Source organism: Bacillus aquiflavi, assembly GCF_019915265.1.
In the GTDB taxonomy this organism is placed as follows: Bacteria; Bacillota; Bacilli; order Bacillales; family Cytobacillaceae; genus Bacillus_BT; species Bacillus_BT aquiflavi.
Genome location: NZ_CP082780.1, coordinates 1,211,102 through 1,326,444, shown reverse-complemented (window position 1 = coordinate 1,326,444; position 115,343 = coordinate 1,211,102). Strand labels below are relative to the sequence as shown.

Below are 115,343 nucleotides of genomic sequence, written 5' to 3'. Positions count from 1 at the left end.
TATACGTTTGTAAGCTTTTTCCACCAAAGCGAATCTCACCGTCATATCCCTCGAATTCGCGAACAAATAGCTTTAATAAAGTTGTTTTTCCCGCACCAGTCTTGCCGACAATTCCAATTGTTTCGCCTCTTTTCAATGTAAAGAAAATATCCTTTAACATCGGTTCATCTTCATTCGGATATGTAAATGTTTTAATAGCATATTCAATGTCACCGCTAGGTACAATATTTATTGCATCTTTACGATCATAAATTTCAGCTTTTTCAGCAAATAATGAATTAATTCGATCGTATGATGCCCGCCCTCTTTCCATAATATTAAACAGCCAGCCAAAAGCGAGCATCGGCCAAACCAGTAAGCCTAAGTAAGTTGTAAATGAAATTAATTGACCGATCGTTAATTCACCGTTGAGAACAAATTTTGCTCCAAATGTAAGTGCTAAGAAAAATGAAATACCGATAATAATAGAAATCGTTGGATCAAAAAGAGAATCAATCCTTGCAACAGCAATATTTTTATCTACTACATCTTGAGACTGCTTCCGAAATGATTCGATATCCTCTTGTTCTTGGCCAAATGTCTTAATTACTTTAACTCCTGTAATACTTTCCTGTGTTTTATCATTTAAAGAAGAAAATGCCTCTTGTGCTTTATGGAATCGTTTATGAAGAATGGAACCGTATAAGTTCGTAAAAAATGCCATAAGTGGCATCGGTATTAAGCTAATTAATGTTAGCTTCCAACTAATTGTCGTAGCCATTGCAAGAATAACGAAGCCGCCTGTTGCAATCGAATCAACAAATGTTAAAACACCTGAACCAGCAGTTAGCTGAATAGCCTGCAGATCATTCGTTGCATGAGCCATTAAATCACCCGTTCTCTTTTTTTGATAAAAAGACGCGGACATGTTCGTGAAATGCATGTATAAACGATCACGCAACTGGCGGGATAATTTTACGGCTGATCCGAAAATCATAATCCGCCAATAATACCTTGAGACGTACGTTAATAATCCGACAACAATTAACGCAACAAGCCATTTCGTCAAAATAGCCGGAGTCAATGTCCCATTTTTTATTTCATCAACAATTAAACCAATTGCTTTAGGCGGCAACAATTGTAAAATTGCGACAAAAATGAGGATGAAAACACCTGTTAAATATGCCTTCTTTTCTTGTTTAAAAAACCAGAGTAAATCAAAAAATACTTTCATGTTTATATCCTCCGCACTTTTATAAATATTTAGGATATTCAAAATTAAGAAAGTTTTAAATAGTAGTAGAAAAATGAAAAGGTTTATCTAGTTTATCAAACAACCTAAAAATAGGGAAGTATTTTGTTCTTAATTATTATCATTATTTTCTAATGTTTATGCTTACACTTCAGCAAAAAATCGTTATAAAGGGTGCTTGCAGATCAAGTTTTAACGACAGTGATTATTAAGTTTCATTTTGCTCTAAAGTTAAAAAAAACACTTGTTAGAGATTCCCTTAGTACGAAAAAAAACCACTTTTTATTGGAAATAAAAAGTGGTTTCTCAAAACGAAAAGTTTGACGGTTGTTTTTAATTATTAACAACCCATGAATTAATAACCCTTATGTATCAAGGATTTATTTCCCTTGTTGTTTGTTCATCGCTTGCATCATTTGATTAATTTTCTTTTGAGATGGTTTCATCCCCATTTGCATCATCATCACTTTTAACATTTGTTCATTAATTGGTGGATTTTTCTTTAAATAATTCATCATATATTTACGTGCAATGAAAAATCCTAGTGCTACTCCTGCCAATAGTACTAGAGTACCGCCTAGAATAAGTTGCCAAACCATAAAAAATTTCCTCCTTCATGTTGTCTCATTACAGTTTACTAAACGAAACACTAATATACAATATTTGCTGTAAATTTTTTATATAAATTTTCTTTCTTTTATCGGTTTTAGCCAACCGTAACGTTTGTTTTCTAAATCAACTGCCAAAAAAGAAGTTTCCCACTTCCGTAAAACTTCAAAAAAAATCGTTTCTGCCTCATAGCTCCCTTCTGCATGTAATTGTAAGGAGCGATCATACACTTCCATCTTCGCAGTACTTAATATTCCGTTCATTTCTAGATAATAGGTCATATCCTTTTTTATATGGAAATCATGTCGCTTGCTGAGCTGTTGTTTCATAATTTTATGAAGCCTAATGGTTGGGATTGTTTTTGTGATAAATTCAATTTGTCTTTTAATAATTAATTTAAGATCACCGCTAGCACGTTCAAAGTCTAAAAACAATTGATAAAACATCTGTTCTCTTCCGAAATAATGATCAGCAAACTCATCCTCAATTAAATAGAGCTGATAATTTCTCATCACATCTCCTCCAGGACAATCCTTTAAAGTCTATTATAAAAAATCGTCTGCAAAAGATGTGTCTATTACCGTCAAAAAAATATACTTTTTTTGTCGATTACAAAGGATTTTATATTGAATTGCTGATATTTCAAAAATTCAAATTCAAAATAAAGATAAAATGAGAAAAATCCACGGAGAAAATAATTTTCTCCGTGGTTTTTGAACCTTTTACTTTAATGATTTGAAACAGTTTACTACATTTTCAACAGTAAAGCCATATTCCATCATTACTTTCTCACCCGGAGCGGAGGCTCCAAATTGATCAATCGCTAACACAGCACCGTGATCACCTACGTAACGATCCCAACCGAAAGAAGATCCCATTTCAATAGCGAGACGCTTTTTCACATTCCCTGGTAAAATCGAGTCTTTATATTCTTTCGATTGTGCTTCAAAACGATCAAAAGAAGGCATACTAACAACCTGAACATGAATATCTTCGTTTGCTAATACAGCTTGGACTTCTACAGCTAAGCTTACTTCTGATCCTGTCGCAATAAGAATTCCATCAACAGCTTCCTTAGCAGCAGGAGAAACGACGTAAGCTCCTTTTGCTACACCCTCAGCGGCATTTTTATCTGTTCCTTTCAATGTCGGTAAGTTTTGGCGTGATAAAACTAATACAGTTGGCGTATTAGCTGATTTAACTGCAAGTTTCCATGCAGCAGCTGTTTCATTACTATCCGCTGGACGAATAACAGATAAATTTGGCATTCCTCTGAACGATGAAAGCTGTTCAATCGGCTCATGTGTCGGTCCATCTTCCCCTACAGCAATACTGTCATGGGTGAAAACATACGTAACAGGTAATTTCATTAATGCTGCAAGACGTATAGCTGGACGTAAATAATCAGAAAAGACAAAGAAAGTACCGCCAAAAACCTTCACGCCTCCATGTAAAGTCATCCCATTCATGGCTGCCCCCATCGCAAATTCACGTACTCCAAACCAAATATTCCGTCCGTTATACTCGCCGGGCATATAATCGGCTGCTCCTTTGATCATTGTCTTATTTGAACTAGCAAGATCAGCAGAACCCCCGATAAAAGACGGTACGTTCTTAGCAATTGCATTTAATACTTCACTAGAGGAAGCACGGCTTGCCAAACTTGATCCCTCTTCGTATACAGGAATATCTTGATCCCATTCCTTTGGAAGCTCATCGTTCATTGCTTGCACAAACTGTTGAGCTAAGTCAGGAAACTCCTGTTTATATTGCTCTAATAACGTATTCCATTCTTGTTCTTTTTTTGCACCATTTTCCCTAACTCGCTCATTAAAATGCTCATATACTTCTTCAGGAACATAAAAATCTTCCTCAAATGTCCATTTGTAAGCTTCTTTAGTCATTTTTAGCTCTTCGGCTCCGAGCGGAGCTCCATGTACAGCCGATTTTCCAGCCTTATTTGGCGAGCCGTAACCGATAACAGTCTTCACTTCAATTAATGTTGGCCTATTTTCATCTTGCTTTGCTTCTTGAATTGCTTTTGCAATCTCCGTAATATCATTGCCATCCTCTACACGTAAATATTGCCATCCGTAAGCCTCAAAGCGCTTAGCAACACTTTCAGTAAAAGATTTCTCAAGATCTCCGTCAAGACTTATATCATTTGAATCATACAAAACGATTAAGCGTCCTAGCTTTAAATGTCCTGCTAAAGAAGCAGCTTCTGCAGAAACTCCTTCCATTAAGTCACCGTCTCCGCAAATACTGTATGTATAATGATCAACAAGATGATAATTTTCCTTATTGTAAACAGACGCCAAATGTCGTTCAGCCATTGCCATTCCTACAGCCATTGCGATTCCTTGGCCAAGCGGTCCTGTTGTCGCATCTACCCCGGCTGTATAACCATATTCCGGATGACCTGGCGTTTTACTACCCCATTGACGAAATTGTTTAAGATCATCCATTGAAACATCATAACCAGATAGATGAAGCAAACTATATAAAAGCATTGAACCATGACCTGCCGAAAGTACGAAACGATCCCGATTAAACCAGTTAGGATTTTTCGGATTTTGATTCATAAATCGAGTCCACAATGTGTATGCCATTGGTGCTGCTCCCATCGGCATCCCAGGGGGTCCGGAGTTTGCCTTTTCAATAGCGTCAATTGATAATGTACGAATTGAGTTAATGGACAATGCTTCGATTTTTTTTAGCATTATATAACATCCTTTCATATTAAGATTACAAATAAATTCCATATACTTTAATATTATAATGACACATCTTATTATACAACTAAAAACAAATAATACAGCGGAAAAGGCCATTTTTTTTATCTATATATGTAAAAAGGAGAAATACTTAAATGCATTTCTCCTTTTAGACTTTGGCAAACGTTTGCATTCTTTCGTGCTTGCACTCGTTGTGAGTTATGAACACTCGTTCTATTCCCTTCCGCCTTGTGTGGTACGCCCTCGACTGACAAGCATGTTCAATCTTGGCTTTATCTCTAAGCCTAGAGAAGAAATATACTAAATGAAACCTACTTGTATTAGTGAAGGCGGCGTTTGTTATTTTGTATTGTTTTTAGTTTTTTCGGAGTAACATCATTCCCATTAGGGTCAATTACTTTTACCCCTTCCAAAGTGGTCTTCATTGAGGCGCGAAAAGCTTCTAAATATTCACGGCGAAGCTTCGATTGTTCTTTTGCTTCTTCATCAGTTAATGTTGAGTTCTTCGCCTTTTTAGCTAATTCATTAATACGGGCTATCTTTTCTTTTGGCAGCATCTTTTAGCTCCTTTGTTCCTTGTTAAATCAAAATTATGTTACTAAAGTTTACTCAGTTTTACAAGGAAAAAAACTATTTCTCCTTCTCCAGCTTGTTCATCTGCTCTTGGTAACGCCTATGAACAGTCGCTTTTGACACTTCATAGCCAAATCCCCTTAATGTGGCTGCAATTTCGGCAAAAGTTAATTTATTTTTACGCAATCGAATGATTTCTTCAATAGGCACATCAATTTTTGTTCTGCCAGTGCTTTCATTTATATTTTTCAAGTTTCTTTCTGGGCGATAGCCTTTTTCAATTGCACGCATCATGCCTCTTTTAATTTTAATATTATGAAGTTTTCGTTGATATTCCTCAACTATGCTAACAATGTTTAACACCATTGAGTCCGATTCAGATAATTGCAATTCGCCGTTATGTGCAATTGTATAGAGCTTTACATTCTCCTTTAAAATACAGTGAAGCAATGCAATCTTTGCATTTCCTCTGCCAAGTCTCGTTTCATCTTGTATAAGCACAGCACTAATTGCAGAATCCTTTAACATTGCTAGCAATTTCAATATACCTTCGCGCTCTAATTCATATCCGCTCGCCTTTTCCTTAATGATAGCTGCTACTTCAAGGCTATATACATTTGCAAGATGAAGCAATTCTTCTTCCTGACGCTTTAAAGATGTTTCTTGCGTTTCCTTTGTTGTACTGACACGACAATAAATAATCGCTTTCATTGTTATCCCTCATTCAATATTTTTCCGAACTAACTAAAGTTGTTTGTTCCTGCTCATTCTTTAGAACGGGAATCGTTAATGTTGTACCCGCAACGAGATAGCTTCCGTTAATTCCATTTGTTTTTTCTATCCAAGCGATAAATTCACTCGTTGTAAGATGATGTTTATCACTATATTCTTCAGCAAGCTTCCATAAAGAATCCCCTTCTTTAATAGTTATACATATGTAATTATCATCACTTCTACGGTCTGCTTGATCAACTAAAATGGTTGCGAATATGAAAATTAATGAAAAAAAGAGAATAATATATGAATAGTTTTTCCACAAAGAGTTCAATGTGAAACACCCCTTATTCGAATGTGTGTTCTGTTTTGTTAATTATAATACGAACAAGTGTTTGTGTCAATATTTTTTTCGAACTTATGTTTGTATCGATTGGAAATACATGCTATAATAAAAAACAATAATACATATTGAGGTGCGTTTTAATGGAAAAGATATCAAAAAGACAGCAAGATATCCTTGAATTCATTAAAGAAGAAGTGAAAAGAAAAGGTTATCCTCCTTCTGTAAGGGAGATTGGCGAAGCTGTTGGACTAGCTTCAAGCTCTACCGTTCACGGACATTTGTCAAGATTAGAAAGTAAAGGATTAATTCGCCGCGATCCGACAAAGCCGCGGGCAATTGAAATTCTAGAAGTAGATGAAACTGCTCATATTCCTAGAAGGAATGCCGTCAATGTACCTGTTGTTGGAAAGGTAACAGCTGGTCAGCCAATTACTGCAATCGAGAATATTGAAGAGTACTTTCCTTTACCTGAAAGCCTTGCGCCAACTGATGCAAAAGTATTTATGCTAGAAATCGTCGGAAATAGTATGATAGAAGCAGGTATTTTAAACGGAGATTATGTTATTGTTAGACAGCAGCAAGCAGCAAATAACGGGGATATTGTCGTTGCGATGACAGACGAGAATGAGGCAACAGTAAAACGTTTCTTTAAAGAAAAGGATTATATTCGTTTGCAGCCGGAAAATTCAACAATGGAACCGATTATTTTGCGAAATGTTACTATTTTAGGAAAAGTAACAGGCGTTTACCGCCATATTCATTAATTAAGATGAAGAACTAATTGAAAATTTGCCAACAGTCAGTATTTGAAGCAAATGCTCGAAACATTGGTTAAAAACGCTTGTTACTCGAGACGCACAGCACCGAGGCGGAAGTGAAAAAGACTAACCTGCAAGGTCAAGTTATGCACTTGACCTTTTTTTTATATGAAACTATAAATATAACAATCTCTAAATGTAGTCTACTGTCCTTCAAATACTGCACATCTAACAAACGTCGTTTAAATGTTAAACTTGTTTAATTAAATGTGGTGCATTATTTTTCGGAGAATTTACCTCGGGAGATACTTCATAGTAATCCATTAAATGACTATCAAATGGTTTTAACAGCTCTTTCAAATCATTTATGTTATTTATGGACGGATCTAACCAACGTTTTTCATCTTCTCGCTTTAGGATGACGGGCATACGTTCATGAATTGATGACATGAATTCATTTGCTTCCGTTGTAATAATTGTACAAGAATAAATAACATCATTATTTTGGGTTCGCCAACCTTCCCACAACCCAGCCATAGCAAAAAGCTCATCTGTTTTTAATTTTATCCGCACAGGGATTTTTTGCTCTCGCGTCTTCCTCCACTCGTAAAAAGAGTCGGCGATAATTAAACAACGCTTCTTTTTAAAAGCATTGCTAAAACTTGGTTTTTCAGCTAATGTCTCGGCTCTGGCATTAATCATGTTGTAACCAATTTTTTCATCCTTCGCCCAAGGCGGAATCAGCCCCCACCTTAAATACCCAAGCCGATTTTTATCTCCGTCATTAATGACAGACACAACATGGTGAGAAGGGGCTATATTATAACTCACTTTATACTCATTTTCATTAAAAGCCACTTTAACATTAAAACGCTTAATAATCTCATCATAGTTAGTAAACAGCGTAAACCTTCCACACATGATTTTATCCTCCGTCCGTTTACTTATAAAAAATACACAACATTATTATAATCAATTTTAATAGAGAATCCGGAGAGTGTAAAATATTTTGTGTAAATGAAAAATTCCATGTAAAAAGGAAGACCTTTTCTTGGTAGAATTAAGTCACCACAACCAATCCTAGAAAAGAGGTCTTCCCTATGAATCAGTTTACAACAGAAATTGTCGATGCACTAGTGAAAAAGCAAGATATTACTGAGGTTTTCCGTTCGCACTTGGAAATGGCAATCAATTCGCTGCTGGCGACAGAACTAACAGAATTTCTAGACTATGAAAAGTATGATCGGATTGGCTTTAATTCAGGCAACTCACGTAATGGGTCTTATTCGCGTACGCTTCACACGGAGTATGGCGACTTGGCAATACAAATCCCACGTGATCGTAATGGCGAGTTCAAACAACAGACGATCGCTCCTTATAAGCGCTCAAACGATACGCTGGAAGAGACGGTGATTCACCTATTCAAGAAAGGTATCACAATGTCTGAAATCGCCCAGTTAATCGAGAAAATGTATGGGCATCATTACACGCCACAAACGATTTCGAACATGACAAAAGCGGTATCAGAAACGGTTGAAGCGTTTAATAAACGTCCGCTGCACAACCGCTATGTGTGCGTGTATTTAGACGCAACGTATATTGCCGTACGTCGTGATACGGTGTCAAAAGAAGCTGTTTACATTACTGTTGGAATTCATGAAGACGGCTCAAAGGAAGTGCTCGCTTACACGATTGCCCCAACGGAGTCGGCTTACAACTGGAAGGAGCTGCTAGAAGAGCTGAAAGACCGCGGTGTAGAAGACGTCCTCTTATTCGTATCAGACTGCTTAAAAGGCATGGCTGACGCTGTCTTTAGCGTGTTTCCAAAAGCGAAATACCAAGTATGCCTTGTGCATGTCGGTCGCAATATTATGCATAAAGTGCGTGTAGAAAATCGCAAGGAAGTGTGCGAAGATTTTAAAACGATTCACCAGGCAAAGGACGCTGAAGCAGCTGAGCTAGCCCTTGGGCAGTTTTGTGAGAAATGGGGAAAATCGTACAAAAAAATCACGCAAGGCTTACTTGATAACCCATATTTACTGACGTTTTATCAGTTCCCAAAAGCGATTTGGCGAAGCATCTACTCGACAAATCTGATTGAATCTTTTAATAAACAAATCAAGAAATATACGAAACGTAAGGAACAGTTCCCGAACGAAGAATCGCTGGAACGCTTCTTAGTGACGCAATTTGAAGATTACAATCAACGTTTCGTCACGCGTTGTCATATCGGCTTTAACCAGGCCCGTGTAAGTTGGAAGAGATGTTTGAGCAGCTACATGAACCTATAAAATAATCAGGCGCACCAGCGCAAAATTTGGATGTATCGGAAAGTGACGAACTACCTTAAAGGGTTGAAAATTCATTTACACAAAAATATTGACAGTCCCAGAATCCGTCAAAAAAATAAATTACGCTAAATTATTAAACGTATGAAAAATCATAAAACTACTGAATTTATTTGTTCCATTTAAAAAAGGAGAATTAGCCGACTCGAGCTATTCAAGAGGATAAGACTTGTATAAAAATCCTATCAAACTAGCCCCATTTGAAGGGTGACAAAATTTCAATCCACACACCCATAAAGGGTGCGACCTTGAACTTGCAGACTCCACTCAAGAGGTATATATTTCAATCCACACACCCATAAAGGGTGCGACAAACTCAGACATCCACAGTAGACGGAAAGCAAGATATTTCAATCCACACACCCATAAAGGGTGCGACGTTTGCTCGTCAATCTTTTCAACTTCTCCCTCATATTTCAATCCACACACCCATAAAGGGTGCGACAATTTTATTAATATCTACAGTACCAATCAAATTTATTTCAATCCACACACCCATAAAGGGTGCGACTCCTCCTAATGGATCACCAAAATATAGTTCTTTTGATTTCAATCCACACACCCATAAAGGGTGCGACTTTTGTAATTGTTTTTTCGTTTGTTGTGCCATATTATTTCAATCCACACACCCATAAAGGGTGCGACAATACCGTCGCGGGAGAAACCGACGAGGAACTAGCATTTCAATCCACACACCCATAAAGGGTGCGACCAGGCGAGGTCATCGTGCGAGGCTCAGTTTACGAGATTTCAATCCACACACCCATAAAGGGTGCGACTTTCTCCAATCGTCAGAAAGATCTCCATCGTAACCAATTTCAATCCACACACCCATAAAGGGTGCGACCTTAGGGTAGCAGACCTTAGAGGAGCAAACCTTATTTCAATCCACACACCCATAAAGGGTGCGACAATATGACGGCTGATGTTTACTTGCACGTTTCACGATTTCAATCCACACACCCATAAAGGGTGCGACGCGGAAACATGGCGACGATTACAGCGACAGTTAGAATTTCAATCCACACACCCATAAAGGGTGCGACGCTACACTAGTTACAGATGTACGCAGGACTATAAGATTTCAATCCACACACCCATAAAGGGTGCGACCTAAATCTTCCCCCAATTCAAGATAGCGATTTTATTTCAATCCACACACCCATAAAGGGTGCGACTTATGGCGCCTGTTTTTGGGTCAATCACTACGTTTATTTCAATCCACACACCCATAAAGGGTGCGACGGACGTATAGCAACAGGAGAGGAGTGATAAGGATATTTCAATCCACACACCCATAAAGGGTGCGACGTTGAGTATCATCATTGATAAAAGGACTAAAACTAATTTCAATCCACACACCCATAAAGGGTGCGACCCCGTCAGTTTTTCATTAGATACGTTACCTGCAGATTTCAATCCACACACCCATAAAGGGTGCGACTTTTTTTACCTAGCTAACGAACTTATTTCAATCATTATTTCAATCCACACACCCATAAAGGGTGCGACACCAATAAAACGAGTATAACGGAAACTAATACTATATTTCAATCCACACACCCATAAAGGGTGCGACCTCGCAATGTCGGCGTGGTAGCCCACTTGAAACCATTTCAATCCACACACCCATATAGGGTGCGACCTCATATTCAATTTATTTTCAAGTGATTATTTCAATTTCAATCCACACACCCATAAAGGGTGCGACTCGCTTTCAGCAGTTTCTGCGTCATCGCTTTGTAATTTCAATCCACACACCCATAAAGGGTGCGACGCTTCGAATAAGTATTCAATGTTTAATTGATTAAAATTTCAATCCACACACCCATAAAGGGTGCGACAAAAAATCGCCGCTATTCGACCAAAGGCGGGTGATTTCAATCCACACACCCATAAAGGGTGCGACCTTCTACAGGCGGTAAACTGTATCCGCCTAAAACAATTTCAATCCACACACCCATAAAGGGTGCGACATTGATGTTGGACATGATAGTGATTACTATGATTATTTCAATCCACACACCCATAAAGGGTGCGACTTTCAATCCACAGCATTTAAGCTGACCGACTTGCTATTTCAATCCACACACCCATAAAGGGTGCGACACAAAATAATTAGTCCAAGTATCTTCAAATCGATATTTCAATCCACACACCCATAAAGGGTGCGACTGTTTACCGACCTTTTTTAGTGCGCCCGCATAAAGCATTTCAATCCACACACCCATAAAGGGTGCGACCTCAAATCTCTCGACGTCGAGAGATTTGGGGGTTATTTCAATCCACACACCCATAAAGGGTGCGACAGGGAGCACGTAAAGCGGACTGGGATAGGTTAGCAATTTCAATCCACACACCCATAAAGGGTGCGACATAACAGATGCCGCGGCTCAGAACTTGCGTAAAGATTTCAATCCACACACCCATAAAGGGTGCGACAATAAAACGAGTATAAAGGGGGCTTGCAAATCATATTTCAATCCACACACCCATAAAGGGTGCGACTCCACAAGTTCGCCAATCATCGGCTCTTCGTGGAATTTCAATCCACACACCCATAAAGGGTGCGACAATTAGATCGTCACCTTTATAAACCGCAAAAATAGATTTCAATCCACACACCCATAAAGGGTGCGACGTTTATCAAAGCACCATAACCATCTTTCGTTAGCATTTCAATCCACACACCCATAAAGGGTGCGACGTGTTCGACTTGTACAAGTTATTAGATGTTTTCGAATTTCAATCCACACACCCATAAAGGGTGCGACAAAGAAAATTAGACCAGATAAGCCAATTATAATTATTTCAATCCACACACCCATAAAGGGTGCGACAGAAATAGCAGACGAAGTAGGACAAAAACTATTTAAATTTCAATCCACACACCCATAAAGGGTGCGACTCATATGTCCATATTCCTCTTAATTTTCCGACTGATTTCAATCCACACACCCATAAAGGGTGCGACTTTAAAAAGTAATATCATTACAAGGATTTTGAACATTTCAATCCACACACCCATAAAGGGTGCGACCCAAGTCCACATGGTATAAAATCGTCAAAGAATACATTTCAATCCACACACCCATAAAGGGTGCGACGTTGTCATATCAAGGGTTACAGCGTTTCTCTCTTAATTTCAATCCACACACCCATAAAGGGTGCGACAGGGAGCGGAGCAAGTGATTGAGTACGACCGTGTATTTCAATCCACACACCCATAAAGGGTGCGACCGAAATATTGATAAAAACTAATAACAAACGGTTCATTTCAATCCACACACCCATAAAGGGTGCGACGTTAAAACACCTGCGGAAATATCTCCATAAATAGATTTCAATCCACACACCCATAAAGGGTGCGACTAAGCCCACCTTTGCATTTTTAATTTAAAGTTATCATTTCAATCCACACACCCATAAAGGGTGCGACAAAACAAAGGAGGATAAATTAAATGACATTCGGAATTTCAATCCACACACCCATAAAGGGTGCGACATTGGTGTGTGTGGGGATTGATATTTAGTGATTAAATTTCAATCCACACACCCATAAAGGGTGCGACAAAGCCTGCAAGATCGTTTTTAAAGTTGATAACGATTTCAATCCACACACCCATATAAAGGGTGCGACGTTTAGATATTGATTGGTGGGTGTGGAGGGAGAGAGATTTCAATCCACACACCCATAAAGGGTGCGACAGTAAAACGTTTTTCGCTCCAATACCTTTTCGAGATTTCAATCCACACACCCATAAAGGGTGCGACGTATAAGCTTTACCATTTTTATATTCAGTGGTCTATTTCAATCCACACACCCATAAAGGGTGCGACGAAAACAAGCTAACACGTGACGCTTTAAACAATCTATTTCAATCCACACACCCATAAAGGGTGCGACTGGTTATATTCTTTTTACAAGCATTTCCAAATATTATTTCAATCCACACACCCATAAAGGGTGCGACATTGTATACAAGCGACAAGCGACTGTAAATTGATATTTCAATCCACACACCCATAAAGGGTGCGACCAACTTTTATCATTCTTTGTGCTTGTCTTTCATATTTCAATCCACACACCCATAAAGGGTGCGACTTTAAAAAGCGAATGGATGAAGCGAATAAAGAAATTTCAATCCACACACCCATAAAGGGTGCGACAATTTATATTAGGTGGAGTAGAGGAGATAAAAGATATTTCAATCCACACACCCATAAAGGGTGCGACAGTCCTGAACTCAGAACCTTAATAAATATCGAAAAATTTCAATCCACACACCCATAAAGGGTGCGACGTGATTGACCCAAAAACAGGCGCCATAATTGACGATTTCAATCCACACACCCATAAAGGGTGCGACCGCCTACATCTTTAAACATCGCTAAAGCTTCGGCATTTCAATCCACACACCCATAAAGGGTGCGACGGAGGTTTCCAAGCGTATCAGGACGTCAGAAACATTTCAATCCACACACCCATAAAGGGTGCGACATCAAGCACTATTCCTCTTCCAGATTTAACAAGCGATTTCAATCCACACACCCATAAAGGGTGCGACACGGAATATGGCGAAATTCTATATTAGGAGAGCAATTTCAATCCACACACCCATAAAGGGTGCGACATTAAAAATATCGTTATTTTCCGTGGGATACCGAATTTCAATCCACACACCCATAAAGGGTGCGACGACAAAATTTATATATTTTAGTTATCCACATTGATTTCAATCCACACACCCATAAAGGGTGCGACTTTACCGTTTTAATTATTTTTAAGGAGGATGCTAGATTTCAATCCACACACCCATAAAGGGTGCGACGTTAATGTACTTGACATGACGGACGGAAAAATCACATTTCAATCCACACACCCATAAAGGGTGCGACGGGCAATACAGCATAAAAAGATTCAGACGAATAATTTCAATCCACACACCCATAAAGGGTGCGACACAATCTATGTAGGAGATGAAATAGTCGAGGACACATTTCAATCCACACACCCATAAAGGGTGCGACGATCACAGATTAAAAGGATGGTAAAGGAGCGTATATTTCAATCCACACACCCATAAAGGGTGCGACACCGACAATATACACAACCAACCTTTCAAGTTCGATTTCAATCCACACACCCATAAAGGGTGCGACTCGCTCATGTTGCGGCTTAATCGTGTTATGCTGTCATTTCAATCCACACACCCATAAAGGGTGCGACATATCCGCACGAATACATACCGCTTATCATGCACATTTCAATCCACACACCCATAAAGGGTGCGACCCGCTGCCAACCTTAAAGTAAATGACGATGTGATATTTCAATCCACACACCCATAAAGGGTGCGACTAAGAAGGAAGTAATTGGATGGTACGGGAAGTAATTTCAATCCACACACCCATAAAGGGTGCGACGCTGTAAACCGCGTCATATCAACGTTTTAAAATGCAATTTCAATCCACACACCCATAAAGGGTGCGACGTAATAGATTTTTAATAAAATTTAATTGCTTTTCTATTTCAATCCACACACCCATAAAGGGTGCGACATGCGCTCAATTCCTCATTAATAAAGCAATGATCCATTTCAATCCACACACCCATAAAAAGGGTGCGACGGTGTCGTTTTTGAAAATCGCTCATATACTTTTACATTTCAATCCACACACCCATAAAGGGTGCGACGGTAATTAGCGAGGGACAGACCTACACAAGAGAGATTTCAATCCACACACCCATAAAGGGTGCGACATAGTAGCTCGTAAATCAGCCGCGTATTCCCGTTATTTCAATCCACACACCCATAAAGGGTGCGACAATTGCCGATGGCATTGGCAAGAAACAAAGCGAAATTTCAATCCACACACCCATAAAGGGTGCGACGGCGCTGTTTGATGTCGGTTCGTTCCTTTTCCGCATTTCAATCCACACACCCATAAAGGGTGCGACACAACGAGGCTGCAAGCAGTGCGGCGGACGCTTGGATTTCAATCCACACACCCATAAAGGGTGCGACTCGCTCATATTGCGGCTCAGACGCGTTATGCTATCATTTCAATCCACACACCCATAAAGGGTGCGACCCCGCGATTAGCAAGTCGCCATTTTGTCGTCTTATTTCAATCCACACACCCATAAAGGGTGCGACCGTTTTTGTTGTGCTGCCTGCCGTAAAGGACATTTCATTTCAATCCACACACCCATAAAGGGTGCGACAGCAGGTTGTCGATGATATGCTCGTTGCCCGCGTATTTCAATCCACACACCCATAAAGGGTGCGACGAGTTTCAGGCGACCCCTTGCCCCTTTTTATTGTCGATTTCAATCCACACACCCATAAAGGGTGCGACAAAAGCGGGCATTTTTTAGCGTTAAGGTCGGAGAGATTTCAATCCACACACCCATAAAGGGTGCGACAAGGACATTTCGAAAGCGTAGGACAATTAGCTAATTTCAATCCACACACCCATAAAGGGTGCGACAGTTTCCAAGCGTCTTACACAGCGGGAGTTTGCCATTTCAATCCACACACCCATAAAGGGTGCGACATTAGTTGCTCCGCCTCTGCCGCATCATCGACATATTTCAATCCACACACCCATAAAGGGTGCGACATCTGCGGGTTGTCATCTAGCGGTAAAATAATAAATTTCAATCCACACACCCATAAAGGGTGCGACGGTCATCCTTACATTGCTGGCCGCATTCGCCGAATTTCAATCCACACACCCATAAAGGGTGCGACAATTATGCGTAAAAGAGCGTTAGCGCTTACGTCCATTTCAATCCACACACCCATAAAGGGTGCGACGCGACTAAATCAAATGTTCGGCGATCTAGTTGCCAATTTCAATCCACACACCCATAAAGGGTGCGACAGTATTCCCCCCGATGATAGCACTGATTATTATCTATTTCAATCCACACACCCATAAAGGGTGCGACAAGGTTTCTCGTCTTGTATTTCCGTAACTGCTTCCATTTCAATCCACACACCCATAAAGGGTGCGACGTAATGTCAATTCCCCACACCAATCGCCGTATCGATTTCAATCCACACACCCATAAAGGGTGCGACATTCCTTCACCATCCTATTCCGCTTGATAAAATTTATTTCAATCCACACACCCATAAAGGGTGCGACAACAATACCAAAGTTTACAATTTTCGCTTGCTTTCATTTCAATCCACACACCCATAAAGGGTGCGACGCATCGCTTCCTGCGTATCCCACGTAAGCCCACGAAATTTCAATCCACACACCCATAAAGGGTGCGACAGCGATTTTTGATCAAAAAAAGTAAAAATAGTAATATTTTGATCAAAAACACACTAATTTTCTTTCATTAAGAAAGAATGATATTATCTAAAATTACAAAAATGTAAATTATAGTTTAAAATTATGGTGCGAATCTATCAGTAATTTTATGTGCACTATACATTCGCACTAAAAAATTAAAGGTTCTTCTAAATCGATAGATTCTTTAACTCCAATATGCTCAACCTTGTTTTTGTAATTATTTCCTAACTGATAAAATCTGAGACTATCCTGTTCCTCATCAATAATATTAGTTAGTTTAATTTTTAATGTAGCAAACTGGGTTTCATCTACTATACATTCAAAAACCGAATTTTGAACTCGTTGACCATAATTTTGACATACTTTAGAAACTTTTCGTAACCTTTTCTTTCCTGCAGTACTTACTGTACTTACATCATACGTAATTAATACTAACAAATATTTACACCTACTTCCATAAAAATGGCGGGTATTCATCTAGATCATTACGTAAATAACGAGCCAGTAATAACGATTGTGCATGTGGAACTAATCCCCAAGAAATCTTATCACCTAAGTATGGGTGAGTGATCTTTTCCTGCTTTTTCTTTTGCCAAGCAGCTAGAAACTTTTTTTTCGCTTCCTCTGTCATGATAATTGCACCATTTTCCTTTTTATAAAAGTCACTTTTATTAACAATCTTTTTATTAACCAATGATAAGACAAACTTATCTGCGTAAACACCTCGTAACTCTTCCATGACATCTAAAGCCAAAGATACTCTTCCAGGTCTATCTCGATGTAAAAAACCAACATACGCATCAAGTCCAACACCTTCTAGTGCAGCTGCCATATCATTAGCTAATAATGTATAAGCAAATGATAGCATTGCATTCATATTGTCTAACGGTGGTCTTCTTGAACGTAAATTGAAATAAAAGTCATCTTTCTGCTGTAAAATCATTTGATTAAACAATTGATTATAGTTTATAGCTGCTTGTCCTTCCCAACCTCTTAATTGATCTAAATTCTCACATTTCCTTACCTCAAGAATAATTGTTGATAAATATTTGGAGGTTTCTTTAAATTGGGCTACATCTACTCGTAATGGATAATCCCTCGTCATTCTCTCTATTATCCATTTATTATTATAAATTTTTCCAATAATAAAATTACGAGCAATTTTTGCAGATTCCCGTTCATCCTCAGATATATTATACTGTTTTTTTTTGAGAACTACGTTTCCCTTACTTTTTCCAATCACTCTCGCAAGGAATCGCCCGCTCATTGACAAAAATGTGATAGAAATATTTCTTTCTACGCAATAACCCATTAATGCCGGACTTGCACCAGTATAACCAAATGATACGATTGATTCTAGATTATGAAGCGGTAATCTACCTAATTTTTCTTGTTCCTTAAGAAGGACAATATTATCTCCATCTAAAGATAAATAAACATCTGGTTGAGTAATAAATAACGTGTTTAGAAGTTTTTTCATTCAATGATCTTCCCCTCAATATAACTTTTCACAGACCGCTTATTCATTAATTTTGGCATACATATATTTTGAAGGGAACAACTTTTACAAAATGCTCCTGTTTTTACTTTAGGTGTATGTTTACATTTATAATAGTCGTGCATTTCTTTCACGGCCGATCTTACTTTATTCTTATTTTCTTTTGTTATCGGCACTTCAATTCTATGCTTGATTTCATTATAGAACATATAACCGACGTTAACTTCACAAAGTAGCATTTCTTCTATGCATATGGCTTGTGCCGTTAACTGCAAAACATCCGAATCATTTACTTTTGGTTTTCCTCGTTTATATTCAACGGGATAAGCAATATATTTTCCTTCAACACCAATTATTTCAACACCGCTATTATCTTTTATAAACTCTACTACGTCACAGATGCCAGTTATTTTTAGTTCTTCTGATTTTATAGGCATTGCACGAACAATCAATTTATTCCCACGTTTCTCTCGAATAAATGGCTGATCAGCTTTTTGATGAAGATGCTGTCCCTCAATTGTTCGAACGTTTTCCTCCCACTGCTGCTCTATATGAATGAGAGCCCATTGACGTCTACAAAATTGAAAATGCTGAATGCCAGACAACATAAGATAATTGTCTTCTTCATTATAATCCATCGATCACTTCTACACTTAGTCCTTCTAATTCATTTAATGTAATCGTATAATCTTCAATTGTTTTTTGTTCTTCTACTTTATTTTTTATAGTTAGTGAGCGGTGTACCTTAGCAGAAGAATATTGGCCGAGTTTAGATTTATGCTCCCACCAATAAACTTTATGCACTTCCATACTTCCCTCAGGCCGTGCTGCTGAAGAATCATTTTCAAACAACGTAACGAGCGCTTGCTTAATTTTTTCTGCATCTTCATTTGTGAATCCAGTTTTCTCTGCTAGTTGAGTGTTAATACTTCCATAAAAGACATAAACGCCATAATCTACACGGTGTTTCATCCCCATTGTATCCGAGCCTTTATCTTTTCCTGACTCAGAATTAACGCTTTTTGTAATTTGCATACTCGTAATATCGATTGGAGCAATGCTCGTTGCAGTATGAATAGAAACTGGCCCTCTTACACCAACAGACACTCCTGCACCTTTACCAGCACCTTTGAAGGCAAAAACTTGACCAAAACTCCGTACATCGATCCATTCTTGGCACGCAATCGTAGCAAATGTATCTGCAGAATTATCTTTTGATTTTAATATCTTTTCTAATTCTTGATTAGCCTCAGCCCGTTCTCTTAAACTTTTAAATTGATCTACTTTTCTGTCATTCGATTGAACAAAAATAGGTAGCCCCATGTCCTGAAGACGATTTCTAATTTTTCTTTTCAGTGCTACATCCGAAATTTCACCATGTCCATCATAGTTTTTACGCGGTCTATTTCCATTTAACGGATCCCCGTTTGGGTTAGCCTTTGTAACAGATAAAATAACGGAAAAATCAATTTTATGATCTAAAATAGTCATATTCATATCCCCCTTTTTAATTAGAAACTTCTTTCTTCACACTGTTATTTTCTTTTTTCTGATATAACTCATGACGCTGGCTATAAAACCCTAATAAATATTTACCAGAGAGTGGTTTATTATTAAAAAATCTCTATTTTAATCTTGGAACCGACCTCATCTATTAATTTGTTATAATACCAAACTTTTTCTCCTAAACGTGCTTGATAGGGTTGTAATGCTCCTTGAATTGTTCTCCAAGTTCTTTCAGGATGTTGGGCAAAAGAGCTCATATATCTTCTTGCATTTGTGGCACGTTTATCATTTGTATCTAAAGCTTTTCTTTCTAACACATCGGCAATTGCAAGTAAGCGTCCAAATAAATAATCACGATCATTATTTTCTACATCTAATGTCAAATTGTACTCCTCCTTTTTATTGATTAATGCACAAGTAATACTAAGTGTTTTCTCCCATTCCCAATTTTCCATTGATACTGGATTTGATGCACGATAAAAAGCGCTATTAACAATATCTAACGGAATTTTTTTGCCATCAATAATACAAGGAAGCATCCGTTCCATAAGACCTTTAACTATTTTTTCATTTGCTTTTGAGCCATAAGCAGCAAAGGCGATATCCTTCGTTGCAGGAGCTCCATAAAACTGAACATATTCTTCGTATTCATTTTTTCGATACCGATGTAGCCATGAGCAAGTAGAGTGCCATTTTGCTAGTTTATCTAAATAAAATTTTGTATCCATATTTCGGTAGTAAAGCACTGCAAGACGTCCTGTTGTTGCCGAGTCAAGGATTAAAATATTTACCTGTGATTTATGGGATAAATTATTTTTATAGCCATCTATCGCCTTAGCAACTTCATTAGCAAATTCTTGATTAGTAAACGAGATTCTTAATTTGTTCTCAATCGGTAGAGAGAAAAGTGAGTACGTATCCTCGTTCGGATCAACAATATCAAGATCATTGTTTTCCCAAACAAGAAACACCCGCTGGTCAACTATTTTCCCTTGGCGATTAATGAGCCATTTTAATGCATTATGAGCTTTTTGTGACACTTCATAGCTAATATTTGCAACTTCATTACTCTTATTAAAGCGTCCTCTATATGTAAATCCACTCGTATCATTTGCTGAGATTAGCTTTGCCTTATCTGCTGCATTTCTAATTTTGTTCGCATGTTTATCAGTTCTTGGCAACTTGTCTCCTGTTACATAACACAGCTCTTCATCACCTAACAATTCTTTATAATAGCGGATAAACGATTCATACATCTGTTTATCTTTCCAAACCTTCGTTAATATTTCATTTGGGGAATAAACATTAAATCGAACAAAAGCACTTTCTTGTCCGCCACTCATGACAGAAAAAATTGAAGGTTTTTCTCCATGTAATAACCCATACTTTTTATCCCATTTATTGATTAAATATCCATTACCATCTAAATACAATATTTTTTCGTTTACTAAATCTTTAATTAATCGTTTTTTGCTTAAATATTTATAAATACTTTTTATTTTTTCGTTACCGTATGGGGAATTAGCCCACTCTTGTAATTGTTCAATATAATATGTAAAGGGCTCTTCTTTTTTTATTTTCCCACCGTAGGCTACAAAATCCCCAGCTACATAGCTCAATTTATCATGAAGTGGATAAGGGGCTATTTTCGATCCAGCTCGGTTAGCTGATTCTTCTGTACATGGAATTAGTGTACTTGCATCTTCCTTACTAATTACAGTAGCAGAATGAAATTCTCCAGCTTCTGTTATATTTACTTCAATATGTGCATTTTGTGTCGTATGGGGGAATAGGTAACAAGGTGAATTCCTTATTATTGTATTTTTTCTCAATGATTCCTACTTGATCTAAATTGGATTCATACGTCTCATATAAATTTAGTAACCAGCTCATTTATTCACCTCCATTTCTAATTGTTGTAGCAAGTCATTTGCCGATTGGATATTTTTATGATCAAAATGCTTTATTTCCATGTCTTTAATCTTGCGAATTTGTGTACATTGATCAGGTTTAATAAATTTAATTACACCATTTTTTATTACTGGATTCCATAGACGCACTTCCATCTCATTTCGACCTGTTTCATCTGGATAATTAATCCCATGAACCATCGTACCGAAATGAATTTCTCCATCATAATGATCGTAGAATCCGTCTTCTTCGCCAAAAAAACATGGCTCAACATATGCTTGGCATTCTCTAGCACCAAGAAAAATATCTCTGCGCCCGCCAGCTTTAAGAGAACGCTTCATGATATTATGGTGTTTTTTCTCATTACGATCAAAAGCCAGATCAGGTCGATTTAAATTAAAAACAAAATGACAGCGTACTTGATAACGAACATCTCTTAAATACGTATAATTAGCAAGCGTATTACCGCCGCCATAGTCTATAGGCCGAACACCTTTTGACTCCATACGGATTGGGTTCATAATACGAACTTCATCAACTATCATTAATAAAGTAGGTTTCCAATAAATGGATTCAACAATTCCTTTTAGAGCTGCGTAAGTTGGGATCTGATACGACAACTTTTCCCCGCCCATTTTCGTTAAAGGATCCGTGAACAAAGCGTAATCCCCATAGACTTCAAATTCGATTCCATTTCTCATTCTCTTACCCCCCTTCTAAAGAAATTATTTTTTCAACAATGTTATTGTATACCAAATAGTTCATACTGTAAATATAAAATTACATATTATATGAATATTAATCTATTTTTTTAAATATGGTAAAATTTTTTCAAGTTGTCGCTTTTCTATAAGCGTGGATTGAAAAAAATATTATGTTATTTTGAAAAACCTATCTGGAAGGAAAAGATAGGTTTTTTCAAAATATGTTTAAGTTGTACTCGCTATCATTTTCTGGATTAAGTCCAAATTCTTCACTGTACGCCCCTTCTGTCAATGCTAATATTTTTCCATCAAAATAACTAACAATCCCATTATTTTCCTCCAATTGCTCTTTTTCATAATGATAAAGATTAATGGTATACTGTTGAGATTTTTTTAATAGGTAAGAAAGCTCTTGGATTGTATTATTACTATTTAATTCAGCAATTACTTCCTTTCCATCTTTATAAGGGACAATAACAGTAGCTGTATGATCATCAATGACATGGAAATGTTCAGCCGCTGTTTGGTAACTATTCGCAATATATAATGGTACCTGCTTTCCTTCCTTATGACGAAAAGCTTGAGCATAACCACTTCCAGTCAATAAATCCGTCATTTCCTTTCTCAATTTTGGAATATAATAATTAAGGTCTGTATGAAACTCTCTATAATATTCTTTAAAATACCTCACAATCGCTTCCTTAGATAAAATATGTCCCCCGTGATTATTCTGATCATGTTTAATGTCAATGAGAATCCTCTTTGACACTTGTTTTCCAATTTTAATCTCTTTAAGACGATCCAATTTTTCTTCTTCATGATCTATAACATAAACATTTTGAATCGGCTTTTCACCATGTCGATTACATCTGCCAGCCGCTTGAGCAATAGAATCTAACCCCGCTAAAGAACGAATGACACAATCAAAACTTACATCTACTCCCGCCTCTATTAATTGAGTACTAATGCAAATAATTTTCTTGCCTTCCTTAAGATGATCTCTTACTTCAGCTAAAATCTCATTTCTATGCGCTGCACACATCGCTGTACTTAAATGAAATATCGGAATATCGATTTCCTTTTCTTTTAATAAAGCATATAGATCTTTGACTACGGATTTCGTATTTAAAATAACTAAAATACTTTGAACATCCTCTATTTTTGAGTGTATAAAGTCGCTAAGTTTATCATTGTTAAATAACTCATTTGTTGCTCTATCGATGATCTTAACCCGTGTGAAGGCTTCAATTACATCCTTTAGATTTTCGATCATTTCACCGTCTGTATTAATTTCTAACTTATGTTCCACAAAGTCGAGTGCAGGTTGAGTTGCAGTACAAAGAACGATACTTGAATGACCATACTGTTTTAAAAAATTTACTGCATGATTAAATAAAGAGACGCATGCAATGGGCACCTTTTGTACTTCATCAAAAATAATCACCGACTCAGTTAAACGATGGAGCCTTCTAATGTTTCGGCTTCCTTTTGCATAAAAAACATTTAAAAACTGCACCATCGTTGTAAATATAATCGGGGCATCCCAATTATCTTTCGCTAACTTTAATTTTTGCTGTACATTTATAATCCCTTCGCTATTTTCGTCATTATCATTCGTATCTTCGATAACATTTGAATGATGTTCCAAAATATTCGCTTTATCTCTTAATACATTTCTAACTTCTTCTGCGTTTTGTTCAATTATCGTTGTATAGGGAACAACGTAAATAATACGTTTTTGATTGTATAGTTTGGCATGTTTTAATGCGTATCTTAAGCTTGCTAATGTTTTACCGCCCCCGGTTGGGATTGATAGTGTATAAATTCCTGATGGCTTTTCAGCAAATTTTTCACATTGATTTGACATCTCTGCCCTCAGAAGATTTATAGGTGTATTTGCATTTGGATATTGTTTAAAAACATCGATTTTTTCTAACAGTCGGTCATAATATGTATCAAATAATTTTTCGTTATTCTTTTTTAATCCATCATTTTCTTCAAATAATCTTGTATTCGTTCGATCAGCATCGATTAATGCGCTAAAAACAAATTTTGTTAAAAACATCAGCAGCTTATAATAATTTTGTTGAGATTCCTTAGCTAAAAAATTTTTAATTTCTAAAGCTGCCTCATTAACATACTCTTGAAAATCCGCTTCACTCATGACATGAGCGAAAAATTGTCTTTTCGTCGTTTCAAATTCACTTAGCTCTTTATCTCGTACTCTCTTTAAATAATTCGATTGTAACTCTGGATTTAAAAAATCTTGAAGATATGAATGATGCGATATAATTGCATTCCCTACAACTTCGGCTAAAACTCCTTTCCAAGGCGAGCGATTAGCACCAATATGAAAAAGTTCATACAAAAGCTTCCCGCCAGCAGTTGAATGATCTACACTCCCCCTTTTAGGTGGATCATTAGGATTTTTTACCGCTTCTAAAATATATTCTTTAAACTCCTGTGAATATTTACCTACATCATGAAGCATTCCAGCCAAGCCGGCTACATGTTTGACACCAAGCTTTTCTCCATAAGACTCCGCTAATTCCTTTACTTCTAGCAAATGAGCTTCTACTGTTTGTATTTGATGGTCACTTTCCCGAATATGGGCAATAGAAATCAATTTACTCTCTCCTTCTCTATTATTTTATAAAATATAAATCTAGCTAATTATCCATTTTCTAATATCATAAGAACTATTTTATCATATATTTACAAATTGAAATAAAAATACTAAATCATTCAATTAATTCAATGAATCTCAGTTGTATCGCTACAGTTGTAGCAAAATAATACAGGACAGTAAAAGCAGCTCTTATTTCACTTTTCAAAAATCCTTACATGGCAAAATTATTTGTCGTTTTAAAAAGTTGGCACAGTTTATGCATGTTTATCAAGTAACTTACATGAAAGGAGAGATAAACACTTGGCAAAGTCACAAATTCTTGCTATTGATGCTGGCGGTACAATGACAGACACATTCATTATTGATGAAAGGGGGGAATTTGTAGTTGGTAAGGCGCAAACAACCCCGGATGATGAGAATATCGGCCTAATAAATTCTTCTAAAGATGCTTTAGCTCAATGGAATACATCAATCGAGGGAGAGTTCCCCAATCTTCTTGCTGGCGTTTACTCTGGGACGGCGATGCTTAATCGACTAGTTTCAAGAGTCGGCCGTCGTGTTGGTTTAGTTCTTAATAAGGGAACAGAAGATAGTCATCGGATGGGTCGTGCAATCCAGTCACACTTAGGTTATTCATATGCTGATCGAATTCATATTAATACGCATCACTTTGACCCGCCGCTCGTTCCTCGGAAATGGACTGTTGGTGTAACTGAGAGAGTCGATTTGTTTGGTAATGTCGTCATTCCCCTTTACGAAGATGATATTAAACCGGCAATTCAAAAACTATTAGATGAGGATGTAGAAGCCATTGTGATTAGTTTATTACATTCGTATAAATATCCGCATCACGAACGAAGAGTACGAGATGTAGCTGAAGAGATGATTAAAAAAGCGAATAAAGATATTAAAGTTTTTGCAACGGTTGATTATTATCCTGTCCGAAAAGAATCGCATCGGACGAATACGACTATTGTGGAAGCGTATGCAGCAGAACCTTCGCGAAAAACATTAGAAAAAATAGACGATGCACTGCGAAACAATGGGACTAAGTTTGACTTGCGGATTATGGCTAGCCATGGCGGAACAATCAGTATAAAAGCGAATGAATTAGCACGAACTTGCGTTTCAGGTCCGATTGGCGGAATGGTAGGAGCGAAATATTTAGCTGAAAAACTTGGACTAAAAAATGTTGCTTGCTCTGATATCGGTGGAACGAGCTTTGATATTGGCCTGATAACACAGGGAGATTTAGCGATTGATACTAGCCCGGACATGGCTCGGCTCGTTCTTTCTTTACCACTCGTCTCAATGGATACAACTGGTGCGGGTACTGGAAGCTTTGTTCGCATTGATCCTAACTATAGGAATTTGACGCTAGGACCAGATAGCGCTGGGTCGCGCGTCGGTGTCTGTAATCCAAAGAGTGGAATTGAAACGGTTACCGTATCAGACTGTCACGTTGTTTTAGGTTTAATTAATCCTGATAATTTTATCGGCGGGGCCATTAAGCTTTCAAAAGAGCGCGCCTACGAAGCGGTGAAAACTCAAATTGCGGATCCACTCGGAATGTCTGTTGAGGATGCGGCTTACGGTGTCACAGAACTACTAGAGTCTCAGCTTCGCAACTACCTTGAATCAATGATTCTTGGAAAAGGTTACTCGCCGTCTCAATACGTTTGTTTTTCTTATGGCGGAGGCGGTCCTTTGCATACAGCAGGTTATACGAAAGGTCTCGGTTTTGAAGACGTCCTTATACCTGCTTGGGCAGCTGGATTTTCTGCGTTTGGATGTGGTGCGGCCGATTTCGAATACCGCTACGATAAAACATTAGATATTAACGTGACAGAAAAAGCAGAAAAAAGCGCTATTCTTGAAGCGGGAAATGAATTACAAGCAGCATGGGATGAACTAAAGAAAAAAGTTTCAGAAGAATTCGAGAAGAATGAATATTCCCCTGAAGATGTTCACTTCCGCCTTCTTTATCGAATGCAATATCAAGGGCAATTAAATGACTTAGAAATTGAAAAGCCAATTAAGCAGTTTCAAGATGTTGACGACTACCAAGTACTAGTTGAAGCATTTGAAGAAGCATATACACGAGTTTATGCAAAATCAGCTTTATCACCTGAATTAGGCTATTCAATAACAGGGGCAATCGTAAGTGGAACCGTTGACGTAGCCAAGCCAAAAATTCCAGTAGAACCTTTATCAAGTGAAACACCTCCTGGAGAAGCATTTTTAGGACACCGAAAAATTTACTGGGATGGAGAGTTTATCGAAGCAAAAATTTATGAGATGGAAAAACTGCTACCGGGTAACAAGATTAAAGCATTTTCAATTCTTGAATCAACGGCAACAACGTTAGTTGTTCCAATTGGTTTTGAAGCATATCTTAATGAAAATCGTATTTTTCACCTAAAAGAATTGAAATAACATTAAAAGGAGGAAACAAAATTGGTTAAAGTACTTAATGAAATACTTCCAAAAACGAGAAAACCAATTGGCTGGGACGGAAAAACCTTAAAGCAAATGCGGCAAGAAATCGATGAAATAAGTAAAAAAACGGGTCATTATGCCGGATTAACAGCACTTTCCTTTAAAGAATCCGACCCGATCCGTTTCGAAAAAATGTATTCTAAACTTCGGGGCGGGATCGTTCATGCACGAGAAACGGCAAAAAAAGTAGCAGCTTCGCCAATTGTTGAGCAGGAAGGTGAATTATGTTTCAGTTTATATACTCCGGAAGCTGATTCAATTGTTACTTCAACTGGGATTATAATCCATGTAGGAACGATGGGTGCTGCAATTAAATTTATGATTGAAAACGATTATGAAGACAATCCTGGAATTAATGATAAAGATATTTTTTGTAATAACGATAATCATGTCGGTAATGTGCATACATGCGATGTTCACACTCTTGTTCCGATTTTCTGGGAGGGAGAAGTCGTTGGCTGGGTTGGCGGCGTGACACATGTTATTGATACAGGCGCAAGTGCGCCAGGCAGTATGCCGATGGGACCTGTCCAGCGATATGACGACGGCTATCAAGTAACTTGTAGAAAAATCGGTCAAAACGATGTCTTATCTAAGGACTGGATACTTGAAAGTACACGCTCTGTCCGTGCTGTTAAGTATTGGACACTAGATGAAAAAACACGGATTGCTGGATGTCATATGATTCGTGATCTCGTATTAGATGTGATTAAAGAAGAAGGTATTCAGGCATACAAGCAGTTTATCCGTGAAATTATTGAAGATGGACGTCGCGGCTTTGTCAATCAAGTGAAAACGATGTTAATCCCTGGGAAATATCGGCAAGCTTCTTTTGTTGACGTTCCATTTAAAGATTTGGATCTCCCTTCATTCGCTAGAATTAATACAATTATGCATTCACCGTCAGAGATTACTGTTCATAAAAATGCTCAACTAGAAATCGATTTTGAAGGAACAAATCGTTGGGGATGGCATCCTTTTAATGCGACACCAGTATCAATCACGAGCGGGATTTGGGTCATGCTATCGCAAACGCTTGTGCCAAATGATCGAATTAACGATGGTGCCTACTATGCAAGTAAATTTAAAATTCCATATGGCTCGTGGCTGAACCCTGATGACATTCGTTCCGCCCATTCTAATACTTGGCACGGTCTCGTTTCAGCATGGTCACCTCTTTGGCGGGGGTTGAGCCGATCTTACTACGGCCGCGGCTATTTAGAAGAAGTAAATGCTGGAAATGCCCACACGACTAACTGGTTAATGGGCGGCGGAATCGATCAATATGGACAGCTTTCTGCTCTTAACAGTTTTGAAACTGCGGCATGCGGTGTTGGGGCTAGCGCTGTAAAGGACGGCATTAGCCATTCAGCCGCACTTTGGAATCCTGAGGGCGACATGGGCGACATGGAAATTTGGGAATTGCTTGAACCACTTCTCTTTTTAGGTCGAGAAATTTTGCCGGGATCAGGTGGAGCAGGTAAATATCGCGGCGGAAACGGCTGGCAATCCCTCCGTTTAGGCTGGGGTGCCAAAGAGTGGTCAATGTTTGTTGCCGGTGCAGGAGTTATGGCCACTGACTGCGGCTTAATGGGAGGTTATCCCGCTTCTAGTGGATATCGATTTACTGCATACAATACCGATATAAAAGAACGTATTAAAAAACAGCTCCCTATCCCATTAGGAGGAGATTTTGATCCAGATAACCCAACTTGGGATTCGTTGATGAATTGTGAAACAATTCATCGTGATCGGCAAGCAGTCTCAACGCAAGAAGAATTTAAAGATTACGATGTAATTATGAACTACTTGCGCGGCGGTCCAGGATTTGGAGATCCTCTTGAACGGAATCCGAAACATGTAGAACAAGACTTGAATGAAAGATATATTTTACGGCGTTATGCAGAAAAAGTATACGGCTGTGTCTTTTCTAAGGAAAATGGCACATATAAAGTCAAGATGGAAGCAACCGATAAAAGACGAAAACAAATCAAGAAAGAACGGTTAGAACGCAGCATTCCAACTAAAGATTGGATGAAAAATGAACAGAAAAAAATAATGAACAAAGAAGCCTCTTTACAAGTAAAACATATGTACGCTGAAAGTTTTGCATTAAGTGAAAAGTTCACTAACGACTTTAAAGATTTTTGGGATTTGCCTTTAAACTGGATGATTTATGAAGACGAACTAGGTGTGCCTATGCTAGGATCACACATTAATCGCTTTAAAGAAGAAAAATAAAAAAAAGGTGAAAGCGTAATGGCAAAATACGATCAAAAGTTAATTGGCGAATTAATCGATGGAACGTTAGAATTTTATCAGCTTAAAGAAATGATGTCAGGACATAAAGATCCGGAACGTTTTGAAATATATCGAGAGGTGTTACAAGAGCGTGTTCCTTGGGATGATCCAATTCTCCTCCCTTACGGACTGCACCTGTATATTGTACAAAAGAAAAATGGCGATCGCATCGTGAAGTGTGATTGCGGTCATGAATTTTGTCATTATAAAGAAAATTGGAAGCTGCACGCACGCATTTTCGTTCGTGATACTGAAGAAAAGATGAACGAAATTTATCCAAAACTAATGTCCCCTGACACTGAATGGCAAGTGATACGGGAATTTTATTGTCCAAGTTGTGCATCCCAGCTAGAAGTTGAAGCTGTGCCTCCTTGGTATCCGATTTTGCTTGATTTTGAACCAGATATTGATACTTTTTATCATGATTGGGTAAAGCTCCCCCTCCCTAAAGGAAAATAATGTTTTGCGACGGTTCTAGTAGAACCGTCGCTTACGTTTTATTTATAATTGATATTTCTGAATTTTTCTGTAGAGGGTTGTCCGTGCTATTTCACAACGCCTAGCAACCTCTGATAAGTTCCTTCCTGTTTCCAATAGCAGCTGCTCAATTTTCCGCTTTTCCTCCGCCTCTAAAGGGGTGAGCGTTGAGCTGACATTGCTGTTATTGAGCAATTTTTTTGGTAAAGAGTCTAGCGTAATCCGATTATTTTTACAAAAGAGAACTGCATACTCGATAATGTTTTTAAGTTCCCGAATATTTCCCGGCCAATCATAATGACGGAAAAAGGCCAGCACTTGACGATCAATTTCTGGAACAGGTCTATTATGTGTATTGGCGCTATTCATAGTAAAATAACGGCATAGAAGCGGAATATCTTCTTTTCTCTCCTGAAGTGAAGGAAGAATTAGTTCGACTACATTCAGCCGATAATATAAATCTAAACGGAATTCTCCTTTGTCAATGAGGCTTGTTAAGTTTTTATTTGTCGCGGCAATAATTCTGACGTCAACCGGTAGCGGCCGTGATGATCCGAGTCGCACAATTTCTTTTTCTTGCAGTACACGTAGTAGATGAACTTGTAATTCGAGAGGCATTTCCCCTACTTCATCTAAAAAAAGTGTTCCTCCGTTAGCTTCTTCGAACTTACCTTTTTTTCCGTCACGTTTTCCTCCTGTAAAAGCTCCAGGTTCATAGCCGAAAAGTTCACTGGCGATTAACTCCTTATGAATCGCTCCACAATTAATTGCGATAAAAGGCGAGTCATGTCGTGAGCTTTCCTTGTGTATGGCATTGGCAAATACTTCTTTTCCTGTCCCGCTTTCTCCAGTAAGCAGAACTGGAACGTTCGTCGGTGCAACAACCTGCGCCTGATGAATAAGCTGTTTCAATGAGGATGATTGACCAATTAAATGTTTCCATGCTCTTTGATCACTCGAAATAAAAGGTTGGCGCTCATTCCTTTTTTCAAGCTGAAGAAGAAAACCGATGCGTTTTGATTCGAGTATAATGCTTCGTATGTAGAGAATTAATTGTAGTGAGGGGAGATGCAATTCCTGTTCTTGTTCATCACTTGTTAAAATAGACGTTTTTAACAAGTGAAATTCAGGACGGAATAACAATTCACTCCAATGATCAATTTGCAGTAAGGGCTTACATTCAGAACCGGCATGAACGACGTTTAACATCTCGTCAAGTAAGATGATACGATTTGATTTCCATTTTTTCACCTCTACCCCATAGCATTGTTCTAAATATTGTCTAGTTTTATTAGAGGTGCTAAATAACTGTTGTTGAATCATCATCGCAATATTTTGGACAAGGCTAAGAGAATGTGGTTGCGCTAAGTCACTGGGCCCTGTCAAATCGATCACACCTAGTGTTTTTCCAGTGAGCGGGTCTTTAATCGGGGCTGCAGAACAAACCCACGGATGAACTCCCTCACAGTAGTGTTCAAATGAAAAGATTTGTATCGGCTGTTCTACAGCAATACATGTTCCAATCGCATTTGAACCAGCCGCTTTTTCGCTCCAATCTGCCCCTTGAGTAAAATTCATTTTTTGCGCCAGTGAGATGGTAGAGGAATTTCCTTGTAAATAAATAATTCTTCCCTTCTCATCACATAACGTAATAAGATGCCCTGTACAATCAATTTGATGATATAGTTCTTTTAAAACAGGCAAGGAAGCATGGTACAATTGTGATTTATTGATGATTTCGGTTAACTTTTCATTAGATATCAATACAGGTGTTTGTTTTTGCCGTGGATTAAGATTATAGTTTTGACAACGCTCCCATGATTGAAGAATTGTTGTACGAATTTTTTCTGGTTTTCGTTTATTGACGATAAAATCCTCCCATTTAGACTCTAATTCTTTCATTTTTTTATGGAGATTACGAATAGAATAAACGGCTAAACTGGAACACACCGATACTAGCCCTCCTTCTTAAATCGGATATACAATTTTCTGAATATTTATATTATTAGAAATAATATATAATACTGTAAACATGTGGTCAAATATATAGGAAAGGGGAAATAAAGTGAGAAATGAAGGAATTTAGGGCTAAAATAGAATTTTTAGCCCCGTAGAAAGTGAATATGTTGAACTTCTTTAATCTAAAAAATCCTGTCTCCTTTGCTTGGTGGTTGAGAAATGACTAAAAACTCAACATTTTTATTTGACTTGTTAAACATTTGGTGAGGCACTAAAGATTGAACCTCTATTCCCTCTTGTGGATGTAAGATTATCTCTTTACCATCTATTTCAATCGTTGCTGTTCCTGATAAAACAAAGAAAAATTGGCATGCATGTTGATGATAATGTTTCACTTCTGAAGTATGAGCTCGCATACATTCGTGGATTATACTTAAATCTTGATTTTTCACTAAATGCCACCCATCACATTGATCTCCCCATAAATAATGTTCCGCATTATGTTAGCTTATTTTCATTTCTATCTCACCTATTCAAAAAATGATCACATGTTACTTTCCCGCTTGTTCGATTGCGGTTAATGCGAGTTTTTGAATGGTCACATCGTCCATCGGCGGATTGTGCAGTCCAGCTCTTACATCGCGGTAATATCTTTGCAACGGATTTTTACGTTGAAGACTTTTTGCACCAACTATTCTCATTGTTTTATCAACAATCCGAATGGCTGAATTTGTAACTGTATGCTTTACTGCTCCAAGTTCGTTTGTAATATGAGTTCTTCTTGATTCGTCGTCATATGCCTCTGCCACACTGTAGATAAAATGTCTTGCTCTCATTAATTCCAATTCGATTTCTCCGATGAAACGCTGAACGTTTGGCAGTTCACTAATTGTTCCCTTAATACTGTTTGGTGAATGTTCACTGGCAAATTTAATCGCATAGTCTCGTGCTGCTTGAGCAATACCTAGGTAACAAGCTGGAATATGCAATATCCAACCGTTCACTTTGTCTCCTCGCGGGCCGCCATGAACCTCGACAAGCATTGCATCGTCCACTTTTACATGATCAAGTACAAGATCATGGCTGCCTGTTCCCCTCATAGAAATAACATCCCATGTTTCCTCGATCGTTAATCCTTTTAAATCTTTATGCAGAAGAAAAAAACCGATCGCTTGTTTTTCTTCAATCCATGCAGATGTTAAAAAATAAGTTAATACTGGGGACATCGTTGTGAAATTTTTCCGCCCAGAAATAACCCAAGCTCCGTCTTTTTTTACGGCATGTGTCCCAGGACGACCGCCTCTAGTTGGACTCCCTGTTTGCGCTTCGCTGACTGCCCTATTCACTAATGCCCCTTTAACAACTTCCTCGGCAAAAAAATTTAACATACGGTCATTCCATAATTTTTTCTCGTAAATTTCTCCAGTACCGCCAAGATGCCAGCCGATTGAAAGTGCTGTAGCTCCATCAAAGCTAGCAAGTGTTTCTTGAAATAGAACCATATCATATAACCCTATCCCCTCACCGCCGTAAACCTTTGGTAAAGTTAGTTTTGTATAACCAAGCTTTACTAATTCCTGAATATTTTCTTTCGGAAAAATTGCAAGCTCATCAATTTCAGCTGCTTTATTTTCAAATTGCTTCCGTTTATTTTGTAATTTTTGCATCCATTTTTGCTGCAATTCTGTTTTAATAAATAAGTTTTTCACCACATTCACCTCAGAATTTGCTTTAAACTTATAATTCCTAGTTGTATTGTAGGTTATAATAATAACGTAGTTTACTAGAGGCGTCAACGTTTCCGATTATTCAATTTTATGAGTATTTAAAAACTGAATAATCCCCACTTTACAGATGTAAATAGTTATGATAATCTTTTGGTTATATTTTTTATCATTGTTAAAAAATAATTATTATTATATTTTTCTAGTAAAAAGCGAGGCGTTTACATGATTAGTCTAAGAAATATAAATAAGCAATTTAAAAAAAATGAGGTATTAAAAGGGATTGATCTTGATGTAAATAAGGGTGAGGTTCTCGTCATTATTGGGCCGAGTGGATCAGGGAAAACAAAACTCCTCCGGTGCATTAATTATTTAGAGCGTCCTGATAAAGGCTCGATAACTGTTGATGGATTGACTGTGATGGGAAAGCATCCGTCTAAACGCGATATTCTCACATTAAGAAGAAAAACAGCAATGATTTTCCAGCATTATAACTTATTCAACAATAAAACTGTCTTAGAAAATGTGATGGAGGGACTGATCATTGCAAAAAAAATGCCTAAAAACGAGGCTCGAGAAATAAGTATTTCTTTACTTAGGAAAGTCGGCTTATCCGAAAAATTCACTGAATACCCTTCGCAACTTTCTGGCGGACAACAACAGCGTGCAGGGATTGCACGGGCACTTGCCTTAAATCCAGCAGTCATTTTACTTGATGAACCAACCTCGGCACTTGATCCAGAAATGGTCGGGGAAATCCTTGCAATTATAAAACAAATTGCAGCTGATGGGATGACAATGGTAATCGTCACTCATGAAATTGATTTTGCTCGAGAAGTTGCAGATCGTGTCGTTTTTATGGATGACGGTCATATCATTGAACAGGGGCCGCCACATAATATATTCATTCGTCCAAAAAAAGAACGGACAAAGAAATTTTTAAAAAGACTTGTACACGAACCAAATACTCAATTTAAACAAGGAGGTTCATTTTTATGAAGAAATTTTGGTTACTATTAGGGCTTTTATTTATGATAACAGGATGTGCTCAAAGTACAGAAAAAGCAGTCACTGAAGATGGAAAGAACATAGTTAAAGTTGCATTAAGTGATGAAGTTAATCCCCCATTTCTATATGCTGATGAAAAAAATAATCCGATCGGATATGACATTGACTATTTAAAAGAGGTTGAAAAAAGACTCCAAGATTATAAGTTTGAATATATTTGGGGTGAAGAAGAAGCAAATTTAGTCGGTGTAGATAGTGGAAAATATGATTTTGTAATTAACTGGTTTTTTAAAAACCCTGAAAGAGAAGAAAAATTTCATTATCCTGAACACGAATATGGATATTCATTAACCTCTTTAGTGACTAAAAAAGATCGTACAGATATTAAAACATTGAATGATATGGTTGGCAAAAAATTAACTCCAATGTCACCCAGCGGCGGATTACGTTCAATTCTTAATGCATATAATGAACAGCATTCTGATAACCCTTTACAAATTGAAAGTATTGAGTCTCCTTCAAATGCTGAAAATTTAAAATTAGTTGATAAAGGTAAAAGAGATGCGATGTTTATAAATGTAACGACGTTTAATGAAATCCAAAAAGAACTTAATCTCAATCTAAAAATAGCTGGCATTATATCTAAAGAACCAATTTGGACTGTTTATCATAAAGAAAATAAAGAGCTGGCACAAAAGATTGATCAAATTACAATTGAATTAATAGAGGATGGAACACTTTCAAAGTTGGCTGAAAAATGGTTTGATGTAGACTTTTTCAAAGACATTGATTATATCAATGAAGAAGGATTTAAATATAATTAGTTCATTTCACTTCATGATTTTGTATCAAAAGGCGGTGACATAGTTGAATAACAGTGGAGTTGGAGATTGGTTAGATTTATTTGTAAAAGTATTGGAGAAGCTGCCTCTTACTTTACTAATGCTCGGGCTTTCTCTGTTTTTTTCTTTTATATTAGGTATCATCATCGCAGTTATTCGCATTAAAAAAAAGCTTATCCTCTATCAAATGGCAACAGTTTATTTATCTTTTACACGCTCAACACCGTTATTAGTTCAGCTTTTCCTTGTTTACTTTGGTTTGCCGCAGTTACTTTTAGCTTTTAACATCGATATTAATAACTGGGATCGACTTGTCTTCCTTATTATTACTTTTTCGTTACATACTGCAGCATACTTATCTGAAGTATTCAGATCAGCATACATTGCTGTCGGCCATGATCAATTGGAAGCTGCTTATAGCGTAGGTATGAGTTATTTTCAAGCGTTGAGAAAAATTATTCTTCCGCAGGCGTTTATTATTTCACTGCCCAATCTAGGAAATAACATTATTGAACTGCTTAAAGATACTTCTTTAGCCTTTACGATCGGAATCATTGATATTATGGGTCAAGTTCGAATTATTTTAGGAAACAACCATGGGATGGGAATGTTTCAAATCTATGTTGTTATTTCTCTAGTATATTGGGGCACTTGCATAATAATTGAAAGTGTCATCAGTTATATGGAAAAGACGTTTAAAAAAGGTCGTGTAAGCTTATTAAAATAATCATTTTCTAAGGATAGTGATTACTCATGTCAATGATCAACTTAGAGTTTGCTTTGGAACATTTTCCTGATGTAGTAAAAGGGGTGCCACTCACATTAGCGATTGCAGTTGTCTCGATGATACTCGGTTTAGTATTCGGTCTTTTCATTGCATTATGCAGAATATTTAAAGTACCTGTTTTAAACCGATTTTTCGTATTTTATATTTCTTTTATTCGCGGAACGCCGTTGCTCGTACAGCTCTATATATTTTTTTATGGCGTGCCTATTTTGCTTGAATTGATGAACGAACAATTAGGAACAAACTTTGATGAGGAGCACATTTCTCCATTAATCTATGCCATGATTGCGTTTTCGATCAATACATCTGCGTACCAGGCGGAAATTTTCCGAGCCTCAATAAATGCGACAAACATGGCGCAAATAGAGGCAGCCTACTCTGTAGGAATGACGACTGCTCAAGCGCTAAGGAGAATTATTATTCCTCAAGCATTTGTAACGGCTCTTCCGAACTTAGGAAATACGTTTATTGGACTAATTAAGGCAACTTCACTGGCTTTTGCGGTTAAAGTTGTTGAAATTTTAGCTCTTGCTAAAATTATCGCAAATGATGGTTATCGATTTTTAGAAATGTATTTAGTTGCATCCATTATTTATTGGATCATCTGTCTCCTGTTTGAAGTGATCTTTTCAATTATTGAGAAGAGAATAAGACGCTATGAAGTGCAGTTAGAAAGAGATGACAAAGTTTTAACGTAAAATTTGCTTAAAATCATCCTCCTGCTGTTATATGGAACGTGCTTCAGACTCACATTTTTCATCTTTACAAGCTGAAGCACATTCCTATGATTTTTTAATCAACTTATGATCATCGCTTATGGCATAAAAAAAAAAGTATATTACTGTAAATACTAAAATGGTACCGCTCCAAGATAAATCAATTCTTGAAAAACTCTTTTCAACGATCCCTTTAAAAATAGTAATACTCAAAGATAATTGAACTACATAGCTCCCTACTAATACTTTTTTTGTAGTCTCAAATTTTAACATTTTAATAGAAATTTTTATTAAAATCTCAACAACAACTCCAACGATATAAATGACGAAAAGCAAAAATCCAAAATAAACGACATTTTTCGATAAGCGATCATAAAATTGTATTTCAACAAAATTAAATTTTGCAAGTATATTATATAGTCCATACATACCGAATAACGGCATTAAAACAAAGACTGTCGTAATGACTGCAACCATTAAAACGACGATTGAAATCGCTATAATCACAGACTTATCAATTTTTTTATTAAATTCACTTGACATATAATACCCCCAATGTAAAATATTAGGTGGATATAATTTAATATATTAGGAGGGATTTACAATTAAACAATCATCAGTAAGAAAAAAGCTGTTCAAACCTTTTGTTATTAGTCTCGTCGCTACACTATTCATATCATTTACTTTACCAGGATTTTCCGAAAAAGCAAGCGCAAATAGTTTATCAGATGTTGAAAAAGATTTATACAAAAAAAGTTTACTAGAAAATTCTAACTTTCATGACGATTTACTAAATGCCAAACAAATACTTACGTTAAAATCTAAAGATCAATCTACTGTCCATAATGATGCCTCTACTTCAGGATTTTTAGGCGGTGGTTTAAAAGCTTTAAAAGCTTTGGGGAAAATAGTGAAACACGGTGGAAATACTCTATCTTGGCTATTAAAACCTTTTAGTAAAAAAGTTTCTGTAATTGTAAAAAGGAATAGCAGAAAAATTGCGAGAGTATTAGAGAAACCAGAGAAAGCCACAAAATCTTATATAAAATCTAAATTAATTAAAGCTGGTGTGAAAAAAAACGATGCTGAAACAATTGTATTTTGGATTTTTATGGTGATATAAAATAATATATGATTAACTGCTCCAAATATTCCCTGGCAATATTTCACAAGAATTTTATCATCCATTAAGGTGTGAAAAACAACCCCACTTAAATTTAAATCTATCCTATAATGACTCTTGACAATCATGTTATCGATGGTAAGATTTATACAACAAGTAAATTATGAATTCACTAGGGGTGCCTTTTAAAAAGGCTGAGATCAAAGTGATGACTTTGGGACTCTTAGAACCTGAAACGGTTAGTACCGACGAAGGGAAGTGATAGAACGGATCAATTCATCTGTCTATTTATCTGCGTTCTTAACCACTTTCCTATGCATGGAAAGTGGTTTTTTATATTTATCAAACGTGTGAGGCTTGCGCACACGAATGACTGGAGGTGTTGTAGGTGGATCGTATACAAAAGCCGCTTAATAAAATCGGAGCCTTTCATCTTATCTCAACTGGCCAACAATCAGCCGAACAGCTAGCGTTGATTGCTGAAAAAATAATCGATCATGTGGATGCACTTCATCTTCGTGAAAAAAATCGTGGACTGATCAAGAAAAATGATTTAAAGCGATCAGCTTACTTCAATCTAAAGGTGTACCATTGGAAAAAATAATTGTTAACAATCGAGTTGCCGTGGCACACATAATGAAAACAAAAGCAGTTCAATTAACCCGTCAAAGTATCAATGTCTCTATGGTAAAAAATGCTTATCCCAACTTATCTCTCGGCTATTCTATCCATTCCGTAGAGGAGGCTATTTCCGCTTCTAACGACGGTGCCGATTATTTATTGTACGGCCATGTATATGAAACGCAATCGAAACCTGGTTTAAGACCTAAAGGACTAGAACGATTAAAGAAAGTCGTTCATCATGCAAACATCCCTGTTCTTGCGATCGGAGGGATTACACCGAAAAATACACCAAACATTATCCGAGCCGGCGCAAGTGGAATAGCTGTATTATCTGGCGTTTTATTGTCCAATGATCCGTTAGAAAAAGTGTTCGCTTACAAAGAAGCGTTACGAAAGGGAGGTGATGAATATCGCTCTGATATATAAGGTTGCCCAAAAAATTTAAGATATTTTATATCCGGCTATCCAAGGAGGGAAAGATATGAATTTGCTCATTAATGGATCAATCATACAAATACCGAAAAATGTAAACACCATTGCTGAAGTCATTCAATATTTTTTCACAGACAAACCGGTCATTATTGTCGAGCACAACGGAGAAATTTTAAATAAAGATGTCCATTCTACAAGAGAAGTAGGAGATGGAGATAAATTGGAATTGGTCCATTTCGTAGGAGGTGGTTAAGATGTTAATGATTGGAGAAAAATCATTTCACTCTCGCTTACTTTTAGGAACAGGAAAATATTCGGATTTTGATATCCAAAAGGAAGCTGTTGAAGTGTCAGAAACAGAAATTTTAACGTTTTCCGTCCGACGGATGAATATTTTTGAGCCGACACAACCAAACTTTTTAGAAAAAATCGATATTGGCAACTATCATTTATTGCCAAACACTGCAGGAGCAAAAACAGCCAAGGAAGCTGTACGAACAACTAAGCTAGCAAAAGCTTCTGGACTATGCGATATGGTCAAAGTAGAAATAATCGGTTGTGACAAAACATTGCTGCCTGATCCAGTGGAAACGTTGAAAGCAACAGAAGAATTATTAAAGGAAGGGTTTATCGTTCTTCCATATACATCCGATGATGTAGTTTTAGCAAAAAGACTAGAAGAATTAGGGGCGCATGCGATTATGCCAGGGGCATCACCAATTGGCTCAGGACAAGGGATTATAAATCCGCTTAACTTAAGCTTCATTATCGAACAATCCAATGTGCCTGTCATTGTAGATGCAGGGATTGGTTCTGCGAAAGATGCAGCTTTCGCAATGGAGCTTGGTGCTGACGGCGTTTTATTAAATACAGCCGTTTCGGGTGCAGATCATCCAGTTAAAATGGCAATGGCTATGAAGCTTGCAATCCAAGCAGGTCGTCTTAGTTATGAAGCAGGTCGGATTCCTAAAAAACGCTATGCAACCGCAAGCAGTCCGCAAGAAGGAATTAGCATCTAATGGATGACCGTTATTCTAGGCAAATATTATTTTCTCCTATTGGGAAAGAAGGACAAATAAAATTAAAGCATAAGCACGTATTAATTATTGGCGCAGGTGCACTCGGTACAAGTATTGCAGAAATTCTCACTCGTTCAGGTGTTGAAAACATAACGATCGTTGATCGCGATTATGTTGAGTGGAGTAATTTGCAACGGCAGCAACTCTATACAGAAGCGGATGCAAAAAAACGCATCCCTAAAGTAATCGCAGCAAAAGAAAGATTAGAAGCTATTAATAGTAAAGCAAAAATTAAAGCAAAGATAGTCGATGTTACACCTATTGAAATGATCCAACTAGTAAAAGGTATCGATCTAATTATGGATGCAACAGACAATTTTGATATTCGAATGATGATTAATGATGCATCACAAAAATATAATATTCCTTGGATTTACGGTGCGGTTGTTGGCAGTTATGGCATTAGCTATACAATTATTCCAAACAAATCCCCATGCTTGCATTGCTTAATGAAACAGCTGCCGATCAGTGGATTAACCTGTGATACTGGTGGGATCATTAGCCCAATTGTACAGCTCATTACTGCACATCAAACGGTTGAAGCTTTAAAAATATTAACTGACAACTGGGAAGCATTAAGAAATAAATTGATTTCCTTTAATATTTGGACGAATCAACAATCTTCTATCGATGTTAAAACATTAAAAGATAGAAATTGCTTATCTTGCGGACAAACACCAACCTTCCCGTTTTTAAACTATGAAAATCAAACCAAGACGGCAGTGCTTTGTGGGAGAAATACCGTTCAAATTCGTCCAGCATCCACAGAAAAGCGTGATTTGCAAAAAATAGCTTCTCAGCTTGAAAATATGGGAAAAGTAGAGCAAAACCGGTTTCTTTTATCATTTACAATCAAGCCGTATCGATTCGTCATGTTTCAGGATGGTCGTGTACTTGTTCATGGAACAAATGATGTCATTCGTGCTAAATCACTATATTATCGCTATTTTGGTTAAAACAAAAAAAGGGATCTATTTTAGAAAGATCCCATTTTTTTAATATATCAAATCATTAGCGTTGCATAAATAAGGACGGAATATTCTGTAAATAGACCAGTGTTATTTTTTGCTAAAAGAACAAGGGCTAAACAAAGGTGCTCTGTCCATTTAGTAAAAATATACATTTAATACTTAGGTGACAGCAACTGTGTATGTGTTTACGGACTTGCTCTATTGTCGAATTTGCGAATCCAAATGTAAGCAGGCTTCCAAAGTGCTGCCTTTAACCAACGACTAATCCGGAGTAGGGCTTTTTTGCTTTTCATCTCCAGTTGGATTAGAACATTTAGACAGTAGGCAATGAGTGCAAGATAAATTTGATTCTGAATCGCTGTTTCACCCATACCATAAAAGTGTTTGATCTTTACATGCTGTTTTAGCCATTTAAAAAACAGTTCAATCGCCCAACGTTGACGATAAATTTCGCTGACTTCGTCAGGTTCTAAATCGAAACGATTCGTTATTAACCTAAGAATGTTTCCTTTTGTGTCCTCAACTTTAAGGAGGCGGAAGACATTCTCTGTACGATTTTGAGTAGAGCCAATGTAAACCATTCTATCTGATAGAACAGTAGACTTGTCAGGAACCGAAAAGGATTCTACCTCACGAATGACGGCGTTTTTCTTTAATCTTGATACAAAGAAGTAGCCATCATCCATCATTCGATCGAACCGTTCGTAATCAACATATCCGCGGTCAAACACATACATGGCTTCCTTATCATCAACGAGAATTTCCAATTGATTTCTGTCATGTTCTTTGGCTGTTGTAATTACTGCTTTTTCAGGGTATACAGTATCATTATTCATGAACACAAGTCGCAAATGCAGCTTGACACCAGCTTTTGTTTTGCGGAATTTTGCCCACTTATAATTCGTCAGGTTTAATGGAAGTGTACTGGAGTCGATGATTTTTTAATGGCATATGCTTTCCGTTTTTAAAGTGAATTTCTTTTATTTTTGGTGCACAAGCTCCAAAAATAATCGGGAAAGAATAGCTGGATTGACTTCATTGTTTTTTCTTGATAATTGAGATTTACTGATTGATTCAAAACCTAAGGCTTTTTGAAGTTGATCATGAATCAGTGCGTCACTCATTTCTTCCAGACTCTCGAATCCTTGTAATTGAGCAAGCAACATAAGCTTTATGTAGGCTACAGTTGTCAGTTTTTTCGTATAATGATCTTGCTTACTTTCTTCTACTTGTTCAAAAAGTATTTTTGAGTTTATAGGTGTTATCCATTTACCAAATGATGATTTTAGTGTATTCTTGTCCATATCGGTTATCCTTTATATTGGATTTGGACAGGGAATCACCTGTACTTCCATTGTAAAGGATATTTTATTGCTTGAAAATTAATTACTAACTATTAGGAATCCTCATAACCTTCAATATTCATTAATGCAACGCGAATGATATCAAATATTATATTTATTTTATAGGGATTTGGTTCACAACTAAAGGTACAGTATTCTGCATTTTTACTTTTAAAAGTTTTTTCTGTGATAATAAATGCCATTCTTTAAATACAGCTATTTATGTATTAAAAATATAGTTAATTTTTTTTCATCGAGGTGATGGTAATGGACAAACATGGTACGGTATCGATATGGTTTGGCAACATTAAAAATCAAGAAGCATTAGATAGGTATGTTCATCTAACTTATGATGACGATGGGGATTCAGTACCTTCAAGATTTTTTCTAGAGTTTGATATTAATATAAATGAGGTAGATGAAGATTTTATTGAAAAAACAGTGCTAGAAAATCATAGTAATGATTTATCCACCTTATTAGAAGGATGTTCATACGAAGAGATTATTATTCCGGAAATGAGAAAAATCCTTCGTATCAAACATCATTATAACTCGAGCATTATGATTTACAATTTTGAATATGAGGAAACAGTAAAAACAGTTGGCAGTTTCGATTACATTACGTCCACCAGTTATCTTAAATAGAAAGTATGAAAGAATACCTAAATTATTAATTAAAATGAACCTTACTTATTGTTAAATTTGAAGGCTAGAGGATAAATTTCCTCTCTTATTTTTTCAAAATGAGTTTTTTTTAGGGGGATTCAATTTTCACTCAAGCCAACTCAATCACCCCCAAAAAGCTCGCTTTTAATACATTTTTAAATATTGTTCCCGTTCCCAAGGATGAACTTGGATGCGGAACATATTCCACTCAACTTCCTTCGCCTCTATAAAGTGCTTTAATATATGATCTCCTAAAGCTCGGGCAATCACTTCGTCTATTTTTAAATTTTCAAGAGCAAGCCCTAATGTAGATGGTAAGTCGATGATCCCTTCTGCCAAACGCTCTTCTTTGCTCATCGTGTAAATATTGCGGTTAACAGGTGATGAAGGGATTAATTTATTTTTGATCCCATCAAGACCCGCTTCTAATAACACGGCCATAGCTAAGTATGGATTTGCCGTAGGATCGACACTGCGCACCTCAATCCGTGTGCTCAATCCTCTTGAAGTTGGAATTCTAACAAGTGGTGAACGATTACGAGAAGACCAGGCAACGTAACATGGAGCCTCATATCCTGGTACAAGCCGCTTATATGAATTAACAGTCGGATTAGTGACAGCTGTAAAATAAGGAGCATGGCGGATAATTCCAGCAAGAAAATGAAATGCATCATCACTTAAGCCATCCTTGCCGCTTTCATTATAAAAGGCATTCGTTTCTCCCGCAAATAAAGATAAATTGCAATGCATGCCTGAACCACTAACTCCAAATAATGGTTTTGGCATGAACGTTGCGTGTAGCCCATGCTTGCGAGCGATCGTTTTAACGACGAGCTTAAATGTTTGAATATTATCACATGCAGTAATTGCATCTGCATATTTAAAATCTATTTCATGCTGTCCAGGTGCTACTTCGTGATGAGAAGCCTCAACCTCAAAACCCATTTCTTCTAACTCTAACACGATATCACGGCGGCAATTTTCTCCTAAATCGGTTGGAGCTAAATCAAAATATCCGCCATGATCATTTAGTTCAAGGGTCGGTTCCCCTGTCTCGCTTAATCTAAATAAGAAAAACTCTGGCTCTGGTCCTAAATTAAAATGGGTGAAACCCCATTCTTCCATTTCTTTTAATACTCTTTTTAAATTATTTCGCGGATCACCGGCGAATGGAATTCCTTCCGCGTTATAAATATCACAAATTAGTCGAGCTACTTTTCCTTTTTCGGCTGTCCAAGGAAAAACAACCCAAGTATCTAAATCCGGATATAAATACATGTCGGATTCTTCAATACGTACGAAGCCTTCGATAGAAGAGCCATCAAACATCATTTTATTAGATAATGCTTTATTTAATTGACTCACTGGAATTTCAACATTTTTAATTGTCCCTAAAATGTCTGTAAATTGAAGGCGAATAAATTTCACATTTTCCTCCATCGCCATGCGTATGATACTCTCTCTTGTGTACTTTGCCACCAAGTCTTCCTCCCTAAGTGTTGCGTAAAATTCATGATGATAAATAAGCTAATAATTGATTATGAGTAAATGTGCATCCGTTTAGACGGGATTAAAAATATGGTGTAATTTTATTTCATGTTATTTATGTTGTCAAGATAATAATCATAAAATGGAAAAAAGGACTGTTTTTCACAATCCTTTCCTTCCCCTATCTTTATAGAGTAACTAAACCTTTTTCAATTAAATGATCTAAGGCAATACAAACAGCAATTTTTACGTGAGCATATGTTAAACCTCCTTGAACATATGCTATATATGGCGGACGCAGCGGACCATCTGCCGTTAACTCAATACTGGCGCCTTGTATAAACGTTCCAGCTGCCATAATCACATCATCCTCATAACCTGGCATGTAGCTTGGATAAGGCGTTACATAAGAATCTACTGGAGAAGCATATTATATTGCTTGACAAAAAGCAATCATCTTCTCTTTATCATCAAACTGTACTGATTGAATTAAATCTGTTCGCTGTTCATTCCATTTTGGCAACGAATTCATGCCTAACTTTTCAAGTATTGCTGCTGTAAAGATGGCGCCTTTTAACGCTTGACCTACGACATGCGGTGCTAGGAAAAAGCCTTGGTACATTTCTTGCAATGTGTAAAGAGAAGCTCCAGCTTCTGCACCAATTCCAGGTGAAGTTAATCTAAAAGAGCACGCCTCAACTAACTCCTTTTTCCCAACGATATAACCTCCTGTTTTCGCTATCCCGCCGCCGGGATTTTTAATAAGCGAGCCTGCCATTAAATCAGCACCTACATGACACGGCTCAAGTTCTTCAGCAAATTCCCCGTAGCAATTATCAACAAAAACAATAAGATCTTCTCTTTGTTCTTTTACAAAACGGATCATTTCTTTAATTTCTTTTATTGTAAATGAAGGACGATTGCCATATCCTTTTGATCGCTGAATCCCAATCATTTTTGTATTCGGTTTAATTCGCTTTTTTACTAAATCGTAGTCTACTTGACCTTTTGCAGTAAGGGCTACGCTTTCATAAGAAATATGAAAATCTTTTAGTGAACCTGTTCCATCACTACCGCGAATCCCGACAATTTCTTCTAAAGTGTCGTACGGCTTTCCTGTTATGTAAAGAAGCTCGTCACCAGGACGCAGAACGCCAAATAGCGCTGTTGAAATAGCATGTGTGCCCGAGATGATTTGTGACCTTACTAGACCTGCCTCTGCACCAAATACTTGTGCATAAATTTGCTCAAGTGTATCACGGCCAATATCATCATATCCATAACCTGTTGAAGGAGTGAAATGCGTTTCACTTACACGATAATCCTGAAAACTTTTTAACACACGAAATTGATTTACTTCAATTAATTGATCAATTTCTTTATGACGATGTAAAATTTGTTCTTCAACTTCAGCTACGATCGGCTGAAGCTTGTGTCCATACTTTAAACGTTGAAACATTTTGCTTTCTCCTATTCTAAATCGAAAACTTTTCTAGTTGTCCTGTTATTTGATGTTCTTTTAATGTATAGCCTTTACAAATATAAAGCATCCGTTCTTCATCAAAAGATAATTCCTTTAATATTGTATCATTTTTTAATTGTGAAAGGAGCTTTCCTTCTGTCGACGGAATAAGCACATGATAAGCTTCCATCATATTCATGATCATCGCTTCAATTTTTTCTTTTAACTTCAGCCGATCCTGCTGATGATGAGCGCTAATAAAAATTGATTCTCTCTTTGTTGTTGGGATGAATTGTTCGTTCTTTATATCCCGTTTATTATAAATAATGAGCTGGGGGATATGATCAACTTGCAATTCTTGAAGCAATTTGTTGACCGTCTTTTCATGATTGTCATAGTCTGGATTTGCTGAATCAACAACGTGCAGTAGTAAATCAGCCTCTTTTACTTCTTCTAAAGTTGATCGGAAAGCCGCTATTAATGTTGTTGGAAGTTCTTGAATAAAGCCAACCGTATCTGTTAAAAGAGTTGTGAAACCACTAGATAAAACGAGCTTTCTCGTCAATGGATCAAGCGTCGCAAACAACAAGTCTTCTTCAAATGATGAAGCTTCTGTTAATCGATTAAACAATGTTGATTTTCCAGCATTTGTGTAACCTACTAATGCAATTTGAAACGTTTTATTTTTCTTGCGCCGATTGCGATAACGATTTCTGTGCTGAACGATTGTCGTAAGCTGTTTTTTAATATCATCAATTCTCCGGCGTATATGGCGGCGATCTGTTTCTAGCTTTGTTTCCCCAGGTCCTCTCGTGCCGATCCCGCCCCCTAAACGAGATAATTCTATCCCTTTTCCACTAAGACGGGGCAATATATATTGCAGTTGAGCAAGCTCTACTTGCAGTTTCCCTTCTTTTGAACGTGCTCGTGTTGCGAATATATCCAAAATTAGTTGTGTTCGATCGATTACCCTTGCATCTAGCTGTTTCGATAAATTGCGAAGTTGACTTGCAGTTAATTCATCATTAAAGATAATGAGATCTGCCTCTAGCTCTTGTTCAAGTGCGATTAATTCATCAAGCTTTCCTTTTCCTATATATGTGGCAGCATGAAATCGTTCCCGTTTTTGAGAAATCACCATTACAACTTCACCTGCAGCTGTTTTTGTTAATGAAGCTAACTCTTCCATTGAGTATTTGAATCGCAAATCATCTTCGGGAGGAATTTGACAGCCTACTAAAATGACTTTTTCCCTTCGTTCCTTTTGTATCAAGCAGCTTTCCCTCTTTCTATATCTTTTCTTGTTAACCATCATACCAAAAACACGATGCTAATGCGCACAAAAAAGAAAAACCACTTTTACAGCGGTTTTTCTTTAGTGAGGTGGATGTTCTATTTATTTTTTTGTTCTGTCATATTTCAATTATTTTTTAATATATGACATAAGTGTATTTGGATCAAAACCAAGAACCCAATGACCATTTACATTTGTTTGCGGCACACCCATTTGGCCTGTTGCTTCAACTAGTTTACGGCCAGCTTCCGGATCTTGTTGTACATTTACTTCTTTAAACGGCAGTCCTTTGTCATTTAAAAAATTTTTCATCATGACACAATATGGGCATGTATTTGTAGTATAAACAGTAATGTCGTTCACTTATTTATGACCTCCTTTATTATTTATTATTAAAAAGTTAATGAAACATCAGCGTCTTTTGCATAATTTAAAAATGTTGCAGCCCCGCCAACTTCAATTCCATCAATAAACTGGTCTTTGTCAAGGCTCATTACATCCATTGTCATTTGACAAGCAATCATTTTTACACCCATTTCATTTGCCATTGAAACTAACTCTTCAATTGATGGAACATTTGCTTTTTTGAAGCCTTCTGCAAAATGTTCTTTTCCTTCTGGTAATGGAAGGTTTTTATGCATTTCTTTATGAATAAGATTTAACCCCCCGAACGTAAAGAAAATATTAACTTCTCCATCCGCTGCTGCTGCTGCTAAAGCGAGGTTAAAAACTTTATATGCATCAAATGCTCCACCGTTTGCTGCGATAATTGCTACTTTCATTTTTTCAATTCCTCCATATTTTTAATTTATACCTATCGGGGTATGATACCTCTATGGGTATATTACCAAAGGGAAAAATAAATGTCAACAATATGTTGACACTTTTTTAAATTAATATACAGCCTATTCATGATCAAAAATGCTTTTTTAAATTAATATACAGCCTATTCGTTATCAAAAATGAGATCATTACTCCTTATTGTCATTAAATCGGCTCGTTCATAACTATTATCCATAAGTAAACGCATTGCTTGAGATCTGATTGATTTTTCAATTATATTTCGAATATACCTTCCATTTGAAAATCCATTTTCTCCGTAAATTGATTTAATCCAAATCAAATGCTCTCTAAGCTTCCGTTCAGCATCATAACTCAATACATATTCTTTCTCTATTAACATTTTTGCGCCTATCTCTAACAGCTGTTCGACTGTATAATCTGGAAAATCTACTACTAGCGGGAAACGAGATTGCAGTCCCGGGTTCAAGCTTAAAAAGTACTCCATTTCCCGTGAATATCCAGCCAATATAAGAATAAATTCATGTTGCTTATCTTCCATATGTTTTACAAGTGTATCAATTGCTTCTTTTCCGAAATCTTTCTCCCCGCCTCTTCCAAGTGAATACGCTTCATCTATAAATAAAATACCCCCAAGTGCTTTTTTAATTAAATCACGCGTTTTTTGAGCAGTATGTCCAATGTATTCACCGACTAAATCAGCTCGCTCGGCTTCAATTAAATGCCCTTTTGAGAGTATATCCATTTTTTGAAATAATTTGCCGATTAACCGCGCCACCGTTGTTTTTCCTGTGCCGGGATTTCCTTTAAACATCATATGCAAAGCTTGTTTTTTCGCTTTTAAACCCTTTTCTTCTCGCTTTTTATTTACATACATCCATGCGTAAATTTCTTTAATCATTGTTTTCATTTCTTTCATGCCGACGAGCACTTCTAACTCCTCTTCAATTTCAATTTCCTTTAAAGCGGCATGCTCAGGCGGTAATTCCTTTGGAACAACTTGCTTGCCAGGCAATTCTTTCACAACCGTTTTTCTCGTTTGTTTATTAAGAACAATGTTGATTTGACCATTGTTTTTCATGCGAAATGGTTGGTCCAAAGCCTTCACCTCTCATTCTCACACAGTATACGCCCAGTTGCAAAAATTCGTGACAAATGCTTTATTGTTTCGTATATTCGAAATTTTATTGGATTATGACTAAAAAACGACAAAAAATGTTTCCTTTATGAAATAAAGCACACGTTAATAATCCCTTTATATATATGTTTATAGTGGACATTCATTCCCGATTTTACAGCTATGAGTAAAATTCCCGTACAAAACAATCTTAAAAAATAAAAAACACCCGTTATAATGAACTGCATCTTCAATTGCTAGGTTGCGCCTAACAATTGAGACTCAGTCCAAAAACGGGTGTTTCAGACTCTTCATGAACTTTGCGCTTTATGAGAGGCTATAAATGACAGCCCTACTCTTCTCCACCTAAGGTGGCAAGCGTTCAACCAGTCTGTTAATACTTGTTTCAAATATTAGCTATTTCATATAAAAAATAAAAAAAACATCACGATTATTTTAGCTAAATGATTTATTATAAAATTATCCTTCCATTTCTAATTGAACATTCCGCTGTGGAGCAAATGTAGAAATAGCATGCTTAAATACAAGTTGTTGTTTACCTTCTGATTCAAAAAGAACTGTAAAATTATCAAAACCTTTAATTTGACCTCTTAGTTGGAAACCGTTCAGTAAAAAAACTGTAACATTTGTTCCATCTTTGCGCAGTTGATTTAAAAACTGATCTTGAATATTAATAGGTTGTTTCATGATAAATCCTCCTCTTTTATCTCTAATATTATGTATTCGATTTTATTTTAAGCTTTCCTGCAATATATGCGGAAATTTCCGCAATTTTTTCTGGATCTGTTTGCAATTTGGACACATTAAACCATTTTACGTTCATTTTATTTCGAAACCAAGTGAATTGTCTTTTTGCATATCGGCGAGAGTTTTGTTTTAATTGTTCAATAGCTTCCTCTAGGGAGATTTTTTTATCAAAATAATCATAAAGCTCCTTATATCCAATTGCTTGCACAGACTGACAGCCCCGCAAGCCTTGATCGTAAAGAGCCTTCACCTCATCAACTAATCCTTGTTGAATCATTATGTCCACTCTTTTATTAATCCGGTCATATAACTGTTCTCGTTCCATTGTTAAACCAATTAGTGCCGTATTATAAATTAGTTCATAAGACTCATTTTTTTGAAAGTTTGTCATCGTCTTATCCGTACAATGCAATATTTCTAAAGCACGGATAACTCTACGGATATTATTTGGATGGATACGGTTTGCACTTTCAGGATCTACCTTTTGAAGCTGTTCATGTAGCCAGTCTTTTCCTTTCTGTTCGACTTTTTTCTCCATCTGCTTGCGAAATTCCAGGTCTGATGGCGCATTGGAAAATTGATAATTATATATGACCGATTGGATATAAAGTCCCGTTCCGCCAACAATCATCGGCAACTTTCCTCTTTCTGATATATCTTCTATTTTATTTTTCACAAGCTGCTGGAAATCGGCAACAGAAAAGCTTTCCGACGGTTTTTTAATATCAATTAAGTGATGCGGAATCCCTTCCATTTCCTCTTTTGAAATTTTTGCTGTACCAATATCCATCCCTTGATATATTTGCATCGAGTCTCCACTAATAATTTCAGCGTTAAATTGTTTTGCTAAATCAATACTCAGGTTCGTCTTGCCAACAGCTGTTGGGCCAATGATCACAAGAAGCTTTTCTTTTTCTTTCAAAAACATTCACACTGCCTTTTACGCTTTTTCTTTTATCGTAACATAGTTAAGTAGCAGTTTAACATCAAAATAGTATTGCCAATTCATTTTTGACTTATGCAAAAGAAATCGTTTTTTTATAAATAATAGTTCTTTTTACCTATATTATTCTTAATAAATTATTGTTAAATTACAGTTAATTGACGTTTTTATAACAATCATGACTTTCTTATCAATTCATGTTAACTTTATTATAGAGACTTGCTATACTTATTTATATTTTTTTAGAATTGGGTGAGACACATGTTTTCTACTTCTGAAATTGGTATTGACTTAGGTACTGCAAATATTTTAGTTTATAGTAAAAACAAAGGAATTGCATTGAATGAACCCTCTGTAGTAGCCATAAACACTGAAACGGGCAATGTTCTGGCTGTTGGAGAAGAAGCAAAGGCGATGATCGGTAAAACACCGAACAATATTGTGGCGATTCGCCCCTTACGAGATGGAGTCATTGCAGATTATAATGTGACATCGGACATGCTCAAACATATTATTCGAAAAGCCGGAAAGAAAATTGGCTTTGCAATTCGAAAGCCGACTGTAGTCGTTTGTACACCGTCTGGATCAACGAGTGTTGAACGAAGAGCAATAGAGGATGCAGCGATGAATGCTGGAGCAAAAAAAGTGCATTTAATTGAAGAACCGGTTGCAGCGGCAATTGGGGCGGGATTGCCTGTTGATGAGCCGATTGCTAACGTAGTCGTTGATATTGGAGGCGGAACTACTGAAGTAGCGATTATTTCCTACGGAGGAGTTGTTGCTTGTAACTCTATTCGGGTCGGTGGAGACCGATTAGACGATGATATTATTCAATATGTTCGTAAATTTTATGGCGTATTAATTGGGGAACGGACTGCAGAACAAATTAAAATGGAGATAGGATACGCACTTGTTGAGCATGATGAGTTGAAAATGGATGTAAGGGGACGCGACCTCGTTACAGGGTTACCAAAAACGATCACTTTATCTTCATTTGAAATTAGAGAAGCGATGAAAGAAGCATTTCTACATATTATTCAAGCTGTTAAATCCACTTTAGAGGAATGTCCTGCAGAATTAAGTGGTGATATCGTTGATCGAGGTGTTATTTTAACTGGCGGTGGAGCTTTAATGAACGGAATGCAGGAATGGATTACAGGCGAAATTCATGTTCCTGTTCATATTGCTGAAAATCCCCTCGAATGCGTTGCAATCGGAACAGGAAAGTCTTTACAATTTATTCATAGACTCGAAGCAGCAACACGATAATATTTTATTATTTTCATTGAAAGCCCCCATCAAGACGTTAGACGTTTCTGACGGGGGCTTTTAAGATTATAATTAACTTTTTCGATACTAGCTGAAAAAGCTTGTCAGCCGTGGCACGGAGCACGAGACGAAAGGCGAATAGAATACGCATGTTCGAGAGCTTACCGAAGAAATGCGAGCGGGTTTGCCAACAGTCTAAAGCCCCCTCTTGCAGAAGGCTCTCTATGTTTTACATGACTCTTTTAAACATCTTTTCTAAATCATAAATAGAATAGTGAATTATAATCGGCCGTCCATGCGGACAAGTGAATGGATCAGATGTTTGCCGTAATTCATCTAAAAGTGCTTGAATTTCATCGTTTCGTAAATGCTGATTTGCTTTAATAGATGCTTTACAACTCATCATAATTGCAGCTTCTTCACGCAATGCTTTTATATCAACCTTTTTCATCGATAAAAGTTGTTCAATCATTCCTTCAATCATTTCCTTCTCTTCTCCACGAGGAAACCATTGAGGATGAGCACGGACGATAAAACATTGATGTCCGAACGATTCTAAAAAAACCCCTACTTTTTCAAGCTCTGCTTTATGCTCATTAATTTTCACATATTCATCGATTGAAAATTCAAATGTAATTGGTATAAGTAGCTCTTGAAGCTCATTTTCCACTTGACCAATTTTTTCTTTATAAAATTCATATTTAATTCGTTCCTGGGCAGCGTGCTGATCGATCATGTACAGCCCTTTGTCATTTTGGGCAAAAATATATGTCCCATGCATTTGTCCAATCGGATATAATGGAGGAATTGTTGCTGGACGATTTTCGCTGTCAATATAGATAGCGTCATCTCTCTTTTCTTCAATATAAGGAACTTGTTCCTCATCTTCGTTAAAATAAAAAGCTTCGTCCCCGTCCTTCTCTTCTTCCTTCATTAAAATGCTAGGCTTTTCATTCTTTTCAGCAAAAATTGATGGCTCTTCAGTAATTTTTGGCATTTCATCAAAACGATTTTCAACTGAAGCCTTTTCCCGTAAGTGATCTAAATTCAAAGAAGTTTGCTCAACTTGTGGCCGTTCTTTTACGACAGAAGTAGGCGTCGGTCCTGTAGGGATCAACGTCTTTGTTTTAAACTCTTCTTTTATCGACGTTGTAATTAGTTTATTTAATTCATGCTCCTTGCTTAATCGCACTTCTAGCTTTGCCGGATGTACATTAACATCAACTAAAATCGGATCCATCTTCATATTTAATAGTACGATTGGGTAGCGTCCGATAGGCAATAAAGTATGATACCCTTCTAATATCGCTTTTACAATTGAATAGTTTTTAATAAATCTCCCATTAATCATTGTTGAGATGTAATTGCGTGAAGCGCGGGTTACTTCAGGCAATGACATATATCCTTCAAGCTGAAAATCTAATGAGCTTGCTGAAATTTTAATCATTCTTTTTGCAAGATTCACACCATATATCGCAGCAAGGACTTGACGTACATCCCCACTGCCATTTGTTTGTAAAAGCTTTCTCCCATTATGGGTTAATTGAATCGCAACCTCTGGATGTGCAAGTGCAAGCCGATTCACAACATCTGTTATATTCCCTAATTCTGTATGAATTGTCTTCATATATTTTAAGCGAGCTGGTGTATTATAAAACAAGTCCGTCACAGTAATATCTGTTCCTTTTCGACTTGATGTTTTTTCTACTGCGATTACTTCGCCACCATGAATGTGTACACATGTTCCTGCACTGACACCAGTACTCGTTTTTAGTTCTAATTTTGAAACAGAAGCAATACTAGGCAATGCTTCACCGCGAAATCCGAGCGTTCGAATCCGAAACAAGTCATTTTCATCTTTTATTTTACTCGTTGCATGACGCTCAAATGCAGTAAGCACATCATCCGCTTCAATTCCATCACCGTTGTCAATGACACGGATTTTTGTTAAACCCGCCTCTTCTACGACTATTTCTATGACAGTCCCACCTGCATCAATCGCATTTTCAACTAGCTCTTTTACAACAGAAGCTGGCCGCTCAACAACTTCTCCAGCAGCAATTTTGTTCGATAATGCATCATCGAGCTGAATAATTCTTCCCAAGAACAATCACCTCCCTTTGATCACAAATCAGCCTTTTAATTTTTTTTGCAGCTTGTACAACGTATTGATCGCATCTAATGGCGTCATATCTAAAATATTTAACTCCTTCACTTGATTAATCACTTGTTTTTCTCTTTGGGTGAACTCATTCTTTTTTGGCTTAACTGGTTGTTCAAAAAATGATAGTTGTGCTATTTCTTCTTTTGCAACGTCTTGTTCATTCGTTTGTATATCCTCGTTTTTGCTTTTTGTATTCTCAAGTATATGTAAAATTTCAGTTGCCCGGGAAATTAATCCAGTTGGAAGATTAGCAAGCTCAGCCACATTAATTCCATAGCTTTTATCTGCTGGCCCCTGCTTAATTTTATGAAGAAAAACAACCTTCCCATTTTGTTCAATTGCACTAACGTGGACATTTTTTACTCGATTAAGTTCTTTTTCAAGGACAGTCAGCTCGTGATAATGGGTTGAAAATAACATTTTTGCACCGATGCGATCATGTATATACTCGATCATTGCTTGTGCAAGCGCCATCCCATCATATGTTGATGTTCCCCGTCCGATTTCATCAAATAAAATTAAACTGTTTTGTGTTGCATTAGTAATTGCATAATTTGCCTCTAGCATTTCAACCATAAACGTACTTTGACCAGAGATTAAATCGTCAGCGGCTCCAATTCTCGTAAATACTTGATCAAATATTGGCAGTACCGCTTCAGAAGCTGGAACGAAACAGCCGATTTGTGCTAAAACGGCGGTTAAAGCAATTTGACGCATATATGTACTTTTTCCAGACATATTAGGTCCTGTAATTAATAAAATTTCACGTTCGCTATTCATTAGGCAATCATTCGGTACATATTCTTGGGCTGCCATTACTTTTTCTACAACAGGATGGCGACCGTCTATAATATCAATTCGACGTTCCTCTGAAAAACTAGGTTTCACATAATGTCTTTGCTCACTAACCGTCGCAAAGCACTGCAATACATCGAGCTCACTAATTAATTTCGCTAACGCTTGCAATCTTGGAATATATTCTTTCACAAATTCACGAATTTCAGTGAATATTTTATACTCAAGCTCAACACTTTTTTCTTCCGCTTGTAAAATAAGTGCTTCTTTTTCCTTTAATTCAGCCGTAACAAAACGTTCTGCATTCGTTAACGTTTGCTTCCGTTCGTACAAACCTTCTTGTAATAAATGGAGATTTGCTTTTGTTACTTCAATGTAATACCCAAAGACACGATTATAGCCTACTTTTAATGATTTAATCCCTGTTTTTTCCCGCTCTCGCTTTTCTAGCTCTGCAAGCCACGTTTTCCCGTTTCTGCTTGCATCGCGATATTGATCAAGCTCTTTATGATAACCGTCTCGAATAATATTGCCTTCTTTAATAGATACAGGAGCGTTTTCAACTAACGAACGGTCTAACAAATCTGTAACAGCTTCACATGGATCAAGCTTGTCAGCTAATTGAACCGCTTTCTTATTAGGAAGGTGACCAACAATTTCTTTTATTTTTGGGACATGTTGAAGTGAACGTTTTAATTGTGTTAAGTCTCGAGCATTTACATTTCCGAAGGCGACTCGACCAGCTAACCTTTCAAGATCGTAGACTTCCTTTAACATTTCCCGCAGTTCTTCTCGTTCAAAATATTGGGCAATGAAAGTTTCGACTAACGACTGACGATATTCAATCTGTTCTTTGTCGATTAACGGACGGTCAATCCAAGCCTTAAGCATACGTCCGCCCATTGCAGTCATTGTTTCATCTAATAGCCATAAAAGAGAACCCTTTTTTCCTTTTGAGCGGATTGTTTCCGTTAGCTCTAAGTTCCGTTTTGAATAATAGTCAATTTTCATATATTGTTGTACTTGATAAGTTGTAACTGGCTGTAAATGATCAAGGCTCCGCTTTTGCGTGCGATATAAATAATTAAATAACCGGCTAATCGTTATTGAAAGCTTATCTTGAGTTATTTTTTCAAGCAAGTGAGCAAATGTATCCTTTATTTCCGTATCATCCTCAGATGAGATCGTCATAACTGAACGCTCTTTCATTTTGCGCGTTAATTCCCCATCAAAATCATGGGCAACAACAACTTCTTTTGCTCCAGTTAAAGATAGTTCATTTAAACAATCATCAAAGCTAACTAGTAAAGTGACTCGATTTTCCCCTGTTGATAAGTCGTTGCACGCAAATCCATATGTTTCGTCAGCAAAAGACGTAATCGTTGCAATATAATTATTCTCTTTATCATTTAATCCTCGTCCATCCATCATTGTACCTGGGGTAATCAGTTGGACGACTTCGCGCTTCACAACGCCCTTCGCTTGCTTCGGGTCTTCAGTTTGCTCACAAATTGCCACTTTATAACCCTTTTCAATTAATTGATCGATATATTGTGGAGCTGAATGATATGGAACTCCACACATCGGAATGCGTTCCTTGCCACCTCCATCCCGACTTGTTAAAGTAATCTCTAGTTCTTGCGATGCCTTTTCTGCATCTTCAAAGAACATTTCATAAAAATCACCTAAACGGAAAAATAAAAAGGCATCCTCATAATCTGCCTTTACACGTAAATATTGCTGTATCATCGGCGTATATCCAGCCATAATATCCTCCAACCTTAAAATCATTCTATCTTCTCTTCAATCATTAATTATAACATAATAAAAGATGTCATCTTAAATGTTAAAAGAAACTCAGTTTCATAACATTAAAATGAACAAATAAAATGACAAAAAACGCTATAAAACCGATAATTTTAACAGGATCTGTCATTTTATATTGTTTAAAAGGATAAAGCTTATTCGCAAATATCACAAATATGAATAACAATACAACTATTAAAAATTTATTTTCTAAAAGCGCAACTCCACTGACTAAAAGAATACAACAATAAGCTAGCAGTCCGTGGATCATAATAGAAAAAAAGACTGTTTTAATACTCAAAAAAATGGCGCTCCTTTTATATTTTTCCGTTATTATATCATAAAAAAGTATAAAAATTCTAGAAGCTAAAAGTTTATTCCCTACTTGAGCTTATGACTCGAAACAATAGGCATCGCTATTTTTACGATCAGCCGTTTTCTTATATACTTTTTTCAGCAAGTCTACCAATATATATTTTATTCACTAAACGAGAGCAAATAACTATTGATTGAAGTCAAGCCGCTTTCCAAGAATTCTACTTTTAATGGATAAAATGAAAATGATGTTTACATTCCCTAAAAACAGATAAATATTTTCTACGATAAAAATAAAACATAAAGTAAAGTTTAGAAATCGCATGACATTGGTGTTTTCTCTAATGCTTGGTCCATTTTAATTACCTTTCTCTAACAATAAATAGTTTAATTTTCTGCCGATAAAATGGGCGGATACGGGACTTCGTGCTAATTCTCTTGCCCAAACAGAAAGTTGACCAATATGATGAATTTCATGAGCTATAATATGATGTATGATTTCATCCTTTGTATATTTATTTTCATCCCAAGGCACTGTTACAAATTCATCCTTAACAAAATCTGTCTTTAAAAATTCAACTATCTCATACCGTAATTTGTTTGAGAGAAATTTAACTTTTAAAAGCGTATTATAATCATCAAAATTAAACACTACGTCTTCTTCACCTTTCATGCCGCGAATCCAACTATATTCAACGTCAATAATGTGAAAAAGAGTGAACAAAATACTACCTACTCCCCCAATGCGGTCTTGTAACAGCTCTTCTTCTGTTAGTTGCTTACACCAGTTAAACCATTCATCTCTAACTTGCCAGTTATACTCAAAAAAATTGATCATTGTCATCTCACTCCGTTACGTAATAAAAATTAACAATGGGTTCTGAGCATAAATGATCACACTCAAAACCCTCTTACTCATTTCATTCGTGTAAGTAAATTATTTCTTTCTCCTATTCATAATCGAACAATGAATTGACCATTTCAATTTCATCTTTAGTGAAAGCAAATTTATAGAAAAGCAATTCGTATTCGTTATCTCGTCTTAGGTAAATCCCCTATATAATAAGATTCTGGACGGAACAATACATTATGCTTAGCTTGTTCTATTACATGAGCAGACCAGCCAACAACCCTTGCTGCTGTAAATGTTGGGGTAAAGAGCTCATCCTCTATCTGAAGTGAGCGCATAAGAGCTGCTGCATAAAATTCTACATTTGTATACAACTTACGGCCAGGTTTATACTCCTCGAGCAGACGTATCGCTGTTTCTTCTACATACAGCGCTAAAGAAAGCCAAGGATCGTCCTTGCCGATTTCAAGAGCTTTCGTTCTTAACGCTATCGCTCTCGGATCTTTTGTTTTATAGACTCGATGACCAAACCCCATTAGCCTCTCACCGCGTTCTAATTTCTCTTTAAGCCACCGTTCTGCATTTTCTTTTTTCTCAATGTCATTAAGCATTTTTGTCACATCTGATGGTGCTCCTCCGTGCAGCGGCCCTTTCATCGTACCAATAGCCGATGTTATAGCCGATACTAAATCAGATTCAGTCGATGCGGTTACTCTTGCTGAAAAGGTCGATGCGTTCATTCCATGTTCAAGTGTTAAAATCATATATGTTTCTAATCCTTTAACATGAATCGAAGATGGTATTTGCCCAGAGAGCATGTACAAATAGTTTTCAACATGATTATAATATAAGTTTGGTTCAATTGGCTCTTGACCTGCTAACTTTCTTTGCCGATAGGCAATGATTGTTGGAATCATCGCGGTAAGCTCAATAGCTTGATCAACCGTAGGTTTCCATGAAAACCTAGAATTCCCGAGAGCTGAAACTGCTGTTCTAATGACACCCATCATATCTATATTTTCCGGAAGTAAATCAATCATTCTTTGAATATAAATCGGGAGCTCCCTTTTCGTTTTTAACTTATTCTCCATCACTTCTCTTTCCTTGTCGTTCGGTAATTTCCCATACCAAAGCAAATGCGCCGCTTCCTCAAATGAAAATCGTAAGGCAATCTCATTTGCTGCAAAACCCCTATATACAAGTTGACCTTTTGCACCATTAATATAACTAATCGATGATTTTGCTGCAATAACCCCTTTTAAACCTGGTTGAAACATTTCCTAATTCCTCCTCTCTTTGTTATTAATAGTGTATGTGATATTATTAATAAAGAAAATTAAATTATATTTATTAATTTAATTATATTTATTAATAAGCAGGTGAAGCAAATGGATTTTAAATGGCTCCATACCTTTATCACTGCCGCTAAATATGAAAATTTTCGCAAAACAGCTGAGGAGCTTTTTATATCTCAACCATCGGTTACAGTTCATATTAAACTGCTTGAAGAAGAGATTGGCTGTATTTTGTTTAAGAGAGGTGGACGAAAAGTAAGTTTGACAGAGGAAGGAAGAAAGTTTTTACCTCATGCTAAACAATTACTAATAAAGTACGAAGAAAGTCTTGCAGATTTAATGCGCTTTCGCCAAGGGTATATGCACAAGCTCACAATTGCTATTTCTCCGCTGATCGCTGAATCGATTATGCCATTCATATTAAAACGGTATATTACTTTTAACCCAGAAATTGAAATATCGGTACAAGTATTAGAGTCAAAAGAAATCGCAACCGCTGTTTTAAATGGTGATGTTGATCTTGGACTTTCTCGGCTTCATGTTCAAGATGCAAATTTAATTTGTAAAACGTTATACGAAGATCCTGTTGTCCTTATCGTCCCGCATGATGGTAAAGATAGTGAAACAGCTCCTCCTTTAGACGCAGAAGAGTTGTTAACAACTCATTATCTAATCACTCATAACCATCCAGAATATTGGGACCGATTACTTGCTGCACTTCGTGTTCAAATACCAACGATTAGAACAATGGCAGTCTCGCAAGTTTATGTAACAAAGCGATTTATCATCGAAGGGCTTGGTGTTTCTTTTTTGCCTTCCTCAACTGTTCGTCGTGAGCTTCTTGAAGGTAGGTTACTCGAAGCTCCTTGCCCATTTATCCAACTGCCAATTGCAAAAACATATGCGATATTAAAATATGAACATCCACAAGAAACTCATTTTCTCCAATTTTTAAGTCAGTTTAAAATGTAAAAACGACAAACATAAAAAAAAACTAGAAAGCAAAATCTTCCTAGTGTCAGCTTTTAGACAAAGTCAATATTTAAGCAAATGCCCGAGAGACTAGTTGAAAACGCTTGTCAGTCAAGGCGCATAGTACAAAAGGCGGAAGCGAATAGAACTGGCGTTCATGAGTTTACAATGAAGTAAGCAACAATGAATGCGAGCGTTTGTCAACTGTCTGACACTAGGAAGCAAAATCCTTCCTAGTGTTAAACTATTCTTCTTCTGTCGCGTCTAAAAATTCAGGATTTAAGTCTTCAAATTCTTCATCGTCAATATCTAATCCCCAATCATCATCGTCTTTTTTACAGCATTTCGGGTTGACAGCGACACAAACCTTTGTTTCGCCGATCAATTCAACGAGAAACTCTCTTTCATCATGTACAATCACCTTGTTCCCGTTAGGGGATACGACGGCCTCAATACAATTTGGCTGTTGAAGCACTCGTGCGACTACTTCATGATCATCAAAACAATCGGGATCACGGTATTTAAACTTTATGACATCTTTGTATTCAACCTGTTCAGTAACTACTTCTGTTTTTGTATTATCTTTATAGGAGTACCAAACATTAATGTCACAGGTGCCGCAAACCTCGACTGTTTTTTCGACTTTCCTTGCTTCATATTTATGATTTATAATCCAACAGCCGAGTATACTAGACGGATGGTGTGCAGGGCAAATCGTATGATGGGACTTTGTATATTTTCGTCCCTTTGCAACGACCGCTTTTGTGATAATCTCTCTGTATTCTCCCATTGCGAGCGAACCCTCCTCAATCATTTTCACTTCATCCTATGCGTGATATTAGACTAGTGTGCGAATATTTTTGAAAAGGAATATACATAAAGTTAAGATTTATATAGTTCATTCTATGCTTTTACCTAAATTTATGTGCCTATTTAAATAAGTATAAAGCAAGAGGCTGACAAACGATTTTTAAGTACACACCCTAAGAATTTAATAGGCTATATTTATATAGACCGCAGGCTCACATAAGTAATAATCTCCCTCTTATTTGAGCATAAAAAATGCTCCTAAATCAATTGATTTAGGAGCTGATTCTAAATGATTAATGGCATCCTTTACTATTGCGAATTTGTGCGCCTGTCTCACCGCGTAAGACATCTCCGCCTGTAGACATAATAATTTCATCTGTTACTGTATTGGATACTGTAACGGCAACAAGCTGCAAAAGATCGTTCACTTCAACTTGAGATTGTTTAAATTCTTGTACAATTGGAATTTCATCTAATTCTTTTTCAATTGCAAGAATCTTTTCCTCGACTTGCTTTAAGGCATTATCTTTGCCATACTGTTGAAAATTGACAGCCTGTTTTTGCAAGCTTTTAATTGTCGCAATTTTGTTACGAACGTTTTCGTTTTCATGAATAAGTGCTTCCGCACGCTTAAAAAAGTCTACTTCATCCGTTTGAGCAATCATTAATGCTAATTCTTTCGCACGAGAAATAATATCCTCTTTTGTATACTTTGTCATTTTATTTCACCTCTAATGATTCAAGTTCTTCTACCATTTCGCCATTCAAAGACCATGTTTTTGCTTCATTTATTTTTACTTTCACAAGATGGCCAATAGCTGACTTCGGACCTGTAAAGTTCACAAGCTTATTTTTACGTGTATAGCCTGCAAGGACATCTGGATTATTTTTACTTTCTCCTTCAACTAAAACTTCAACGATTTGACCTTCATACTCTTTCATTTTCTTTGCAGATAATTCATTTACTAAACTATTTAAACGCTGAAGTCGTTCTTTTTTGACTCCCATTGGTACATTATCCTGCATTTTTGCGGCTGGCGTACCTTCCCGTGGAGAATAAATGAAAGTGTAAGCTGAATCGTATCCAACTTCTTTATATAATGATAATGTTTCCTCAAATTGCTCGTTCGTTTCATTTGGATAGCCAACAATAATATCTGTTGTTAATGCAACATCAGGAATTGCTTTTTTAATTTTACGGACTAGCTCTCAATATTGTTCTCTCGTATATTTTCGTGCCATTATTTTTAATACTTCAGTTGAGCCAGATTGAACTGGTAAATGAATGTGCTCAACTAAATTTCCGCGCTTGGCTAGCACTTCAATTAAATGGTCATCAAAGTCCCGTGGATGACTCGTTGTAAATCGAATACGCGGAATATTAATTTTCCTTAGCTCGTCCATTAAATCTCCTAATCCATACTTTATATCTTCGAGATCTTTTCCGTATGCATTTACATTTTGACCGAGTAGTGTAATCTCTTTATAGCCTTGTGCTGCTAAATGGCGAACTTCTTGAATAATATCTTCTGGACGGCGGCTTCGTTCTTTACCCCGCGTATATGGCACGATACAGTACGTACAAAATTTATCGCAACCATACATAATGTTGACCCATGCTTTAATATGACCTTTACGAATTTTGGGAAGGTTTTCAATAACATCTCCTTCTTTTGACCAAACTTCAACGACCATTTCTTTTGACATATATGCTTTTTTTAAAATTTGCGGCAGACGATGAATATTGTGCGTACCAAAAATCATATCAACGTATTGATATTGTTTTAAAATTCTGTTTACAACAGATTCCTCTTGTGACATACAGCCACAAACACCTAATAATAAATCAGGTTTTTCCATCTTCAATGCTTTAAGATGACCGATTTCTCCAAACACTTTATTTTCTGCATTTTCACGAATTGCACATGTGTTAAGCAAAATAATATTTGCATCACTTACTTCATCTGTTGGTTCATAACCGAGAGCGAGGAAAATACCTGCCATTACTTCTGTGTCGTGCTCATTCATTTGACAGCCATAAGTACGGATATAAAATTTGCGGCCTTTTCCCATTCCAAGAAACTCTTCTTGGATTTCAAAATCTTTATGATATTTCACTTCTTCTTTTCCACGTTTTTTTGCATCTTTTAAAGATGGCGGTGTATATACTGCTTCGAAGTACTTGCTGTAATCCTTTACGGATTTTTTGTCCGAAGAATTTTCAGCCTGTACTTGCTGCCCTTCTAGTCGTTGCTTTTCATTCATGTATATTCTCCTTTCGTATATCATGCAGAATAAACTTCGGGACTGCTCTTTGTTTATTCCGCAAACCCATAAAAAATGGGGAGAAATTGATTTACCTAGTTTAACTTTAAAGGTACACATTATTATAGTATAAAGCTAATCAAACGCTAACACAATAGAAAAACGTCAGCAAAAAATCCTTTCGAAAAACAATGAATTGACGAATTACATCGCCAATTCATTGTTTTAAAATCGTATGCATATTTATGAAATAATTTTCAGCTCTTTGCCCGCTTTTTCAAAAATATTTAGAGCTTCTTGCAATTCTTCCTTTGAATGCTCTGAGGTGACAATTGTTCGCACACGCGCTTGACCTTTTGCTACTGTTGGAAAAGCAATGCCTTGTGCAAAGACACCATATGTTAATAGTGTATCTGAAAACTGATGGGCTAATGCTTCATCTCCAACGATCACAGGAGTTATCGGTGTTTCACTCTTGCCAATATTAAAGCCAAGGTTTTTTAACCCTTCTTTAAAAAACGTTGTATTTTTCCACAGCGTCTCGATTCGCTCAGGTTCTTCCAACAGAACGTTAATTGCTTCAATATTCGCCTCCGTAACAGCTGGAGGATGAGAAGTGCTAAATAAAAACGGGCGACCTTTATGAATTAAGTAATCTATAAGGGTACGAGTACTGGCAACATAACCCCCTAAAACACCGATTGCTTTACTTAATGTACCGACTTGAATATGCACCCGTCCATCAAGACCGAAATGATTAACTGTTCCACGACCGTTTTTTTCCAGTACACCCGAAGCGTGTGCATCGTCTACCATGACTAAAGCATCGTACTTTTCAGCAAGTTCAACAATTTTTTGTAAAGGTGCAATATTCCCATCCATGGAAAATACACCGTCAGTTACGATTAACCGTTTGCGATAATTTTGTGTTTCTTGTAATGCCTTTTCTAAATCTTCCATATTTACGTGCTTATAAATTCGGCGTGCGGCTTTCGTTAGACGAATGCCGTCGATAATTGAAGCGTGGTTTAACTCATCTGAAATGACTACATCCTCTGCTGTTAAGATTGCCGAAAGAACTCCTTGGTTTGTTGTAAAACCAGATTGAAATACGAGTGCGGCTTCTGTATGTTTAAATTTTGCAAGCTTTTTTTCTAATTCCATATGCATTGTAAACGTTCCAGCAATTGTACGAACAGATCCAGTACCTGCCCCGTATTTTTCCACTGATTTTAATGCTGCTTTACGAAGCCGAGGATGCGATGTTAAACCTAAATAATTGTTCGACGATAGCTGAATTACTTCTTTTCCATTAATAACAACCTTTGATCCCTGATCTGATTCGAGAGGCACTAATTCCCTAAATGTGCCCTCTTTTTTCATTTCATCTAACTCTGCTTGTAAATATTCAAAACCTTTCAAGTCATTACCTCCTTACATATTTGTTTCGTATTATGGATATAATATGACTTTCCCACATTCACCTTTTATCATTAAGTCAAAGCCTTTTTCAAATTCTTCAAGCGGAAGTTCATGAGTAATGATCGGCGTAACATCAACTTGACCTGAAGCAAGTAAGTTAGATACTTGCTGCCATGTTTTAAATATTTTGCGACCAGTAATTCCTTGAACAGTTACCCCTTTAAACACGATGTCGTTTGTAATATCTATTTCAACCGGTCTAGTTGGTAAACTCAATATTGTGACCCGTCCTCCGTTTGTTACCATTTTCAATCCTTGATCAATCGCAATAGGATGCCCACTCATTTCACAGACAACGTCTACACCATTTCCTTTTGTTAGTTGATTAATAATTTTTAAAGGGTGTTCATTTTTAGAATTTACTACAGTCGTTGCACCCATTTTTTCCGCTAAATGCAGACGGTAATCATTCAAATCAAACGCAATTACTTGAGCAGCTCCAGCCGCCTTTGCAACCCCTACTACCATTAAACCAATCGGACCACAGCCAATTATAGCGACAATCTTTCCAGTAACTTCATCTGCTAAAACAGTATGAACAGCATTTCCCATTGGCTCTTGGATTGAAGCAATATTCGCACATAGTTCCGAAGGATTTTTCCAAATGTTTTTTGCCGGCAGTGCTACATACTCTGCAAAGCACCCTTGTGTATCAACTCCAATTATTTTCGTGTTTTTACAGATGTGGTACTGTCCTGTCAAACATTGAGGACAGCTTCCACATACTAAATGAGTTTCCGCAGAAACATAGTCGCCAGTTTGAATATCATTCACTTTCGAGCCTACTTTCACAACCTCCCCAGCAAACTCATGTCCAAATATATATGGGGGATTTACCCTGCTTTGAGACCATTCATCCCATTTATAAATATGAACATCTGTGCCGCAAATTGAAGTTGCTTTTACTTTTATTAACACTTCATTTTCATTTATGTTAGGAATATCGACCATTTTTAATTGAGCGCCAAACCCTTGTTGATGCTTAACAATAGCCTTCATTTTTCCATTCATGATGAACACTCCCTTATTCAACTAAGCACAATAAACTCCTATATAATAAGATCTTATCATCGTTAAAAAAGGAAGTAAATATAGGTGTCTTTCTATGGAGGACATTTGCATTCATGTAAAAAAGAAATTTTTAAAGAAGATAAAAAAACCACACCTCCAATTGTTAAACTGTGTCTAACAATTGGGGTGCAGTTCATTCCCGCCGGTATTTACTAATATTTATTACATATATTCAGCAACTAGCTTATCAAAAAATTCTTGATCAAGATTTAAATCTGCGTCCACTAATGGTTTTTCAGAATAACCATGGACAAGTTCTTGATAAGATTTTTGTTCTTTATTTTGGTAAATTAATCCGGTTACAAGACCTTTATGTTCCATCACCGTTTGCATAGCTAGCTCACGATTTGATGGGTCATAGTCTTCAATGTCTTTTAATTTCGTTAAATTTTCTTTAAACCAATCGTACGTATTTACTTTGTTGTAAGTAACACATGGGCTAAATACATTAATTAACGAAAAGCCTTTATGATTAATTCCTGCTTCAATTAAAGCAGTTAAATCTTTTAAATCAGTTGAAAAGCTTTGGGCAACAAACGTTGCTCCTGCTGACAATGCCATTTCCATTGGTGCAATCGGTTGTTCGATTGAACCTTCAGGAGTTGACTTTGTTTTAAATCCAGCAGCTGAACGCGGTGAAGTTTGTCCCTTCGTTAAACCGTAGATTTGGTTATCCATTACGATATAAGTTATATCAATATTACGGCGAATCGAATGAATGGTATGCCCCATTCCAATGGCAAAACCGTCTCCATCGCCTCCGGAAGCAATAACAGTAAGATCGCGGTTAGCCATTTTAACTCCTTGAGCAATTGGTAAAGCTCGTCCATGAATACTATGGAATCCATAAGAATTAATGTATCCAGATATACGGCCGGAACATCCGATTCCTGAAATAACTGCTAAATTTTCTGGTTCTAAACCAACATTTGCGGCCGCACGTTGAATTGCAGCTTGAACAGAGAAATCACCACAACCTGGACACCAGTTTGGTTTTACATTATTTCGAAAATCTTTAAATGTGGCCATTATTAAAACAACTCCTTACATCTTGAATGAATTTCATGCGGCAAAAACGGATTTCCGTCATATTTTGTCACTTTCACAATCTTTTCAGCATGTCCAACATTCATTTTCATAATGTTTGCTAGTTGTCCTGTTGCGTTGTTCTCAACAACAGCCACTTTTTTTGCAGATTGAACTAACGGTAAAATTTCATCAGTTGGGAATGGATGAATTAAACGAACATGAGCATGGTTCACTTTAATTCCGTCTGCTTCTAGACGTCCAATTGCTTCCTCAATTGTTCCACGTGTTGAGTTAAAACCAACGATTAACAAGTCAGCTTCTTCATGCTGTACGTTTTTATAAACAGGTGTATTAAATTTAATATTTTCTATTTTACGGAAACGCTTATCCATTTGCGCTTTTCGGTTTGCAGCAGATTCAGATGGTTTACCCATTTCATTATGCTCAACACCAGTAACGTGGTGAATACCATTTTTCATTCCAGGAATTACACGCGGTGAAACACCATCTTCAGTTACTTCGTAACGTTTAAAGTAGTCTTTATTTTCAACCTCTGGCAGTTCTCCACTCATTAGCTTGCCACGGTGAATTTCAACTTTACTATAATCTAGAGGTTCGACGGTTTGCTTACCTAAAGATAATTGCAGGTCAGACAATACGATCACTGGGCATTGGTATTCTTCAGCTAAGTTAAATGCTTCAGCTGCATCATAGAACGCCTCTTCTACCGTACTAGGCGCTATAACAATCTTAGGAATTTCTCCATGTGTACCGTAAATCATTGCCATTAAGTCAGATTGTTCTTGTTTCGTAGGAAGACCTGTTGACGGACCTCCACGTTGAGTATCTACAATAACAACTGGTGTTTCTGTCATTCCAGCTAAACCAATTGCCTCCATTTTTAATGAAAGACCAGGGCCTGCAGACGCAGTTAAAGCACGAATTCCTCCATAGTTTGCACCAATTGCCATTGTACAAGCAGCAATTTCATCTTCAGTTTGAATTACCGTTCCTCCTACTAAAGGAAGCTTTTTAATTAAGTATTCCATAATTTCCGATGCTGGTGTAATTGGGTATGCAGCCATAAAGCGGCATCCTCCTGCAAGAGCTCCCATCGCAATGGCATCGTTTCCAATCATAAACATACGTTTTTTGCCGTCTGCTTTTTCAAGCACCATTGTCTGGTTGTCAGTGAGTTTATCTCTCATGAACTCAAATCCAGCTTTAATCGCTTCCATATTCTTATCGACTACTTGCTGTCCTTTACGGCCAAAGATTTCTTGTACAACTTCTTCAAAAACATGAATATCAAGGTCCAATACAGCACAAGATGCTCCAACTGCAACCATGTTTTTCATAAGTGATGTGCCGAGATTTGTAGCCATTTCTGTAAATGGAACTACATACATTGTTGCATTAGTATCTTCTGGACACTTTGGTGAAAATTTCTCATCTGCAATAATGATTCCATTGTCGTGAAGCTCTTTGTAGTTCACATCAATTGTTTCTTGGTCAAATGCAACGAGAATATCCAAGTCGTCAGAAATAGAACGAATTTGCTTAGTGCTTACGCGAATCTTATTGTTAGTGTGACCGCCTTTAATACGTGATGAAAAGTGGCGGTACCCATATAAGTAGTAACCTAACCTATTTAGTGCGATGGAGAATATTTCCCCTGTACTTTCAATACCTTCCCCTTGTTGCCCGCCAACTTTCCATGAAAGTTGATTGATCATGTGTCTTACACCCCTTTAAATACGTTCAAGAAATATGTAAAGCTTTTATCTACATTGTAGCACTTTTCCAAATTCTTTACTTGAAATCAGCCTTTTCTCCTAAAGATGTCCGGCCTTTTTCAAACTGAATTGGACACTGTACTAAACGCTTTCAATTCTAGACCTATGTATCGAAAAATGCAAGCCCTTAGACATAATTAATAACGAAAGATTGAATAATTATATTTTTAACATTTGGGAGTTTACTCATGCTAAATTCTTTCTTTAATTCACACTCTACTTTTTGTTCAGAATTGACTCTTCAACTATGTCACCTTCAGCTTTTTACAGGAATTCGCTTCATCATATTTTTAAAGAGAAATTTTTCAACTTGTATATTAGAGTAATGTTTGATCAATTCATTCACAAGATGATCGTACTCTTTTGCAGAAGATAAATTGATCACTGTATGATCAATTCCGTCAAAATCGGAACCAAAACCAACATGATTTTCGCCACCTAAACTGCATACATAATCAATATGCCGTAATATATCAGTAATAGTCGCACTGCTTTTACTAGATAAAAATTCCGGTACAAATGTAATTCCAATTACACTATCTTTGTTTATTAATGCTCTTATTTGTGCATCTTTTAAATTGCGTGGATGAGAACATAGTGAGTAGCAATTTGAGTGTGACGCATAAGGATACTGTGCACATTCCATTACATCCCAAAAACCACGTTCAGATAAATGCGAAACGTCACAGCTTACTTGTGCATCATTTAGTAAATCGATCACTTTTTTTCCAAACGAAGTGATCCCTGCACCTCTTTTTTCCAATACCCCGTCAGCAACTGCATTTGCATAGTTCCATGTCAATCCTACTGCTGAAACACCGAGCCTCAGCAACGTTTTTAATTTTATTAAGTCATTGCCGATGGCATCACAACCTTCTAATGATAAAATTGCTCCAATTTCATTTATCTTTAATTTTTGAATATCTTTCCTAGATTGAATAAGCTGCATTTCTGGATACGGCTTCATTATGTTGCTGTAAAAAAGCTCTATCATATAAAGAGCTGCATTAAATTTTACATCTGCATGTACCGATTCTGGGACAAAGATAGCAAATGTTTGTATTTTTACATTGGATTTCATTAAACTTCGCAAATTAACATGCAGCTCTTGATCGTCCAAAAAACGAATTGTAGGATCTAACATCATTTTATATAACACATCACAATGTGCATCAAAAATCCGCACTACATTACACCAGCCTTTTCCTATTTAATTGTTTAAAAAATTAGGCTACGTAGACACGCCTTTAACCCTGTAGAAAAAGTGAGAAGAAATCAACAGAGTCAAAAAAAAAAGCCTGATCGCTTTTTTTGCAAACAGGCAAGTTCATTTAGTAAAAAAACATACGTATCCTTATCTTGGTTCAATAATTAACTTTATTGCTGTTCGTTCCTCACCGTCAATTTGAATATCCGTAAAGGCAGGGATACAAATTAAATCCACTCCGCTAGGTGCAACAAACCCTCTTGCAATCGCTACTGCCTTAACGGCCTGATTTAATGCACCCGCACCAATAGCTTGAATTTCTGCTGCCCCTCTTTCACGCAGAACACCAGCAAGCGCACCAGCTACAGAATTAGGATTAGACTTTGCTGAAACTTTTAATATTTCCATTCCTAGATCCTCCTTGTTTTATCCAGATACCGTTATGTTCACCGTCTGAACAAATTAGGGATATATCATTCCATTGCTACTATATTCATACATTAAAAAACATATTCCTGCCTGGGCAGAAAATAATGGAATGTTCTCTAGGATATTTTTCAATTATCATACGAATCAGCAAAAATTATGAATATAAAGGATGATCATCGTTAATTAAAATACGGGTTATTTTTTTGGCTATCCCTTTATTTTTATCTACCTCTATTAAAACAGCACTAAGCTGAGTTCTTCCTTTTTTCGGTATTTCAAATCTAACTGGTAATCCGGTTAGAAACCTTTTAAGGACTGCGTCTCTTTCAACTCCTAAAATACCATCATATGGTCCCGTCATTCCTACATCTGTTAAATAAGCTGTACCACCAGGTAAAATTCTTTCATCAGCAGTTTGTACATGCGTATGCGTTCCAATCACAGCTAAAACACGACCATCTAAATACCAGCCCATTGCTTGCTTTTCACTCGTTGCTTCAGCATGAAAGTCGACGAAAATAAAAGGCGTTCTTGCTTTTGCTTCTGTTATAAGCTCATCTGCCTTGCGAAAAGGACAATCAAGAGCAGGCATAAATGTTCTTCCTTGTAAACTAATTACAGCGATTTCAATTTCATTTATTTTAACGTATGTAATTCCCTTTCCAGGTGTACCTTCAGGAAAATTGGCTGGTCTAACTAAATATTTAGCTTCATCAATAAATCGAAAAACATCCTTATTATCCCAAGAATGATTCCCAAGGGTAACGACTTGCGCACCTGTCTCTAAAAATTGTCGATATATTTTTTCAGTAATCCCCTTACCGCTTGCTGCATTTTCCCCATTTATAATCGTTATATGAGAGCGATACTTCTCTTTTAATTTTGGAACATATTCCTTTACCATTTCTCTTCCTAGGGAACCGACAACATCCCCAATAAATAAAATATTCATATAAGTCCTCTTTCCTTTTAAAAATGGCATGCTTTTTTAATTGTACCACATTTTTGTTTAAATCTATCGTTGTTCAAATGATAACTACCATCATTTATGTATGAAAAAAATAAAGTGTTGCATACGCACCACTTTATTTTTTAATGATTATTTTGCATATTCAACAGCTCTCGTTTCACGAATAACCGTAACTTTAATATGTCCTGGGTAATCAAGCTCGTCTTCAATTCGCTTACGAATATCCCGTGCCAATCGATGAGCTTCAAGATCATTGATTTGATCGGGCTTAACCATAATTCGAACTTCACGTCCTGCTTGAATTGCAAATGACTTCTCCACACCATCATACGATTCGGAAATTTCTTCAAGCTTTTCAAGACGGCGAATATAGTTTTCAAGCGTTTCACTACGTGCACCAGGTCTTGCGGCTGATAATGCATCCGCTGCTGCAACAAGTACGGCGATAATTGAAGTCGGCTCTGTATCACCATGATGGGAAGCAATGCTATTAATTACTACCGGGTGTTCCTTATATTTCGTCGCAAGTTCCACTCCGATTTCTACATGACTTCCTTCTACTTCATGATCAATCGCTTTACCGATATCATGAAGCAAGCCTGCTCGACGAGCTAACATTTCATCTTCACCGAGTTCGGCCGCTAATAAACCAGAAAGCTGAGCAACTTCTATTGAGTGTTTTAACACATTTTGCCCATAGCTTGTACGGAATTTTAAACGTCCAAGTATTTTAATAAGATCTGGATGGAGCCCGTGAACTCCAACCTCAAAAGTTGTTTGTTCACCAATTTCGCGGATATGCTCATCTACTTCACGTCGCGCTTTTTCAACCATTTCTTCAATGCGAGCCGGGTGAATACGTCCGTCTTGAACAAGCTTATCAAGAGCGAGTCGTGCCGTTTCTCGGCGAATCGGATCAAAACCAGATAAAATGACCGCCTCCGGTGTATCATCAATTATGAGGTCAATCCCTGTCAACGTCTCAAGTGTACGGATATTTCTGCCTTCACGACCGATTATTCGTCCCTTCATTTCATCATTAGGAAGATTAACTACTGATACAGTCGTTTCAGCTACATGATCAGCGGCACAACGCTGAATGGCAAGTGAAAGAATTTCCTTCGCTTTTTTATCCGCACTTTCTTTAGCACGATTTTCACTCTCTTTAATCATCATCGCGATGTCATGAGCTAGTTCTTGTTCCATACGATCTAAAATAATTGACTTCGCTTCATCGCGCGTTAAACTTGAGATCCGTTCGAGTTCTGCTTGCTGTGCACGTACCATCTCGTCCACTTTGCTTTCCATCTCTTCAATATGCTGTTGTCTTTGGTTAAGAGAATCCTCCTTCATTTCTAATACTGCTTCACGTTTATCTAACGTTTCATCTTTTCGATCAAGGTTCTCTTCTTTTTGTAATAAACGGTTTTCTTGTTTTTGAAGTTCTGTTCTTCGTTCACGAACTTCACGTTCAGCTTCTGTTCGAAGTCTGTGAATTTCATCCTTTGCCTCTAATAGAGCTTCTTTTTTCAAAGATTCTGCCTCTCGCTTTGCATCTTCTAAAATATGCTCAGCTGCATTTTTAGCCCCTGATATTTTTGCCTCAGCAATGGATTTTCGAATAAAATAGCCAACAACTGCACCGACGATTAGGCCAAGCAAAATGGAGATGATCGCTGTTTTGGGATCCATCGTTTCACCTCCTCTTGCTATGAACTTTTATTACGCTTATTAAAGTGTCGGCATGTATATTGTTCCTAAATCAACATACAGCACAAAGGCTTTTAAACGTATTAATACTTAGTGAACTACCACCACATAACATTCTTACTGTTTAATTTAAAGTGGAGGCTTCTTGGATAGCCAATTAAATGTACCAAGCTAACCCTCTTGTTCCAAGAGTTTTTGTGTATAACAACCTTTATTTCTTTTCATGCTGATTATACTAAAACTAAAACTAAAAATAAATAGCAAAGCCTTTGTACATTTTCGCACAACCGAAATTCATCTTCCATCTAATTTTTTTAAGCTATTAATAAACATAATGAGATGAGGAAAATTCTTCCGATTAAAGCGTGTTAAAATGTAAAGTATACATTTTAATTGTAAAGGTGTGAAATTTCATTGTCAAGAGGTTGTCTTTACTCACATTTCATTATCTTCACCTTACATATAGTAAATTTTCTTTAAGCAATTGTTAGTTGGTAAAGGCAGATGTTTATCATAATTGCAAATCACTCTAAAAAATCTTAATAGATTGCGACAAAAAAAGGCAGGATATTTTATTTCCGCCCTTTTTTCGGTAAGTTTCAACTAGTTTGGAAAAATGAATTTAATTTTAGTTAAGTATTGACTTTATTTCCAATCTCAAACGATGGTGTCCCAAAAAGCTATGCTTTTTGGGACACCATCGTTTTACTTTTAAATTATAAATGATGTGAGAGGATTATGATCTATCATTCCTCTTGAACATTCATTTGAAGCGGTTGTTCCTCATTTAGGCCATAATATTCACGAATTTTTTCTTGAATATCGAGACGAATCTCTGGATTTTCTTTTAAAAACTGTTTCGCATTTTCTCGGCCTTGACCAAGTCTTTCTTCATTATAGGAGTACCATGATCCGCTTTTTTGGATAATATCAAGTTCGGCACCAATGTCGATAATTTCACCTTCTTTGGAAATACCTTCTCCATACATAATATCAACCTCAGCTGTCCGGAACGGTGGTGCTACTTTATTTTTCACCACTTTAACTTTTGTTTTATTTCCAACAATCTCATTACCTTGTTTTAATTGTTCAGCACGCCGGACTTCAAGACGAATTGTAGAATAGTTGGGTAGGAAGTAGACGCTTTGCTACATTTCTGTAGTAAGTTTTCCAGATCCCCCCACCGAACCGTACTTGTAAGTTTCCAAACATACGGCTCTCTAGTTACTACTAAGTCTTATTAACACTCTAACCTTATTACCATTGTACGCATGTAAAGAAGACATTTTTTGAAGCCTACACTTAAAGAACGACATGCTTTTTTGTTCTTTACATGATCGACTCCAAAAATGCTCCTTATAATTTTTTATCAAAAAGTGGAACAAATGTTTCTTCCTTGCGATTGTTTATATACGTAACTCCCCATACTCCATTTCTGAAATATTTTTTCTGTCCTGACTGAGTTTTCATATTCATTAGTTTCCTAACTTTTGTCCTATATTTTCCTGCAAGTGTCTTTTTAAAGCTCCAGGCAAAAATAAAATGTGCGCTTCCCAGCTTTTCTTTGACGTTAAAGGCGTATTTATAATACTGATAAAATCTTCTATATTCAGCATTGTAAATAGATAGTATTTTAAGGTCATCATAGTTTAATAGCTTTGGTCTATGCATTGCTTTCCACTTTCCGTTCACAATCTTCATATAGTTATTTCTTATCATGAAGCTTGATAAAACATCATGTGGCAATGAGAGCTTTATCATGCCGCCTCTAGGTTCTGTACCATCTTTATTCTTGGCTGAATCATCAACAGCTACGAAAATATCATACTCTAAAAAACGTATTTTATTTCGCCAATGGGTAATTGACGTCTTTTCTTGATCAAGTTCAAGCTGCAACATTTCGGTTAAGTATGTTGTTACTTTGCCTTTTACTTCTTTAGCTTCTTCTTTAGTGCCTATGATTCCAATTAAAAAATCGTCTGCATATCTGATATATTTCATTCTTCGATAATCTTCAGCGAATTGTTCGTGACTTAGAAGGGTTTTTGATGTCTTTGTTGATTTGCTGTATTCCTCTGCAGGAATTTTTTTGGCTAGCATCTTACTCTTAGCCCCTTTGTTATACTGTTCCATGAATTTCTCCATGTACATGTCTAATTCATGCAGATAAACGTTTGCTAAAATTGAACTGAGAGTACCGCCTTGCGGTACAGCCAAATATCCCTTACTGTATTTAATATTTTCGAGATATCCCGCCTTTAAAAATTTCCTCATTAACCTAAGGAATTTCTCATCCTTTATGCGTTTTCTTAACAGCTTTATTAATGTTTCATGATTGATGTTGTTAAAAAATTCTTTAATGTCCCCTTCAATCCACCATTTCACACCTGTAAATGTACGCTTTATTTGCCTTATCGCTATTTGACAGTTTTTATGGGAATTTTTCGAAAAAACATCCTCATAAATCGCTTCTAATATGCTTCTAATTATTTCTTGAACAAGTTTATCTTCGTATGATAATTTCTTTAACGATCTCTGCTTCTTGTCTTTTTTTTGCTTTATAGGATTAGGATAGTAGCTTTCGTTTTTCAACATTTCTATCAATTTTTCAACTCTTTGAATGCTGAACTCGTCAGTTTTTTTCGCATATATTTTTGTATATGCTTTTAGGAAAAAGTCAGGATTATATAAGTTACGATATAATTTTTCGTACACGTACTGATTGTTGTTCGAGTGTTTTTTAAGACTTTCTAAAACCAAGTCGGGATTTCTCATGGCCTCACACCATATCCTTTCTTTCTGTTTTAGGTTTCGTAACCTGTTCCCCTTCACTCTCGCATATTTTTTCCTCTATGATTATCACTAACCATATCCAAACGGTATGCGGTACTGTCGCTACTATGGGAACTCCGTTGCCATATAAAGCATTTCGGTATCCGTCATTCCAGACGATACTTTATCTGAATTAAACAAACCGATCATATACAATTCTCGTAATCTCGGTTTTGTTGTTACAGATACTTTACTTAGGCAATCATAGGTTATCCAGTATGACATATTTTTTTTTGGTTAGGTTCCTCATTCGTTGTTTACCTTTAAACGAGGTTGAGGGAATAGTGTCCACTTAGTAATACGCAAGTTTTAAACGTATTACATCTATTCCGACTACCAATAATAGCCACTCATAAGGTAGTCTCCGCCTTTTCTAGACTCTCCAACTGAGGTTCAAGCAGGATAGCCTTAACCATACAAAGAATTTCCGTCTCGCCATTCATCTTGGTTTATAGCGGCTTAAACCGATCATGACTTTTCAACCATGCTGTTTTCCCCCATCCCTTTCGGTTAGAGGTAAGGTTGCTGACGGTTGCACTATTTTGGACTATGCAATCTGTTTTCTCAACAGCAATGCCATACAGGACGCGTTTTGATATCGAACGATCAAAACTTCCTATCGCACAAACTTCAATGCTCGTCCACCAGGTGTTGTTTGTAGTGATAGGTAACAGTCATCTTCGGCATTACCCATTAAGAGCTGTTTTCCCCCACTTCACACCGTACATGAAAGTTTCCCTTCATACGGCGTTCCATCATAGATTCGTTAGGGTATCCCTAACATTTCGGGTTTTAACCTTAAATTTAGTCGGATTCGCTTTATTAGCTCTTCGACATGCCAATATCTATGACTATGCCTCTTCCCTGAACGTAGTTTTATCCTCCTCTTAAGATTGCTCCTAATAGTGACTAACGGCTACGCTTTAACGGTACTACAGGCTGCCGCCACTCCAATTCAGCAGTTATTTCCTTCTGCTTAGGGACATCGGGTTTAACCATCCTTTACATTCCCTTTGGAGCTTCCGTTGTTCCTCTATCCCCTATCCTTACATATCGACTGTAGGTGTCCTATACACTCCGTCAAGTTTCCCGATACCACTGCTGACGGTATTCGGTATGATAAACCTTAGATTGGTTTATCGCAGTCAGATGCAACCCCGACACATCCAACCGCTCTTGAATATATGCCCCTCTATTTTTCAACAGAGTTTCGGTTACGAAGCTCAATAGGATTTCTGTTCGTCACCATATCGAATTTATGGACTCCCGCCTACTTCACCAACCGTAACAAGCTCTCAAACTTATTTTAGGCCGATTTTTCGACGACTTTAGCGAGCTTCATACATCTTGCAGGTTAATACATGATGCATGTCGCAGTATTAGAGGTACTGTTAGTCAGCATTCTAACAGGTTGGGAACTGCCCCCAACGGCTCAAGGATAGAAGTTCTATAGTAAATTGTATACTATAGGCTAACCTTTAAAAGCTGTTTCCAGCTTGTTTGAGTTAACAACAACGCGCACCGGGATTACCGAACATAATGCCAACCTTTTCTCGAATTTGATTAATAAAGACTGCTATTGTTTTTGATTTGTTAATTGCTCCGGAAAGCTTGCGAAGTGCTTGAGACATAAGGCGAGCTTGAAGGCCAACGTGAGAATCTCCCATTTCCCCTTCAATTTCAGCCTTTGGAACAAGAGCAGCAACAGAGTCAACTACGACAATATCTACTGCTCCACTCCGTACAAGTGCTTCCGCAATCTCTAGAGCCTGCTCACCTGTATCAGGCTGTGAAAGAAGCAGCTCATCAATATCGACTCCAAGCTTTTGAGCATATATTGGATCGAGTGATAGCGATAGGTAATAGTCATCCTCAGCGTTATCTGTTAGGAGGTATTTTCCCCCGCTTCACACCGTACGTGCAAGTTTCCCTGCATACGGCGTTCCATCGCGTAATTTAGATTAACACCTAAAATACTCGACTATGCCCCTTCACTCCACAGGCATTACCCTGCTTCATCATTACTACGGGCTGCTGCCCCGCCTCTGCAACAATCATTTCCTCTTGTTTAGTGTCATTAGATTACACAATCTTTAGCAGACACTGAGGCGGTTCACTTGTTCCGCATAACCTATCCTTACATATTCCCTTAGACTCCATCTCTAGCCCGTCAGCCATCTTTTCATCCACGGTTGGAGGACTCAAGACAAAAATCCTTTACTGGATTAATCCAGATCAAGCAAACACGAATACTCTTTCTGGGACTGAATCTTTTGAATAAGACATCTTCCTTTTTGATGTTCAACGCCTTACGAGCTGTACTTCCGATGGTTCGCTCCAATGCAATCGCATTCTCTAGTCATAGGAATTTTATGGACCCCCGACTACTACACTGACCGCTTCACAGATCCGTTTTTCGCCGTCCTCTCCGAGCTTCGCACTGTCATGTTGTGTACCATTACAGCACGTCGGGGTATTAGGGTAAGAACACCAACCTTTGTTCTTATCTTGGATTTTCACCAAGCACTCAGTTATGCAGTTAGAACCAAAGTTCTACTACTTGGTTCCGTTAACTTTTCATACAGCATTTCTGCCATATTTAAGTTAGCAACAAGTCGCACCGTGTTCGGCGTCTATGAACGCTGCTTGTCCTCCTTGAGCTTGAACTTCGGCGATTGCATGAAGAGCAACTGTCGTTTTACCGGAGCTTTCTGGTCCGTAAATTTCAATGATTCGGCCACGTGGATAGCCGCCAACTCCAAGAGAAATATCAAGTGCTAGCGAGCCGCTTGAAACAGTCGAAATTTTTCGATCCGTTTGCTCTCCAAGCTTCATAATTGAGCCTTTACCAAACTGTTTTTCTATTTGCTTTAATGCCATTTCTAAGGCTGCTTGACGATCGCTCATTTATTTTTCCTCCTTATTAATTCTATTGCTATTCTTTATTTCTTTTATCTAAAACCTACCATAACTATATACTTTTTTTTTTCGTTTGTCGAGAAAAAAACGAACATTTATTCGCTTTTTTTATTAGTTTTTTATTAACCATATAACTAAAGTAAAGCACGAATTGGTAGGAAGCTCTATCCAAGTGCGAAAAAAAAGAATGCAGGGTTATGCATTCTTTTGCAACTGTCCGCATTTTTCATTTCTTGTACTCCGTTTCTATGCGGCGTGTCTCAAATGTATTTAAGTAGTCGACAAAGAAATTAGACTGTTGACTAACGAAATCATGAACGCCTATTCTAGTCGCTTCCACTTCGGGTATGCGCCTCGACTGACAAGCGTTTTTCGAGTATTTTTTCGGACATTTGCTTTAAATATTTACTTTTTTAGTTTTTCCATTAAAAAATAACAGCCGTATTTTACTGAACGAAATCTGTTTGTATCCCGATTGACTCCTAAATGGAGAAGCTCTACTGAAGTTGGTTTTCCCTTCAGTGCAATCCCTATAAATACAGTTCCGACAGGCTTCCCTTCTAACGTGTCAGGACCTGCAACACCTGTAAAACTAATTCCGATATCTGCATTTAATAATGTACGAACATTTTCAGCCATTTCAGCGGCACACTGTTCACTGACAACACCGTAAACATCAATTGTTTGCTTTTTTACTTGAAGCAACTTTTCTTTTGCTTCATTTGTATACGAAACGATTCCGCCCTTTAATATGTTACCTGCCCCAGGTATAGAAGTTATTTCTTGTTGAAACATACCGCCTGTTAAACTTTCTGCACAAGCAATTGTAAGATTTTTTTCTTTTATCATTTTCACGAGTTCGTTCATTAATGATGTTTCATCATACCCATAAAAATAAGTCCCAACTCGTTCAAGAATTTTAGTTTCCATTTCATTAAGAAGTGCTTGAGCTGTTTGAAGATGATGGTGCTTAGCGGTCAATCGAAGAGTTACTTCACCATCGCTCGCTAGCGGAGCAATGGTTGGATTTGACTGTCCATCAATTAAATCTTCTATTTTTGTTTCAAGTAATGCTTCTCCAATTCCAAAAAAGCGTAATACCCTTGAAATAATCTTATCTTTAGCCTTTGTTTGATTGAAAAGTGCTTCTTTTCCATATGTTAAAAACATCGGTTCCATTTCTTTTGGAGGACCTGGCAAAAGCATATAAATATGCTTATTGACTGTTAAAATCATGCCAGGTGCCATTCCGTGATCATTTCTTAATACATGGGATCCTTTTAACGTATAAGCTTGTTTACGGTTATTTTCCGTCATTTTTCGCTTAGTTGTTTCAAAATAAAGTTTTATGGACCGAAAAGCATTTTCATCAATGACTAGTTCACGATTTAAATGAAGTGAGAGCGTTTCTTTTGTTAAATCATCTTTTGTTGGTCCAAGTCCGCCAGTTAAAATGATGATATTTGCTCTTTTTTCGGCAATCTCGAGTGCTGCTTTTAGTCTATTTGGATTATCACCTACAGCAGTATGGTAATACACATTAATCCCCATATCAGCAAGTTGTTCAGAAATAAAGCGAGCATTTGTATTTACAATCTGTCCAAGCAAAAGTTCAGAACCGATTGTAATTATTTCAGCATTCATTCAATTTACCACCTTATTTAGAGTGACTAAAAACCTTTCTATTTAGCCAAAAATATTCCCATCCGGACCAAATCGTGAAAAACAACGCAATCCATAAAGCAATATCAGCAAATGGAATAGAAATGAGTTCAAAAATAATATTATGTAAAAGCAGTGCCGATATTGCCACGATTTGTGTCCATGTTTTTATTTTACCGAGCATATTAGCCGCAACTACTTCCCCTTCTCCAGCAAGAACTAAACGAAGTCCAGTAACCGCAAATTCACGGCTAATAATCACAATGACGATCCATGATGGTGCCATTTCCAAATCAACAAGTACAATAAGTGCTGCTGAAACAAGCAACTTATCTGCAAGAGGATCTAAAAACTTTCCTAGATTAGTAACTAAATTATATTTTCTTGCATAATAGCCATCGATCCAATCTGTCGTTGAAGCAATAATAAAGATTAACGCCCCTACAAAATGAGCTACTGGCATCTCTGCACCTAAGATGTATATTTCACCCCATGAAAATGGAACAAGCATCACGACGAGAAATACCGGAATTAGAAAAATTCGTGAAACGGTAATTTTATTTGGTAAATTCACGCTGTTGACCTCCCTAGTTTCGCGATAAGTTTAAATGAACTTATAACATTAATCATACCATGATTAGACAAGAGTCGTAAAAAATAGTCATCTATTCTGATGACTATTTTGACACTTTGTTGCTTGCGCTTCGTTTGTAAACTTTTGAACTACAAGTTCTATTTTACTTCTGCCTTTACACATCTCGACTGACAAATATATTTAATTAGCTTTTCAAGAACTTGCTTTTACAAACTGAAATAGTCATCTAGTAAGATAACTATTCACTTTTACGAGTAAAACGTATCGTAATATCTTGACGAACTATATCAGTAGGGCTAATTGCGTACTCTAGCTTTTGATCATTTACATAAATCTCAGCTTCTGATGCTCTTCCTACATTGATGTACGCTTCGTTTTCATTCGTAAAATCAAAAGTTTGTCCTTCAGGTTCGTTGGATGTCAACATAGCTGAATAAAAAGATTTTCCGTTTCCGTTTTCAACTTCAATCCATGATTCACCAGTTGAAACAATTTTTAAAACAAATTTATCACTGTTTTTTAACTCATATACAGTATTACTACCGCCCTTTTCAGTAACAGCAAGCTCCTGCTTTGGAGTATTATCTGTTTCACTTTCTTTTTCTGGTTTCTCCTCTTTCGCCTCATTCTTTTCCTTGTCTTTCGCATCATTAGCCGCTTTATTTGAATCAGCTAAAGGCGAATCTTTAGGCTTCTCATAGTTTATTGTCGTATTATTTTCCCCTGTATTTGGACTGTCTGCTCGATCGGAGGCATAATTATAGAGAAAATACCAAATTAACGCTATGGCCCCAATAATAACAACAGCAAGTAAAATTTTAGGAAACATATCAAGAAGTTTTGAGGCACCTTCAGAAATTGTTTTATTTGCTCTTGCTTTAGATATTTGTTCAGGCATTTCTTCTTTATCTGGTTCCGGAATATCATTTTTATATTCCTCAAACAAAACATCAGGATCTAAATCGACCGCTTCTGCATATTGTTTAATGAACGCCCGTACATAAAACTTTCCAGGCATCATATCGTAGTTACCTTCTTCTATCCCTTTTAAATAACGAGTTTGGATTTTTGTAATATTTTGTAATTCGTCTAAGCTTAATCCTTTAGCTTGACGAGCTTCTTTGAGTTGATTTCCTAGTTCCGTCAACGATAAACACCTTCCATTATGTTAAAAATCAAAACCACCAAAAGTTGCATTAGAAAATAAATGATTGTTACCTAACTCATATGTAATTTTTTCATCATGCTCATGACGAAGTTCAATAATATAATCAAAATCTTCAAGAGAAAATTCCGTATTTTGAACAAAAATATCTGGATGTTCGACTACTTTTACTGCAGGCAGCCTCATTATTTCGCGGACAAGCTGCCAATGTTGTTCACTCGCTCTTCTAGTCGAAACAATCCCGTCAATAATAAATAAATTATTTACATTATATTCTTCTTGTATTAATTGATTCCGTACCGTTTGTTTCAATAGCGTTGAAGAAACAAATAACCACTTTTTATTTGCGCTAACGCTTGAAGCGACAATTGATTCGGTTTTGCCAACTCGAGGCATCCCTCTTATACCAATTAATTTATGTCCATCCTGTTTAAATAATTCAGCTAAAAAGTCAACAAGCAAACCTAGCTCCGCTCGAACAAAACGAAAGGTTTTCTTATCATCTGCATCTCGTTGGATATACCTTCCATGCCTGACAGCCAGACGATCTCGAAGTTTTGGTTCGCGGATTTTTATTAATCTTATAGTATCCATCGTTTGTAAAATAGATTCTAGACGCGCAATTTGTTCATCATTTTTGGCGAGAATTAAAAGTCCCCTGCATCCCTGATCTACACCATTTATCGTAACAATATTAATTGATAACATTCCTAACAATGATGAAATATCCCCAAGTAAACCTGGTCGATTTATTTGTATTTCATATTCCAAATACCATTCTTTTTTGCTCATTTAAACCCTCCTTTTTTTAAAAAAATTCATTAGGCTTTATGACTATATAATTGTTATATTTTTAATATAAATAGGTCTTAATGTTTTATTACAAGTAATTAACCCTTAATTATATTTATATTTTTTTCATCTAATTTCTATAATAAATGATTTTGATTGAAGATGAAAGGGAAAACAAGGAAGCCTGCAAAGAATTTTTTCAAAGGGACAAAGTTGTCAAAAAAATTTACCTTTTTTTCTAAAAAACTTGTTATTATCTGACTCTTTAAAAAATAAAAAAAGAGAGGAATCCCTCTCTTCTTAATGTGTACCGTCATTTTGAACAAGCTTGACCATTATGTTTGCAATTGCTTGTTGTTCTTCAGGAGTGGCAACTGACCAAAGATCAGATAATACTCGTTCTTGCTCGTTTTTCGGATCCACTTGTTTAGCTAAGTAATCTCCAATTTGAAAAGCAAGATCATTAATGACTTGCTTACTCATTCCTGCATCTTGTGCTTGGTCTAAACGATCCCCTAGGAAACCTTTCCATTGTTGCCAATTTTCTAATACAGACATCTTGTTTTACCTCCTTCATGATAGTACACAATTATTTTGCATCATCGATTTAAAAATATACATTCACTAATTAAGATTACCTTCTTTTTTAAGTAGCTGTTTGTTTTAGCATTATTCGTATGAGTCTGGTTCCACACGTCTTTTGCTTCACATAACCGGTAGAAATAAGTTTACATATACCAGCCGCCATTTACTGCTATTATTTGACCTGTAATATACGAAGATTGTTCAGAAAGGAGAAATGCTACTGTATCTGCAATATTTTCCGGATTGCCAATTTTCCCCATCGGGATGTTTTCTTCAATTGAGATTAACTCTTCTTTAGAAAAATTACTTAGCATTGCAGTTTGTATCGCCCCAGGTGCAATTCCATTTACACGTATGCCATTTAATGCTGCCTCTTTACTTAATGCTTTTACAAAGGATATTTGTGCACCCTTTACAGCCGAATAAGCCACTTCACATGCTGAGCCTGTTTGTCCCCACATAGAAGAAATCACAACGATATTACCTGAGCGATGCTGAATCATTTTTGGCAATAGTTCTTTTGTCAATAGAAGAGGTGTTGTAACATGAACTTGAACTAGACTTTCTAATGTAGATTCATCCAGATCAACAAACATTCCGTAATGGGAATGACCTGCATTATGTACAATTCCGTATAAAGAAAAAATATATTCGGCGATTTTTTTATAACCTGCTTTTTTTGCTAAGTCTGCCTTAATAGGAATATATTCTCCAGGAAACTGTTGTAAATCGTTAAGCAATGTAACGATTCCTTTATCATTTTTATAATAATGAAGATAAAGAGAGTACCCTTCTTTTGCAAGCTTTTTTGCGGTTGCTTGTCCAATGCCTCCGCTTGCGCCCGTAATTAAAACATATTTCTTCATAATAATTATCCAGCTCCATTTACATAAGTATAACAATCAATTCAATTATAACTTTTTTATCATCTAAACATAAAAAAACGCCGATTTAATCGACGTTTCAGACTGTTGATAAACGGTTCTATTTGCTTTAACCTCGTACTTGCCTGCCTCGACTGAAAACGGTTTCCAATGAGTCTTATTTCGGCACAACTTGGCATACAGTAAACCGTTCTTCTGCAATGAACTGAGCCGCCCTCTCTTTAATATCATTTAAAGAAATACTTTCGAGAGTTGGGACGACATCGAAAAAGTTCATCCCGTTAAAAGCATAGCGGGTAAATTGATTTGCAATATATTCTGGTGAATTTATTGCTCTTAAAAACGCACCAATTTTTTTCTTTTTTGCCCGATCTAAACCTTCTTCAGTAAAAAATGTGCCGTTTTTAGCTTTTACAAAAATTGATTTAAGGGTTTTACTTAGCTCGTCCGGGTTTCTTGTATCACCACCGACTACAGCAAATCCAAAGTTATGTTCCTGTGTGTAATCGAACATAAACGTTTCATCAATTAATCCTTCATTATAAAGCTTGATATAGTTTTCAGAACTTTTTCCAAATAATAGTTCGAGAATGACATTAATCGTTAGTTCATTTTTTAAGATCTCATTACCTATGCTGTTATGTTTGTTTGCTTTTATCCCAACTAAACATTTTGCCGTTTGTACGTTCATTTTTAATACTTGTTTCTTTTCAGCTGTTTCAATTGGTTCATCAGGAAATTTACGTTCAATCTCTGGCTTATCTGTAAATGGTTTTTTCTCTTGATTTTCTCGTACTAAGCGAATGATTTGTTCAGGGTTAACAGGGCCGACTATAAACAACAGCATGTTGCTCGGATGATAGAAAGTGCGATAACATTCGTAAAGCATATCTTTTGTAATATGAGAAATTGATTCAATTGTTCCAGCAATATCTATTTTAACAGGATGATTTTTAAACATATTACTAATTAGCCCAAAATAAAGGCGCCAATCAGCATTATCGTCGTACATCGTAATTTCTTGTCCGATAATCCCTTTTTCTTTTTCAACTGTTTTTTCTGTAAAATAAGGCTCTTGAACAAAATTAATTAATGTTTCTAAATTTTTCACAACATTATTTGTACTTGAAAATAAATATGCGGTTCGAGTAAATGAAGTAAATGCGTTTGCCGATGCACCTTGTTTACTAAACTGTTGAAAAACATCTCCATCCTCTTTCTCAAAAAGTTTATGCTCTAAAAAATGTGCGATCCCATCAGGAAATTTTACAAACTCTTGTTTTCCTTCAGGGATAAACTCATTGTCGATCGAACCATACTTTGTTGTAAACGTAGCATAAGTTTTATTAAAGCCTGTTTTAGGCAAGACGTAAACATCAAGTCCATTTGTAAGCTTTTCGTAAAAAAGCTCTTCCTGAAGCTGTTCAAATGTAATTGTTTCCATTATTCACCTGCCTCCGTTCCTGTTAAAAAATAAATCGTATCAAGATCAATTTTTTTGGCAACATTTACAATCTCTTCTCGTGTGACAGAATTTATTTCCTTCAGCCAATCATCAAGGTTTAATGAGCTTTTTGAAACAACATTATGATAAAAAACTTCTACTATACCTCTTACAATATCAATTGTTTCAAGCATTTGATTTTTAATTACTGCTTTCGTTTGTGAAATTTCATCATCAGTAAAATCGCCATTTCTCATCGCTTCCATCTGCTCTCTTATAATCGTTACAGCTTGATGATAGTTTTTAATATCGATCCCTGACATAACCATTAAAAGCCCTTTATGACTTTCAATCCGACTTGTTGCATAATAGGCTAGGCTTGCCTTCTCCCGTACATTAATAAATAATTTCGAATGGGAAAATCCCCCGAAAATCCCGTTAAATACTTGGAGATGGAAATATTGCTGATCTCCGTATAAAATGTTTGTTCGATATCCGATATGAAGCTTTCCTTGTTTAACGTCTTGTACTTCTTTCACTTCCTGAACTTCTGCTCTTCTTTTAATCATCTGTTTATTACTTTCTTTTACAGTTCGTGGTTTAAACTGAAGAAGTTCATTCGTAAGAACTTTCACTTCATTCTCATCTACATCGCCAACAACATACAAATCCATTTCATCTTCGGAAAAGGCCTTTTCAAAATATTCATATAAACTCACTTCATTAATATGATCGATATCTTCTATACGGCCGTTTACATTTAAGGCATAAGACTCACCATTACACATTTCCTCAATAAGACGAAAATTGGAATACCTAATTTTATCATCATTTATCGATTGAATACGTTGTTTTAATGTCCTTTTTTCCTTATTAACCGTTTCTTGATCAAAAGCTTTCTTTTTGGCATTTGGTTTTGTTAAAACTTCTGCTAAAAATTCAAATGCTTTTCTTAGTAACGGTGTTTTATCTTTTAAAAAGATTTCATTAGCAATTTCAATTGAAAAACTAATAATATGATGTTCACCTTTTTTGGCAACATCTACAAAAAACAAGGCACCATATAAATCATCCAAATAAGCACGTAATTTTGTCGTTGTCGAATATTTTGCGGAACTACTTTGCAAAACATAAGGCAGCAGTGCCCGTTTTGTTACATTTTCTTGATCAAGAGGAGCTTTCATTTTCCAAATAAGTGTGTTTGTTTTATATTTTTTTGTCGGAACAACGTGAAGCCTGTAACCATTCATTTCTGTTACACTTTCATTTATTACTGCCATCAGCTTTCCTCCTTGAGTTAAAAATATATTTTATATTATGTACATAAATATTATCCGTTGATAGAAAACATATTATTACTATACATTGAACTATTCATAAAGTACAAAATTTTTTTAGAGTGGGTATAATGACGAACCGCCTTCGAAAAAAGAACTTCGGAGTAATGCCGAAGTTCTTTCATATCACGAAAACTCATTATCTTTTCCCTTTAATATAATGACCGCCTAGTGCTTTTGGTGCATCAGCACGGCCAATAAATCCGGTTAATGCTAATATTGTTAACACGTAAGGCGCAATTAATAAGTAAACGTTTTGAATTTCTTTAATAACTGGAATATCTGAGCCAATAAAGACTAAGCTTTGTGCAAAACCAAAGAAAATCGCTGCTCCCATCGCTCCTAATGGATGCCATTTGCCAAATATCATAGCAGCTAACGCCATAAAGCCTTGTCCATTAATTGTTGAATGGCTAAAATCGAGAGAAATAGACTGCGAATATACTGCACCGCCAAGCCCTGCCAGCGCTCCACTAATCATAACAGCAATATAGCGCATTTTTGTAACATTAACTCCCATCGTATCTGCTGCCATCGGATGCTCTCCAACCGCACGTAGACGGACGCCGAAAGGAGTTTTAAATATGACAAACCAAACAATAAAAGCAAATAAAATCGCCAAATAAGATGTCATATATTCGTTTTTAAAAAACATCGGTCCAATTAATGGAATATCTTGCAAAAAAGGAACATCGATTCGTAAAAACCGTTCTTGAATCACCTCAGTTTGTCCGTGACCATCAAACATTTTTTTTACTAAAAATAATGTGAGACCGACTGCCAAAAAGTTTAAAGCAACCCCCGAAACTACATGATCAGCACGAAATGAAATAGAGGCAACAGCATGTAAGAGCGAAAATAATGCCGAAATAACCATTGCTACTAAGAGTGACATCCACGGAGTGAACGATCCAAAAACGTCGACGAACTGCAGATTAAAAATAATTCCGATAAAGGCGCCCATTACCATTAATCCTTCAAGTCCGATGTTTACAACTCCAGACCGTTCACTAAAAACACCGCCTAGAGCTGTGAAGATAAGAGGAGTTGCATAGAACAAAGCGGAAGGAACGATAAAGATTAGTATTTCTAAAAAACTCATCTTACTCCACCTCCTTCGTTTTCTTTAGCCGCTGTAACAATAAGCGGAAAATATAACCTGATGCAACAAAGAAAATAATAACGGCAATTACTATCGAAACCACTTCGGGTGGTACTCCGGCCTCATTTGGCATATTTAATGATCCAAATTTTAATGATCCGAACAAAACAGCACCAAAAATTATGCCAACAGGGGTATTAGCACCTAACAAAGCGACAGCAATCCCATCAAATCCAACACCAGTAAAGCCACCTTTAACTGAAATATACTCAAATGTTCCTAGTGCTTCCATCGCGCCTGCTAATCCTGCAAAAGCCCCAGAAATGACCATTGATAGTACAATATTACGATTTACATTCATCCCTGCATACCGAGAAGCATCATGATTGAAACCAACTGACTTTAACTCAAATCCTCTTGATGTTTTTTCGAGGATAAACCACATGATAAATACGCATAATAAAGCAATAAAAATACCGTTATGCATTCGCGAGTAGTCTGTTATTTCTTCTAAAAAACTTGAACGTAATGATGCTGTTTCAGCAATGTTTTCTGTTCTGTCTCCATTGCCTGATAATTTACGAATAAGGGCGTTAACCGTATGGAGTGCAATATAGTTCATCATAATCGTGACAATTACTTCATGAACACGAAAGCGTGCTTTTAAAATACCAGGCAAAAATGCCCATAAACTTCCGGCAGCTGCAGCCGCTAATACTGCTAACGGCAAATGAATGACTGCTGGCAAGTCAAATGCAAATCCAACGTATGCAGCTGCAAACCATCCGACGATTAACTGTCCCTCAACGCCGATGTTAAATAATCCTGTTCTAAAAGCAAATGCAACTGCTAGACCTGCTAAAATATAAGGTGTAATTTGTCTAATTGTTTCACCAACAGAATAAACATCACCAAAAATTCCATTCCATAAAGCCTTATAACCTGCTACAGGACTAAAACCACTTATTAACATAATAATTGCACCGACAATTAAACCTAAAATAACAGCAATGATTGGAACTAAAATGTTTATGATACGATTAGACATAGTTACTCACCTGCTTTCTTTAGCCTTTGACCAGCCATTAATAATCCAAGTTGTTGTTCCGTTGTTGTTTTTGGATCAACAATATCAATAATTTTGCCTTCGTAAATAACAGCAATTCGGTCACTTAAATTCATTACTTCATCTAGTTCAAATGAAATGAGCAATACTGCCTTACCATTATCTCTTTGTTCAATTAATCGTTTATGAATAAACTCGATTGCTCCTACATCAAGTCCCCGTGTAGGCTGAGCAGCTATTAATATATCTGGATCACGATCAACTTCACGACCGATAATTGCTTTTTGCTGATTACCGCCTGACAGTGATCGTGCCGGTTCGTATTCACTCTGGGTACGAACATCAAATTCTTTAATAATTTCACGGGCTTTTTCATAAATGTGACGTTTGCTTAAAACTCCCATTGAGGAATATGGAGACTTATAGTAAGTTTGCAAAACGATATTTTCTCCAATCGAAAAATCTAATACGAGGCCATGTTTGTGACGGTCTTGCGGAATATGACCAAGTCCTGTTTCAGTAATTTTTCGCGGGCGAAGATTCGTAATATCTTGATTATTTAATAATACTTTTCCACTCGTTGCTTTTCGCAAGCCAGCTATTGCTTCTATAAGTTCGGTTTGTCCATTCCCGTCTATCCCTGCTATTCCAACGATTTCACCTTTGCGGATGGATAAATTAAGCCCAGTTACTTTATCAATTCCCCGTACATCTTTAACGATGAGATTGTCAATTTTTAATACTTCATTTCCTGGTTTAGCAAGTTCTTTTTCTGTTTTAAAGACAACATCGCGCCCAACCATAAGACTTGCTAATTCATTCGGATTAGTATCCTTCACATTAACTGTCCCAATGCCTACTCCTTTACGTATGACAGTAACTCGATCGCAAACTTCCATAATTTCCTTCAATTTGTGCGTAATTAATATAATTGACTTACCTTCTTTAACAAGTCGTTTCATGATTTGAATTAACTCTGCTATTTCCTGCGGAGTTAATGAAGCAGTCGGTTCATCAAAAATAAGGATATCTGCACCTCGATAAAGCGTCTTCAAAATTTCAACCCGCTGTTGCATTCCAACGGAAATATCGGCTATTTTTGCATAAGGGTCTACTTTTAAGCCATAGTTATTTGAAAGCTGTGAAATTTCTTTCGCTGCTTTATTTATATCAACAGTTCCGAAGCGAGTTGGTTCACTTCCTAAAATAATATTTTCTGTAACTGTAAAATTTTCAACTAACATAAAATGCTGGTGGACCATTCCGATCCCTAAATCATTTGCAATGTTTGGATCAGTAATGTTCACCTTTTTTCCCTTTACCCTTATTTCACCAGCTTCTGGTTGATATAAACCAAAAAGAACATTCATTAAAGTAGATTTACCAGCGCCATTTTCCCCTAATAATGCATGGATTTCTCCTTTTTTCAATTTAAGTGTAATGTTGTCATTTGCGACAAATGAACCAAATTCTTTACGAATATTGAGCATCTCAATCACATAATCCACTTTTGTTCACTCCCTTAAAGGATTGATAAATGCGAAAAAAATAAGAGGTAAGAGGTCGGACTTTATAATGTAAACAATCACTATTAATGCTCCTCTTTTCTCATAGTAAAATTTACACATAAAAAGCTTTATAAATAAAAGCCTTCATCTAGTGATAAACTTATGAACAACCGTTCTATCGCTTTCGTCTCGTCCTGCACACCTTAATGACAAGCGTTTTCAATCAATCTGAGAACATATCACTCTATTCTCTAGCCGGTGCTTTATAAATAAAAGCTTTTTATCTATAAATTTTATCCTTTTTTTAGTGAAGAGGGCTAGCTAATTTCTAGCCCTCTTCATTAAATTACTCTGCTTTAAATGATTCGAGTTCTTCGTGTGTTGACGGAACTTTAATTTCACCATTTATAATTTTCTCGTTCCATTCCTCAATTACTGCAAGAGCATCGTCAGAAAGTGCACCACGAGAATCAGCCAATCCTACTCCACCTTCAGCAAGACCGTAGTAAATAACTTCTCCACCAGGGAATTTTCCCTCCATTGCTTTTTTTGAAACGTCCTTTACACCGACACTAACAAGCTTTAAAGAAGAAGTAAGTGTTACGTTTTCTTCCTTATCATTAATGACAACTTTACCTTCTTCATATTGGTCGCGGTCTACACCGATTACCCAAACATCTGTATTTGGATCTTTAGTCTTACGTTCTTTAGCTTCATTGAATACACCATTACCTGTTGCACCGGCAGCATGGAAAATGACATCAATGCCTGAAGAATACATTTTATTTGCTGCAGCTTTTCCAAGCTCAGCTTTATCAAAAGCACCAGTGTAATTTACGACAACTTCAGCCTCAGGATTTACTGCTTGTACTCCAGCACGGAAGCCGCTTTCAAAACGTTCAATGGATGGAATTTCCATTCCGCCTACAAAACCAATCTTGTTTGTCTTTGTTGTAAGTGCAGCAGCAACACCTGCAAGAAACGAACCTTCATGGTCTTTAAACATGATACTGGCAACATTATCTAATTCAACAATTCCATCTACAATTGCTAGGTTTGCATTTTTACGTTGTTCAGCAATTTCTTTCATTGGCTCTTCAAAAAGAAAGCCAATCCCGAATACTAAATCAAAGTCGCGGCGAATTAAATTATTCAAGTTTGTATTATAATCTGCATCACTTTTTGATTGTAGATAGTCGTATCCGCCATCGCCTTTTTTAAGACCGTTCTCCTCACCAAATTCTTTTATACCTTCCCAAGCTGATTGGTTAAACGATTTATCATCGACACCGCCAATATCAGTTACCATTGCAACCGAAAAGCCTTTTTCTTTATCTTCTGACTTTGATGCACCACCATTTTCATCACTTTTACCACAAGCACCTAAAATCGTACCAGCAGCAAGAACTAGTGACAGCGCTAAACCAAATTTACGCTTTTTCAAGGTAAGTACCCCCTATAGAGTTTAGTTTGATTTTAGTAGAAATGAGTGATAACAGTCCAAAACTTGTTTAATTGAAAAGACTCAAACCCGCTTTCGCAATACATGAAAACTGAACTTGTCGGCCTTAAAATAGTTGACTGAAAAAAGTATTGGCTCGTCCTTTTCGTCAAAATGCATTTGTTTCAAAACGAGTAACGCCGTTTCTGGATCACACGCTAGTATAGGTGAGATTTTCTCATGATAGCCAACAGGCTCAATCTGTGCTACTGCGTATGTAATCTTTTTGTTTGCTTCCTTTTCTAACGTGTTAAATATTGATTCATCCTTATGATTAAATGCCCTTGATAGGATTTTTTCAGGAATTTTATCAATACAATAAACAACTGGATCTCCATTAGCAGTACGGACTCTTTCAATTACAACAAATTCTTCGTCAATAGAGCATGAAAAGCGGCGAACATCTTCCTCAGTCGGGCCTTGTGTCGCTGAGCTTAAAAAGATAGTACCTGGGGTCATCCCTGCTTGCTCGATCATAGTTGTTACACTATTCAATTGTTCTATACCAGAGGTAAAAAGCGGTTTTGAGTTCACGAAAGTTCCAACACCATGACGGCGAATAATAACGTTTTCTTCCTCAAGAATCCGTAACGCTTCTCTAAGTGTTGCTCTACTTACCCCTAGTTGTTTCGCAAGATCAAATTCAGAAGGTAGTTTTTCCTTTTCCTTGTATACCCCTTTCTCAATGTCATGCTTCAAATGATCGATGACTTGTAAGTATAGATGCCGATTATCTGATTTAATAGCCATTACAGGGTTCCTCCATCAATTTTTTCAAGACATCAGACCTCTGATGTTCAATCATTCCTACTAATCGAAAATACTATAACACTTTTTTGACTATAAATAAATAGGGTTTCACGATTTTGTCGAAAAGAGGAAATAACGAACGATCATAGATGTCATTCATTATTTACTTATAAATCGTTGATATATAAGGATTATATTATTAAAAAAAAATAAAAAACAAGCTCCTTTTTCGTTCATATATTTTCAAATATTTTCCATTATTATTTTTTGTAAGCGTTTTTAATTGTATGACATATCTTAAATTTAATTGGAGAGGAAGGAGGAATCCTCCCTCTTTATACTATAAATGCTCGCATTACTTCGCTTGCACTTTGTTGTCGGCTCATAAATAATTACTATTTTATTTTAAATCTTGCTGACTTTAAAATAATTTACTTTATCTGCAAAGAAAGATATCATTCGTTACTTGCTTCATCCGAAAAGTTTGTTACTAATACAGTCCGAGGTTTACTACCTTCATATGGTCCGACGATTCCCCTCGCTTCCATTTCATCAATTAAGCGTGCAGCCCTTGTATAACCAATTCTAAATCTGCGTTGTAGCATTGAAACGGATGCTGTTTGCATTTCAACAACTAATTGAACTGCATCTTCAAAAAGTTCATCTTCTACGTCTGACAAATGATTAGGTATGTCATCAGGAATCATATTTTCTTGATATTGTGCTTTTTGTTGAGAAATGACAAATTCAACTACTTCTTCTACCTCATGATCTGAAACAAACGCCCCTTGTACACGTACAGGTTTTGAGGCTCCTACAGGGAGAAAAAGCATGTCCCCTCGTCCAAGGAGTTTTTCAGCCCCCCCCATATCAAGAATCGTTCTAGAATCAGTTTGCGATGAGACCGCGAAAGCAATGCGAGATGGAATATTCGCTTTTATCACACCAGTAATGACGTCGACTGAAGGCCGCTGTGTTGCGATAATAAGATGAATCCCAGCTGCTCTCGCCATTTGAGCAAGTCTTGTAATGGAATCTTCGACATCAGATGAAGCGACCATCATTAAATCAGCAAGCTCATCAACAACAACAACTATGTATGGGAGAAGCTGTTGCTCTGTTTCTTCATGTTCATTGTGAAGTTTTACATATTCGTTATATCCTTCAATATTTCTCGTTCCAGAGTGAGAAAATAATTCATATCGACGCTCCATTTCACTCACAACCTTTTTTAATGCTTGTGAAGCTTTTTTCGCATCGGTAACAACTGGTGCTAATAAGTGAGGAACACCATTATAAACATTTAGTTCTACCATTTTGGGATCGATCATCATTAGTTTTACTTCGTGTGGCTTTGCCCTCATCAAAATACTAATAATTATACTGTTAATGCAAACGCTTTTCCCACTGCCAGTGGCACCGGCAACGAGCAAATGAGGCATTTTGTTAAGTTGTGCAAGAACTGCATCTCCAGTAATATCTCTTCCTAAACCAATGAGCAATTTAGCATCAGGCATATCATTTTGCTTTGATTCAAGCACTTCCCGAAGGCATACACTCGCAATTTGTGAATTTGGTACTTCGATACCTATTGCTGATTTACCTGGTATTGGTGCTTCGATGCGAATATCCTTTGCTGCAAGAGCTAACGCTAAATCATCACTTAAGCTAACAATTTTACTCACCTTAACCCCGACATCAGGATGAACTTCATACTTTGTTACAGCAGGACCTAAATGGACTTGGGTTACCTTTGCTCTTACCCCAAAGCTTTGAAATGTCCGTTCCAGTTTGGCGGCATTTGCATGAATTAGTTTATACTCGCCGCTTTGATCAATATGTAACGGCGGCTTTAAAATGTTTATAGGGGGTAAATTATAGTCGATATTTTCTTTTTCTAACTCTGTAAACTTAATTGGTTCAGATAAATCTTCTTCACCATTATTTTTCGTTTTGTCTGCTACTTCAGAAGTATTTTTTCTTTCTGAAAAGCTCGAAATAACTGGCTCTTGATCTTCAGTTGTTAAGGGTGGACTGATGACCAACTCATTTTGTTCATTTAATGGCTCTTCATCTGCTTGTTTACTCGATACTTCCCATTTGTCATTTCGCTTTCTTTTCCATTCTTTTAAATCTGTAGCAAATGCGTTCACTTGTCTTTTCGAAAAGTCGATTAATGGTGTAAACGTTTTTCTAACAACGTCCCCAAGTGGTTTTCCTGTTAGTAAAATAGTACCGATTAAAATCATAATAAATGAGATTATTTTTGCACCAGGCTCGGCGAATAAAAAATAAAATAAAGAAAATAAAATTGCGCCAAACATACCTCCTCCAAGATCCTGAAAACTATTGTCTCCTCTTACTTCCTGCAAAAACAATTCCCAAGTACTTGAAATGACACTTGAATTGTTTAAATTGCCTCCTTGTGATAATATTTCAAACAATGTAACATGACTTAATAATAATATTGAGGAAATAATTAAATAAACGCCTATTAATTTCATATGGAATAAATAAGGTACTTCCCGCTTCCACATTAAATAACCGCCAATCCAAATCAAACCGAGCAATGCTAATGCAAACCATTCACCTAGAAAAATCCTAAAAAATGATACCGAGGCTTTACCGACAGCTCCTAATCGTGCAAGTGTAATAACCGATAATGTAATAAGACCGAGACCTATTAACTCGAATTTTAAAGTTCGATTTAAGTCGGCTTGTTTTCTTCCCTTTCTACTTATCTTTTTTTTAGCCATCTTATCACCTTTATTTTTAATTTTAATTCCTTCTATATATGTAAACTTTATTACCATCGTATTTCACTTCTATTTAGAATAACGAAAGCAGCCTAAATAGGCTGCTCTTGACGTAAGTTTATTATACCACATCACTTGTCCAAAACGAGGAAATCATGATAATTTTAATTTCATTTAAGGTAATGAAATTTTTGAACCCGGGATGTACCTGCTATCAAGGAAATGTTGCGGGTTACTGCTTAATACGCGGACAACTTGAAAATCCCCATCATTCGCTAGCTCTACTAATAAAGGAATTCCATTATGATTAATGGTTGAATACTTTCCATACTCTGCTTGATCAAAAGAGAAAATAAGTTCACGAGGCATCATCGTATACAAAATCATTGTATCACCTTGCTGCTTTCATCTTTATTTAATTCAATTAATTCGGTCAATTTTTTCATCGCTTGACCTATTCCACCTACTTCATTAATAAGTTCATACTTTACCGCTTCTATTCCAACAATATTTGTTCCAATGTCTCTTGTTAAATTTCCTTTAGCAAACATGAGCTCCTTAAAGGTTTTCTCAGAAACATCCGAATGCTTAGTCACAAATTTGATTACTCTTTCTTGCATTTTATCTAAATACTCAAACGACTGTGGAACGCCAATGACAAGACCAGTTAGACGTATTGGATGGATTGTCATTGTCGCAGTTTCTGCAATAAACGAGTAATCGCATGAAACTGCGATCGGAACACCAATTGAATGTCCTCCGCCCAGTACAATTGATACAGTTGGTTTTGATAGCGAAGCAAGCATTTCAGATATAGCTAGACCTGCCTCAACATCACCCCCAACTGTATTCAAAACAATGAGTAATCCCTCGATATTTGTATTTTGTTCAATTGCAACGATTTGTGGAATAATATGTTCATATTTCGTCGTTTTGTTTTGTGGCGGAAGTTGAAGATGTCCTTCAATTTGACCGATGATTGTTAAACAATGTATTTTTGAATCTTGCGAAAGCTGAGGAACATTTGTTTGTCCTAACTGTTGAATTTTTTCCATTATACCAGACGCTTTTTCCTCATTTATTTTCGTTTGCTGGTCTGAATGATCCCCGTATTGCGTTTTCTCTTTATCCATCTGACTTCTCCCTTCATTAGAATGATTAAAGTTAGTATGAGCTCCTTTATTAATTTCATGCGAAACTTTTCAATCATTTCTTCCTCACATAAGTTAAATAGCAAACAAATACTCTAACAGAAACAACGTTTTTACTATAAATAAAAACAGCCTTAAAGAATTTTCTTTAAGGCTGTTAAGACTGTTGGCAAACGCTCGTTGCTTGCACTTCGTTAACACTTGTTCTATTCACTTCCGCCTCATTGCTTGGCGCCTTGACTGACAAGCATTTTCAACCACTAAAGGAGTATGGAAACTTCTTTAGGACTATTGATTAAACTTCCATAATAATCGGTAAAATCATTGGTCTTCGCTTCGTTTTTTCAAATAAATAATAATTTAACGAATCACGCATTTCTTGCTTTAAGCCACTCCAATCAAAAATATCTTTCGTAATATTCTTTTCTACAATATCACGAACAATTTTTGTGGCCTCCTCAATTAGCTTTTCAGATTCACGTACATATACAAAGCCTCTTGAAATGATTTCAGGACCAGCTGCAATCCGCTTTTCTTTTCGATTTAAAGTAACAACTGTTAACAAAATTCCATCTTGTGATAAAAGTTTTCGATCTCTTAATACAATATTACCGACGTCACCGATACCGTAACCATCGATTAAAACGTTGCCTGCTGGAACTCTTCCAGCCGAACGTATTTTGCCATGTTTAATTTCAATGACTTCACCCTTATCAGGAATTAAAATATTCTCAGTTGGAACATTTGTTGACTCGGCAATTTTTGCATGAGCTTTCAACATACGGTATTCTCCATGAACAGGGATAAAAAATTTTGGTCTCATTAAGTTTAGCATTAACTTCAATTCTTCTTCACTGCCGTGGCTTGAAACTTTAACAGTTCGAGACCCCAACAAAACATTGGCACCAGCACGGTAAATGAGATCAATTGTTCTAAATATCAATAGTTCACTTCCCCTTATAGGAGAAGCCGCAATTAACACACTATCGCCTTGTTGAATGTGAACTTGCTTATGAGTTTGCTTAGCAATTTTTTGTAGTACTTCAATTGGTTCCCCTTGATTTCCAGTCGTTAGGATCACGATTTGATTATGATCGTATTTATCAATATCCCCTATCGGTATCATTAAATTTTCAGGAATATTTAAATAGCCAAGCCTAAAAGCAATCTCATAAATACGCAGTAAGTTTTTTCCAACAACAGCTACTTTTCGGCCATTTTTATGTGCCGCATTGAAGACGTGTTGGATGCGATTAATATCTGAAGCAAAACAAGCAACAATAATCCGTCCCTTGGCACTACTAAATGCATCACATGTTTGACGAGCTACAACCGCTTCTGAAATAGTATAACCAGGTTTTTCCGCTTCGGTACTATCTGATAGTAAGCATAAGACTCCTTCATCACCTATTCGATCCATCTTTCCGATCTCAGGTCGATATAATTCAGAAGCTGATTGATCAAATTTAAAATCGCCTGTATGGACAATCGCTCCTTCAGAAGTATGAATACAAACGCCTACAGAATCTGGAATACTATGATTCGTTTTAAAAAAAGAGATTTCTGCATAAGAAAATGAAAGTCTCGAACTGGAGTTAATTTCATTAAACTTAACCGTTCCTTTAAAACCTTGCTCTTTTAGTTTTGCTTTTACTAAAGCAAGCGTTAAGCGAGTGCCATATACAGGTACATTGAGAGCATCTAAAACATATGGGAGTGCACCGATATGATCTTCATGCCCGTGTGTTAACAATATTGCTTTTACTCTATCTTGATTTTGTGTTAAATAAGAAATATCTGGGATAACTACATCTATCCCAAGCATTTCATCCTCAGGGAACATTAAACCCGCATCAACGATAAATATCTCCTCGTTTACTTCAACAACGTACATGTTCTTTCCAAGTTCGCCTACTCCCCCGAGGGCGATTAATTTGATGCTTTCCGCCTTTTTAATATTCAATTGTGTTTTCCTCCTATGTTGTTATGAAGCCGACCAAGAACCGATAACATTATTATACGTTATGATAGAAAAGCTTTACAACTAATTTACAGAAAATATATGAGGAAACCTTATAAAAATAAAACGAAACGCCAATTTTTACGCTTTATTCATTCATGTACCTATCACTTTTTTCAGGATATAATTGTTTCTTCGTCTTCTTAATGTTTCAAAAAAAGTAACTTTCTAATGATTAATCGTAAAATGGAGAGCTTTGTACATCATATCACAGCTTTATTTTTCAAAAAAATGAGAGGCCTTTATCCAGCCCCGCAAAACTTTCCTTTTCCCCATTTTTATCCTAAAATCTTCATATTCATTAAAACCGATCATTTGTTAGTTTCTTTCTTATCAATTAAAAAACCTATCAGTGTATTTATTACTGATAGGTTTAAGACTGTTGGCAAACGCTCGCATTCTTCCTTGCTTGCGATTTTTGCCCTAAATATCGACATTGTCTATATCTGTAACCTATAGGATCATTAGTTCAATAAATTTAACAGCGTTAATCGCTCTTGTTCTGTTAATGGCACTAGCGGCAATCGAACTGAGCCCACATCCAAACCTTTTAACTGTAGAGCTGTTTTCACAGGTACTGGATTAGGGGCTGCAAATAACCCTTCTACAATCGGTAATAATTGCTGATGAATTTTTGCAGCTTTTTCATGATTGCCGTTTAAAAACGCTTGCACCATTTCAAGTAATTCGTTACCGACAACATGGGAAGCAACAGAAACAACTCCGACTCCTCCGATTGCTAATACCGGTAATGCTAGACCATCGTCTCCGCTATAAAGAAGAAAATCCTTATCTGTATTAGCAATAATCTTCGTCATCGCATTTAAGTCTCCGCTTGCTTCTTTTACTGCAACAATATTAGAAATTTTAGAAAGGTGAATAATTGTTTCTGGCTCAATATTCACAACAGATCTACTTGGAATATTATAGACCATTACTGGTAAGTTTGTGTTTTCTGCAATCGTTTTAAAATGTTGATACAGTCCTTCTTGATTGGGCTTGTTATAATAAGGTGCAACAAGCATAATTCCATCAACACCAAGCTCAGTTGCCTTTTTTGTTAATTCAAGAGAGCTATATGTGTCATTACTGCCTGTACCTGCAATAACAGGAACACGTTTGTCAACAACTTTTACTACATGATCAAATAGTGCCAGTTTTTCTTCCTTAGTTAGTGTTGGTGATTCTCCTGTAGTTCCTGCAACAACTATTGATTCAGTACCATTGTCGATTAAATGATTGATAAGGTGCGTTGTTTTAGTAAAATCGACATGTCCTTTTTTATCAAATGGCGTTACCATCGCCGTTGAAACTCGACCAAAAAGAACCATTACTCCACTTCCTTTTTTATTCTTATCATTTTATTTTACAAAAATTAAAAACCTTTTACTCGTATTCTAATACTTCACTTTCTAAATGGAAGACGTCATGTAAAGCATTGACTGCACCGAAAAGATCTTCTTGTTTCACAAGAACCCATATCGTTGTATGACTGTCTGCTGATTGAAGAATGCGAATTCCTTTCTCAGATAAAGCTGTTACAATTTTAGCAGTAACTCCCGGCACCCCTGTAATTCCTGCACCGACTACTGATACTTTTGCACAATTGCGTTCTACTTCATACTCATATTCAAGCTTTTTCAAAACTTCAATAGCCTTCTCTGATGTATCTTCCGTTACAGTGTAAATAACGCCGTTAGGAGAAATATTAATAAAGTCAACACTTATATTCTCATTTGCCATGCCTTTAAACACTTCTGACTGAAGATTATATTGATCTTTTTTTGCATATACTTTAATTTGCGTAATATTCGCGACATGTGCTATACCTGTAACAAGACGTTCGCGAATATCGCTTACTTTATGATCTTTATTTAATGAAGTAACAAGAGTTCCAAGCCCGTCATCGTAAGTTGATCTAATCCGAATAGGTACTTTTGCTTGCATTGCAATTTCAACAGCCCGAGGATGAATTACTTTTGCTCCTTGATAAGCCATATTGCACACTTCGTTATAAGTAACGTTTGCTAAAGGTCTGGCATTTTCAGCAATCCGCGGATCAGCTGTCATAATTCCTGCTACATCTGTAAATATATCAATCCACTCTACATTTAATGCAGCTCCAAGGGCCGCGGCTGATGTATCGCTTCCACCTCTACCTATAGTTGTTACATCTCCATTTTTAGCAACTCCTTGAAAGCCTGCTACTACGACAACATCAACTTGCTCAAGCTCTCGAAGTAAACGGTCACATTTCATGTCAGAAATCTTTGCATTCGTATGATTGGAAGTTGTTTGAAATCCAGCTTGTGCCCCTGTATACGCTGTCGCTTTTATTCCGCTTTCAAGAAGCATATTTGCAAAAACGATACTTGAAATAATTTCACCACAAGACATGAGTAAATCTTGTTCCCGTTTATTTATTTTGCTATTCTTTCCATTCACTAAAGATAATAATGTATCAGTTGCATACGGGTCACCTTGACGTCCCATAGCAGATACTACAACAACAACTTTAAAACCTTCTGCTAGTGCGGTTTCAATGTGCTTTCTAGCATAAGCACGGCTATTTTCATCACGAACTGAAGTCCCGCCAAACTTTTGTACAACTATTTTCATTATAACACCTCAGTAAATCATAACCTGTTGTCTTTTAGTCTTTTATTTTACTAATCCTAGTTTTACTAAACTTTCTGCAATTTGAACTGAATTTAAAGCTGCACCTTTTAATAGATTATCAGCAACGATCCACATATGAAAGCCTGAAGCCTCATCTAAATCTTTACGAATACGTCCTACAAAAACATCAGATTTTCCAACACAATCAGCAGGCATCGGGTATAACTGATTTTCAGGATTATCTTGTAAAGTAATTCCTGGAGCATCGCTTAATAATGTTTTCATATCGGCAGCTGTTACGTCAGTTTTTTTAACTTCAAGATAAACTGATTCAGAATGACCGACAGCAACTGGCAAACGGACACAAGTAGCTGCAACTTGCAACTCTGGCATACTCATAATTTTCTTTGTTTCATTAATCATTTTCATTTCTTCAAAAGTATATCCATTATCTTCAAATTGATCAATTTGAGGTATAGCATTAAAAGCAATTTGATAATGCTTATTTGCTCCTTTTACCGGTAAAATTTTCGGTTCAAATGGTTGCTTGTTCAAAATTGATTGTGTTTGATGATTTAATTCATCAATAGCTGCTGCTCCTGCACCAGAAACAGCTTGATAAGTTGACACAATCACTTTCTTTAAACCATACTGCTTTCGTATCGGTTCTAACGTTACGACCATTTGGATCGTTGAACAATTTGGATTTGCGATAATGCCGTTATGATTATGCAATTCATATTCATTAACTTCAGGTACAACAAGCGGTACATCTCAAGCCATTCGGAAAGCACTTGTATTATCTATAACAATTGCTCCCCGTTTTACTGCTTCAGGAGCAAGCTCCCTTGATACGCTTCCCCCTGCACTAAACAATGCGATATCTACTCCTGTAAAAGAGTCAGGCTTTGCTTCCTCAACTATTATTTCTTTTCCTTGATGGAAGATTTTTTTTTCAGCAGATCGAGCTGATGACAGTAGTGTTAATTTTGAAATTGGGAATTGTCGTTTCGTTAACGTTTCAAGTATTTGTTCACCAACTGCACCCGTAGCCCCTACAACCGCAACGTGAAATCCATTTGTCTGACTCATTTTTGCATCCCCTTCCAGTATATATCATTTCCTTATAAGGCATAAGGCGTCAGTCAAAATTAGACTTTAAATACTTTTTTCAAGCCCGGTATAACCGAGCTTGAATATTGCCTTTATAATATCATTTATTTTAACATATTCATCCGTTAATGAAATAAAATTTTTTTTTTTGATTATTTCCCAACACGAAATCTTTCAATAATAACTGGCTGAAGTTGTTTTCCTTCTAACGCAGAACAAACCGTCTCTTTTAAAAAGGACATTTGTGCAACCATTGAATTAGGCTTTTTTTTTGGATCATCCTGACCAAATGGAATGAAATAAATGTTTTTTGCAGACATAAGTCTCATTAAATTTACACCATTTAATCCGAGCGCATCATTTGTAGAAAAACCAACAACAACAGGCTTTTGATTCCTTAATGTTGCTTTTGCTGCCATTAATACAGGTGAATCGGTAAGTGCATTTGCGAATTTACTCATTGAATTTCCGGTTAAAGGTGCTATGATCATGCAATCAAGCGGATTTTTCGGACCAAATGGTTCAGCCTCAACGATCGAATCCACCACACTACGGCCAGTTAGATTTTCTATTCTTTGTACCCATTCGTCTCCTTTTCCAAATCGAGTTGTTGATGATTTGACGGTAAAAGTAACAACTGGAAAAACTTCAGCACCTTCATTGACAAGCTTTTCTATCTCGGGAAATACCGCATCGTACGTACAATGAGATCCTGTTAGACCAAAGCCGACTTTTTTTCCTTTTAACAACATGCTCATTTTTTCCCCTTTCGTTTATTAAAATCTTCCTCAAGCAGTTGAGCTAAAACGTTTGCTAAAATTTTCCCAGCCGATTTAGGTGCAACGATTCCTGGTAAACTTGGTGCTAATAACGCTTTAATTCCGCGTTTTTCTGCATATCGAAAATCTGTACCGCCTGGTTTGGACGCAAGATCAATTATTAAAGTATGCGAAGGCATCTTTGCAATAACTGCTGCTTTCACGATTAAATGCGGGATTGTATTAATACAAATATCTGCATCCTTAACAACTTGCTCGATCTCACTTAAATAGAAAGGTGTTAAGCCCATTTCAGTTATCCGGGCAATATGTTCGCTTCTTCGCGCTCCCACTTTTACATTTGCTCCGAGAGATTGAAAATTGCGGGCAACTGTCATTCCAACTCTACCTAATCCTAAAACTACAATATTGGAACCGTGGATTGTAAAATCCGTATGCTGAATTGCCATCATAATTGTTCCTTCAACCGTCGGAATTGAATTATAAATAGCAACGTCATCCCGTTCAAACAATTGGACAAGACGACGATCAGCCTTTTTTGTGATCCCATTTAAATATGAATTGCTTATTCCAGAATAAATGGTGCAGCGGGAAGGTGTTTTTAATAGTAATTCTTCTGACAAGATCACTTTTTGATTAGAAAATATTGTTTCAACCTGTCCTTCTAAACTCGTACCCGTTACAGGTAAAATGATTGCATCTGTTTCAGAAAGTTCATAGTCTGGAAACTTTTCCTTCACCGCACCGGTAAAGGCATGATCAAGCTGTTCGAATCCAATTAAAGACAGCTTTGCATCCAACTCATTTAGCTTTCTTATAATCTCAAGTTGTCGTGCATCGCCGCCAATAATTGTGATCTGCATACCAGTCAACATGAAATTGTCACCTTCTTTAAATAAAATGAACCGTTAATAGATCAAGCTTAAAAAACGGGCAAAAAAACGAACTACTGCCACATTTTATGTAAGTAATAAAAAATCGGTGAATTTAGTAAATGGTTTTTTAATGATTTAACAAGATAGGAGAAATTAATATGGGGAATTTTCAATCTAATGCGCTTTGTAACGTTTATTTTTTACGTGAGAGAAAAAATGAAGCGAGGCTTTTAAACTGTGACAAATGCCCCGCCGTGAATTTACTTGCCCTTTAAAAAGATCAACATCAGTCTACAAAAAAAGTTGATTTTTATCTTAAACTGTTCCTTCATCATTCATATCAATAATAATCATATCTGAACCAATTTTTTTTATATGTTTCCATGGGACACGAATTTCTTCACCTTGCTGCTTGCGAAATCCGAACCATTTTCCTGTTGGGATAAGCAGTGCTTGTATCTCACCAGTATTTGCATTAATCTCGAGGTCAGTTTGTCCAAGCATACCAAGCCGTTCTGCTCTTTTTACATCAACAATTTCCTTGCCGCTCAATTCACTTAATTTCATTATCAAACCCCTCCCTTATCACCCTCCATACTTTAGTTTATTTTTATCGTCCAAGTTTAGAATAGATATTTGTTATAAAAGCCAAAAATACCTGTATATAAATACAGGCTTCAAACTGATGACAAACGCTCGCATTCTTTGTTACTTGCAATTCGTTGTAAGCTAATGAACGAATGCATCTATGCTACGCGCCTCGACTGGCAAGCGTTTTTGACCAATCTAAGGAAGTTGCTTTAATTGTTGACTTTGTCTTACAAACTCTTGCTATATATAAATACAGACTTATTTAGTCATCATATTATTTGGTAATTTTCCATCCGGACTAATAAGAGCTGCTGAATATTGATCGGTAAAAATTGTTTTAGCTAAATGATCAACGCTCTCTTTCGTTACTTTATCAATATACTCAACAATTTCATCAAGTGTACGATGGCGTTTTAACAGCAATTCGTTCTTTCCGTTTCGGCTCATTCTGCTATTGGTGCTTTCAAGACTAAGCATGAGGCTGCCTTTTAACTGTTCTTTACTATTAATCAGTTCTTTTTCAGTAACTCCATCTTGTTTTAATTTGTGTAGTGTTTCTTGAATTGTATCGAAAAGCATATTTAATTGATTCACACCTGTACCGCCGTAAAACGTCACAATCCCATTATCTTGAAAAGATGAGTGGTATGAGAACACAGAATAAGCTAGACCACGTTGTTCTCTGACTTCTTGGAACAGGCGGCTGCTCATACTTCCGCCTAAAATATTGTTTAGGACAATGAAACTATATATATCATCGTGACCTATCGGCAACCCTTCAAATCCAATACATAAATGTGCTTGTTCAGTTTCTTTTTTGCGTGCGATACGGTTTATATGGAACGATGGTATTTCAGACGGTTGGGGATTTTCCCCTCCCTCATATGAACCAAAATATTCCTCAACTCTTTTAATAAATGTGTCATTAACATTACCCGCAATAGAAATAACAACATTATCAGGTGTATAATTTTGAAACATATATTCCTTTAAACGTTTTCGCCTTTGAAAGAGTGTAATGTTTCCTCTGTTCCTAAAATCGGAAACCCGAGAGAATGATTTTCATACACTGCTTTGCTTAATAAATCATGCACAATATCATCAGGGGGTATCTTCTCTTCATACATTTTAATTTCTTCAAAAACAACATTTTTTTCTCTTTATTTAACTCATCTTCAACAAATGTTGAATTAAAGAACATATCCGCTAATATTTCTAAAGCAAGTTCGGCGTGATTATCTAATACCTTTGCATAGTAGCACGTATATTCCTTAGATGTAAAAGCGTTTACTTGACCCCCTATACTATCAAATGATTCTGCAATTTCCCTTGCATTTCTCTTTTTTGTCCCTTTAAAAAACATGTGCTCCAAAAAATGTGAAATTCCATTATTATTCATATTTTCATTTCTAGATCCTGTCATTATCCATACTCCAATTGCAACGGAGCGAACGGTAGGAATATTTTCTAGCACAACTCTTACACCGTTTTGACATGTATATTTTTTTATCAAAAGTATTCCTCCTGTCCAACTACATATTGAAACTCTTATTTATTCATTATGACCATTACAAATGTCCGATTGAGCACTTTTACTTGTTATAATCCGTTCTTCACTTAGCAATTGAGAAACAGTATCAATTTGCAGATCTTTTTCTTTAAGCTCAATAATAAGTTGATTTAAAGCTTTTGCTGTCGGTTCTGTCGGATGCATTAAAATCATGGCACCGTTATGAACTTTTGAAACTACTCTATTAATTAAAAATGGTGGAGACGGTTTTTGCCAATCTATCGTGTCAACACTCCACATCACTGTCCCTAATCCCATATCTGCAGCAATATGAACAACCTCATCCCGATAACTTCCGCTTGGAGGAGCAAACCATTTTACTGTTTTACCGGTTGTTGCTTTTATTACTTTATTCGTTTTTTCTATTTCTTCCTTAATTTGATGCGAAGATAACTTCTTCATATCAGGATGGGAGTAAGAATGGTTGCCGATTTCATGACCAGCATCAGCAATCATTTTTGCAAGCTCAGGGTTTTCTTTTACCCACCGTCCTTCTAAAAAAAAGCTTGCTTTCACGTTATGCTTTTTTAACACTAATAGCATACTTGATAGATGTTCATTTCCCCATGCAACATTAATGAGAAAGCTTACCATCGGCTTGTCTGGATGGCCTTTATAAATAGCCGTGGGGGGTAAGTCTTTTAACTTAACTTTCGGTTCAAGCTGCTTATAAATAAGTTTACTTTCATTAAATTTGCCTTCTTCTTTCATTTTTTCATAAGATTTTTCTACATCAACTGCAAGTCCATTGTATCCGGGGATCCCTTTCCAGACACGATCAATTTTAGCATCTTGAGGAAGAATTTTATACATTTTTGCTTTTTCATTTATTTTTTGAAATAAAGGTTCTTTTTTGTTCATAGAGGCTGCTGTTTTAGTTTTAAGTTGCCCTAAATATTGTTCAGTTAACGGATTTTCTAACGTCCACCATGATAAAATTAATATAAATGCAATAATATTTATTTGTAGTAATTGTTTTTTCATTCTTCCTTCCTCCTTCTCTACAAAGTATGTGTAAGAAGGACAAGGTAGAACGAAGGATCTCATATTATAATCAGCATGATGATCGTAATCGGAATGGTCATATAAAAAGCCAGGGGTTCCCCCTGACTTACCGTTTACTTTTACTTAGCCTTTTTGGCTTTGTTCTTTTAGAACTGCTTTACGGGAAAGGTTCACTCTTCCTTGTTTATCAATCTCCATTACTTTCACAAGGATTTCATCACCGACTTTTACAACATCCTCAACTTTACCAACTCGTTGTTCTGCAAGCTCGGAAATATGTACAAGTCCATCTTTGCCGTTAAAAATTTCTACGAAAGCACCGAATTTCTCAATTCTTTTTACTTTACCTAAATAAACTTGACCTGGTTCGACTTCACGAACGAGATCTTCAATAATTTTCTTTGCCTTTTCGTTCATTTCCTGGTTTACAGAGGAAATAAAGATTGTTCCATCTTGTTCTATATCAATTTTCACGCCAGTTTCTTCAATAATTTTATTAATTTGTTTACCGCTAGGTCCAATGACATCACGAATTTTATCAGGATTAATTGTCATTGTTAATATTTTTGGAGCATACTTTGACAGTTCTTTTTTAGGTTCTGAAATTGTGGTAAGCATATGATCTAATATTTGCATGCGGCCTTTTTTCGCTTGTTCAAGTGCCTCTTTGAGAATTTCACGTGACAAACCCGCGATTTTTATGTCCATTTGCAACGCGGTAACGCCTTTAGCTGTACCTGCGACTTTAAAATCCATATCCCCAAGGAAATCTTCCATTCCTTGAATATCTGTTAAAATGGTATAATGTTCTCCTGTTTTAACAAGTCCCATTGCAATCCCAGCAACAGGGGCTTTTATCGGAACTCCAGCATCCATCATTGCAAGAGTGCTTGCACAAATACTCGCCTGAGATGTTGAACCGTTTGATTCAAGAACTTCAGAAACGAGACGTATGGTATATGGGAAGTCTTTTTCAGATGGAATAATCGGCTCCAAAGCACGTTCTCCTAAAGCACCGTGGCCAATTTCTCGGCGACCCGGCCCTCTAATTGGACCTGTTTCTCCAACACTGAAGGACGGGAAATTATAGTGATGCATAAAACGTTTTTCTTCCTCAATGCCAAGTCCATCTAAAATTTGTACATCTCCTAGTGCACCTAAAGTACAAACGCTAAGGGCTTGAGTTTGTCCGCGTGTAAATAAACCTGAACCATGTGTTCTCGGTAATAAATTAACGTCTGATGAAAGAGGACGAATTTCATCACATTTTCTTCCGTCAGGACGGATTTTTTCCACTGTAATTAAGCGACGAACTTCTTCTTTTACAATTTTGTCTAGTATTTGTGCAACTTGTTTTAATTGCTCTTCATCCATTTCGGATTCTTCTTCATACTTTGAAATGACGTTATCTTTTACTGCTTGGATGGCATCTTCACGTGCATGTTTTTCTTGTGTTTGAATTGCACGAATCATATCTTGTTCACAAATGCCACGAATTGAGTTTTCTAATTCCTGATCCAGTTCAAATAACTCAATATTCATTTTTTCTTTTCCAATTTCAGCGACAATTCTTTCTTGAAATTCAATTAAACGCTTAATCTCTTCATGACCGAACATTATAGCTTCTAGCATTACTTCTTCAGGGACCTCTTCAGCACCAGCTTCAACCATATTGATTGCATCTTTTGTCCCTGCAACTGTTAAATGCATATCGCTCTGTTCTAACTCTTCAACAGTTGGATTAATGACAAAATCATTATTTACACGTCCAACAATTACACCAGCAATTGGCCCTTCAAATGGTATATCTGAAACAGATAATGCTAATGAAGAACCAAACATTGCTGCCATTTCCGAGGAGCAATCTTGGTCAACACTCATTACCATACTAATTACTTGGACTTCATTTCGGAATCCGTCAGCAAACAAAGGTCGAATTGGTCTATCAATTAGACGGCTTGCTAAAATTGCCTTTTCACTTGGCCGTCCTTCACGTTTAATAAAGCCACCTGGAATTTTTCCAACGGCGTAAAGACGCTCTTCATAGTTCACAGTTAATGGAAAGAAATCAACATTTTTTGCTTCTTTTGATGCAGTAGCAGTGCTTAACACAACTGTATCACCATAACGGACTAATACTGCTCCGTTCGCTTGTTTTGCCAATTGTCCTACTTCAACACTAAGCTCCCGTCCAGCCCATTGTAAGGAATAGCTATGCTTATCTTGTTCCATTCTTTAACCCCTCTCTACCTGAGTACACTAGAAATTTAAGCGTTACAACACTTAAACCTTCCTTATAGCTGTCTGAATCATGTGTGTTAGTTTGCACTAAAAAACAGCCATTCTATCATAAATATCATAACATTTTATCATCTGCCTATATAAAGTAAAATTCCATCCGTGGCCGTGATGGTTAGGTGAATTGACAAACGAAAAAATAGCGGTGCTATTACTAGTATGCACAAAAAAGCGGATGATTAAAATAGTGATTTAATATGTATAAAAAAATATTAAGTTAGACTATTTTTTTGCTAATAAAAAAGCGGGAGTAATCCCGCTTCTGAAGACTATCGACGTAAACCCAGTTTGTTAATTAACACACGGTAACGTTGTACGTCATTGTTACGCAGATAGGTTAACAAATTTCGGCGTTTACCTACCATTTTCATAAGACCGCGACGTGAATGATGGTCTTTCTTATGAGTACGTAAATGTTCGTTCAAATTATTAATTTGCTCAGTAAGGACAGCAATTTGAACTTCAGGAGAACCAGTATCGTTCTCATGAGTTTTGAATTCATTAATCAGTTCTTTTTTACGCTCTTGAGTGATTGCCATCCGTTTCACCTCCTATTTTTAGATCCCCAATTACCGAGCAAGCGTTGGTGAATCGCTTTGCCAAGCAATGGTTCTTTTTGTACGTTTATAAGAATACAACTTTTTTTTCTAAAATGCAAGCCTAACAGCTATTTTTTTCAAAATAGTCAATAGCTGTTTGTTTATCTCGATCTATTTGTTTAATTAATTGCTGCACATCTGAAAACTTTTGCTCTTTGCGTATATATGTATGCCACTCTATTTTCACTGTTTTCAAATAAATTTCTTTATTAAAATTTAATATATGAACTTCAATTGTAGGTTGTTTGTCTGCTGATTGATCTTTGAAGGTTGGGGTATATCCTACATTACAAACCCCTTCATACCGCGAACCATCTACAAAAATTCGTACTGCATATACACCGATTGGAGGAATAATATAATCATTATTTAAACGAATATTTGCCGTAGGAAAGCCTAGTTTTCTTCCTCTTTTATCACCGTTAACAACTGTTCCTGTAACGGTATAATAGCGACCGAGCAATTTCGGTAACTCCGCTAACTTTCCTTCACGAATATAGGAACGAATTAACGTGGAGCTTATTTTAGCGTCTCCCCTCGTTAATTTAGGAACGATTGATTGCGTAAATTTATCTCGTGAATGAAACGGCATCGTCTCAGTAGTTCCCTTCCCCATTCGGCCATATGTATAATCGAATCCAGAAACTACATGTTTCACATTTAACCCGATAATATATTGGTCAATAAATTGTTGTGGAAGTAAGTTAGCAAATTGTTGACTGAAATGGATGATAAATAAATAATGAATACCCATTTCTTCAATTAATTTAATTTTGTCGTTAATTGGTGTTATGTAATGAACATGCTTTGTTTCTTTACCAAGGACGACTGATGGGTGAGGGTCAAATGTCATAACTGCACTCTTTAACCCGTAAGATTTTGCATATGCTTGCGCTTCACCGATTACCTTTCTATGCCCTAAATGGACACCATCAAAAAAACCTAAAGCCATTACGAGTGAAGGAAGCTCTTGTTTGTTTAAATGATGTGGATGATGTAATGTAATGACCTGCATGACTATACTCACCTTTTCTGACATGGCATTTTACTTTATAAAACAGCCTTGCTTGTATATGATTATATATCATTCCGCAATACTTTTAACGGTTTGATGCAACCGGTTTTTCGCGGATGCTTTATATAAATAGCAATCGCAAGCCCATTATTTGTTTCGACAACGATAGGCTCGTCTTGATGTTCAAATTGTGTCGGAGTAGGTAAAATTGCTCCGTTCCTTACTTTCTCTGCTACTTTATCACTTATCTTATATTTCGGCAAATGAGAAATACCTTTTTCAAGCGGAAATAACTGATGAACAAAATTACCTGTCTCAATGCTTTGTTCAACTTGATCAAAAGTGAGACAGTCCTTTAGTTCAAATGTCGCTGCTTTTATTCGAGTAAGAAGAGACATATGGGCTGGATAGCCTAACCGTTCACCAATCATAACTGCTAATGTTCTTACGTATGTACCTTTACTGCAATTCACTCGGAATTTAAAGGAAAACTCATCTTCATTAAAAAGTTCTTGATCGTCAAGTAATTGTAAAGAATAAATATGTACTTTTCTAGTTGGACGTTTCACTTCAATTCCTTTACGTGCATATTCATAAAGGCGTTTTCCATTTACTTTAACAGCTGAATACATTGGCGGTGTTTGTTCAATTATACCAGTTAAACTGTCTAAAACAGTTAATATTTCTCTTCTCGTAAAAGCTTTATTCACTTTTTTTGAAGCAATTATTTCGCCAGAAGCATCCTCAGTTGTTGTTGCTGTTCCAATCGTTACCTCACCTTCGTAGGCTTTTTCCGTACTAGTCATAAATTCGGCTACCTTTGTCGCTCTGCCTATGCAAATTGGCAGTACTCCGTCTACATTAGGATCTAATGTACCTGTATGGCCAATTTTTTTTATTTTTAGCAATTTCCGCAGCTTAAAAACACAATCGTGAGACGTCATGCCTTTTGGCTTATATAAAGGTAAGATTCCTTCCAATTTTTTCACTCTCATTCTTTATTAATATAAAATTTTCGTAAAAAATGGATAGACGAAATAGTCTATCCATTTTGTTTAGTGATCTTTTCCCTTTTCTTCTTCATGAATTTGATCGAGCAATGTTTCGATGCGGTTACCATAATCAATTGATTCGTCAAATTCAAAGATGATTTCTGGTGTTTTACGAAGTCGAATTCGCTGTCCTATTTCAGTTCGGATAAACCCTTTTGCTTTTGTTAATCCTTTTAATGTGTTCTCTTTTTCCTCTTTGTCACCTAGTACTGAAATATAAACTTTTGCTTGTTGAAGATCGCCAGTTACTTGAACATCTGTAACGGTCACAAAGCCGACACGCGGATCTTTAATTTTCTGGCTAATGATCGCACCTAACTCTTTCTTCATTTGTTCTCCAACTCGATTAGCTCTAAGGCTCATCATTTATCACCTCGTTTTTAAAGCCATTCAATTTCCGTCATCGTGCGCTCTACTTCAGGAAATGAATCAATGAAGTTAAATACCCTTTGCAATTCTTTCTCAACCTGGACTTTACTAGATGATACCGAACAAACAGCAATTGTTGTTCGCTGCCATACATTCTGATGATCTACTTCCGCGATGGCAATATTAAACTTCTCTTTAAGTCTTGTTAGAATGCCTTGCAAAACAGCACGTTTTTCTTTTAATGAGTGAGCATTATAAATGATTAGCTCACATACGGCGGAACCGATGATCATTTACGTTCTATTTCCTCCATCACATATGCCTCGATAACGTCGCCTTCTTTAATATCATTATAGTTTTTAATTGTAACCCCGCACACATAACCTTGGCTAACTTCTTTGGCGTCATCTTTAAAGCGTTTCAATGTATCAACTTCACCTTCAAAAATAACGATGCCATCACGTATTAAGCGCAAGCCGCTATCTCGAGTAATTTTTCCGTCTGTTACATAACAGCCAGCAATCGTACCAACTTTAGATACTTTAAACGTTTGACGAACTTCAACTTGACCAATTACTTTTTCCTCAAACTCAGGATCAAGCATTCCTTTCATTGCTGCTTCAATTTCTTCAATTACTTTATAAATAATACGGTGGAGCCGTACGTCTACTTCCTCTTCTTCTGCTGCACGCTTAGCATTTACGTCTGGACGAACATTAAAACCGATGACAATAGCGTTAGAAGCAGCTGCTAGTGTAATATCTGATTCATTAATTGCCCCTACGGCCGTATGAATAATTTTAATTTTTACGCCTTCTACTTCAAGTTTTTCTAATGCTGCTGCAAGAGCTTCAACAGAACCTTGAACATCTGCTTTAATAATGATGTTTAAGTCTTTCATTTCTCCTTGCTTCATATGCTCAAATAAAGTGTCGAGGCTAACTCGGGTTTTTTTACTTCGCTGTGCTTGAATTGCTTGTTGAGAGCGTGATTCTCCAATTTGTCTTGCTGTTTTTTCATCTTTAAAAACAACGAATCGATCACCAGCTTGAGGAACATCATTTAATCCCGTAATTTCTACAGGTGTTGATGGGCCAGCTTCTTTTACACGACGGCCAATATCATTTATCATCGCTCTGACACGGCCAAACGTATTTCCAACAACAATTGGGTCCCCAACATGCAAAGTACCATTTTGAACTAATAAAGTAGCAACAGATCCACGGCCTTTATCTAATTGGGCTTCAATAACTGTCCCCATTGCATTTCTTTTCGGGTTTGCTTTCAGCTCTTCAACTTCACTAACTAGCAAAATCATTTCAAGCAGATTGTCAATTCCTTCTCCAGTTAAAGCTGAAATTGGAACGAAGATTGTATCACCGCCCCAGTCTTCTGGGATTAAGCCGTGCTCAGTTAACTCTTGCATGACGCGATCTTTGTTAGCAGTTGGTTTATCTATTTTGTTGACTGCAACGATAATCGGTACTTCCGCTGCTTTGGCATGGTTAATCGCCTCTATCGTTTGCGGCATAACACCATCATCCGCTGCAACAACAAGAATTGTAATATCAGTGATCTTTGCCCCGCGAGCGCGCATTGTTGTAAAAGCAGCGTGTCCCGGCGTATCTAAAAAGGTGATTTTTTTACCATCGACGGTAACCTGATATGCCCCTATATGTTGTGTAATTCCCCCTGCTTCACCTGCTGTTACTTTCGTATTTCTAATTGAGTCAAGTGTTGTTGTTTTTTCGTGGTCAACATGACCCATTATTGTTACAACCGCAGGTCTTTCAACTAAATCCTCTTCATTATCTTCTGTAAAGTATACCTCTAAATCTGTTGTTTCAATTT

The 115,343-nt window shown here is 36.7% G+C and carries 88 protein-coding genes, 10 pseudogenes, 2 CRISPR repeat arrays and 1 riboswitch (2 of these 101 running past the window's edge); of the genes and pseudogenes, 18 read left to right on the top strand and 80 right to left on the bottom strand.

The genetic code is table 11. The annotated features are described in order from the left end of the window. From K6959_RS06580 to yneA, 7 genes are all read right to left on the bottom strand, one after another. Window positions 1-1,213 carry the 5' portion of an ABC transporter transmembrane domain-containing protein gene (locus K6959_RS06580; protein WP_223087969.1) on the bottom strand. The gene continues 536 nt to the left of window position 1, outside the view, so the window shows 1,213 of its 1,749 coding nt (coding positions 1-1,213); it begins with the start codon at window positions 1,211-1,213; the stop codon falls past the left edge of the window. Window positions 1,214-1,611: 398 nt separating this feature from the next. Then, window positions 1,612-1,830, bottom strand: a complete 219-nt coding sequence (locus K6959_RS06575; RefSeq protein WP_163241888.1) for a YneF family protein — start codon at window positions 1,828-1,830, stop codon at window positions 1,612-1,614. 78 nt (window positions 1,831-1,908) lie between these two features. Next, the gene (gene sirA / locus K6959_RS06570; protein WP_163241889.1) at window positions 1,909-2,352 is read right to left on the bottom strand and encodes a sporulation inhibitor of replication protein SirA; all 444 of its coding nucleotides are present in this window, start codon (window positions 2,350-2,352) and stop codon (window positions 1,909-1,911) included. Between the two features lie 210 nt (window positions 2,353-2,562). After that, window positions 2,563-4,563, bottom strand: coding sequence for a transketolase (gene tkt / locus K6959_RS06565; protein WP_223087967.1), 2,001 nt, complete (start codon window positions 4,561-4,563; stop codon window positions 2,563-2,565). A gap of 335 nt (window positions 4,564-4,898) precedes the next feature. Next, window positions 4,899-5,135 carry a DUF896 domain-containing protein gene (locus K6959_RS06560; protein ID WP_163241891.1) on the bottom strand — a complete coding sequence of 79 codons (237 nt, stop codon included), beginning with the start codon at window positions 5,133-5,135 and terminating at the stop codon, window positions 4,899-4,901. 73 nt (window positions 5,136-5,208) lie between these two features. Further along, on the bottom strand, window positions 5,209-5,862 hold the full coding sequence (locus K6959_RS06555) for a YneB family resolvase-like protein (RefSeq protein WP_163241892.1): 654 nt from the start codon (window positions 5,860-5,862) through the stop codon (window positions 5,209-5,211). Between the two features lie 13 nt (window positions 5,863-5,875). Continuing rightward, window positions 5,876-6,199 carry a cell division suppressor protein YneA gene (gene yneA, locus K6959_RS06550; RefSeq protein ID WP_163241893.1) on the bottom strand — a complete coding sequence of 108 codons (324 nt, stop codon included), beginning with the start codon at window positions 6,197-6,199 and terminating at the stop codon, window positions 5,876-5,878. 152 nt (window positions 6,200-6,351) lie between these two features. Here yneA and lexA point away from each other — a divergent pair, with 152 nt between their 5' ends. Then, window positions 6,352-6,975, top strand: a complete 624-nt coding sequence (gene lexA, locus K6959_RS06545) for a transcriptional repressor LexA (protein WP_163241894.1) — start codon at window positions 6,352-6,354, stop codon at window positions 6,973-6,975. Window positions 6,976-7,218: 243 nt separating this feature from the next. Here the strand turns inward: lexA and K6959_RS06540 are convergent, their stop codons facing one another. Beyond that, entirely contained in the window at window positions 7,219-7,890 is a 672-nt protein-coding gene (locus tag K6959_RS06540) for an SOS response-associated peptidase (RefSeq protein ID WP_163241895.1), read from the bottom strand. Window positions 7,891-8,069: 179 nt separating this feature from the next. On the opposite strand from K6959_RS06540, the pseudogene K6959_RS06535 reads away from it, so the two are divergent. Next, window positions 8,070-9,265, top strand: a pseudogene (locus tag K6959_RS06535) (IS256 family transposase). A gap of 267 nt (window positions 9,266-9,532) precedes the next feature. Continuing rightward, window positions 9,533-12,889: direct repeats of the CRISPR family, unit length 32 nt; unit sequence ATTTCAATCCACACACCCATAAAGGGTGCGAC. A 103-nt stretch (window positions 12,890-12,992) separates the two neighbouring features. Beyond that, window positions 12,993-16,610: direct repeats of the CRISPR family, unit length 32 nt; unit sequence ATTTCAATCCACACACCCATAAAGGGTGCGAC. A 168-nt stretch (window positions 16,611-16,778) separates the two neighbouring features. Here the strand turns inward: K6959_RS06535 and cas2 are convergent. The 7 genes and pseudogenes from cas2 to cas3 form a co-directional block, all read right to left on the bottom strand. Continuing rightward, a complete protein-coding gene (gene cas2 / locus K6959_RS06530; protein WP_223087965.1) occupies window positions 16,779-17,069 on the bottom strand; it encodes a CRISPR-associated endonuclease Cas2 in 291 nt (96 codons plus the stop codon). A 10-nt stretch (window positions 17,070-17,079) separates the two neighbouring features. After that, complete coding sequence (gene cas1c, locus K6959_RS06525; protein WP_223087964.1) at window positions 17,080-18,111, bottom strand: type I-C CRISPR-associated endonuclease Cas1c; 1,032 nt, start codon at window positions 18,109-18,111, stop codon at window positions 17,080-17,082. Beyond that, window positions 18,108-18,767 carry a CRISPR-associated protein Cas4 gene (gene cas4, locus K6959_RS06520; protein ID WP_163241899.1) on the bottom strand — a complete coding sequence of 220 codons (660 nt, stop codon included), beginning with the start codon at window positions 18,765-18,767 and terminating at the stop codon, window positions 18,108-18,110. Before cas4 ends, cas1c begins: the two co-directional genes overlap by 4 nt. Beyond that, the gene (gene cas7c / locus K6959_RS06515; RefSeq protein WP_223087962.1) at window positions 18,757-19,620 is read right to left on the bottom strand and encodes a type I-C CRISPR-associated protein Cas7/Csd2; all 864 of its coding nucleotides are present in this window, start codon (window positions 19,618-19,620) and stop codon (window positions 18,757-18,759) included. Before cas7c ends, cas4 begins: the two co-directional genes overlap by 11 nt. Window positions 19,621-19,636: 16 nt before the next feature. Further along, a pseudogene (cas8c, locus tag K6959_RS06510) lies at window positions 19,637-21,528 on the bottom strand (type I-C CRISPR-associated protein Cas8c/Csd1). Further along, window positions 21,525-22,247 carry a type I-C CRISPR-associated protein Cas5c gene (gene cas5c, locus K6959_RS06505; RefSeq protein ID WP_223087961.1) on the bottom strand — a complete coding sequence of 241 codons (723 nt, stop codon included), beginning with the start codon at window positions 22,245-22,247 and terminating at the stop codon, window positions 21,525-21,527. Before cas5c ends, cas8c begins: the two are co-directional and overlap by 4 nt. Window positions 22,248-22,464: 217 nt before the next feature. After that, window positions 22,465-24,876, bottom strand: coding sequence for a CRISPR-associated helicase Cas3' (cas3, locus tag K6959_RS06500; protein WP_223087959.1), 2,412 nt, complete (start codon window positions 24,874-24,876; stop codon window positions 22,465-22,467). A gap of 303 nt (window positions 24,877-25,179) precedes the next feature. On the opposite strand from cas3, the gene K6959_RS06495 reads away from it, so the two are divergent. Genes K6959_RS06495 through K6959_RS06485 form a run of 3 tightly spaced genes read left to right on the top strand, consistent with a single transcriptional unit; the run spans window position 25,180 to window position 30,138 of the window. Beyond that, a complete protein-coding gene (locus K6959_RS06495) occupies window positions 25,180-27,315 on the top strand; it encodes a hydantoinase/oxoprolinase family protein (RefSeq protein ID WP_223087957.1) in 2,136 nt (711 codons plus the stop codon). A 21-nt stretch (window positions 27,316-27,336) separates the two neighbouring features. Beyond that, window positions 27,337-29,619, top strand: coding sequence for a hydantoinase B/oxoprolinase family protein (locus K6959_RS06490; protein ID WP_246234677.1), 2,283 nt, complete (start codon window positions 27,337-27,339; stop codon window positions 29,617-29,619). Between the two features lie 18 nt (window positions 29,620-29,637). Next, window positions 29,638-30,138, top strand: a complete 501-nt coding sequence (locus K6959_RS06485; protein WP_163241905.1) for an acetone carboxylase subunit gamma — start codon at window positions 29,638-29,640, stop codon at window positions 30,136-30,138. Window positions 30,139-30,180: 42 nt separating this feature from the next. On the opposite strand, the gene K6959_RS06480 is transcribed toward K6959_RS06485, so the two are convergent. The 3 genes from K6959_RS06480 to K6959_RS06470 all read right to left on the bottom strand — a co-directional run bounded on the left by K6959_RS06480 (window position 30,181) and on the right by K6959_RS06470 (window position 33,824). Beyond that, the gene (locus K6959_RS06480; RefSeq protein ID WP_262421906.1) at window positions 30,181-32,106 is read right to left on the bottom strand and encodes a sigma-54-dependent Fis family transcriptional regulator; all 1,926 of its coding nucleotides are present in this window, start codon (window positions 32,104-32,106) and stop codon (window positions 30,181-30,183) included. Between the two features lie 191 nt (window positions 32,107-32,297). Further along, window positions 32,298-32,567, bottom strand: coding sequence for a cupin domain-containing protein (locus tag K6959_RS06475; RefSeq protein WP_374058356.1), 270 nt, complete (start codon window positions 32,565-32,567; stop codon window positions 32,298-32,300). A gap of 99 nt (window positions 32,568-32,666) precedes the next feature. Continuing rightward, window positions 32,667-33,824: an acyl-CoA dehydrogenase family protein gene (locus K6959_RS06470; RefSeq protein ID WP_163241906.1), complete on the bottom strand. Its 1,158-nt coding sequence runs from the start codon at window positions 33,822-33,824 to the stop codon at window positions 32,667-32,669. A 240-nt stretch (window positions 33,825-34,064) separates the two neighbouring features. Here K6959_RS06470 and K6959_RS06465 point away from each other — a divergent pair, with 240 nt between their 5' ends. Genes K6959_RS06465 through K6959_RS06450 form a run of 4 tightly spaced genes read left to right on the top strand, consistent with a single transcriptional unit; the run spans window position 34,065 to window position 37,174 of the window. Continuing rightward, a complete protein-coding gene (locus K6959_RS06465; protein WP_223087955.1) occupies window positions 34,065-34,838 on the top strand; it encodes an amino acid ABC transporter ATP-binding protein in 774 nt (257 codons plus the stop codon). Further along, window positions 34,835-35,671: a transporter substrate-binding domain-containing protein gene (locus K6959_RS06460; RefSeq protein WP_163241908.1), complete on the top strand. Its 837-nt coding sequence runs from the start codon at window positions 34,835-34,837 to the stop codon at window positions 35,669-35,671. The genes K6959_RS06465 and K6959_RS06460 overlap by 4 nt, the downstream gene beginning before the upstream one ends. A 43-nt stretch (window positions 35,672-35,714) precedes the next feature. Continuing rightward, window positions 35,715-36,416 carry an amino acid ABC transporter permease gene (locus tag K6959_RS06455; RefSeq protein WP_163241909.1) on the top strand — a complete coding sequence of 234 codons (702 nt, stop codon included), beginning with the start codon at window positions 35,715-35,717 and terminating at the stop codon, window positions 36,414-36,416. Between the two features lie 26 nt (window positions 36,417-36,442). Beyond that, window positions 36,443-37,174, top strand: coding sequence for an amino acid ABC transporter permease (locus K6959_RS06450; RefSeq protein WP_163241910.1), 732 nt, complete (start codon window positions 36,443-36,445; stop codon window positions 37,172-37,174). Between the two features lie 84 nt (window positions 37,175-37,258). On the opposite strand, the gene K6959_RS06445 is transcribed toward K6959_RS06450, so the two are convergent. Beyond that, window positions 37,259-37,735, bottom strand: coding sequence for a SepA family multidrug efflux transporter (locus K6959_RS06445; protein ID WP_223087953.1), 477 nt, complete (start codon window positions 37,733-37,735; stop codon window positions 37,259-37,261). A 367-nt stretch (window positions 37,736-38,102) separates the two neighbouring features. Between K6959_RS06445 and K6959_RS06440 the strand changes: the two genes are divergently transcribed. The 6 genes from K6959_RS06440 to K6959_RS06415 all read left to right on the top strand — a co-directional run bounded on the left by K6959_RS06440 (window position 38,103) and on the right by K6959_RS06415 (window position 41,406). Beyond that, window positions 38,103-38,315: a hypothetical protein gene (locus K6959_RS06440; RefSeq protein WP_223087952.1), complete on the top strand. Its 213-nt coding sequence runs from the start codon at window positions 38,103-38,105 to the stop codon at window positions 38,313-38,315. A 164-nt stretch (window positions 38,316-38,479) separates the two neighbouring features. Further along, a riboswitch (TPP riboswitch) is annotated at window positions 38,480-38,589 on the top strand. Between the two features lie 114 nt (window positions 38,590-38,703). Then, window positions 38,704-38,919, top strand: coding sequence for a hypothetical protein (locus K6959_RS06435; protein WP_223087951.1), 216 nt, complete (start codon window positions 38,704-38,706; stop codon window positions 38,917-38,919). Continuing rightward, entirely contained in the window at window positions 38,907-39,365 is a 459-nt protein-coding gene (locus K6959_RS06430) for a thiamine phosphate synthase (protein ID WP_223087950.1), read from the top strand. The genes K6959_RS06435 and K6959_RS06430 overlap by 13 nt, the downstream gene beginning before the upstream one ends. Window positions 39,366-39,420: 55 nt before the next feature. Then, window positions 39,421-39,624 (top strand): sulfur carrier protein ThiS, encoded by a 204-nt coding sequence (gene thiS / locus K6959_RS06425; RefSeq protein WP_163241914.1) that lies wholly within the window; start codon window positions 39,421-39,423, stop codon window positions 39,622-39,624. Window position 39,625: 1 nt separating this feature from the next. Then, window positions 39,626-40,390 (top strand): thiazole synthase, encoded by a 765-nt coding sequence (locus K6959_RS06420; protein WP_223087949.1) that lies wholly within the window; start codon window positions 39,626-39,628, stop codon window positions 40,388-40,390. Then, window positions 40,390-41,406, top strand: a complete 1,017-nt coding sequence (locus K6959_RS06415; protein ID WP_163241916.1) for a MoeB/ThiF family adenylyltransferase — start codon at window positions 40,390-40,392, stop codon at window positions 41,404-41,406. Before K6959_RS06420 ends, K6959_RS06415 begins: the two co-directional genes overlap by 1 nt. 200 nt (window positions 41,407-41,606) lie before the next feature. Here the strand turns inward: K6959_RS06415 and K6959_RS06410 are convergent. Next, a pseudogene (locus K6959_RS06410) lies at window positions 41,607-42,725 on the bottom strand (IS4 family transposase). Between the two features lie 306 nt (window positions 42,726-43,031). Between K6959_RS06410 and K6959_RS06405 the strand changes: the two are divergent. Next, complete coding sequence (locus K6959_RS06405) at window positions 43,032-43,409, top strand: immunity 22 family protein (RefSeq protein ID WP_163240273.1); 378 nt, start codon at window positions 43,032-43,034, stop codon at window positions 43,407-43,409. Between the two features lie 165 nt (window positions 43,410-43,574). Here K6959_RS06405 and glnA read toward each other — a convergent pair whose 3' ends face one another. The 8 genes and pseudogenes from glnA to miaA all read right to left on the bottom strand — a co-directional run bounded on the left by glnA (window position 43,575) and on the right by miaA (window position 51,288). After that, window positions 43,575-44,909 (bottom strand): type I glutamate--ammonia ligase, encoded by a 1,335-nt coding sequence (gene glnA / locus K6959_RS06400; protein WP_163240271.1) that lies wholly within the window; start codon window positions 44,907-44,909, stop codon window positions 43,575-43,577. 196 nt (window positions 44,910-45,105) lie between these two features. Continuing rightward, window positions 45,106-46,377: pseudogene (locus K6959_RS06395) on the bottom strand (methionine gamma-lyase family protein). A gap of 16 nt (window positions 46,378-46,393) precedes the next feature. Further along, window positions 46,394-47,692, bottom strand: a complete 1,299-nt coding sequence (gene hflX, locus K6959_RS06390; protein ID WP_163240283.1) for a GTPase HflX — start codon at window positions 47,690-47,692, stop codon at window positions 46,394-46,396. A 111-nt stretch (window positions 47,693-47,803) separates the two neighbouring features. Continuing rightward, on the bottom strand, window positions 47,804-48,037 hold the full coding sequence (locus K6959_RS06385) for a glutaredoxin family protein (RefSeq protein WP_163240267.1): 234 nt from the start codon (window positions 48,035-48,037) through the stop codon (window positions 47,804-47,806). 29 nt (window positions 48,038-48,066) lie between these two features. Then, the gene (locus K6959_RS06380) at window positions 48,067-48,456 is read right to left on the bottom strand and encodes a DsrE/DsrF/DrsH-like family protein (RefSeq protein ID WP_223087948.1); all 390 of its coding nucleotides are present in this window, start codon (window positions 48,454-48,456) and stop codon (window positions 48,067-48,069) included. 164 nt (window positions 48,457-48,620) lie between these two features. Further along, a complete protein-coding gene (gene spoVK / locus K6959_RS06375) occupies window positions 48,621-49,574 on the bottom strand; it encodes a stage V sporulation protein K (RefSeq protein ID WP_223087946.1) in 954 nt (317 codons plus the stop codon). Window positions 49,575-50,072: 498 nt separating this feature from the next. Continuing rightward, a complete protein-coding gene (gene hfq, locus K6959_RS06370; protein WP_163240261.1) occupies window positions 50,073-50,300 on the bottom strand; it encodes an RNA chaperone Hfq in 228 nt (75 codons plus the stop codon). A gap of 28 nt (window positions 50,301-50,328) precedes the next feature. Then, entirely contained in the window at window positions 50,329-51,288 is a 960-nt protein-coding gene (gene miaA / locus K6959_RS06365; protein ID WP_163240259.1) for a tRNA (adenosine(37)-N6)-dimethylallyltransferase MiaA, read from the bottom strand. 276 nt (window positions 51,289-51,564) lie between these two features. On the opposite strand from miaA, the gene mreBH reads away from it, so the two are divergent. After that, entirely contained in the window at window positions 51,565-52,572 is a 1,008-nt protein-coding gene (mreBH, locus tag K6959_RS06360) for a rod-share determining protein MreBH (protein WP_163240257.1), read from the top strand. A 229-nt stretch (window positions 52,573-52,801) separates the two neighbouring features. Here mreBH and mutL read toward each other — a convergent pair whose 3' ends face one another. The 5 genes from mutL to K6959_RS06335 form a co-directional block, all read right to left on the bottom strand. Then, window positions 52,802-54,676 carry a DNA mismatch repair endonuclease MutL gene (gene mutL / locus K6959_RS06355; protein ID WP_163240255.1) on the bottom strand — a complete coding sequence of 625 codons (1,875 nt, stop codon included), beginning with the start codon at window positions 54,674-54,676 and terminating at the stop codon, window positions 52,802-52,804. Window positions 54,677-54,703: 27 nt separating this feature from the next. Next, a complete protein-coding gene (mutS, locus tag K6959_RS06350) occupies window positions 54,704-57,298 on the bottom strand; it encodes a DNA mismatch repair protein MutS (protein WP_223087945.1) in 2,595 nt (864 codons plus the stop codon). A 79-nt stretch (window positions 57,299-57,377) separates the two neighbouring features. After that, window positions 57,378-57,638, bottom strand: a complete 261-nt coding sequence (locus K6959_RS06345) for a hypothetical protein (protein ID WP_163240253.1) — start codon at window positions 57,636-57,638, stop codon at window positions 57,378-57,380. 372 nt (window positions 57,639-58,010) lie between these two features. Continuing rightward, window positions 58,011-58,490, bottom strand: coding sequence for a DinB family protein (locus K6959_RS06340; protein WP_163240251.1), 480 nt, complete (start codon window positions 58,488-58,490; stop codon window positions 58,011-58,013). A gap of 194 nt (window positions 58,491-58,684) precedes the next feature. After that, a complete protein-coding gene (locus K6959_RS06335; RefSeq protein WP_163240249.1) occupies window positions 58,685-59,779 on the bottom strand; it encodes a citrate synthase/methylcitrate synthase in 1,095 nt (364 codons plus the stop codon). A gap of 111 nt (window positions 59,780-59,890) precedes the next feature. Between K6959_RS06335 and K6959_RS06330 the strand changes: the two genes are divergently transcribed. After that, window positions 59,891-60,769, top strand: a complete 879-nt coding sequence (locus tag K6959_RS06330; protein WP_163240247.1) for a LysR family transcriptional regulator — start codon at window positions 59,891-59,893, stop codon at window positions 60,767-60,769. Window positions 60,770-61,013: 244 nt separating this feature from the next. On the opposite strand, the gene K6959_RS06325 is transcribed toward K6959_RS06330, so the two are convergent. From K6959_RS06325 to infB, 47 genes and pseudogenes are all read right to left on the bottom strand, one after another. Beyond that, window positions 61,014-61,559, bottom strand: a complete 546-nt coding sequence (locus K6959_RS06325) for an outer spore coat protein CotE (RefSeq protein WP_223087944.1) — start codon at window positions 61,557-61,559, stop codon at window positions 61,014-61,016. A 313-nt stretch (window positions 61,560-61,872) separates the two neighbouring features. Further along, a complete protein-coding gene (locus K6959_RS06320) occupies window positions 61,873-62,298 on the bottom strand; it encodes a YlbF/YmcA family competence regulator (protein ID WP_163240243.1) in 426 nt (141 codons plus the stop codon). A 1-nt stretch (window position 62,299) separates the two neighbouring features. Beyond that, a pseudogene (gene miaB, locus K6959_RS06315) lies at window positions 62,300-63,844 on the bottom strand (tRNA (N6-isopentenyl adenosine(37)-C2)-methylthiotransferase MiaB). Window positions 63,845-64,087: 243 nt separating this feature from the next. Further along, entirely contained in the window at window positions 64,088-65,266 is a 1,179-nt protein-coding gene (locus K6959_RS06310) for a glycine C-acetyltransferase (RefSeq protein WP_223087943.1), read from the bottom strand. 30 nt (window positions 65,267-65,296) lie between these two features. Further along, window positions 65,297-66,337, bottom strand: a complete 1,041-nt coding sequence (gene tdh, locus K6959_RS06305) for an L-threonine 3-dehydrogenase (RefSeq protein ID WP_223087942.1) — start codon at window positions 66,335-66,337, stop codon at window positions 65,297-65,299. Between the two features lie 222 nt (window positions 66,338-66,559). After that, the gene (locus K6959_RS06300) at window positions 66,560-67,426 is read right to left on the bottom strand and encodes a 2-oxoacid:ferredoxin oxidoreductase subunit beta (protein WP_163240236.1); all 867 of its coding nucleotides are present in this window, start codon (window positions 67,424-67,426) and stop codon (window positions 66,560-66,562) included. A gap of 2 nt (window positions 67,427-67,428) precedes the next feature. Next, window positions 67,429-69,162, bottom strand: a complete 1,734-nt coding sequence (locus K6959_RS06295) for a 2-oxoacid:acceptor oxidoreductase subunit alpha (protein WP_163240234.1) — start codon at window positions 69,160-69,162, stop codon at window positions 67,429-67,431. Window positions 69,163-69,478: 316 nt separating this feature from the next. Further along, window positions 69,479-70,408: a dipeptidase gene (locus K6959_RS06290; RefSeq protein WP_163240232.1), complete on the bottom strand. Its 930-nt coding sequence runs from the start codon at window positions 70,406-70,408 to the stop codon at window positions 69,479-69,481. A 168-nt stretch (window positions 70,409-70,576) separates the two neighbouring features. After that, the gene (spoVS, locus tag K6959_RS06285; RefSeq protein WP_119116493.1) at window positions 70,577-70,837 is read right to left on the bottom strand and encodes a stage V sporulation protein SpoVS; all 261 of its coding nucleotides are present in this window, start codon (window positions 70,835-70,837) and stop codon (window positions 70,577-70,579) included. A gap of 175 nt (window positions 70,838-71,012) precedes the next feature. After that, window positions 71,013-71,810 (bottom strand): TIGR00282 family metallophosphoesterase, encoded by a 798-nt coding sequence (locus K6959_RS06280; protein ID WP_163240230.1) that lies wholly within the window; start codon window positions 71,808-71,810, stop codon window positions 71,013-71,015. A gap of 147 nt (window positions 71,811-71,957) precedes the next feature. Further along, window positions 71,958-73,520, bottom strand: a complete 1,563-nt coding sequence (rny, locus tag K6959_RS06275; protein ID WP_163240228.1) for a ribonuclease Y — start codon at window positions 73,518-73,520, stop codon at window positions 71,958-71,960. Between the two features lie 764 nt (window positions 73,521-74,284). After that, window positions 74,285-74,662: pseudogene (locus K6959_RS06270) on the bottom strand (recombinase RecA); the annotation flags it as partial. A 232-nt stretch (window positions 74,663-74,894) separates the two neighbouring features. Beyond that, the gene (locus K6959_RS06265; protein WP_223087940.1) at window positions 74,895-76,298 is read right to left on the bottom strand and encodes a reverse transcriptase/maturase family protein; all 1,404 of its coding nucleotides are present in this window, start codon (window positions 76,296-76,298) and stop codon (window positions 74,895-74,897) included. A 1,595-nt stretch (window positions 76,299-77,893) separates the two neighbouring features. Next, window positions 77,894-78,220: pseudogene (locus K6959_RS06260) on the bottom strand (recombinase RecA); the annotation flags it as partial. Between the two features lie 772 nt (window positions 78,221-78,992). Next, window positions 78,993-79,277: pseudogene (locus K6959_RS06255) on the bottom strand (recombinase RecA); the annotation flags it as partial. 417 nt (window positions 79,278-79,694) lie between these two features. Beyond that, a complete protein-coding gene (locus tag K6959_RS06250) occupies window positions 79,695-80,933 on the bottom strand; it encodes a competence/damage-inducible protein A (RefSeq protein WP_163240224.1) in 1,239 nt (412 codons plus the stop codon). Between the two features lie 13 nt (window positions 80,934-80,946). Beyond that, window positions 80,947-81,525: a CDP-diacylglycerol--glycerol-3-phosphate 3-phosphatidyltransferase gene (gene pgsA, locus K6959_RS06245; protein WP_163240222.1), complete on the bottom strand. Its 579-nt coding sequence runs from the start codon at window positions 81,523-81,525 to the stop codon at window positions 80,947-80,949. Between the two features lie 259 nt (window positions 81,526-81,784). Then, on the bottom strand, window positions 81,785-82,693 hold the full coding sequence (locus tag K6959_RS06240) for a helix-turn-helix domain-containing protein (protein ID WP_163240220.1): 909 nt from the start codon (window positions 82,691-82,693) through the stop codon (window positions 81,785-81,787). 21 nt (window positions 82,694-82,714) lie between these two features. Next, window positions 82,715-83,503 carry a DUF3388 domain-containing protein gene (locus tag K6959_RS06235; RefSeq protein WP_163240217.1) on the bottom strand — a complete coding sequence of 263 codons (789 nt, stop codon included), beginning with the start codon at window positions 83,501-83,503 and terminating at the stop codon, window positions 82,715-82,717. 300 nt (window positions 83,504-83,803) lie between these two features. Beyond that, window positions 83,804-84,061: a DUF3243 domain-containing protein gene (locus tag K6959_RS06230; protein WP_163240215.1), complete on the bottom strand. Its 258-nt coding sequence runs from the start codon at window positions 84,059-84,061 to the stop codon at window positions 83,804-83,806. A 170-nt stretch (window positions 84,062-84,231) separates the two neighbouring features. Next, window positions 84,232-84,954: an elongation factor P 5-aminopentanone reductase gene (gene ymfI / locus K6959_RS06225; RefSeq protein WP_223087939.1), complete on the bottom strand. Its 723-nt coding sequence runs from the start codon at window positions 84,952-84,954 to the stop codon at window positions 84,232-84,234. A gap of 175 nt (window positions 84,955-85,129) precedes the next feature. After that, the gene (gene yfmH, locus K6959_RS06220) at window positions 85,130-86,416 is read right to left on the bottom strand and encodes an EF-P 5-aminopentanol modification-associated protein YfmH (protein WP_163240211.1); all 1,287 of its coding nucleotides are present in this window, start codon (window positions 86,414-86,416) and stop codon (window positions 85,130-85,132) included. Then, window positions 86,416-87,696 carry an EF-P 5-aminopentanol modification-associated protein YfmF gene (gene yfmF / locus K6959_RS06215; RefSeq protein ID WP_163240209.1) on the bottom strand — a complete coding sequence of 427 codons (1,281 nt, stop codon included), beginning with the start codon at window positions 87,694-87,696 and terminating at the stop codon, window positions 86,416-86,418. The genes yfmH and yfmF overlap by 1 nt, the downstream gene beginning before the upstream one ends. A 196-nt stretch (window positions 87,697-87,892) precedes the next feature. After that, window positions 87,893-88,855, bottom strand: coding sequence for an ABC transporter permease (locus K6959_RS06210; RefSeq protein WP_223087937.1), 963 nt, complete (start codon window positions 88,853-88,855; stop codon window positions 87,893-87,895). A gap of 1 nt (window position 88,856) precedes the next feature. After that, window positions 88,857-89,903 carry an ABC transporter permease gene (locus K6959_RS06205; RefSeq protein ID WP_163240205.1) on the bottom strand — a complete coding sequence of 349 codons (1,047 nt, stop codon included), beginning with the start codon at window positions 89,901-89,903 and terminating at the stop codon, window positions 88,857-88,859. A gap of 2 nt (window positions 89,904-89,905) precedes the next feature. After that, window positions 89,906-91,429, bottom strand: a complete 1,524-nt coding sequence (locus K6959_RS06200) for an ABC transporter ATP-binding protein (RefSeq protein WP_163240203.1) — start codon at window positions 91,427-91,429, stop codon at window positions 89,906-89,908. Window positions 91,430-91,775: 346 nt separating this feature from the next. After that, entirely contained in the window at window positions 91,776-92,873 is a 1,098-nt protein-coding gene (locus K6959_RS06195) for a BMP family lipoprotein (protein ID WP_163240201.1), read from the bottom strand. An 81-nt stretch (window positions 92,874-92,954) separates the two neighbouring features. Beyond that, the gene (locus K6959_RS06190; protein ID WP_163240199.1) at window positions 92,955-93,680 is read right to left on the bottom strand and encodes a GntR family transcriptional regulator; all 726 of its coding nucleotides are present in this window, start codon (window positions 93,678-93,680) and stop codon (window positions 92,955-92,957) included. Window positions 93,681-94,135: 455 nt separating this feature from the next. Then, window positions 94,136-96,436: a DNA translocase FtsK gene (locus K6959_RS06185; protein WP_163240279.1), complete on the bottom strand. Its 2,301-nt coding sequence runs from the start codon at window positions 96,434-96,436 to the stop codon at window positions 94,136-94,138. Window positions 96,437-96,610: 174 nt separating this feature from the next. Continuing rightward, window positions 96,611-96,823, bottom strand: a complete 213-nt coding sequence (locus K6959_RS06180; protein WP_163240197.1) for a YlzJ-like family protein — start codon at window positions 96,821-96,823, stop codon at window positions 96,611-96,613. Then, entirely contained in the window at window positions 96,820-97,491 is a 672-nt protein-coding gene (locus K6959_RS06175; RefSeq protein WP_374058341.1) for a ClpP family protease, read from the bottom strand. The genes K6959_RS06180 and K6959_RS06175 overlap by 4 nt, the downstream gene beginning before the upstream one ends. 391 nt (window positions 97,492-97,882) lie before the next feature. Further along, window positions 97,883-99,550 carry a ribonuclease J gene (locus K6959_RS06170; protein ID WP_223087935.1) on the bottom strand — a complete coding sequence of 556 codons (1,668 nt, stop codon included), beginning with the start codon at window positions 99,548-99,550 and terminating at the stop codon, window positions 97,883-97,885. 521 nt (window positions 99,551-100,071) lie between these two features. Next, the gene (gene dapA / locus K6959_RS06165) at window positions 100,072-100,938 is read right to left on the bottom strand and encodes a 4-hydroxy-tetrahydrodipicolinate synthase (RefSeq protein ID WP_163240191.1); all 867 of its coding nucleotides are present in this window, start codon (window positions 100,936-100,938) and stop codon (window positions 100,072-100,074) included. Window positions 100,939-100,993: 55 nt separating this feature from the next. Continuing rightward, window positions 100,994-102,226 (bottom strand): aspartate kinase, encoded by a 1,233-nt coding sequence (gene dapG / locus K6959_RS06160; protein WP_163240189.1) that lies wholly within the window; start codon window positions 102,224-102,226, stop codon window positions 100,994-100,996. Window positions 102,227-102,268: 42 nt separating this feature from the next. After that, window positions 102,269-103,318, bottom strand: a pseudogene (asd, locus tag K6959_RS06155) (aspartate-semialdehyde dehydrogenase). A 173-nt stretch (window positions 103,319-103,491) separates the two neighbouring features. Continuing rightward, complete coding sequence (gene dpaB / locus K6959_RS06150; protein WP_223088328.1) at window positions 103,492-104,091, bottom strand: dipicolinate synthase subunit B; 600 nt, start codon at window positions 104,089-104,091, stop codon at window positions 103,492-103,494. Between the two features lie 2 nt (window positions 104,092-104,093). Beyond that, window positions 104,094-104,993, bottom strand: coding sequence for a dipicolinic acid synthetase subunit A (dpaA, locus tag K6959_RS06145; RefSeq protein WP_223087932.1), 900 nt, complete (start codon window positions 104,991-104,993; stop codon window positions 104,094-104,096). Window positions 104,994-105,308: 315 nt separating this feature from the next. Continuing rightward, a complete protein-coding gene (locus tag K6959_RS06140; RefSeq protein WP_163240183.1) occupies window positions 105,309-105,560 on the bottom strand; it encodes a YlmC/YmxH family sporulation protein in 252 nt (83 codons plus the stop codon). 282 nt (window positions 105,561-105,842) lie between these two features. Further along, window positions 105,843-107,097, bottom strand: a pseudogene (locus tag K6959_RS06135) (M16 family metallopeptidase). A 39-nt stretch (window positions 107,098-107,136) separates the two neighbouring features. Further along, complete coding sequence (locus tag K6959_RS06130; RefSeq protein WP_223087930.1) at window positions 107,137-108,138, bottom strand: polysaccharide deacetylase family protein; 1,002 nt, start codon at window positions 108,136-108,138, stop codon at window positions 107,137-107,139. Window positions 108,139-108,282: 144 nt separating this feature from the next. Continuing rightward, window positions 108,283-110,391, bottom strand: coding sequence for a polyribonucleotide nucleotidyltransferase (gene pnp, locus K6959_RS06125; RefSeq protein ID WP_163240177.1), 2,109 nt, complete (start codon window positions 110,389-110,391; stop codon window positions 108,283-108,285). 335 nt (window positions 110,392-110,726) lie between these two features. Beyond that, entirely contained in the window at window positions 110,727-110,996 is a 270-nt protein-coding gene (rpsO, locus tag K6959_RS06120; protein ID WP_163240175.1) for a 30S ribosomal protein S15, read from the bottom strand. Window positions 110,997-111,117: 121 nt separating this feature from the next. Further along, window positions 111,118-112,071 carry a bifunctional riboflavin kinase/FAD synthetase gene (ribF, locus tag K6959_RS06115; RefSeq protein ID WP_163240173.1) on the bottom strand — a complete coding sequence of 318 codons (954 nt, stop codon included), beginning with the start codon at window positions 112,069-112,071 and terminating at the stop codon, window positions 111,118-111,120. Window positions 112,072-112,133: 62 nt separating this feature from the next. Beyond that, window positions 112,134-113,051 carry a tRNA pseudouridine(55) synthase TruB gene (gene truB, locus K6959_RS06110; RefSeq protein ID WP_163240172.1) on the bottom strand — a complete coding sequence of 306 codons (918 nt, stop codon included), beginning with the start codon at window positions 113,049-113,051 and terminating at the stop codon, window positions 112,134-112,136. 75 nt (window positions 113,052-113,126) lie between these two features. Then, window positions 113,127-113,486, bottom strand: coding sequence for a 30S ribosome-binding factor RbfA (gene rbfA / locus K6959_RS06105; RefSeq protein WP_163240170.1), 360 nt, complete (start codon window positions 113,484-113,486; stop codon window positions 113,127-113,129). A 17-nt stretch (window positions 113,487-113,503) separates the two neighbouring features. Then, on the bottom strand, window positions 113,504-113,782 hold the full coding sequence (locus tag K6959_RS06100) for a DUF503 domain-containing protein (RefSeq protein WP_223088326.1): 279 nt from the start codon (window positions 113,780-113,782) through the stop codon (window positions 113,504-113,506). Next, window positions 113,782-115,343: the 3' portion of a translation initiation factor IF-2 gene (gene infB / locus K6959_RS06095; RefSeq protein WP_223087929.1), read on the bottom strand. The gene runs 589 nt beyond the window's last position; the window shows 1,562 of its 2,151 coding nt (coding positions 590-2,151); its start codon lies beyond the right edge, outside the window; it ends in the stop codon at window positions 113,782-113,784. The genes K6959_RS06100 and infB overlap by 1 nt, the downstream gene beginning before the upstream one ends.

Bases quoted from the DNA above. Each gene is read 5' to 3' on its own strand.
- dpaA (WP_223087932.1), bottom strand. From the start codon at position 104,993: ATGTTGACTGGTATGCAGATCACAATTATTGGCGGCGATGCACGACAA.
- K6959_RS06450 (WP_163241910.1), top strand. From the start codon at position 36,443: ATGTCAATGATCAACTTAGAGTTTGCTTTGGAACATTTTCCTGATGTA.
- K6959_RS06380 (WP_223087948.1), bottom strand. From the start codon at position 48,456: ATGAAAGTAGCAATTATCGCAGCAAACGGTGGAGCATTTGATGCATAT.
- rbfA (WP_163240170.1), bottom strand. From the start codon at position 113,486: ATGAGCCTTAGAGCTAATCGAGTTGGAGAACAAATGAAGAAAGAGTTA.
- K6959_RS06555 (WP_163241892.1), bottom strand. From the start codon at position 5,862: ATGAAAGCGATTATTTATTGTCGTGTCAGTACAACAAAGGAAACGCAA.
- hflX (WP_163240283.1), bottom strand. From the start codon at position 47,692: ATGGTTAACAAGAAAAGATATAGAAAGAGGGAAAGCTGCTTGATACAA.
- K6959_RS06230 (WP_163240215.1), bottom strand. From the start codon at position 84,061: ATGTCTGTATTAGAAAATTGGCAACAATGGAAAGGTTTCCTAGGGGAT.
- miaA (WP_163240259.1), bottom strand. From the start codon at position 51,288: ATGTTTTTGAAAGAAAAAGAAAAGCTTCTTGTGATCATTGGCCCAACA.
- ribF (WP_163240173.1), bottom strand. From the start codon at position 112,071: ATGCAGGTCATTACATTACATCATCCACATCATTTAAACAAACAAGAG.
- lexA (WP_163241894.1), top strand. From the start codon at position 6,352: ATGGAAAAGATATCAAAAAGACAGCAAGATATCCTTGAATTCATTAAA.
- cas4 (WP_163241899.1), bottom strand. From the start codon at position 18,767: ATGGATTATAATGAAGAAGACAATTATCTTATGTTGTCTGGCATTCAG.
- thiS (WP_163241914.1), top strand. From the start codon at position 39,421: ATGAATTTGCTCATTAATGGATCAATCATACAAATACCGAAAAATGTA.
- yfmH (WP_163240211.1), bottom strand. From the start codon at position 86,416: ATGGAAACAATTACATTTGAACAGCTTCAGGAAGAGCTTTTTTACGAA.
- K6959_RS06300 (WP_163240236.1), bottom strand. From the start codon at position 67,426: ATGGCCACATTTAAAGATTTTCGAAATAATGTAAAACCAAACTGGTGT.
- K6959_RS06335 (WP_163240249.1), bottom strand. From the start codon at position 59,779: ATGTTTCAACCAGGTTTAAAAGGGGTTATTGCAGCAAAATCATCGATT.
- K6959_RS06210 (WP_223087937.1), bottom strand. From the start codon at position 88,855: ATGAGTTTTTTAGAAATACTAATCTTTATCGTTCCTTCCGCTTTGTTC.
- K6959_RS06415 (WP_163241916.1), top strand. From the start codon at position 40,390: ATGGATGACCGTTATTCTAGGCAAATATTATTTTCTCCTATTGGGAAA.
- dapG (WP_163240189.1), bottom strand. From the start codon at position 102,226: ATGAAAATAGTTGTACAAAAGTTTGGCGGGACTTCAGTTCGTGATGAA.
- K6959_RS06180 (WP_163240197.1), bottom strand. From the start codon at position 96,823: ATGATTTTGTATACGATGATGCCTCGTGAACTTATTTTCTCTTTTGAT.
- K6959_RS06295 (WP_163240234.1), bottom strand. From the start codon at position 69,162: ATGATCAATCAACTTTCATGGAAAGTTGGCGGGCAACAAGGGGAAGGT.
- K6959_RS06185 (WP_163240279.1), bottom strand. From the start codon at position 96,436: ATGGCTAAAAAAAAGATAAGTAGAAAGGGAAGAAAACAAGCCGACTTA.
- hfq (WP_163240261.1), bottom strand. From the start codon at position 50,300: ATGAAACAACCTATTAATATTCAAGATCAGTTTTTAAATCAACTGCGC.
- K6959_RS06130 (WP_223087930.1), bottom strand. From the start codon at position 108,138: ATGAAAAAACAATTACTACAAATAAATATTATTGCATTTATATTAATT.
- K6959_RS06485 (WP_163241905.1), top strand. From the start codon at position 29,638: ATGGCAAAATACGATCAAAAGTTAATTGGCGAATTAATCGATGGAACG.
- K6959_RS06560 (WP_163241891.1), bottom strand. From the start codon at position 5,135: ATGCTGCCAAAAGAAAAGATAGCCCGTATTAATGAATTAGCTAAAAAG.
- K6959_RS06325 (WP_223087944.1), bottom strand. From the start codon at position 61,559: ATGGGAGAATACAGAGAGATTATCACAAAAGCGGTCGTTGCAAAGGGA.
- K6959_RS06420 (WP_223087949.1), top strand. From the start codon at position 39,626: ATGTTAATGATTGGAGAAAAATCATTTCACTCTCGCTTACTTTTAGGA.
- pnp (WP_163240177.1), bottom strand. From the start codon at position 110,391: ATGGAACAAGATAAGCATAGCTATTCCTTACAATGGGCTGGACGGGAG.
- K6959_RS06405 (WP_163240273.1), top strand. From the start codon at position 43,032: ATGGACAAACATGGTACGGTATCGATATGGTTTGGCAACATTAAAAAT.
- K6959_RS06250 (WP_163240224.1), bottom strand. From the start codon at position 80,933: ATGAATGCTGAAATAATTACAATCGGTTCTGAACTTTTGCTTGGACAG.
- rpsO (WP_163240175.1), bottom strand. From the start codon at position 110,996: ATGGCAATCACTCAAGAGCGTAAAAAAGAACTGATTAATGAATTCAAA.
- tdh (WP_223087942.1), bottom strand. From the start codon at position 66,337: ATGAATGGAAAAATGAAGGCTATTGTTAAGCATCAACAAGGGTTTGGC.
- mreBH (WP_163240257.1), top strand. From the start codon at position 51,565: ATGTTTTCTACTTCTGAAATTGGTATTGACTTAGGTACTGCAAATATT.
- dpaB (WP_223088328.1), bottom strand. From the start codon at position 104,091: ATGTTGTTAAAAGGAAAAAAAGTCGGCTTTGGTCTAACAGGATCTCAT.
- tkt (WP_223087967.1), bottom strand. From the start codon at position 4,563: ATGCTAAAAAAAATCGAAGCATTGTCCATTAACTCAATTCGTACATTA.
- K6959_RS06575 (WP_163241888.1), bottom strand. From the start codon at position 1,830: ATGGTTTGGCAACTTATTCTAGGCGGTACTCTAGTACTATTGGCAGGA.
- yfmF (WP_163240209.1), bottom strand. From the start codon at position 87,696: ATGGCAGTAATAAATGAAAGTGTAACAGAAATGAATGGTTACAGGCTT.
- ymfI (WP_223087939.1), bottom strand. From the start codon at position 84,954: ATGAAGAAATATGTTTTAATTACGGGCGCAAGCGGAGGCATTGGACAA.
- dapA (WP_163240191.1), bottom strand. From the start codon at position 100,938: ATGGTTCTTTTTGGTCGAGTTTCAACGGCGATGGTAACGCCATTTGAT.
- spoVS (WP_119116493.1), bottom strand. From the start codon at position 70,837: ATGGAAATATTAAAAGTTTCAGCAAAGTCTAATCCTAATTCTGTAGCT.
- K6959_RS06320 (WP_163240243.1), bottom strand. From the start codon at position 62,298: ATGACAAAGTATACAAAAGAGGATATTATTTCTCGTGCGAAAGAATTA.
- cas5c (WP_223087961.1), bottom strand. From the start codon at position 22,247: ATGAGAAATGGAATCGAATTTGAAGTCTATGGGGATTACGCTTTGTTC.
- K6959_RS06330 (WP_163240247.1), top strand. From the start codon at position 59,891: ATGGATTTTAAATGGCTCCATACCTTTATCACTGCCGCTAAATATGAA.
- cas7c (WP_223087962.1), bottom strand. From the start codon at position 19,620: ATGACTATTTTAGATCATAAAATTGATTTTTCCGTTATTTTATCTGTT.
- K6959_RS06190 (WP_163240199.1), bottom strand. From the start codon at position 93,680: ATGGCTATTAAATCAGATAATCGGCATCTATACTTACAAGTCATCGAT.
- K6959_RS06445 (WP_223087953.1), bottom strand. From the start codon at position 37,735: ATGTCAAGTGAATTTAATAAAAAAATTGATAAGTCTGTGATTATAGCG.
- K6959_RS06235 (WP_163240217.1), bottom strand. From the start codon at position 83,503: ATGAGCAAAAAAGAATGGTATTTGGAATATGAAATACAAATAAATCGA.
- K6959_RS06140 (WP_163240183.1), bottom strand. From the start codon at position 105,560: ATGAAATTAAGTGAATTGAGCGGCAAGGAAATTGTTGATGTAAAAAGA.
- K6959_RS06460 (WP_163241908.1), top strand. From the start codon at position 34,835: ATGAAGAAATTTTGGTTACTATTAGGGCTTTTATTTATGATAACAGGA.
- mutS (WP_223087945.1), bottom strand. From the start codon at position 57,298: ATGGCTGGATATACGCCGATGATACAGCAATATTTACGTGTAAAGGCA.
- K6959_RS06340 (WP_163240251.1), bottom strand. From the start codon at position 58,490: ATGATCAATTTTTTTGAGTATAACTGGCAAGTTAGAGATGAATGGTTT.
- K6959_RS06175 (WP_374058341.1), bottom strand. From the start codon at position 97,491: ATGGAAAAAATTCAACAGTTAGGACAAACAAATGTTCCTCAGCTTTCG.
- K6959_RS06205 (WP_163240205.1), bottom strand. From the start codon at position 89,903: ATGTCTAATCGTATCATAAACATTTTAGTTCCAATCATTGCTGTTATT.
- cas1c (WP_223087964.1), bottom strand. From the start codon at position 18,111: ATGAAAAAACTTCTAAACACGTTATTTATTACTCAACCAGATGTTTAT.
- K6959_RS06540 (WP_163241895.1), bottom strand. From the start codon at position 7,890: ATGTGTGGAAGGTTTACGCTGTTTACTAACTATGATGAGATTATTAAG.
- K6959_RS06280 (WP_163240230.1), bottom strand. From the start codon at position 71,810: ATGAATATTTTATTTATTGGGGATGTTGTCGGTTCCCTAGGAAGAGAA.
- K6959_RS06465 (WP_223087955.1), top strand. From the start codon at position 34,065: ATGATTAGTCTAAGAAATATAAATAAGCAATTTAAAAAAAATGAGGTA.
- rny (WP_163240228.1), bottom strand. From the start codon at position 73,520: ATGGATCCCAAAACAGCGATCATCTCCATTTTGCTTGGCCTAATCGTC.
- sirA (WP_163241889.1), bottom strand. From the start codon at position 2,352: ATGAGAAATTATCAGCTCTATTTAATTGAGGATGAGTTTGCTGATCAT.